This is a genomic window from Phyllobacterium calauticae (assembly GCF_019991125.1).
Classification (GTDB): domain Bacteria; phylum Pseudomonadota; class Alphaproteobacteria; order Rhizobiales; family Rhizobiaceae; genus Phyllobacterium; species Phyllobacterium calauticae.
In genome coordinates this window covers 331,447-446,789 of the sequence record NZ_JAGENB010000001.1, presented here as the reverse complement: position 1 = coordinate 446,789, position 115,343 = coordinate 331,447, and the positions used below count along the sequence as shown (strand labels likewise).

107 protein-coding genes, 1 tRNA gene and 1 riboswitch (2 of these 109 only partly in view) are annotated in these 115,343 nt (G+C 59.6%); of the genes, 69 read left to right on the top strand and 39 right to left on the bottom strand.

What is annotated here, in order from left to right; genetic code table 11:
• On the bottom strand, positions 1-362 hold the start of the coding sequence (locus J1W56_RS02350) for a glycoside hydrolase family 25 protein (RefSeq protein WP_223611559.1). It extends 889 nt beyond the left edge of the window; only the first 362 of its 1,251 coding nucleotides appear in the window; the start codon lies at positions 360-362; its stop codon lies beyond the left edge, outside the window.
• A gap of 281 nt (positions 363-643) precedes the next feature.
• On the opposite strand from J1W56_RS02350, the gene J1W56_RS02345 reads away from it, so the two are divergent.
• Both J1W56_RS02345 and J1W56_RS02340 read left to right on the top strand, forming a co-directional pair.
• Positions 644-2,416 (top strand): acyl-CoA dehydrogenase family protein, encoded by a 1,773-nt coding sequence (locus J1W56_RS02345; RefSeq protein ID WP_223611558.1) that lies wholly within the window; start codon positions 644-646, stop codon positions 2,414-2,416.
• A 9-nt stretch (positions 2,417-2,425) separates the two neighbouring features.
• On the top strand, positions 2,426-3,178 hold the full coding sequence (locus tag J1W56_RS02340; protein WP_223611557.1) for a crotonase/enoyl-CoA hydratase family protein: 753 nt from the start codon (positions 2,426-2,428) through the stop codon (positions 3,176-3,178).
• Positions 3,179-3,184: 6 nt separating this feature from the next.
• Here the strand turns inward: J1W56_RS02340 and pdxH are convergent, their stop codons facing one another.
• The gene (gene pdxH, locus J1W56_RS02335) at positions 3,185-3,805 is read right to left on the bottom strand and encodes a pyridoxamine 5'-phosphate oxidase (RefSeq protein WP_223612381.1); all 621 of its coding nucleotides are present in this window, start codon (positions 3,803-3,805) and stop codon (positions 3,185-3,187) included.
• A 144-nt stretch (positions 3,806-3,949) separates the two neighbouring features.
• Here pdxH and J1W56_RS02330 point away from each other — a divergent pair, with 144 nt between their 5' ends.
• From J1W56_RS02330 to J1W56_RS02315, 4 genes are all read left to right on the top strand, one after another.
• On the top strand, positions 3,950-4,300 hold the full coding sequence (locus J1W56_RS02330; RefSeq protein ID WP_223611556.1) for an RT0821/Lpp0805 family surface protein: 351 nt from the start codon (positions 3,950-3,952) through the stop codon (positions 4,298-4,300).
• A 216-nt stretch (positions 4,301-4,516) separates the two neighbouring features.
• Entirely contained in the window at positions 4,517-5,431 is a 915-nt protein-coding gene (locus J1W56_RS02325; RefSeq protein ID WP_223611555.1) for a DnaJ C-terminal domain-containing protein, read from the top strand.
• Between the two features lie 110 nt (positions 5,432-5,541).
• A complete protein-coding gene (gene fabI / locus J1W56_RS02320; protein WP_091880942.1) occupies positions 5,542-6,360 on the top strand; it encodes an enoyl-ACP reductase FabI in 819 nt (272 codons plus the stop codon).
• A 13-nt stretch (positions 6,361-6,373) separates the two neighbouring features.
• On the top strand, positions 6,374-6,964 hold the full coding sequence (locus J1W56_RS02315; protein WP_223612380.1) for a histidine phosphatase family protein: 591 nt from the start codon (positions 6,374-6,376) through the stop codon (positions 6,962-6,964).
• A gap of 32 nt (positions 6,965-6,996) precedes the next feature.
• Here J1W56_RS02315 and J1W56_RS02310 read toward each other — a convergent pair whose 3' ends face one another.
• Entirely contained in the window at positions 6,997-7,251 is a 255-nt protein-coding gene (locus tag J1W56_RS02310) for a DUF1344 domain-containing protein (protein ID WP_182547647.1), read from the bottom strand.
• Between the two features lie 171 nt (positions 7,252-7,422).
• On the opposite strand from J1W56_RS02310, the gene aroC reads away from it, so the two are divergent.
• Together aroC and ribB are read left to right on the top strand one after the other, a co-directional pair.
• Positions 7,423-8,517: a chorismate synthase gene (gene aroC / locus J1W56_RS02305; RefSeq protein WP_223611554.1), complete on the top strand. Its 1,095-nt coding sequence runs from the start codon at positions 7,423-7,425 to the stop codon at positions 8,515-8,517.
• A gap of 24 nt (positions 8,518-8,541) precedes the next feature.
• Complete coding sequence (gene ribB, locus J1W56_RS02300; RefSeq protein ID WP_130268833.1) at positions 8,542-9,645, top strand: 3,4-dihydroxy-2-butanone-4-phosphate synthase; 1,104 nt, start codon at positions 8,542-8,544, stop codon at positions 9,643-9,645.
• A gap of 82 nt (positions 9,646-9,727) precedes the next feature.
• Here the strand turns inward: ribB and alr are convergent, their stop codons facing one another.
• Together alr and J1W56_RS02290 are read right to left on the bottom strand one after the other, a co-directional pair.
• Positions 9,728-10,792 (bottom strand): alanine racemase, encoded by a 1,065-nt coding sequence (gene alr / locus J1W56_RS02295; RefSeq protein WP_223611553.1) that lies wholly within the window; start codon positions 10,790-10,792, stop codon positions 9,728-9,730.
• A 66-nt stretch (positions 10,793-10,858) separates the two neighbouring features.
• A complete protein-coding gene (locus J1W56_RS02290; RefSeq protein ID WP_223611552.1) occupies positions 10,859-11,791 on the bottom strand; it encodes a LysR family transcriptional regulator in 933 nt (310 codons plus the stop codon).
• 254 nt (positions 11,792-12,045) lie between these two features.
• Between J1W56_RS02290 and J1W56_RS02285 the strand changes: the two genes are divergently transcribed.
• Complete coding sequence (locus J1W56_RS02285) at positions 12,046-12,816, top strand: transporter substrate-binding domain-containing protein (protein ID WP_223611551.1); 771 nt, start codon at positions 12,046-12,048, stop codon at positions 12,814-12,816.
• Complete coding sequence (locus J1W56_RS26125) at positions 12,737-13,117, top strand: helix-turn-helix domain-containing protein (protein ID WP_404927794.1); 381 nt, start codon at positions 12,737-12,739, stop codon at positions 13,115-13,117. Before J1W56_RS02285 ends, J1W56_RS26125 begins: the two co-directional genes overlap by 80 nt.
• A gap of 292 nt (positions 13,118-13,409) precedes the next feature.
• Here the strand turns inward: J1W56_RS26125 and J1W56_RS02275 are convergent, their stop codons facing one another.
• Positions 13,410-13,868, bottom strand: coding sequence for an Lrp/AsnC family transcriptional regulator (locus J1W56_RS02275; RefSeq protein WP_223611549.1), 459 nt, complete (start codon positions 13,866-13,868; stop codon positions 13,410-13,412).
• Between the two features lie 125 nt (positions 13,869-13,993).
• Between J1W56_RS02275 and J1W56_RS02270 the strand changes: the two genes are divergently transcribed.
• Positions 13,994-15,277, top strand: coding sequence for a cystathionine gamma-synthase family protein (locus tag J1W56_RS02270; RefSeq protein ID WP_223611548.1), 1,284 nt, complete (start codon positions 13,994-13,996; stop codon positions 15,275-15,277).
• Here the strand turns inward: J1W56_RS02270 and J1W56_RS02265 are convergent.
• Both J1W56_RS02265 and J1W56_RS02260 read right to left on the bottom strand, forming a co-directional pair.
• Complete coding sequence (locus tag J1W56_RS02265; RefSeq protein WP_223611547.1) at positions 15,252-15,929, bottom strand: hypothetical protein; 678 nt, start codon at positions 15,927-15,929, stop codon at positions 15,252-15,254. The genes J1W56_RS02270 and J1W56_RS02265 overlap by 26 nt on opposite strands.
• Complete coding sequence (locus tag J1W56_RS02260) at positions 15,926-16,876, bottom strand: hypothetical protein (RefSeq protein WP_223611546.1); 951 nt, start codon at positions 16,874-16,876, stop codon at positions 15,926-15,928. The genes J1W56_RS02265 and J1W56_RS02260 overlap by 4 nt, the downstream gene beginning before the upstream one ends.
• A 249-nt stretch (positions 16,877-17,125) precedes the next feature.
• Here J1W56_RS02260 and J1W56_RS02255 point away from each other — a divergent pair, with 249 nt between their 5' ends.
• From J1W56_RS02255 to J1W56_RS02230, 6 genes are all read left to right on the top strand, one after another.
• Positions 17,126-18,052: a histone deacetylase family protein gene (locus tag J1W56_RS02255; protein ID WP_223611545.1), complete on the top strand. Its 927-nt coding sequence runs from the start codon at positions 17,126-17,128 to the stop codon at positions 18,050-18,052.
• Between the two features lie 4 nt (positions 18,053-18,056).
• Positions 18,057-18,311 (top strand): exodeoxyribonuclease VII small subunit, encoded by a 255-nt coding sequence (locus J1W56_RS02250; RefSeq protein ID WP_105736989.1) that lies wholly within the window; start codon positions 18,057-18,059, stop codon positions 18,309-18,311.
• A gap of 65 nt (positions 18,312-18,376) precedes the next feature.
• Positions 18,377-19,300 carry a pirin family protein gene (locus J1W56_RS02245; protein ID WP_223611544.1) on the top strand — a complete coding sequence of 308 codons (924 nt, stop codon included), beginning with the start codon at positions 18,377-18,379 and terminating at the stop codon, positions 19,298-19,300.
• A 102-nt stretch (positions 19,301-19,402) separates the two neighbouring features.
• Positions 19,403-21,322 (top strand): 1-deoxy-D-xylulose-5-phosphate synthase, encoded by a 1,920-nt coding sequence (gene dxs / locus J1W56_RS02240; protein ID WP_223611543.1) that lies wholly within the window; start codon positions 19,403-19,405, stop codon positions 21,320-21,322.
• A 6-nt stretch (positions 21,323-21,328) separates the two neighbouring features.
• Entirely contained in the window at positions 21,329-22,066 is a 738-nt protein-coding gene (locus J1W56_RS02235) for a TlyA family RNA methyltransferase (protein WP_223611542.1), read from the top strand.
• Positions 22,067-22,073: 7 nt separating this feature from the next.
• On the top strand, positions 22,074-23,303 hold the full coding sequence (locus J1W56_RS02230; protein ID WP_223611541.1) for a class I SAM-dependent RNA methyltransferase: 1,230 nt from the start codon (positions 22,074-22,076) through the stop codon (positions 23,301-23,303).
• 16 nt (positions 23,304-23,319) lie between these two features.
• Here J1W56_RS02230 and tldD read toward each other — a convergent pair whose 3' ends face one another.
• Positions 23,320-24,732: a metalloprotease TldD gene (gene tldD / locus J1W56_RS02225; RefSeq protein ID WP_223611540.1), complete on the bottom strand. Its 1,413-nt coding sequence runs from the start codon at positions 24,730-24,732 to the stop codon at positions 23,320-23,322.
• Between the two features lie 80 nt (positions 24,733-24,812).
• A complete protein-coding gene (locus J1W56_RS02220) occupies positions 24,813-25,331 on the bottom strand; it encodes an invasion associated locus B family protein (protein ID WP_223611539.1) in 519 nt (172 codons plus the stop codon).
• Between the two features lie 384 nt (positions 25,332-25,715).
• Between J1W56_RS02220 and coxB the strand changes: the two genes are divergently transcribed.
• From coxB to rnhA, 11 genes are all read left to right on the top strand, one after another.
• On the top strand, positions 25,716-26,561 hold the full coding sequence (gene coxB / locus J1W56_RS02215; RefSeq protein ID WP_223612379.1) for a cytochrome c oxidase subunit II: 846 nt from the start codon (positions 25,716-25,718) through the stop codon (positions 26,559-26,561).
• 39 nt (positions 26,562-26,600) lie between these two features.
• Positions 26,601-28,253: a cytochrome c oxidase subunit I gene (ctaD, locus tag J1W56_RS02210; protein WP_223611538.1), complete on the top strand. Its 1,653-nt coding sequence runs from the start codon at positions 26,601-26,603 to the stop codon at positions 28,251-28,253.
• Positions 28,254-28,330: 77 nt separating this feature from the next.
• Positions 28,331-29,275, top strand: a complete 945-nt coding sequence (gene cyoE / locus J1W56_RS02205) for a heme o synthase (RefSeq protein ID WP_223611537.1) — start codon at positions 28,331-28,333, stop codon at positions 29,273-29,275.
• A 1-nt stretch (position 29,276) separates the two neighbouring features.
• Positions 29,277-29,432, top strand: coding sequence for a hypothetical protein (locus J1W56_RS02200; protein ID WP_165401776.1), 156 nt, complete (start codon positions 29,277-29,279; stop codon positions 29,430-29,432).
• On the top strand, positions 29,432-30,073 hold the full coding sequence (locus tag J1W56_RS02195; RefSeq protein WP_223611536.1) for a cytochrome c oxidase assembly protein: 642 nt from the start codon (positions 29,432-29,434) through the stop codon (positions 30,071-30,073). Before J1W56_RS02200 ends, J1W56_RS02195 begins: the two co-directional genes overlap by 1 nt.
• Positions 30,074-30,131: 58 nt before the next feature.
• Positions 30,132-31,010: a cytochrome c oxidase subunit 3 gene (locus J1W56_RS02190; RefSeq protein ID WP_223611535.1), complete on the top strand. Its 879-nt coding sequence runs from the start codon at positions 30,132-30,134 to the stop codon at positions 31,008-31,010.
• 193 nt (positions 31,011-31,203) lie between these two features.
• Complete coding sequence (locus J1W56_RS02185; protein ID WP_223611534.1) at positions 31,204-31,599, top strand: DUF983 domain-containing protein; 396 nt, start codon at positions 31,204-31,206, stop codon at positions 31,597-31,599.
• A gap of 7 nt (positions 31,600-31,606) precedes the next feature.
• A complete protein-coding gene (locus J1W56_RS02180) occupies positions 31,607-32,374 on the top strand; it encodes an SURF1 family protein (protein WP_223611533.1) in 768 nt (255 codons plus the stop codon).
• A gap of 51 nt (positions 32,375-32,425) precedes the next feature.
• Entirely contained in the window at positions 32,426-33,433 is a 1,008-nt protein-coding gene (ispH, locus tag J1W56_RS02175) for a 4-hydroxy-3-methylbut-2-enyl diphosphate reductase (protein ID WP_223611532.1), read from the top strand.
• 2 nt (positions 33,434-33,435) lie between these two features.
• The gene (locus J1W56_RS02170) at positions 33,436-34,416 is read left to right on the top strand and encodes a homoserine kinase (RefSeq protein ID WP_223611531.1); all 981 of its coding nucleotides are present in this window, start codon (positions 33,436-33,438) and stop codon (positions 34,414-34,416) included.
• The gene (rnhA, locus tag J1W56_RS02165) at positions 34,413-34,856 is read left to right on the top strand and encodes a ribonuclease HI (RefSeq protein ID WP_223611530.1); all 444 of its coding nucleotides are present in this window, start codon (positions 34,413-34,415) and stop codon (positions 34,854-34,856) included. Before J1W56_RS02170 ends, rnhA begins: the two co-directional genes overlap by 4 nt.
• A gap of 55 nt (positions 34,857-34,911) precedes the next feature.
• Here rnhA and J1W56_RS02160 read toward each other — a convergent pair whose 3' ends face one another.
• Positions 34,912-35,397 (bottom strand): peroxiredoxin, encoded by a 486-nt coding sequence (locus J1W56_RS02160; RefSeq protein WP_223611529.1) that lies wholly within the window; start codon positions 35,395-35,397, stop codon positions 34,912-34,914.
• Between the two features lie 76 nt (positions 35,398-35,473).
• Entirely contained in the window at positions 35,474-36,340 is an 867-nt protein-coding gene (locus J1W56_RS02155) for a protein-disulfide reductase DsbD domain-containing protein (RefSeq protein ID WP_223611528.1), read from the bottom strand.
• Between the two features lie 116 nt (positions 36,341-36,456).
• Here J1W56_RS02155 and J1W56_RS02150 point away from each other — a divergent pair, with 116 nt between their 5' ends.
• Complete coding sequence (locus J1W56_RS02150) at positions 36,457-37,059, top strand: YqgE/AlgH family protein (protein WP_223611527.1); 603 nt, start codon at positions 36,457-36,459, stop codon at positions 37,057-37,059.
• Positions 37,060-37,061: 2 nt separating this feature from the next.
• Here the strand turns inward: J1W56_RS02150 and J1W56_RS02145 are convergent, their stop codons facing one another.
• From J1W56_RS02145 to thrC, 4 genes are read right to left on the bottom strand one after another with little or no spacing between them, the layout of a single operon-like run.
• The gene (locus J1W56_RS02145) at positions 37,062-39,941 is read right to left on the bottom strand and encodes an EAL domain-containing protein (RefSeq protein WP_223612378.1); all 2,880 of its coding nucleotides are present in this window, start codon (positions 39,939-39,941) and stop codon (positions 37,062-37,064) included.
• Between the two features lie 35 nt (positions 39,942-39,976).
• A complete protein-coding gene (locus J1W56_RS02140) occupies positions 39,977-40,561 on the bottom strand; it encodes a GNAT family N-acetyltransferase (protein WP_223611526.1) in 585 nt (194 codons plus the stop codon).
• 20 nt (positions 40,562-40,581) lie between these two features.
• Positions 40,582-41,877, bottom strand: coding sequence for a M16 family metallopeptidase (locus J1W56_RS02135; protein WP_223611525.1), 1,296 nt, complete (start codon positions 41,875-41,877; stop codon positions 40,582-40,584).
• 10 nt (positions 41,878-41,887) lie between these two features.
• A complete protein-coding gene (gene thrC / locus J1W56_RS02130; protein WP_223611524.1) occupies positions 41,888-43,285 on the bottom strand; it encodes a threonine synthase in 1,398 nt (465 codons plus the stop codon).
• Between the two features lie 127 nt (positions 43,286-43,412).
• Here thrC and J1W56_RS02125 point away from each other — a divergent pair, with 127 nt between their 5' ends.
• Positions 43,413-44,006 (top strand): hypothetical protein, encoded by a 594-nt coding sequence (locus J1W56_RS02125; protein ID WP_223611523.1) that lies wholly within the window; start codon positions 43,413-43,415, stop codon positions 44,004-44,006.
• Between the two features lie 235 nt (positions 44,007-44,241).
• Here the strand turns inward: J1W56_RS02125 and J1W56_RS02120 are convergent, their stop codons facing one another.
• Entirely contained in the window at positions 44,242-44,928 is a 687-nt protein-coding gene (locus J1W56_RS02120; RefSeq protein ID WP_223611522.1) for an HAD family hydrolase, read from the bottom strand.
• Positions 44,929-45,141: 213 nt separating this feature from the next.
• On the opposite strand from J1W56_RS02120, the gene J1W56_RS02115 reads away from it, so the two are divergent.
• Positions 45,142-46,275 (top strand): site-specific DNA-methyltransferase, encoded by a 1,134-nt coding sequence (locus tag J1W56_RS02115; RefSeq protein ID WP_223611521.1) that lies wholly within the window; start codon positions 45,142-45,144, stop codon positions 46,273-46,275.
• 89 nt (positions 46,276-46,364) lie between these two features.
• Here J1W56_RS02115 and J1W56_RS02110 read toward each other — a convergent pair whose 3' ends face one another.
• Together J1W56_RS02110 and mutY are read right to left on the bottom strand one after the other, a co-directional pair.
• Positions 46,365-46,976: an HAD family hydrolase gene (locus J1W56_RS02110; protein ID WP_223611520.1), complete on the bottom strand. Its 612-nt coding sequence runs from the start codon at positions 46,974-46,976 to the stop codon at positions 46,365-46,367.
• The gene (gene mutY, locus J1W56_RS02105) at positions 46,973-48,052 is read right to left on the bottom strand and encodes an A/G-specific adenine glycosylase (RefSeq protein ID WP_223611519.1); all 1,080 of its coding nucleotides are present in this window, start codon (positions 48,050-48,052) and stop codon (positions 46,973-46,975) included. Before mutY ends, J1W56_RS02110 begins: the two co-directional genes overlap by 4 nt.
• Before the next feature lie 87 nt (positions 48,053-48,139).
• Here mutY and J1W56_RS02100 point away from each other — a divergent pair, with 87 nt between their 5' ends.
• From J1W56_RS02100 to J1W56_RS02070, 7 genes are all read left to right on the top strand, one after another.
• On the top strand, positions 48,140-49,450 hold the full coding sequence (locus J1W56_RS02100; protein WP_223611518.1) for an O-antigen ligase family protein: 1,311 nt from the start codon (positions 48,140-48,142) through the stop codon (positions 49,448-49,450).
• Between the two features lie 36 nt (positions 49,451-49,486).
• Positions 49,487-50,461 carry an SDR family NAD(P)-dependent oxidoreductase gene (locus J1W56_RS02095; protein WP_223611517.1) on the top strand — a complete coding sequence of 325 codons (975 nt, stop codon included), beginning with the start codon at positions 49,487-49,489 and terminating at the stop codon, positions 50,459-50,461.
• Positions 50,462-50,494: 33 nt separating this feature from the next.
• Positions 50,495-50,995, top strand: a complete 501-nt coding sequence (locus J1W56_RS02090; RefSeq protein WP_223611516.1) for a DUF721 domain-containing protein — start codon at positions 50,495-50,497, stop codon at positions 50,993-50,995.
• Between the two features lie 138 nt (positions 50,996-51,133).
• Positions 51,134-51,847 (top strand): DsbA family protein, encoded by a 714-nt coding sequence (locus J1W56_RS02085; RefSeq protein ID WP_223611515.1) that lies wholly within the window; start codon positions 51,134-51,136, stop codon positions 51,845-51,847.
• A 72-nt stretch (positions 51,848-51,919) separates the two neighbouring features.
• A complete protein-coding gene (gene smc, locus J1W56_RS02080) occupies positions 51,920-55,378 on the top strand; it encodes a chromosome segregation protein SMC (RefSeq protein WP_223611514.1) in 3,459 nt (1,152 codons plus the stop codon).
• 174 nt (positions 55,379-55,552) lie between these two features.
• Positions 55,553-58,216, top strand: a complete 2,664-nt coding sequence (gene ppdK, locus J1W56_RS02075; RefSeq protein ID WP_223611513.1) for a pyruvate, phosphate dikinase — start codon at positions 55,553-55,555, stop codon at positions 58,214-58,216.
• Between the two features lie 89 nt (positions 58,217-58,305).
• On the top strand, positions 58,306-59,058 hold the full coding sequence (locus J1W56_RS02070; RefSeq protein WP_404927782.1) for a polysaccharide deacetylase family protein: 753 nt from the start codon (positions 58,306-58,308) through the stop codon (positions 59,056-59,058).
• A 51-nt stretch (positions 59,059-59,109) separates the two neighbouring features.
• Here J1W56_RS02070 and J1W56_RS02065 read toward each other — a convergent pair whose 3' ends face one another.
• Positions 59,110-60,318, bottom strand: a complete 1,209-nt coding sequence (locus J1W56_RS02065) for an MFS transporter (RefSeq protein WP_223611512.1) — start codon at positions 60,316-60,318, stop codon at positions 59,110-59,112.
• Between the two features lie 175 nt (positions 60,319-60,493).
• Here J1W56_RS02065 and J1W56_RS02060 point away from each other — a divergent pair, with 175 nt between their 5' ends.
• The gene (locus tag J1W56_RS02060; RefSeq protein ID WP_223611511.1) at positions 60,494-61,393 is read left to right on the top strand and encodes a LysR family transcriptional regulator; all 900 of its coding nucleotides are present in this window, start codon (positions 60,494-60,496) and stop codon (positions 61,391-61,393) included.
• On the opposite strand, the gene J1W56_RS02055 is transcribed toward J1W56_RS02060, so the two are convergent.
• Positions 61,383-62,489, bottom strand: coding sequence for a calcium:proton antiporter (locus J1W56_RS02055; RefSeq protein WP_374042737.1), 1,107 nt, complete (start codon positions 62,487-62,489; stop codon positions 61,383-61,385). The two genes, J1W56_RS02060 and J1W56_RS02055, sit on opposite strands and share 11 nt — an antisense overlap.
• 261 nt (positions 62,490-62,750) lie before the next feature.
• Here J1W56_RS02055 and gnd point away from each other — a divergent pair, with 261 nt between their 5' ends.
• Together gnd and J1W56_RS02045 are read left to right on the top strand one after the other, a co-directional pair.
• On the top strand, positions 62,751-63,773 hold the full coding sequence (gene gnd, locus J1W56_RS02050) for a phosphogluconate dehydrogenase (NAD(+)-dependent, decarboxylating) (protein ID WP_223611509.1): 1,023 nt from the start codon (positions 62,751-62,753) through the stop codon (positions 63,771-63,773).
• 337 nt (positions 63,774-64,110) lie between these two features.
• Positions 64,111-65,106 (top strand): OmpA family protein, encoded by a 996-nt coding sequence (locus tag J1W56_RS02045; protein ID WP_223611508.1) that lies wholly within the window; start codon positions 64,111-64,113, stop codon positions 65,104-65,106.
• A gap of 71 nt (positions 65,107-65,177) precedes the next feature.
• Here J1W56_RS02045 and J1W56_RS02040 read toward each other — a convergent pair whose 3' ends face one another.
• Together J1W56_RS02040 and J1W56_RS02035 are read right to left on the bottom strand one after the other, a co-directional pair.
• Positions 65,178-65,594: a hypothetical protein gene (locus tag J1W56_RS02040; RefSeq protein ID WP_223611507.1), complete on the bottom strand. Its 417-nt coding sequence runs from the start codon at positions 65,592-65,594 to the stop codon at positions 65,178-65,180.
• 217 nt (positions 65,595-65,811) lie between these two features.
• Entirely contained in the window at positions 65,812-66,903 is a 1,092-nt protein-coding gene (locus J1W56_RS02035) for a citrate synthase/methylcitrate synthase (RefSeq protein WP_223611506.1), read from the bottom strand.
• 87 nt (positions 66,904-66,990) lie between these two features.
• Here J1W56_RS02035 and J1W56_RS02030 point away from each other — a divergent pair, with 87 nt between their 5' ends.
• The 3 genes from J1W56_RS02030 (at position 66,991) to J1W56_RS02020 (ending at position 70,000) form a co-directional block, all read left to right on the top strand.
• Entirely contained in the window at positions 66,991-68,139 is a 1,149-nt protein-coding gene (locus tag J1W56_RS02030) for a citrate synthase (protein ID WP_223611505.1), read from the top strand.
• A 137-nt stretch (positions 68,140-68,276) separates the two neighbouring features.
• Complete coding sequence (locus tag J1W56_RS02025) at positions 68,277-68,687, top strand: YciI family protein (protein WP_223611504.1); 411 nt, start codon at positions 68,277-68,279, stop codon at positions 68,685-68,687.
• A 53-nt stretch (positions 68,688-68,740) separates the two neighbouring features.
• On the top strand, positions 68,741-70,000 hold the full coding sequence (locus tag J1W56_RS02020) for an RNA polymerase sigma factor (RefSeq protein ID WP_223611503.1): 1,260 nt from the start codon (positions 68,741-68,743) through the stop codon (positions 69,998-70,000).
• On the opposite strand, the gene J1W56_RS02015 is transcribed toward J1W56_RS02020, so the two are convergent.
• A complete protein-coding gene (locus J1W56_RS02015; protein ID WP_223611502.1) occupies positions 69,997-70,461 on the bottom strand; it encodes a GNAT family N-acetyltransferase in 465 nt (154 codons plus the stop codon). The two genes, J1W56_RS02020 and J1W56_RS02015, sit on opposite strands and share 4 nt — an antisense overlap.
• Positions 70,462-70,812: 351 nt before the next feature.
• Here J1W56_RS02015 and J1W56_RS02010 point away from each other — a divergent pair, with 351 nt between their 5' ends.
• On the top strand, positions 70,813-71,595 hold the full coding sequence (locus J1W56_RS02010; RefSeq protein WP_223611501.1) for a hypothetical protein: 783 nt from the start codon (positions 70,813-70,815) through the stop codon (positions 71,593-71,595).
• A 47-nt stretch (positions 71,596-71,642) separates the two neighbouring features.
• Complete coding sequence (locus J1W56_RS02005; protein ID WP_223611500.1) at positions 71,643-74,477, top strand: glycosyl hydrolase 2 galactose-binding domain-containing protein; 2,835 nt, start codon at positions 71,643-71,645, stop codon at positions 74,475-74,477.
• Between the two features lie 88 nt (positions 74,478-74,565).
• On the opposite strand, the gene J1W56_RS02000 is transcribed toward J1W56_RS02005, so the two are convergent.
• Positions 74,566-75,960, bottom strand: a complete 1,395-nt coding sequence (locus tag J1W56_RS02000) for an aminotransferase (RefSeq protein ID WP_223611499.1) — start codon at positions 75,958-75,960, stop codon at positions 74,566-74,568.
• Between the two features lie 92 nt (positions 75,961-76,052).
• The gene (locus tag J1W56_RS01995) at positions 76,053-76,394 is read right to left on the bottom strand and encodes a hypothetical protein (protein ID WP_223611498.1); all 342 of its coding nucleotides are present in this window, start codon (positions 76,392-76,394) and stop codon (positions 76,053-76,055) included.
• Positions 76,395-76,697: 303 nt separating this feature from the next.
• Here J1W56_RS01995 and J1W56_RS01990 point away from each other — a divergent pair, with 303 nt between their 5' ends.
• The 3 genes from J1W56_RS01990 (at position 76,698) to J1W56_RS01980 (ending at position 80,370) form a co-directional block, all read left to right on the top strand.
• The gene (locus tag J1W56_RS01990) at positions 76,698-76,964 is read left to right on the top strand and encodes a hypothetical protein (RefSeq protein WP_223611497.1); all 267 of its coding nucleotides are present in this window, start codon (positions 76,698-76,700) and stop codon (positions 76,962-76,964) included.
• A 58-nt stretch (positions 76,965-77,022) separates the two neighbouring features.
• Entirely contained in the window at positions 77,023-79,452 is a 2,430-nt protein-coding gene (locus tag J1W56_RS01985) for an alkaline phosphatase family protein (RefSeq protein WP_223611496.1), read from the top strand.
• Positions 79,453-79,569: 117 nt separating this feature from the next.
• Positions 79,570-80,370, top strand: coding sequence for a DUF1499 domain-containing protein (locus tag J1W56_RS01980; RefSeq protein ID WP_223611495.1), 801 nt, complete (start codon positions 79,570-79,572; stop codon positions 80,368-80,370).
• Here J1W56_RS01980 and J1W56_RS01975 read toward each other — a convergent pair.
• Positions 80,355-81,260: an MBL fold metallo-hydrolase gene (locus J1W56_RS01975; RefSeq protein ID WP_223611494.1), complete on the bottom strand. Its 906-nt coding sequence runs from the start codon at positions 81,258-81,260 to the stop codon at positions 80,355-80,357. The two genes, J1W56_RS01980 and J1W56_RS01975, sit on opposite strands and share 16 nt — an antisense overlap.
• Before the next feature lie 105 nt (positions 81,261-81,365).
• Between J1W56_RS01975 and J1W56_RS01970 the strand changes: the two genes are divergently transcribed.
• From J1W56_RS01970 to uraH, 7 genes are all read left to right on the top strand, one after another.
• Positions 81,366-81,953 (top strand): biotin transporter BioY, encoded by a 588-nt coding sequence (locus J1W56_RS01970; protein WP_308526419.1) that lies wholly within the window; start codon positions 81,366-81,368, stop codon positions 81,951-81,953.
• Between the two features lie 33 nt (positions 81,954-81,986).
• Entirely contained in the window at positions 81,987-82,943 is a 957-nt protein-coding gene (gene puuE / locus J1W56_RS01965) for an allantoinase PuuE (protein ID WP_404927774.1), read from the top strand.
• Positions 82,940-83,440, top strand: a complete 501-nt coding sequence (locus J1W56_RS01960; protein WP_223611493.1) for an ureidoglycolate lyase — start codon at positions 82,940-82,942, stop codon at positions 83,438-83,440. Before puuE ends, J1W56_RS01960 begins: the two co-directional genes overlap by 4 nt.
• 66 nt (positions 83,441-83,506) lie before the next feature.
• Complete coding sequence (xdhA, locus tag J1W56_RS01955) at positions 83,507-84,922, top strand: xanthine dehydrogenase small subunit (protein ID WP_223611492.1); 1,416 nt, start codon at positions 83,507-83,509, stop codon at positions 84,920-84,922.
• Positions 84,919-87,264, top strand: coding sequence for a xanthine dehydrogenase molybdopterin binding subunit (gene xdhB, locus J1W56_RS01950; RefSeq protein ID WP_223611491.1), 2,346 nt, complete (start codon positions 84,919-84,921; stop codon positions 87,262-87,264). The genes xdhA and xdhB overlap by 4 nt, the downstream gene beginning before the upstream one ends.
• Complete coding sequence (uraD, locus tag J1W56_RS01945; protein WP_223611490.1) at positions 87,251-87,754, top strand: 2-oxo-4-hydroxy-4-carboxy-5-ureidoimidazoline decarboxylase; 504 nt, start codon at positions 87,251-87,253, stop codon at positions 87,752-87,754. The genes xdhB and uraD overlap by 14 nt, the downstream gene beginning before the upstream one ends.
• A gap of 10 nt (positions 87,755-87,764) precedes the next feature.
• Complete coding sequence (gene uraH, locus J1W56_RS01940; RefSeq protein WP_223611489.1) at positions 87,765-88,121, top strand: hydroxyisourate hydrolase; 357 nt, start codon at positions 87,765-87,767, stop codon at positions 88,119-88,121.
• 61 nt (positions 88,122-88,182) lie between these two features.
• On the opposite strand, the gene J1W56_RS01935 is transcribed toward uraH, so the two are convergent.
• Complete coding sequence (locus tag J1W56_RS01935) at positions 88,183-89,358, bottom strand: DUF2793 domain-containing protein (RefSeq protein ID WP_223611488.1); 1,176 nt, start codon at positions 89,356-89,358, stop codon at positions 88,183-88,185.
• 253 nt (positions 89,359-89,611) lie between these two features.
• Between J1W56_RS01935 and J1W56_RS01930 the strand changes: the two genes are divergently transcribed.
• Positions 89,612-91,480: a nucleoside-diphosphate sugar epimerase/dehydratase gene (locus J1W56_RS01930; protein ID WP_223611487.1), complete on the top strand. Its 1,869-nt coding sequence runs from the start codon at positions 89,612-89,614 to the stop codon at positions 91,478-91,480.
• Between the two features lie 86 nt (positions 91,481-91,566).
• Positions 91,567-92,490, top strand: a complete 924-nt coding sequence (locus J1W56_RS01925) for a glycosyltransferase (protein ID WP_223611486.1) — start codon at positions 91,567-91,569, stop codon at positions 92,488-92,490.
• Here the strand turns inward: J1W56_RS01925 and J1W56_RS01920 are convergent, their stop codons facing one another.
• Complete coding sequence (locus J1W56_RS01920; protein ID WP_223611485.1) at positions 92,491-93,492, bottom strand: MraY family glycosyltransferase; 1,002 nt, start codon at positions 93,490-93,492, stop codon at positions 92,491-92,493.
• A gap of 176 nt (positions 93,493-93,668) precedes the next feature.
• On the opposite strand from J1W56_RS01920, the gene J1W56_RS01915 reads away from it, so the two are divergent.
• Positions 93,669-93,743 (top strand) — tRNA-Gln (locus J1W56_RS01915).
• Between the two features lie 46 nt (positions 93,744-93,789).
• Here the strand turns inward: J1W56_RS01915 and J1W56_RS01910 are convergent.
• Positions 93,790-94,758 carry an NAD-dependent epimerase/dehydratase family protein gene (locus J1W56_RS01910; RefSeq protein WP_223611484.1) on the bottom strand — a complete coding sequence of 323 codons (969 nt, stop codon included), beginning with the start codon at positions 94,756-94,758 and terminating at the stop codon, positions 93,790-93,792.
• A 427-nt stretch (positions 94,759-95,185) separates the two neighbouring features.
• On the opposite strand from J1W56_RS01910, the gene J1W56_RS01905 reads away from it, so the two are divergent.
• The 6 genes from J1W56_RS01905 (at position 95,186) to J1W56_RS01880 (ending at position 101,279) form a co-directional block, all read left to right on the top strand.
• The gene (locus tag J1W56_RS01905) at positions 95,186-96,229 is read left to right on the top strand and encodes an autoinducer 2 ABC transporter substrate-binding protein (RefSeq protein WP_223611483.1); all 1,044 of its coding nucleotides are present in this window, start codon (positions 95,186-95,188) and stop codon (positions 96,227-96,229) included.
• A gap of 74 nt (positions 96,230-96,303) precedes the next feature.
• On the top strand, positions 96,304-97,803 hold the full coding sequence (locus J1W56_RS01900) for a sugar ABC transporter ATP-binding protein (RefSeq protein WP_223611482.1): 1,500 nt from the start codon (positions 96,304-96,306) through the stop codon (positions 97,801-97,803).
• Positions 97,800-98,777: an ABC transporter permease gene (locus J1W56_RS01895; protein WP_223611481.1), complete on the top strand. Its 978-nt coding sequence runs from the start codon at positions 97,800-97,802 to the stop codon at positions 98,775-98,777. The genes J1W56_RS01900 and J1W56_RS01895 overlap by 4 nt, the downstream gene beginning before the upstream one ends.
• Positions 98,778-98,794: 17 nt before the next feature.
• Entirely contained in the window at positions 98,795-99,790 is a 996-nt protein-coding gene (locus tag J1W56_RS01890; protein ID WP_130268883.1) for an ABC transporter permease, read from the top strand.
• A 72-nt stretch (positions 99,791-99,862) separates the two neighbouring features.
• Positions 99,863-100,792 (top strand): ribokinase, encoded by a 930-nt coding sequence (gene rbsK / locus J1W56_RS01885; RefSeq protein WP_223611480.1) that lies wholly within the window; start codon positions 99,863-99,865, stop codon positions 100,790-100,792.
• 31 nt (positions 100,793-100,823) lie between these two features.
• Complete coding sequence (locus J1W56_RS01880) at positions 100,824-101,279, top strand: RbsD/FucU family protein (protein ID WP_223611479.1); 456 nt, start codon at positions 100,824-100,826, stop codon at positions 101,277-101,279.
• A 177-nt stretch (positions 101,280-101,456) separates the two neighbouring features.
• On the opposite strand, the gene J1W56_RS01875 is transcribed toward J1W56_RS01880, so the two are convergent.
• The 6 genes from J1W56_RS01875 to J1W56_RS01850 form a co-directional block, all read right to left on the bottom strand.
• Positions 101,457-102,440: a LacI family DNA-binding transcriptional regulator gene (locus J1W56_RS01875; protein ID WP_223611478.1), complete on the bottom strand. Its 984-nt coding sequence runs from the start codon at positions 102,438-102,440 to the stop codon at positions 101,457-101,459.
• Between the two features lie 57 nt (positions 102,441-102,497).
• Complete coding sequence (locus J1W56_RS01870) at positions 102,498-103,499, bottom strand: ABC transporter permease (protein WP_105737123.1); 1,002 nt, start codon at positions 103,497-103,499, stop codon at positions 102,498-102,500.
• A complete protein-coding gene (locus J1W56_RS01865; protein WP_223611477.1) occupies positions 103,486-105,045 on the bottom strand; it encodes a sugar ABC transporter ATP-binding protein in 1,560 nt (519 codons plus the stop codon). The genes J1W56_RS01870 and J1W56_RS01865 overlap by 14 nt, the downstream gene beginning before the upstream one ends.
• A gap of 73 nt (positions 105,046-105,118) precedes the next feature.
• On the bottom strand, positions 105,119-106,054 hold the full coding sequence (locus J1W56_RS01860; RefSeq protein ID WP_223611476.1) for a sugar ABC transporter substrate-binding protein: 936 nt from the start codon (positions 106,052-106,054) through the stop codon (positions 105,119-105,121).
• Positions 106,055-106,252: 198 nt separating this feature from the next.
• On the bottom strand, positions 106,253-107,050 hold the full coding sequence (locus J1W56_RS01855) for a capsular polysaccharide synthesis protein (protein ID WP_223611475.1): 798 nt from the start codon (positions 107,048-107,050) through the stop codon (positions 106,253-106,255).
• A 239-nt stretch (positions 107,051-107,289) separates the two neighbouring features.
• Positions 107,290-107,433 (bottom strand): hypothetical protein, encoded by a 144-nt coding sequence (locus J1W56_RS01850; protein ID WP_223611474.1) that lies wholly within the window; start codon positions 107,431-107,433, stop codon positions 107,290-107,292.
• Here J1W56_RS01850 and cysD point away from each other — a divergent pair.
• From cysD to cysQ, 3 genes are read left to right on the top strand one after another with little or no spacing between them, the layout of a single operon-like run.
• Complete coding sequence (gene cysD, locus J1W56_RS01845; RefSeq protein ID WP_223611473.1) at positions 107,432-108,337, top strand: sulfate adenylyltransferase subunit CysD; 906 nt, start codon at positions 107,432-107,434, stop codon at positions 108,335-108,337. The genes J1W56_RS01850 and cysD overlap by 2 nt on opposite strands.
• Positions 108,337-110,274 (top strand): bifunctional sulfate adenylyltransferase/adenylyl-sulfate kinase NodQ, encoded by a 1,938-nt coding sequence (locus tag J1W56_RS01840; RefSeq protein ID WP_223611472.1) that lies wholly within the window; start codon positions 108,337-108,339, stop codon positions 110,272-110,274. Before cysD ends, J1W56_RS01840 begins: the two co-directional genes overlap by 1 nt.
• Before the next feature lie 3 nt (positions 110,275-110,277).
• Positions 110,278-111,090 (top strand): 3'(2'),5'-bisphosphate nucleotidase CysQ, encoded by an 813-nt coding sequence (gene cysQ, locus J1W56_RS01835; RefSeq protein WP_223611471.1) that lies wholly within the window; start codon positions 110,278-110,280, stop codon positions 111,088-111,090.
• Positions 111,091-111,258: 168 nt separating this feature from the next.
• Here cysQ and J1W56_RS01830 read toward each other — a convergent pair whose 3' ends face one another.
• The 3 genes from J1W56_RS01830 to J1W56_RS01820 are packed head-to-tail and all read right to left on the bottom strand — an operon-like array spanning position 111,259 to position 114,032.
• Complete coding sequence (locus J1W56_RS01830) at positions 111,259-112,245, bottom strand: FecCD family ABC transporter permease (protein ID WP_223612376.1); 987 nt, start codon at positions 112,243-112,245, stop codon at positions 111,259-111,261.
• 33 nt (positions 112,246-112,278) lie between these two features.
• Positions 112,279-113,226: an ABC transporter substrate-binding protein gene (locus tag J1W56_RS01825; protein ID WP_223611470.1), complete on the bottom strand. Its 948-nt coding sequence runs from the start codon at positions 113,224-113,226 to the stop codon at positions 112,279-112,281.
• On the bottom strand, positions 113,226-114,032 hold the full coding sequence (locus J1W56_RS01820; protein WP_223611469.1) for an ABC transporter ATP-binding protein: 807 nt from the start codon (positions 114,030-114,032) through the stop codon (positions 113,226-113,228). Before J1W56_RS01820 ends, J1W56_RS01825 begins: the two co-directional genes overlap by 1 nt.
• A 319-nt stretch (positions 114,033-114,351) precedes the next feature.
• Positions 114,352-114,564, bottom strand: a riboswitch (cobalamin riboswitch).
• A gap of 156 nt (positions 114,565-114,720) precedes the next feature.
• Between J1W56_RS01820 and J1W56_RS01815 the strand changes: the two genes are divergently transcribed.
• Positions 114,721-115,343 carry the start of a transglutaminase family protein gene (locus tag J1W56_RS01815; protein ID WP_223611468.1) on the top strand. It continues 2,698 nt past the right edge of the window, so only the first 623 of its 3,321 coding nucleotides appear in the window; it begins with the start codon at positions 114,721-114,723; the stop codon falls past the right edge of the window.

Sequence of the window (115,343 nt, the reverse complement as noted above, 5' to 3'; positions counted from 1 at the left end):
TAGGAGCCCCATTTCAGGCCGAGGGCTTTGGCCAGAACGCGCCGTGTCTGGTAGAGCTCGCGCGACACCGCATAGTTGCGCCAGATGCGGCGGCATATTTCCTGATCCTTCGCATCGGCGATGCGTCCGCAATGATAGGCGGCAGGCAAGCCATCGGATGCCTTGTGAATGAAGGCGGCAATGCGCGGATCCCTGACGATTTCCGGGAGATTGAATGAATTGTGCTCATAGCCGTCGAGAACGATGGCGCGCTGCTGGTTGGACCAGGGGGTCTGGAACTGGGAGTCCGCACGGGAAGGGGCGCTGGACATCAACGCGGTGACAAGGGCAGCAAGGGCGAAAACCTGCGCTCGGAATGTCAAATGCCTGTCCCTTCACACCTCGTGGTCTGCTGCTTCCGATACAAGCGCCCATGATCGCTGGTTCATGGTTAAAATGCCGTAAAGCACAAGGGTTGATCGGCGAGAACGCCTGTCGGAGTCGCGGGATCATGTGTCTGCAGTGCCGAACAGACCGCGCCGCAGAAAGGTCAACGGGCAGGTTTTCTTACGTTTACGTAAAAATCCACTTGCCTTGCCAGGCTGGGGGCGGCAATGTCTATCCGCAACGACGCAGCATCACTGGATGAGGAGACTTGTGATCAATGTACCGGGCGCCCGTCGAGGAAATCGCACACACACTGAAGAAAATTGCCGGTCTGGATGAGGCCATCGCCGCCGGGCGTTTTGCCGACCTCTCCGACGATCTGGTCGATGCCATCCTGGAAGAGGCGGGTAAGTTCGCGTCCACGCGCGTTGCGCCGCTCCTGGAGGTTGGTGACAAGTATGGAACACCGCTGAAAGATGCCGAAGTCACCATGCCGCCCGGCTGGAAAGATGTTTACAGCGACTGGATCGGCGGCGGCTGGAATGCCCTGACCGGCAAGGAAGAGTTCGGCGGACAGGGTCTGCCGATGATGCTCGCGGTGGCGGCGCTGGAAATGTGGAATTCCGGCTCCATGGCTTTCGGCATCGGACCGACATTGACGCTCGGGGCCATCGAGGCGCTTGAAGCGCACGCGACCAATGATCTGAAACATACCTATCTGCCAAAGCTCGTCTCCGGCGAGTGGATGGGAACCATGAACCTCACCGAACCGCAGGCCGGTTCCGACGTGGGAGCATTGCGCTCGCGGGCCGAGCGGGCCGATGACGGCACGTACCGCATTTTCGGTCAGAAGATTTTCATCACCTATGGCGAGCATGACCTTACGGACAATATCATCCATCTGGTTCTGGCGCGCCTGCCCGATGCGCCTGCGGGAACCAAGGGGATATCGCTGTTTCTGGTGCCGAAATTCCTGGTGAATGCCGATGGTTCGCTCGGCGCCCGCAATGATGTGTTCTGCAGCGGCGTCGAGCACAAGATGGGCATTCACGGCTCGCCCACCTGCACGATGATCTATGGCGATGGTTTTGCCAAGGACGCGGAGCCGGGCGCCATCGGCTGGCTTATCGGCGAAGAAAACCGCGGTCTGGCCTGCATGTTCACCATGATGAACAATGCAAGGCTGGCCGTGGGCATCCAGGGGGTTGCGGTGGCGGAGGCCGCTTATCAGAAATCACTTGGCTATGCGCAGGAGCGCCGCCAGATGCGCGCGCCGGGCTGGACCGGCGAAGGCATGAGCCCGATCATCGAGCATCCCGACGTGCAGCGCAATCTCCTGACCATGAAGGGCCTGACCGGCGCGGCCCGCTCCATCGCCTATGCCTGCGCCCACGCGTTGGATATGGCGCGGACCGGCGCGGATGACGACAAAAGGCACTGGGCGGATCGCGCCAACCTGCTGACGCCGGTCGCCAAGGCGTTTTCCACCGATGTGGGTGTGGATGTCGCGTCCATCGGCATCCAGATCCATGGCGGCATGGGCTTCATCGAAGAGACTGGCGCCGCGCAGTTTTTGCGCGATGCCCGCATTGCCCCGATCTATGAGGGAACCAACGGCATTCAGGCCATCGATCTCGTCCAGCGCAAGCTGCCGCTCGATGGCGGCAACCACGTCAAGACCTATATCGCCGAGCTCCGCACGGTGGCCGAAGCCGTTTCGCTGAGCAACAGTGCCGGTTTCGGCAACACGGCGGAGCGCCTGCAGGCCGGTCTTGACGATCTGGAGGCAACGACGCTCTGGCTGCAGCAGACCCTTGCCGGCGGTGACATCAGCAATGCGCTTGCCGGAGCGACGCCCTATCTGCGCCTCTTCGGCCTCGCTGCCGGTGCAACCTATCTCGCCAAGGGTGCGCTGGGTGGCGACAATACCGGCCGGACGGCTCTTGCGCGATTCTTCGCCGAAAATCTTCTCAACGAAACGTCGGCGCTGAAAGATCGCGTCATCAACGGTGCGCCGAGCCTGCTCGGTGCCCGTGCCGCATTGCAATAGGAAAACTTCATGTCAGATCATATCGTCATCGAGCGCCACGGCGCCGTCCAGACCATCCGGATGAACCGCCCGGACAAGAAGAATGCCCTGACACGGGCCATGTATGCGGCCATGACCGCAGCGCTGGTGGAAGGCGATGCGAATCCGGATATCCGCACCCATGTATTCCTGGGGGTGCCGGGCTCCTTCTCCTCCGGCAATGATCTGCAGGATTTCATGGCCTTTGCCACCTCGGGTACGATGGGCACCGAAGTTTTCGACTTCCTGATAGCGCTGGCCAATGGCAGGAAACCGATTGTCGCGGGTGTGGATGGGCTTGCCATCGGCATCGGCTCGACGCTCAATTTCCATTGCGACTTGACCTTTGCCACGCCGCAATCCCTGTTCAAGACGCCTTTCGTCGATCTGGGTCTTGTACCCGAAGCGGGTTCGAGCCTGCTCGGACCTGCCCTGATGGGCCGTCAGCAGGCCTTTGCCTTCCTGGCGATGGGTGCCGGGTTGAACGCGGCCGAAGCGAAGGACGCCGGTCTTGTCTACCGGATCGTCGAGGCGGACCAGTTGGAAAGCACTGTTCTGGCCGTGGCGACGGAAATTGCCGCCAAGCCGCCGGAAGCCATGCAGATCTCGCGCGATCTCCTGCGCATGCCGCGCGCTGAAACGGTCGAGCGCATCAAACTGGAGGCCGGGCATTTTGCGGAACGGCTCCAGTCCGAAGAAGCACGGGGCGCCCTGATGGCCTTCCTGACGCGCAAGAAGGGCTGAAGAGCCCTATGGGTACAAGCGGGTTTTGCCCCAGTCGCCATCCGGCGTCGCGCGGCTGAAAACCACGCGGTCGTGCAGGCGGAAAGGCCGGTCATGCCAGAATTCAATGGATGTCGGGCGAATGCGGAAGCCCGACCAGTGGGCGGGCCGGGGTATCTCGCCGATGGCATAGCGGGCAGTGTATTCCGCGACGGCTTTTTCCAGGGCAAAACGGCTTTCCAGCGGCCGCGATTGCTTGGAAGCCCAGGCGCCGATACGGCTGCCGCGCGGGCGGGTGGCGTAGTAGGCATCGGCTTCCACATCGCTGACAATTTCCACGGGACCGCGCACACGCACTTGACGGCGCAGCGTTTTCCAATGAAAACACATGGCGGCTTTCATTGAGCCCAGTATTTCCTGACCTTTCTGACTTTCAAAATTTGTATAAAAAACAAAGCCTTGCTCGTCAAAACCTTTAAGAAGAACCATGCGGACATCCGGCAGGCCATCACTATCCACCGTTGCAAGAGCAACAGCATTCGGGTCATTCGGCTCGGATTTGGTTGCATCTTTGAGCCATTCGTCGAAGAGCGCGAAGGGTTCGGTTTTTTCTGTGAAGTCACCGGTTGTTAACTTCATTTCACCCATAGTCATAGCTGGTTGACCTTGTTAAAGAGAGATATGCGTTTGGCATTGGCAATACCAGATATCAAGAACCTTGGGGCGAAAATTCCGGTGCGGACTGCGCCGTTTGCCGCTGTTTTTGTGCTCTGTCTTCTCTCCGGCTGTGCCATGAAAAGCTTCAGCGTCGAGAACGCGGTCCCGGACAAGGCGACGGTGACGGGTTCGGTTGCTCCGGCGCCGCAGGTGGACGCCAAGGGTGCCGCCGACCAGTCGACGGTCCGCAATATCGTGTCCGCGCTGAACTTTACCCAATGGGGCAACAAGCCGCTGCCATGGTCCAATCCGGAGACAGGCAGTCAGGGCACGATCACGGCAATCGCCGAGAAAAAGACCGAGACAGGGCTCTGCCGTGAATTCCAGACATCGCGCGAATCTTTTGACGGCGTCATGCTCTACAAGGGTGAGACCTGCATGCAGGACGGCGGACAATGGACGCTGAAATCCTTCGCGCCGATTTGATTCTCTGCAACTGAATGATATTTTCGATGGAACCGGGCAGCGATTGCAGATTTCTTGACAGAAAGTCTGGAATTTCTTCCTATTGATGCGCATATAACGGGCAAATCCCCAACGCACCCCGTTTATGCCAGTGGAACGAATGTGACATTCGCATCCCATTGTACATGACGAGGAATATGCGAATGTCACATTCGTTCCACTAGGAAGGGCACACACATGCGCGATCCTTATACCGTGCTGGGCGTCGCCAAGACGGCGAAGCCTGAAGAAATCAAGTCGGCGTTTCGCAAGCTCGCCAAGAAATATCATCCTGACCAGAACCAGGATGACCCGAAGGCGCAGGCAAATTTCTCCGAGATCAACCAGGCCTATGAGATCATCGGCGACAAGGAACGTCGCGGCCAGTTTGATCGGGGCGAGATCGACGCCGAGGGCAAGCAGCGGGCGCCGCAGGGTTTCGAAGGGTTTTCCGGCGGCGGCGATCCCTTTGCCGGTTTTGGCGGTGCACGCGGTGCGCGGTCCGGCGGATTCGACTACCGCAGCACGGCCGGTTTTGGTGCTGAAGATATTCTAAGCAGCCTCTTCGGCGAGGGCGCCGGCGCTTTCGGCGGCGGACAGCGCCGCGCAGGCCCGCGCAAGGGCACGGACCTCCAGGCCACCATCGACGTGACGCTTGAGCAGGCTGTCGGTGCCGAGAAGGTTGAAGCGGTTTTTCCAAATGGTAAAAGGCTGGCGATCAAGCTGCCTGCGCAGGTTGAAAATGGTCAAACGATTCGCCTGAAGGGTCAGGGCGAGGCCATTCCCGGCGGAACACCCGGCGATGCGCTGGTCACGATACGTTTCAGGCCGCACCCGAAATTCAAGGTGGAAGACCACGACCTGCATCTCGACCTGCCGGTGTCGTTGCGCGATGCGGCACTCGGTTCCCGGCAGGAAGTCGAGACCCTGAATGGCCGTGTGGCGGTGAAAATAGCGCCATGGACCAGTTCTGACCGGGTTTTGCGCCTGAAAGGCAAGGGTTTGCCGAAAAAGCCGGATGGTCACGGCGATCTCTTTGTTCATGTTCGCGTCATGTTGCCCGAGCATGGTGATGCGGCATTGGAAGCATTTCTGCGCGATTCGAGTCTCTGAAAATCAACGGTTCCCGAAAATCCTTGACGAAACTGACACGATGCTTGAAGCCCGGCGCGGGCTGTGCGATACCGCAAATCAATCATATGTCTTTCGTGAAGGGTTGGTAAATGACCGCCAAAACTGGTTTGATGCAAGGTAAACGCGGACTTATTATGGGCGTTGCCAATAATCGGTCGATCGCCTGGGGCATTGCCAAGGCGGCCCATGATGCCGGTGCCGAGCTTGCTTTCACCTATCAGGGTGATGCACTGAAGAAGCGCGTCGAGCCGCTGGCGCAGGAACTCGGGGCTTTTCTCTGCGGCCATTGCGATGTTTCGGATGCCTCGACCATCGATGCGTGCTTTGCCGCTCTGGAAGAGAAGTGGGGCAAGATCGACTTTCTGGTGCATGCCATCGGTTTCTCCGACAAGGACGAACTGACCGGCCGCTATGTCGATACATCAGAAGCGAATTTCACCAAGACCATGCTGATTTCGGTGTTCTCGCTGACGGCCGTTGCCAAGCGTGCGGAAAAGCTGATGACCGATGGCGGCTCGATCCTGACGCTGACCTATTACGGCGCGGAAAAGGTCATGCCGAATTACAACGTCATGGGCGTTGCCAAAGCGGCGCTGGAAGCCAGCGTGAAATATCTGGCTGTGGATCTCGGCCCGGACAATATCCGCGTCAATGCGATCTCTGCCGGTCCGATCAAGACGCTGGCCGCATCGGGCATCGGCGATTTCCGCTACATCCTCAAATGGAACGAATACAACGCCCCGTTGCGCCGTACCGTTACCATCGAGGAAGTCGGCGATGCCGGCCTGTATTTCCTCTCCGACCTGTCCCGTTCGGTCACGGGCGAAATTCACCATGCCGACAGCGGCTATCATGTCGTTGGCATGAAGGCTGTGGACGCGCCGGATATCTCTGTCGTCAAGGACTAGCTCCAAAGTGCATCTGCCGGACTCGATTGTTTATTTCTCGCGTCACGGCGAGACGGACTGGAACGTGTCCGAGCGAATCCAGGGGCAGGAAGACGTCGATATCAATGCGCGCGGCCAGCAGCAGGCCGCACGCAACGGCGATATGCTCAAATCCCTGATCGGGGAGGGCACAGGTTTCGACTTTGTCGCCAGCCCTTTGCGCCGCACGCGCGATACGATGGAGCGCATCAGAACCCGCATGGGGATCGATCCCTGGGCCTACCGCACCGATGCCCGCCTCATGGAGGTGAATTTCGGTGTTTGGCAAGGTTATATGCTGGAAGACATCGAAGCCCGTTCTCCGGACCTTGTGGCCGCACGGGCCCGGGACAAATGGAACTTTGTTCCGCCGGGGCCTACCGCCGAAAGCTACGCCATTCTGGCGATACGGATAGGGAACTGGCTGTCAGAAGTGCGGGAGCCGACCGTATGCGTGACGCATGGCGGCTGCATGCGCACGATTTTCCAGATGGTGGAAGGCCTTGATGGCCATGATGCGGCGAACCTCGCCATCACCCAGGATAAAATTCTGCGCCTTGAGAAGGGCAATCTGACCTGGATGTAACCATCCAGGCCTCAGCTTGTGACGAACAGGTGCTATTGTACCGATTCTTCGATATCGGTGATGAAGCGCTCTTTGTTGACCAGGTCGAACATGATCGTGACCTTCATGCCCTTGTCGATGGCGCTGAAGTCGAATTCGCCCGGCAGCTTGTAGACCTTGCCATCGTCGAGCGTAATGGTCGAATTGTCTTCGTCGATTTTGGTGATGGTGCCCTGCGCATCGTCAGCGAGCGCGCCGACCGGAAGCAGGGAAGCGACGAACATGAAGGTCGCGACGATGAAACGCATTTTGATATCCTCTTTAATCAAAATCTGGTGGCCGATTTGTCCGTCACCTTAAAGCGCGCATTTGTGGCAAAACAATTGCTTTTTTCGTGGTGGACGAAGGAATTTCAGCGGCGGGTTTGACCACAGGCGTAAACGCTCATAAAACCCCCTGACATAACGCCGGGTAATCTCATGTCGCATAATACTTTCGGTCATCTTTTTCGTGTCACCACCTGGGGTGAAAGCCATGGAATCGCGCTTGGTTGCGTGGTCGACGGCTGTCCGCCCGGTATCAGCTTTACCGAAGCCGAGATTCAGGCCTATCTGGACAAACGCAAGCCCGGCCAATCGAAATACACAACCCAGCGGCGCGAGCCGGACCAGGTGAAAGTCCTGTCCGGCTTCATGCTGCAGGATGACGGCGTCACCATGATCTCCACGGGCACGCCGATTTCGATGATGATCGAGAACACGGACCAGCGCTCCAAGGATTATGGCGATATCGCCCGCCAGTATCGTCCCGGCCACGCCGATTACACCTATGACGTCAAATACGGCATCCGCGACTATCGCGGCGGCGGGCGCTCATCGGCGCGGGAAACTGCGGCGCGCGTTGCCGCCGGGGCCATTGCCCGCAAGGTCGTCCCCGGCCTGATCGTGCGCGGTGCGCTGGTGGGCATGGGCATTCACACGATCGACCGTGACCGCTGGGACTGGGACGAGGTGGACAACAACCCGTTCTTCACGCCGGACCCCGGCTCCGTCGACCTCTTCGCCGGCTATCTCGACGGTATCCGCAAGGCGGGTTCCTCCATCGGCGCCGTCGTTGAAATCGTCGCTGAAAATGTGCCGGCCGGGCTCGGTGCGCCCGTCTACGGCAAGCTCGATCAGGATATCGCCAGCTATCTCATGTCCATCAATGCGGTGAAGGGCGTCGAAATCGGCGACGGTTTCGCAGCGGCCACGCTGAGCGGCGAGGAAAACGCCGACCAGATGCGCATGGACAATCACGGCAAGCCGATTTTCCTGTCCAATCATGCCGGTGGCATTCTCGGCGGCATTTCCAGCGGCGCACCCATCGTCGCGCGCTTTGCCGTCAAGCCCACCTCATCCATCCTCACCCCGCGCCAGAGCATCGATGCCGATGGCAGGCAGGTGGATGTAATGACCAAGGGCCGGCACGATCCCTGCGTCGGCATCCGCGCCGTTCCCATCGGCGAAGCGATGGTTGCCTGCGCGATTGCCGATCATTATCTCAGACATCGCGGCCAGACCGGCCGCATCTAAAGCATCTAATCAAGAGGCGCATACATGGCTTACAATCAGAAACGGGTCGTCGATGCGCTGCGTGCGTTCGAACGCGGTGAAATCGTCGTTGTCATGGATGATGACGGGCGCGAGAACGAGGGTGACCTGATCGTCGCGGCGGTGCATTGCACCCCGGAAAAGATGGCGTTCATCGTGCGTCACACCTCCGGCATCGTCTGCACGCCCATGCCGCGCGACCACGCCAAGCGCCTCAATCTGGCGCCCATGGTCGCCGAGAACGACGCGCCGCATTCCACCGCCTTCACGGTGACAGTCGACTACAAGCATGGCACCACCACGGGCATTTCCGCCGATGACCGCACCCTGACCGTGCGCAACCTCGCCAATCCCAATGCCGGCGCTGCCGATTTCGTGCGTCCGGGACACATTTTCCCGCTCATCGCGCGCGAGGGCGGCGTGCTCATGCGCTCCGGCCACACGGAAGCTGCCGTTGACCTGTGCAAGCTCGCCGGCCTGCCTCCGGTCGGCGTCATCTGTGAACTCGTCAACGACGACGGTTCGGTGATGCGCGGCCCGCAGGTTGCAAGTTTTGCCGAAACCCACACGCTGCAGCAGGTGACGGTGGCCGATCTCATCGCCTACCGCCAGCGCAAGGAAACCCTGATCGAGCGCATCGGCGAATATGAGATCGATACCTGCGCCGGACAGGCAAAGGCGATCACCTATGCGCTGCCATGGGAGCCGATGCACCATGCCGCCATTGTTTTCGGCGATATCCGCGACGGCGAAGACGTGCCTGTGCGCCTGCAGCGTGAGGACATTCTCAGCGACGTCTTTGGTGCGCGCAACACGCTCGACAGCATCATGAAGCGCATTGCCGAGGAAAAACGCGGTGTCATCGTCTACCTGCGTGAAGGCTCCGTCGGCGTCGGCCGCGATGACGACCGCAACCGCGCCACGCTGCAGGATCGCGAAGCGCATGCGGAAGCCAAGGTGCGCGAGGAAGAATGGCGCCAGATCGGCCTTGGCGCGCAGATCCTGAAAGATCTCGGCATCACCTCGATCCGTCTCCTGTCATCGCGCGAACGGCACTATGTCGGTCTCGAAGGCTTTGGCATCCAGATCACCCGGACGGATATTATCTGAGCCGTTTCAGCATGAGGCTGCTTGCCGCCCGCCAGGTGGTAAGCAACCTACTTCAATTAGCAGGAACATGCTGTTGCCGCTGTTACATGTAAATCTTCGGAATGTGTTCGCGCATACCGCAATATATTTCTTCCGGATCAACAGACCACTGTTGGGCAAGATCGAATGCTGTGATTGACCGATCTGCCTGATCTCCGAGGAAAACCACTTCATCGCCAATCGAGGCGCTATTTATGTGAGTCAAGTCAATACGAATCTGCTCCAGATGCGCTGGCGCCAGCACCTTGGCAAGTTCGCCGTTGACGATAACAAAAGCATTTTCAGATACACGTTTTGGAAAGCCGTCGCCCCAGCCAAAAGTGACAACCCCAAGTCTTTTGACCGATGGCGGAATGTCGATTGAGCTGGGAAGATCTGGAATGACAGGTTTGATCGTGGTGATGTGTGACTTGATGCCGGTCAATGCGCTCTTGAGCTTCAGCTTTTTGACATTTTCTTGCGAGGTCAAGCCAAAGAGCAACGCGCCAATATCCACCATGTTATAATCGAGTGCCCGATTGGAAATGACGGTTTCAGAACTGGAAGCACATATATAATCTAAATCGGGTAAATTTTGACGGCACGATATAATGGCCTGATCGAATATCCGCTTTTGATCTTCAATGCCTTCGTGGCCAATATCCGTTCTTTCTGACAAATGCGTATAAACGCCAACGAAATCCAACTGATCACAGGCATGCAGTCCATTGTTTAGAAAATCCGCCAGTTCTGCGAGATTAAAGCCGAAGCGCAACAAGCCCACGTCAATCTTGATGAATGCCCGTCGTTTTCGCGTTAGGCGCTGGTTCCATTCTATCGCATCATTGGCCGAGCCAATCGTAATGGTAAGATCAAACTCCTCAACTGAATCAATTTGGTCAGGAAGCGTTCCTCCATACAGCAAAATCGGAGTGTGAACGCCGTTTGAGCGGATGCGCATGGCATCTGCAAGAGCTGCCACCGCAAACCCGTCTGCACCAGCGTCCGCCAGAACGCGCGCCACCTCTTTTGCTCCGCAACCGTAACTATCACGCTTAAGGCAGCAAAAAATATGGGTCTCTGGGGCAAGAAGTGCACGTAAACGCCGGAAGTTATCCCGAATGGCCATAAGACTTATCTCATAGCGGGGTGATGCAACATTATTGTTTTCGTTTGGCATAAGGGGGACGCTGGTTCACTGGTCTGGAATGAACGAGAAATATGACTTCTCTGCTCGAAGGAATTTGGTGAATGTTTTGATCAAGTATTCGCCATTTGGAAGAAACTTTGAGGTCTTACGTTGTGCGAACCATAATTCCGTTCGTGGCTCGGGATTGAGCGGAAGGGAAGGGATGATGTCTCGCAATGCAAAGCTGGCATGAGCGTCAACGATAGCAATCGCGTTATGATGAAGCACCCAGTGAGCGGCGCATAAATCGGCATTTGTGACGAATGTCGGACGGTATTCTATGCCGCAAGATCGAAACCATTGTTCGACAATCTCTAGCGATCCTTCGTCGTCGTCTATTCCAATCAGCGGCGCACTTGTAAAGTCTGCTCCTGTGAGGCATGAATTTCCCGTCTGGTCATGAAAAGTTGGAGAAATAATCGCTCTCAGTGCATATGTTCCGAGGCGCCAGGTATCGAAATTCGGGTCGAGCAATGGCCTTGCTACAATTCCAATGTCGATTTCCCGGCTGCGTAAGCTCTCTGCAATTTGCCGGGCAGAGAAGGCACGAATGACAAGTTGCGGTGATGTGGTTAGCCAGTTTGAACCGATTGCTAAAAAGATATCGCTCAGTGCGGCAGCTACAGACGGCATACACCCGATTTTTAAAACCGTACTGTCAGGCTGACCCAAGCGCTTTGCCTTGCGAGCGATCTGACGGACACCGAGAACCGCGCCGTCAAGTTCTTCCTTGAGTAGTAGTGCTTGATCTGTTGGCACCAGACCAAAGCCGGATCGTGTAAACATGGAGACGCCGAGTTCGGCTTCCAGGTCGCGGATCAGGCCACTCAGCGTAGGCTGGGATACCCCAAGACGTCGTGCTGCAAGACTGATCGATCCGTATTCCAGAACGGCCTGCAGGGCTTCAATTTGGCGAAACGTTATCCGTTCTTTCGGCATCTCGCTCATCCTCAAGCCGTATTGTAAAAACCTATATTGATGCCAGCATATTTATCAATTTATCCCGGTCAATTCTAAGATAGTAACCAGAAATGCGCTTTCAAACAGGCGCATAATTCATAATTTGATATTGGAAAAACCTATGTCGAATTATCAAAGCTGTTGTGGCGACGCGGTCACCGCCCCGTTAATTTCCCCTGATGATTAGGTGCGAGCTTCGAAACTCGATCAAAATAAAGTCAAGGAGGGAAACGATGAACCTGAAGCTAATTGCGATCTCCATCCTATCAGCTTTGGCCTTTACATACGGCGCGAACGCTGGCGATCCAAAGAAAATTCGCATTGGAACGGAGGGTGCTTATCCGCCATTCAATCAAATCAATGCCGACGGCGCCCTTTCAGGGTTTGATATCGAACTTGCCCGCGCGCTTTGCTCCGACATGAAGGTGGAGTGTGAATTTGTAACGCAGGATTGGGACGGAATTATTCCGGGACTTATCACTGGTAAGTTCGATGCCATTGTCGCGTCGATGTCGATCACCGCTGAAAGGGCTCAGAAAGTAGCTTTTACAGATTCATATTACCGAACGCCGAAATACTTCATTGCCGCAAAAGACACTGGCATGACCGATACTTCGGTGACTGGCATGAAAGGTAAAGTTATTGGGGCACAGTCATCGACAGCGGCAGCAAACTATCTTCAAGATCTTTATCGAGAATCCGACGTGCGTCTCTATGAGAAATTGGATGACGCAACTCTCGACCTTCACGCAAGACGCATTGATGCGATTTTGGGTGACGGTATTGTTTTGGCGGAGTGGCTAAAGAAGGCTGGTAAAGAATGCTGTGCAGTGATCGGCGAGCGCGTTGAGAATGTTGAGTATTTTGGTGCGGGTATCGGCATTGCGGTCAGAAAAGATTCAGAGGATCTTCGACAAAAACTGAATGCATCTATCAAGCATATTCGGTCGAATGGTGAGTATGCAAAAATCAATGCACGGTATTTCGGCTTTGACATATTCTAATTGGAGGTATCTCGGCAGATTTAGATATCCCGTTCACCCGGACCAATATTATCCGAGCCGTGACACCGGGCGCCCGGTGTTACCTAACACGCCAACGCTCCCCATACCTCGAACGAATATGTATCAAAATACATGGAAGAAATTGCCGTCAAGCGGCTTCGTGCCTCTTATGGACATCAAGAAGCGATTTGGTCTGGCTGTGAAGGAAAGACGGGGTGCCCTGGGTATCTCGCAGGAAGAACTGGCGATGCGCATTGGCACAGACCAGGCTTATGTCAGCCGCTTGAAGCGGGCCGGATAATGTGTTTCCAAGGCCATCCCGTTTTTGATCTGCCTCCCCACGGACGATGCTGGGGAAGTGGAGCGGACGCGGAATTTAACTTTTGCATCCGGGGTCCGATCTTTGTTTATCATGGGCTGCATTCCCCGTTATGCGTGGTTCGACAAGCTCACCATGAGGGATGTGGTTTAGCTGCAATGCCAATCTGATACGTTGCAGGATGCAGCTTCGGCAATCCTCGCCCTCCCTCATGGTGAGCTTGTCGAACCACGAACCACGCACCAAAAACCAATATGCCTGCGCCGGGAAACCCCTAAACCCGCCGCTCCTTGATCGTGTTCATGACAAAGCTCGTCTCGATGGAGGCGACGCATTTCAGCCGGGCGATCTTCTCCTTGATGAAGCGCTCATATTGTTCCAGCCCGGCACTCATGACTTTCAGCACATAATCGCGCGAGCCGGTGACAAGGTGGCATTCCAGCACCTCGTCCCAGCCGCGGATCGCGTCCTCGAACATGACGATCTCATCCTCATGCTGGCGGCTGAGCCGGATCGTGGCAATGGCGGCCATGGTCCAGCCCTCGATGACAGGGTCGACGAGGGCGGTGTACCCCCGGATGATCCCGGCTTCCTCCATCCGCCGCAGGCGGCGCAGGCAGGGGGAAGGGGACAGTCCGACCCGCTCGGCCAGATCGTTGTTGGTGATCCGCGCATCCGTCTGCAGTTCCCTGAGAATGCGCCGGTCGGTTTCGTCAGCAATTTTCTGTGTCATAATCTCTCATTCATGGCAATTGTTAGCGTCAATCAATGCAATTTGATCGTAAAAAGCAAGGATTGATCCCTGCATTTGATATAATTTGCTTGATAGCACCCCACCCCTCACGCGAGGAGATTCGCATGGCCGCTCCCCATCCGTCCAAAACCCATATCGGCAACCACAAATTGCATCCTGAAACATTGATGCTGAATTATGGCTACGATCCGGAACTGTCGGAAGGCGCTGTCAAGCCGCCGGTGTTCCTGACCTCGACCTTCGTGTTCAAATCCGCCGAGGAAGGCCGCGATTTCTTTGATTTCGTCTCCGGCCGCAAGGAGCCGCCGGCCGGCGTCGGTGCCGGCCTCGTCTATTCGCGTTTCAACCACCCCAACAGCGAAATCGTCGAGGACCGCTTGGCTGTCTATGAGCGCACGGAAAGCTGCGCGTTGTTCTCCTCCGGCATGTCGGCCATTGCGACGACCCTGCTGGCCTTCGTGCGCCCGGGCGATGCGGTGCTGCATTCGCAGCCGCTCTATGGCGGCACGGAAACCCTGCTGGCGAGGACATTCCTCAATATGGGCGTGGCTGCCGTCGGCTTTGCCGATGGCGTCAACGAAGCCTCGGTGCAGGCGGCCGCCGAAGAGGCGATGAGCAAGGGCCGCGTCTCCATCATCCTCATCGAAACCCCCGCCAACCCGACCAACAGCCTGGTCGACGTGGCAATGATCCGCCGCATTGCCGACGCCATCGGCAAAAAGCAGGGGCACACGCCGGTGATCGCCTGCGACAACACGCTGCTCGGACCGGTTTTCCAGCGCCCGATCGAGCACGGTGCTGATATCTCCCTGTATTCGCTGACCAAATATGTCGGCGGTCATTCCGATCTGATCGCCGGTGCGGCACTCGGCTCGAAGGCCGTGATGAAACAGGTCAAGGCGCTGCGCGGTGCCATCGGCACACAGCTCGACCCGCATTCCTGCTGGATGCTCGGCCGCTCGCTGGAAACCCTGAGCATCCGCATGGAAAAGGCCGATAACAATGCGCTCGCCGTCGCGGATTTTCTGCGCGATCATCCGAAAGTGGAAAAAATCCACTATCTGCCCTATCACGACGCGAACTCACCGCTCGGCCGCACCTTTGCCACGCAATGCACCGGTGCCGGTTCCACCTTCTCGTTCGATATTCGCGGTGGCCAGCCCGCAGCCTTCAAGTTCCTGAATGCGCTGCAAATCCTCAAGCTGGCGGTCAGCCTCGGCGGCACCGAATCCCTCGCCAGCCACCCCGCCACCATGACCCATTCCGGCGTGCCCGTGGATGTGCGCCAGCGGATCGGCGTGCTCGATTCGACCATCCGGCTGTCGATCGGCATCGAACACCCCGACGATCTGATCGCCGATCTTACCCAGGCCCTGGCGGCGGCCTGACCGGCGGAGCGTCCTCCAGTTCCAGCGGGAAGGGCGTTGGCTCCCACACCTTCTCTAGCTTGAAGGTCGCAATCATCTGAGCCTCCCATTGATGCATGATTCTAGCAAGTTCGGCGCGGTCTTCTTGGCGTAACGCGGTATAGAACGATGGAGACTTAGCTGCAGTAGCAGGAAAAGTTGCAGGATCATTACACCAGAGATTCCTTGCCTCTTCGAAGTTTCCTTCTGCAACAGCTAGAAGCATGCGCGTAAATACATCTCTTTCAAGGGAGTTTTCCAGCGGTCGCTTTATCGAAGCAAATGCCGCAAAATCATCAAAAGATGTGATCGCCCGCAATTCGGGTAGAACTTCGTGTTCGATCATTTGGGTCATGACGCCGATCGCTTCCGGATTGGCTATGTCCCATGTGCGAAAAGTACTGCTCGTGACCCTGCCGCCCCATCCCAATGTGAACATTCTTCGACTACGGAAGAGAATATCGACGACCTTTGTTGGCACAAATTCGTTCGGTTCCCCGCAGCGATCCACAAAAACGCCTCGCATTATGTGATGGACCGGCTTGATGATAAGAAACCGGCCAACCAGTGCCAGATCGGAATGGCGTGACAAAAGCGGTTTCAATAAGTGCCGAACTTGCGCGACAGTGGTCATTGATCAGGCCTTACTTCAGTGACGATGATTTTGGGGTTGTTTGGGTAATGTCTTGAGACCGATTCACCAATTTCGATCACGCGGGGAAAGCTAAGACCGCTGCGCCCGGTTTTAATATCGTAGACACAAACGACGTTGTCGTGGACTCTTCCCAGAACATCGATTCTGATAGAACCTCTTTTGCTATATGAAGGATCCTGATGATAAATACTTTTATCATCCATGACGTCTTCGTTATATTTTACATAGGATTGCTCGGCGAATAATTGGCCGGCATAATTGTTTTTGACCAACTGATTCAGCTTTGAATGTACTGCTGTGCCCCACAATACCGGTGATGAATAATTGGAGGCTTTACCCGCGGAGTTTTTGGCTAAATTGGTGAGGTTCTGAACAGTGCCGTATTCAGGGCAGTCCTCTTTGACCTGATCCTTCGTAATCAATTTTACCTCCGCAGACGGCCTTGTCGTCGTTCTCTCTCCGGGATTGTCGGGCTTCCAATCTTTCGGTCGAAACAGAAATATCGGTGTCTTTGTCGGATCGGGTTGCTTTAAGAGGCGATTGAACTCGTCTATGCCTTCCTTCAATGGCTTTGAGCCCGGTTCGTCGGGCTTTCGCAGAACATGCTCGACCAGAGCTCTAGTGCCCATCACCGTTGCGGCGGCCAATCCAACAGCGCTTGGCCCAACACTGATCCACTGTCCGCCCTCCGGTACTCCGGCTGGCTCGCGCGGCTGGTCGGGATCGTATTTCTGCAGGAGATCGATTTCCTCCTGCAGCCTGAGTTCGGCCTCCAGCAAGGCGCGCTGATAGTCGAGCTGGCGGTACTGATCGCTGCGCAGGCTGTTGGGCGGTGCGAGTTTCAGCGCCTTGAGCTGGAGCGCGTTGGCGGAAAGATGCCAGCGGAGCCGGAGGTGTCTGGAAGAATGTTCATTCTGCAAAGTCATGAATACTATCCTTTAAAGGGATAATATTCCTACATAGGGCGGGAGGCCGTCAATTAGACATTGGTCGTGGTTTTCGCTGAAATATGCAAAATTTCAGGCGCGGTGGCACCGCTGATCCCGCCCGCAGTTCGGGAAAACCATGCAAGGTCCGCTGCTTTGGCTCTTGTGCGAAGCGCGGTGTCTGTGCACATTCTCCCGGCGCAACCCAAGCCTTGTGCAGATGTCCATTCACAGTTGCAGAAAGCCGATATGGTCACCCGTCTTTATACGCACCCGATCTATCTCGAGCATTTGACGCCCGTCGGCCATCCCGAGCGGCCGGACCGGCTGCGGGCGCTGAACAAGGTGCTGGAGGACAGTGCGTTCGATGCCCTGGACCGGACGCTGGCGCCGCCGGGCGACGCGGCAACCATCCTCTATGCTCATCCGGATCATTATCTCGAGCGGGTCCGTGAGGCCATTCCGGACGCGGGAATCACCCGGGTCGATGCCGATACCTCCGTCAGCCCGAAGAGCTGGGAAGCGGCGCTTGCCGCCATCGGCGCGGCCAATGCGGCGGTCGATGATGTCTTTACCGGCCAGGCGGACAATGTCTTTGTCGCATCGCGCCCGCCGGGCCACCATGCGGAGCGCAACCGGGCCATGGGCTTTTGCCTGTTCAACAATGCCGCCATCGCCGCCCGCCACGCCCAGAAGGCGCATGGGGCTGAGCGGATCGCAATCGTTGACTGGGATGTGCACCACGGCAATGGCACGCAGGACATTTTCTGGGATGATCCGTCCGTGCTGTACTGCTCGACCCATCAGATGCCGCTCTATCCCGGCACCGGCGCCAGGGATGAAACGGGCGCAGGCAATATCGTCAATGCGCCGCTCGCCCCCCAGACCGGGAGCGCGGATTTCCGCGAGGCGTTCAAGACGCGTATCCTGCCGTCGCTCGACAGCTTCCAGCCGGATCTGATCATCATTTCGGCCGGTTTCGATGCGCATCATCGCGATCCCCTGGCCGAGATCAATCTGGACGAGGATGATTTCGACTGGGCCACCGGCGTTTTGCTGGAAAGAGCTGGGAAGTATGCGTCGAACCGGCTTGTCAGCCTGCTGGAAGGCGGCTACGACCTCAAGGGCATGTCGCTGTCTGCCGGCGCACATATCAAACGTTTGATGAAAGGTTGAAACCATGGCCGATGTACAACCCAATGCCGATATCGCCGCCATGAGCTTCGAGCAGGCGCTCGATCAACTGGAAAAGATTGTCGATGATCTCGAGCGCGGCGATGTGCCGCTTGAGCAGTCGATCCGCATCTATGAACGCGGCGAAGCCCTGAAAAAACATTGCGATACGCTGTTGCGCGCCGCGGAGGACAAGGTCGAAAAAATCCGGCTGGGCCGCGACGGCCAGCCCGCCGGCACCGAGCCGCTCGACCCGGAATAGACCGCGGCTGTTCAGCCGGGCTGCGAGACGCTATGATGTGGCTCCGATGAGTTGGAGCAGCGTTGATGAGCTTTTTTCCCGGCAATGATCCGCAACCCGGCGACACCACGGCCGTTGATTCGATTGAAACGCTGATCATCCCGCGCACGAGCGATGTCGGCGGCCTGCAGGTTCGCCGCGCGCTGCCCACCGCCAAGCGGCGGCTTGTCGGCCCGTTCATTTTCTTTGACCGCATGGGACCGGCCATCCTGCGCCCCACCGATGCGCTCGATGTCCGGCCGCACCCGCACATCGGCCTGTCCACGGTAACCTATCTCTTTGACGGCAATATCCGTCATCGCGACAGTCTCGGCACCGAAATGGTCATCCGGCCGGGTGACGTCAATCTGATGACCGCCGGCCGCGGTATTGTCCATTCCGAACGCTCACCGGAAGAGCTGCGCACCCAGCCGCTGCCCATATCGGGCCTGCAGACATGGCTGGCACTGCCCGATCATCTCGAGGAAATCGACCCCACCTTTGCCAATACGGCGGCGGGCGAACTGCCGGTGCTGCGCGAGGCCGGCATGGAAGCCCGCGTTGTCATGGGAACATTCCATGGCGCGGGATCGCGGGTAAAGCAGCATGCCGAGACACTCTATGTCGATATCCGCCTGCAACCGGGCGGGCATATCCAGATACCGGCAGATGCGGCGGAAGAGCGGGCAATCTATACGCTGGATGGGTCGGTGGACATTTCCGGGGAGAGTTTTCCTGCCGATCGCCTGCTGGCCTTCCGCGCCGGAGACGAAATTGTCGTATCGGCACCGCAAGGCGCGCATTTCATGCTGTTCGGCGGCGCGACCATGCCATCCAAGCGCTATGTCTGGTGGAATTTTGTCTCGTCATCGAAAGAGCGGATCGAACAGGCGAAAGAGGAATGGCGCTCGGGCCGTTTCGATATCGTGCCGGGCGACGAGGAAGAATTCATCCCTCTGCCTGAAAATTGACATGCGCAGCGGGAAGGCTGGCCTTCTTGCTGCTTCGGCGGAATTCATCTAGGAAGCGCCAGCCTTCTGGCAAGAATTTACCTTGGAACTGGAATCTGTGCTTTGGCGAAAAAACTGGAAACACCGCTGCTCGACCGCGTCACAATCCCCGCGGATTTGCGCGCCTTGCCGGAGACCGACCTGCCGCAACTGGCACAGGAGCTGCGGGCGGAACTGGTGGATGCCGTTTCGACCACCGGCGGTCATCTCGGTGCCGGTCTTGGCGTTGTCGAGCTGACGGTTGCGCTGCATCACGTTTTCGATACGCCGCATGACCGGATCATCTGGGATGTCGGCCATCAGGCCTATCCGCACAAGATACTGACCGGCCGCCGCGACCGTATCCGCACGCTGCGGCAGGAGGGCGGGCTTTCCGGCTTCACCAAGCGCAGCGAGAGCCAATACGACCCTTTTGGCGCCGCCCATTCTTCGACGTCCATTTCCGCTGGCCTCGGCATGGCGGTTGCCAGCGATCTCTCCGGCATCAAACGCAATGTGATCTCGGTCATCGGCGATGGCGCCATGTCGGCGGGCATGGCCTATGAGGCGATGAACAATGCCGGTGCGCTCGATGCGCGGCTGATCGTGATCCTCAACGACAATGATATGTCGATTGCGCCGCCCACGGGAGCCATGAGTGCCTATCTCGCGCGGCTGGTGTCTGGCCGGACCTACCGCTCGATTCGCGAGACCGCCAAGCAGCTGGCGAAGAAACTGCCGAAATTCCTGCAGGAAAAAGCCCGGCTCTCGGAAGAATATGTGCGCGGTTTCTGGACCGGCGGCACGATGTTCGAGGAGCTCGGCTTCTACTATGTCGGCCCGATTGACGGGCACAATCTCGATCACCTCCTGCCGGTTCTGAAAAATGTCCGCGATACGATGGATGGCCCCGTGCTGGTTCATGTGGTCACCCAGAAGGGCAAGGGCTATGCCCCGGCGGAAGCCGCCGCCGACAAGTATCATGGCGTCAACAAATTCGATGTCATCACCGGCGCGCAGGCAAAACCGCCGGCAAACGCGCCGAGCTACACCAAGATTTTTGCCACGAGCCTGATCGAGGAAGCCCGCCACGACGACAAGATCGTCGCCGTCACCGCCGCCATGCCGGGTGGCACCGGGCTCGATCTCTTCGGCGAAGTCTTTCCGGACCGGGTGTTCGACGTCGGCATTGCCGAGCAGCACGCCGTCACCTTTGCCGCGGGCCTCGCGACGGAAGGTTTCAAGCCGTTTGCCGCGATCTATTCCACCTTCCTGCAGCGCGGCTACGACCAGGTCGTGCACGACGTTTCCCTGCAGAATCTCCCCGTGCGTTTCCCGATTGATCGCGCTGGGCTGGTCGGCGCCGACGGCGCGACCCATGCGGGCTCGTTCGATACGGGCTTTCTCGCAGCCCTGCCGGGTTTCGTGGTGATGGCGGCCTCCGACGAGGCCGAGCTGCGCCACATGGTGCGCACAGCGGCGGAATATGACGAGGGCCCGATTTCGTTCCGCTATCCGCGCGGCGACGGCATCGGCATCGATCTGCCCGAGCGCGGACAGATCCTGCAGATCGGCAGGGGGCGCATCATCCGCGAAGGCAGCAAGGTCGCATTGCTCTCCTTCGGCACGCGCCTGCAGGAATGCCTGGCGGCTGCCGATGAGCTGGATGCCGCAGGGCTTTCCACCACTGTCGCGGATGCCCGTTTTGCCAAGCCGCTGGATGAAGACATGATCCGCCGTCTGGCGCGCGAACATCAGGTGCTTGTGACGGTGGAAGAGGGGGCAATCGGCGGCTTTGCTTCGCATGTCCTGCATTTCCTCAGCCGCGATGGCCTGCTTGACCATGGCTTGCGGGTCCGCACTCTGACCTTGCCTGACCTCTATCTCGATCACGCCAAGCCGGAAGCCATGTATGCGCGTTCGGGGCTCGACCGGGCTGGCATCGTCCAGACTGTCTTCGGGGCGTTCGGCCGCGACTATCTGGCAGCACCGGCCAGGGCATAGGCGGCAATGCGGCTGGATCAACTGCTTGTCGAAAAGGGCCTGTTTGCCAGCCGTTCGCGGGCAAGAGACGCGATTGTGCGTGGCACGGTCACCGTCGACAATTCGGTGGTCACCAAGCCCGGAGCAACGTTTTCCGGCGCGGCCGTCATCGGTGTCGACGACCCGGCAAGTGGTTACGTCTCGCGCGCCGCATTGAAACTGATCGCCGGTCTTGACCGGTTTTCCATCGATGCGCATGGCCTCAGTGCGCTGGATATCGGCGCATCCACCGGCGGTTTCACCCAGGTGCTGCTGGAGCGCGGCGCAACGCACGTCATTGCTGTCGACGTCGGCCACGACCAGCTGCATGACCGTCTGCGCACCGATCCGCGCGTCACCAATCTCGAAGGCCTGAATGCACGGGTGCTGTCCCGCGATTATCTGGGCGGGCAAAGCATCGGGCTGGTGGTGTCGGATGTCAGCTTCATCTCGCTGAAACTTGCTTTGCCGCCGGCGCTGGATCTGGCCGAACCCGGCAGTCACTGCGTCCTCCTGGTCAAGCCGCAGTTCGAGGCCGGCCGCGAGGCGATCGGCAAGGGCGGCATTTTGCGCGATCCAATGGATGGCGAACGCGTTGCAAATGCTCTAAGGAACTGGCTGGATGGATTGCCGGGCTGGAAAGCCCTGGGGCTGTGCCCTTCGCCCATAGAGGGCGGCGATGGCAATCGCGAATATCTTCTGGCCGGTTTGAAGAGAAAAGATTGAAGAGCTGATGAGCACGCGCGTAACAATTGAGCGGATGGGCGCCGGTGGCGATGGCATTGCCGCAACGACGGCAGGGAGTGTCTATGTGCCGTTCTCGCTGCCCGGCGAGGTCGCCAATGTCGCGCTGGAAAACGGCCGTGCGACGATGATGGCCCTGCTCGAGGCATCGGCGGAGCGGATCGATCCCGCCTGCCGCCATTTTGAGGAGTGCGGTGGTTGCGCGCTCCAGCATTGGCAGGACAGCGCCTATCAGGACTGGAAGCGTTCGCTGGTGCAGGACGCGCTCGGCGGGCGCGGACTGCAGTTCAAGCTTGATCCGCTCGTGCCATGTGCACCGCAGACCCGCCGCAGGGCAGTCTTTGCCGTCCGCACCAGCGACCATGGCGCCGTGCTCGGGTTCAACAGACACCAGAGCCACGAACTCATCGATATCACCGAATGCGCGGTCACGGTTCCGGAAATCGTTTCACGGCTGGATGACCTGCGCGAAGTGGTTGCGGTGCTGGGTGGCGGCATGAAGCCGTTCAAGCTGACTGTCACCGCCACTGCCTCCGGGCTCGACATCACCGCATCGGGATGCGGCGCGCCTGATGCTGCCAAGCGGCATGCCCTGACGAACCTCGTTCTGAAAAAGGGTTTTGCCCGGTTGAGCTTCGAGGGTGAAATCATCGTCGAGCCGAAAAAGCCACTGGTGCATTTCGGCAAGGTTCCGGTCTATCTGCCGCCGGGCGGATTTCTGCAGGCGACGGTCGACGCGGAGGAGACCATGGCTGCGCTGGTGGCTGCGCATCTCGCCAAGGCAAAGAAATCCCTCGATCTGTTCTGCGGTTCCGGCACATTCGCGTTCAGAATTGCCGAAAAATCCTCCGTTCACGCGGTGGAAAGCGATCAGATGGCGATTGATGCGCTGGATCGTGGCGCGCGTCATGTTCAGGGCTTGAAGCCGGTCAGCGTCGAGCGCCGCGATCTGTTCCGCCGGCCGTTTCTGGCACGCGAGCTTGCGCCCTATACCGGACTGGTCTTCGATCCGCCGCGCGCCGGTGCGGAAGCCCAGGCCATCGAGATTGCAAAATCGAATGTGCCGAAAGTGGCTGCGGTGTCCTGCAATCCGGTGACGCTCGGACGCGACCTGAGCATCCTCGTCAAAGGCGGCTACAAGATCGACCGCGTCGTGCCGATCGACCAGTTTCTCTGGTCGTCGCATGTCGAAGCCGTGGCGCTGCTCTCGAAGAAATAGACAGGAGAACGGCGGTTCAGACCGCCGTTCCACCCACGGTCATCTGGTCCATGCGCAGGTGTGGCTGGCCGACGCCGACCGGCACCCACTGGCCGCCCTTGCCGCAATTGCCCATGCCCGTGTCGAGCTGCAGATCGTTGCCGATCATGGAAATGCGCTGCATGGCATCGGGGCCATTGCCGATGAGCATTGCGCCCTTGACCGGCGCGCCGATCCTGCCGTTCTCGATCATGTAGGCCTCAGTGCAGCCGAACACGAACTTGCCGGAGGTGATATCCACCTGGCCGCCGCCGAACGAAACCGCATAAATGCCGTTCTTGACCGAGGCGATGATTTCTTCCGGCGTCTTGTCGCCGTCGAGCATGTAGGTGTTGGTCATGCGCGGCATCGGCGCGTGCGCATAGGATTCGCGGCGTCCGTTCCCGGTGGGCTGCATGCCCATCAGGCGCGCGTTCTGCCGGTCCTGCATATAGCCGACGAGAATGCCGTCGTCGATGAGAACGGTCTTGTTGGTCGGCATGCCTTCGTCGTCGACGGTCAGCGAGCCGCGACGCTCGGAAATCGTCCCGTCATCGACGACGGTAACGCCCTTCGATGCCACTTTCTGACCGAGCAGGCCGGCAAAGGCCGATGTCTTCTTGCGGTTGAAGTCGCCCTCGAGCCCGTGGCCGACCGCCTCGTGCAGCATCACGCCGGGCCAGCCGTTCGACAGGACAATATCGAATGTTCCTGCCGGGGCAGGAATGGCCTCGAGATTGACCAGAGCCTGGCGCAGCGCTTCATCCGCCGCATGCTGCCATTTTTCGGCAGTGATGAACTCGCCAAAACCCTTGCGCCCGCCCGCTCCATAGGAACCGCTTTCCTGGCGGTCGCCATCGCCGACGACAACGGACACGTTGAGCCGGACCATGGGGCGGATGTCGCGGACGAAATGCCCGTCGGCACGCAGGATTTCGACCTGCTGCCACGATCCTGCCAGCGAAACGCTGACCTGCCGGACCTTCGGGTCCTTGGCGCGCAGATAGGCGTCGATTTCCTGCAGCAGTTTGACTTTGGCTTCGAAGCTGGGCGAGCCAATCGGGTTCTCATCGCTGTAAAGACTGCGGTTGGTTCCGGGAGGGGCAGCGGCGTAAGCGCCGGCGTAGCCGGTGCGCACGGCCGAGGCCGCATCGGCGGCACGCTTGAGCGCGCCCAGCGAAAGCTCGCCCGCATGCGCATAGCCGACAGCTTCACCGGCAACAGCGCGCAGGCCAAATCCCTGATCCTGATTGAAGGTCCCGTTCTTCAGACGGCCATTGTCGAAGGCAAGACCTTCCGATTCCCGGTATTCGATGAAAAGCTCGCCGTCATCGGCACCCTCAAGGCTTTGCTTGACGGTTTCGAGGATTTTTTCGCGTGGTGCGTCAAAACTGTCGATGAGGCTTTTCATGATCATTCATCCGTTCAGGTGATTATGAAGCGGATGTAGGGCCTCGCCCGGCCCGCTACAACAGAAAACTTATGGAGCGATCAGGGGAGGGCGTCGAAACCTTCGCCAAATCCATTGAGTTCGACGGGAATACCGATGCCTTCTTCCGGCGTCTGGAAGACGATGAAGGTTGCGGCCTTGCCAGTCTTGAAAGTCTGGACCAACTGATCTTCCAGAATGACTTCCGCATAGCAGCCGTCTTCGAAGCAGCGGACGAAATAGGCGCGGCCGATATCCTTGCCATCCACGTTCAGGCCGAGCCCATTGGGCAGGAGCACGCCGAGCGGTGCAAGCACGCGCAGGATCTTGGCCTTGTTGTCGGCGGTTTTGAGAACCACGACCGAAAGACCCATTTCCGGGCGATCCGCTGCGACGACATTCTGAATCAGGGCGCATTGCTCCGATTTCGCGCCTGCCGGCGTGTCGCACAGGATCGACCATGCGCCGTGAGTGGATTTGACCGTGCCGCTCTGCTGCGCTGCCATGGCACCGCCGGAAAAACCGGCAATGGACAGGGAAAGCAGACCGAGGGCGATGCTACGTAGCGCGAAAGAGGACATGTAGGCTCCAAAACGAATCATCCAGACGTTAAACCGCCACGGCCCGGATGAAAAGAATACCGCTCAAACACTCCCCAGCATACAGCGGCTCTGTCATCTCTGGTGTAATGCAAAAATGGCCGGATTGTGAGCCCTACACGTGTCGCTGGTCAAAATCGTCCGGAAAGTGAAAAAAGATACGTCTTTACAAGATGCTGTCATCCACAGGCAGCGCGCTGCGCGCAAAAATGCCGCACGGCATCACGTTCGCCTTCCTTGCGATGTAGGCTAATGTGTGATTTGAACGCGGCATATCGCCGGGCCACTTTTGAAGCCCGGTCTTAACGTATGGAATTGAAGCTTCATTCGGGAGATTTCTAGGTGAAGAAGAACATTGTCACGCTGATGGGTGTCCTGGGGGGCCTGTTAAGTGCCGGTACTGCATATGCTGCACAGCCTGAGCCTTGGCAGATGACGTTCCAGCCGGCAGGGTCTGCCATTATGGAGCAGATCATCTGGTTCGAGCACTATACATTGTGGTTCATCGTCCCGATTACACTGTTCGTGATGGTCCTTCTGGGCTGGGTCATGATTCGCTACCGCGCCAGTGCCAATCCGGTTCCGTCCAAGACGAGCCACAACACGGCGGTGGAAGTGGTCTGGACCGTTGGTCCGGTTGTTATTCTTCTGTTCCTGGCAATTCCTTCCTTCCAGCTTCTGACCGCGCAGTATTCGCCCGAAGAAGCCAAGATGACGATCAAGGCGACGGGTTACCAGTGGTATTGGGGATATGAATACCAGGTGGGTGATGCACCGGTCTCCTTCGACTCCGTCATGCTCAAAGATGCCGATCGCGCTGCCGCAGGCAAGGAAGACCGCAAGGCCTATCCCCGTCTGCTTGCCGTAGACAATGAAATGGTTGTTCCTGTGAACACAACCGTTCGTCTTCTGGTGACGGGTGCCGACGTGATCCACTCCTTCTCGATGCCGGCCTTCGGCGTCAAGATGGATGCCGTCACCGGCCGCAGCAATGAAACATGGTTCAAGGCAGACAAGGAAGGCATGTATTATGGTCAGTGCTCGCAGATTTGCGGCAAGGATCATGCGTTCATGCCGATTGCGATCCATGTGGTTTCGCAAAGCCAGTATGATGCGTGGTTTGCTGCTGCCGGGAAGAATCTTCCAGGCGCATACAAGACACTCACCGCTAAAATCGACGCAGACAAGAACATAAACGTAGCCGGCAACTGAGCTGGTTGACGCGAATTATTGAGGAACGGGAGCACTTTGATGGCAGGTTCTGCAGCTCACGAGGACCATGGCGCCCATAAGCCGACAGGCTGGACGCGCTGGGTTTATTCGACCAACCACAAGGATATCGGCACGCTCTATCTGATCTTCGCGATCGTTGCCGGCATCATTGGCGGTTGTCTTTCGATCGCCATGCGTGCCGAGCTTCAGCAGCCCGGCATCCAGATTTTCAGCGGTCTTGCATCGATGGTCTACGGCTTCCAGGGTGATGCTGCCATCGATGGTGGCAAGCAGATGTACAATGTGTTCTCGACGGCACATGGTCTGGTCATGATCTTCTTCATGGTCATGCCTGCGCTGATCGGCGGTTTCGCCAACTGGATGGTTCCGATCATGATCGGTGCGCCTGACATGGCCTTCCCGCGCATGAACAACATCTCGTTCTGGCTGCTTCCGCCCGCGCTGCTTCTGCTCCTCCTGTCCATGTTCGTTCCGGGTCCTGCCGGCGGCTACGGCACGGGTGGCGGCTGGACCATCTATCCGCCGTATTCGACAACCGGCCAGCCCGGCCCGGCGATGGATTTTGCCATCCTGTCGCTGCACATTGCCGGTGCATCGTCGATCCTGGGTGCGATCAACTTCATCACCACGATCTTCAACATGCGTGCCCCGGGCATGACGCTGCACAAGATGCCGCTGTTTGCCTGGTCCGTGCTGATCACCGCATTCCTGCTGCTGCTGGCTCTGCCGGTTCTGGCAGGCGGCATCACCATGCTTTTGACCGACCGCAACTTCGGCACGACGTTCTTCTCGCCGGAAGGTGGCGGTGATCCGCTGCTGTTCCAGCATCTCTTCTGGTTCTTCGGTCATCCCGAAGTGTACATCATGATCCTGCCGGCCTTCGGCATCGTCAGCCACATCGTCTCGACCTTCTCGCGCAAGCCGATCTTCGGTTATCTCGGCATGGCCTATGCCATGGTTGCCATCGGTGTTGTCGGCTTCATCGTCTGGGCGCACCATATGTACACCGTCGGTCTGTCGCTCGACACGCAGCGTTACTTCGTCTTCGCGACGATGGTCATCGCCGTGCCGACGGGCGTGAAGATCTTCTCGTGGATCGCGACCATGTGGGGCGGTTCCATCGAGTTCAAGCCGCCGATGGTCTGGGCAATCGGCTTCATCTTCCTGTTCACCGTTGGTGGTGTGACGGGCGTGCAGCTGGCCAATGCCGGTCTCGATCGTGCGATGCATGACACCTACTACGTGATCGCGCACTTCCATTACGTGCTGTCGCTGGGTGCTGTATTCGGAATTTTCGCGGGCTGGTACTACTGGTTCCCGAAGATGACCGGCTACATGTACAACCACACCATTGCGCACACGCACTTCTGGGTGATGTTTGTCGGTGTTAACCTGGTGTTCTTCCCGCAGCATTTCCTCGGACTTGCCGGCATGCCGCGCCGCTACATCGACTATCCCGATGCATTCGCCGGCTGGAATGAAGTATCGTCCATCGGTTCCTATATCTCCGGTGTTGCCGTGCTGATCTTCCTCTTCGGTGTCTTCGAGGCTTTTGCCAAGAAGCGTGAAGCCGGCGCCAACCCTTGGGGTCCGGGTGCGACCACACTGGAATGGCAGCTGTCTTCGCCGCCCCCGTTCCATCAGTGGGAACAGCTTCCACGTATCAAGTAACAATACAACCGGGCCGCTGAACCCCAGCGGCCCGGGTATCTTCAAGTTGAAACGACTGAAACAACAAGACTGATCGAATGGCCCTGATTGAGAAAAACGCAACCGTAGATACCGCGATTGGCCTGTCTGAAGCCAATGCGTCGGACTATATTGCCTTGCTCAAGCCGCGCGTGATGTCACTGGTTGTCTTCACCGCCATTGTCGGCATGATGGCCGCGCCCGGTCATATCAATCCCATTCTCGGTGTTATCGCCATTCTCTGCATCGCCGTTGGTGCCGGAGCCTCCGGCGCGCTGAACATGTGGTACGATTCCGATATCGATGCCGTGATGAAGCGCACCGCCAACCGGCCCATTCCGGCCGGCCGGATCACGCGCGAAGAGGTGCTGACCTTCGGTCTGCTGCTGTCCGCGTTCTCGGTGGTCACGCTCGGCCTTTTCGTCAATCTTCTCTCGGCGTTCCTGCTGGCCTTCACCATCTTCTTCTATGCGGTGGTTTATACGATGTGGCTGAAGCGCTCGACGCCGCAGAACATCGTCATCGGCGGGGCTGCGGGTGCATTTCCGCCGATGATCGGCTGGGCTGCCGTGACCAATTCGGTCGGCATCGAAAGCATCGTGCTTTTCCTCATCATCTTCCTGTGGACGCCGCCGCATTTCTGGGCGCTGTCGCTGTTCATGTCGGATGATTACGAGAAAGCCAAAATCCCGATGATGCCCAATGTCATGGGCGAAGCGTCGACGAAGTTCCAGATTTTTCTCTATACGCTGCTGGTGGCGCCGGTTGCCGTGCTGCCATGGGTCATGGGCTTTGCCGGCATTGTCTATGGCGTGTTTTCCATCGGCGCCGGAGCAATGTTCCTTTTCTACGCCTGGACCGTCTGGCGTGCGCCGGTTGGCGCGCCGATGATCAAGCCGGCGAAGAAGATGTTCGCTTTCTCGATCTTCTATCTTTTCAGTCTCTATGCCGTACTTCTCGGCGAAATCCTTGTGCGCAAAGCACTTTTCCTGGCAGGTGCATGACATGAGTGATGATCGCGTTACACTGACACCCAAACAGAAAAGGGCGCAGCGCAGCCGCTCCATCGCGCTTGCCCTGGCCTTGGCCGCGTTTGTGATCCTCGTTTATGTCGGCACATGGGCCAAGCTCGGTGCCAGGATTCTCGAACGGCAGATGTGATGAGCGCTCCTGTGGAAGATAACCAGATACCAGCGGCGGATAGCACGCCTGCGCCAAAGCGCCGGGTTTCCGACCGGACAATCGCGATTTCCTGCCTTGCCTTCTTCTTCGGCATGGTTGGCATGGCTTTTGCGGCCGTGCCGCTCTACGCCATGTTCTGTCAGGTCACCGGTTATGGCGGCACGACCCAGCGGGTCGAGCAGATGTCCGACACGATCCTCGACAAGAAGATCACCGTTCGCTTCGACGCCAATACCTCCGACGGGTTGGCGTGGCAGTTCAAGCCGGTGCAGCGCGAAGTGACGATGAACATTGGCGAGACCAAGCTCATTCACTATGAAGCGATCAACAAGCTGGACAAGCCGTCTGCCGGTCGTGCAGCCTTCAATGTCACGCCGCAGGCCGCCGGTGCCTACTTCAACAAGGTCGAGTGCTTCTGCTTCACCGACACCGTCCTGAAGCCGGGCGAAGACATGCAGATGCCCGTCGTTTTCTTCGTCGATCCGGATATCGTCAATTCGGAAGAACTGAAGGGCGTCAACACGATTACCCTGTCCTACACATTCTTTCCGATCGCGATGCCGGCACCGGTTGCCGCCAGTGCGGACGTGAAGAAAGACAAGCCGTCGGGACAGCTTTGAACTTGCGCTGACATTTTGTCAGTGGCTAAACAGATGAATAGAACTTGCGGGGGTTAAAATGGCCGAAGCGCACACAAAGAACCACGACTACCACATTATCGACCCAAGCCCATGGCCGTTCCTAGGCTCTGTCGGTGCTTTTGTCATGGCTATCGGCGGCATCGCTTACATGCGCTACCACAGCGGCGGGGAATTGCCGCTCTTTGGGCATAACCTGGCACAGCCATGGTTGTTCTTCATCGGCCTGGCCATCGTTCTCTACACCATGTTCGGCTGGTGGTCGGATACCATCCGGGAGAGCAAGGAAGGGCACCACACCCGCGTCGTTTCCCTGCACCTGCGCTATGGCATGATCATGTTCATCGCGTCGGAAGTGATGTTCTTCGTTGCCTGGTTCTGGGCCTTCTTCGATGCCAGCCTGTTCCCGGGCGAAGCTGAGCAGGTTGCCCGTGCGGCATTCACCGGCGGTCACTGGCCTCCCAAGGGAATCGAAGTTCTCGATCCGCTGCACCTGCCGCTGTACAACACCATCATCCTGCTGCTGTCCGGTACGACGGTCACCTGGGCGCACCATGCGCTGATCCACAAGGACCGCAAGGGCCTGATCACCGGCCTGACGCTGACTGTCCTGCTCGGCATGCTCTTCTCGTTCGTGCAGGGCTACGAGTACATGCACGCTCCGTTCGCGTTCAAGGATTCGATCTACGGCGCGACCTTCTTCATGGCCACGGGTTTCCATGGCTTCCACGTGATCATCGGAACGATCTTCCTGCTGGTCTGCCTGCTGCGCGCCATGCGCGGCGATTTCACCCCGCAGAAGCATTTCGGCTTCGAGGCTGCTGCCTGGTACTGGCACTTCGTCGACGTGGTCTGGCTGTTCCTGTTCTTCTCGATCTACGTCTGGGCCTCATGGGGCGCGACGCTGGCCGTCGAATAAGCAAGTCGCTGCAAACAGAAATAAAGAGGGCGGTCATGGAAACATGGCCGCCCTTATTGTTTGGGCACAATCTCGATGAGGGGCGGGTGCTTCAACTTATCGACTGGACAGAGGGGTGCAATGGCGTCACTAATCGCCCAATGGATGAAATCTGGGCGCTGGTCCAGGATGGAACACCGATCGAGACCAACCCATGAGTGAAGACAGAGCCCTTTATCCGCCAGTTGACCCGTTCACTGCGGGCGTCAAGGCACGTTGCCCCCGCTGCGGGCAGGGCAAGCTGTTCGATGGTTTTCTGACACCGGCCCGGCAATGCTCCAGCTGCGGGCTCGATTATTCCTTTATCGATTCGGGCGATGGTCCGGCCGTGCTGGTGATGCTGCTGATCGGGTTCATCGTCGTCGGACTGGCGCTGTGGATGGAAGTCACGCTCGATCCGCCGCTTTGGGTGCATTTCATCCTGTGGATTCCGCTGGCGCTTGTGCTCTGCCTGACGGCTCTGCGCTGGATGAAAGGTGTCCTGATTGCCCTTCAATACAAACACAAGGCTGCGGAAGGGCGCCTTGATATTCCCGCTGCCCATGAGTGATGTTGCAATGCCAGCAAGGCCTGCCCGGTTTCCATGGATCACGCTGAGCCTCAGCGCTATTCTCTTTGTCATTCTGATCGGGCTCGGTACCTGGCAGGTGGAACGCCTGCAATGGAAGGAAGCGCTGCTGGCAACCATCGCCGCGCGCACCCATTCCGCACCGCAGCCGCTGGCGGAGATCGAAAAGATCTGGGCGCAGGACCATGATGTCGAATACCGTCCCGTGACAGTCACCGGGCGTCTGCTCAATGACCGCGAGCGGCATTTCTTCGCCACCTATGAGGGTTATTCCGGTTACTTCATCTATACCCCGCTGCAACTCGACGATGGCCGGGCGGTTTTCGTCAACCGCGGCTTCGTGCCCTACGACCAGAAGAATGCGTCGACACGCCAACAGGGCGAAGTGGCGGGACCGGTGACCGTCACCGGGCTTGCGCGCAATCCGTTGGCTGGAAAACCGTCCTCCATTCTTCCTGATAATGATCTCGTCAAGAACATCTATTTCTGGAAAGACCTGCCTGTTATGGCGGCGCAGTCCAGCATCAATCCCGAACAACTGGTGCCGTTCTTCATCGATGCTGATAAAACGCCCAATCCCGGCGGCTTTCCCATCGGCGGTGTCACCATCATCGATCTTCCCAACAGCCATCTGCAATATGCGGTCACGTGGTATGGTCTGGCGGCGACACTGCTGACCATCGTGATCATCTCCATGGTGCGGCGCAGGCAGGGCGACAAAGCAGAAACTCAACCTTCGGACTTGACTTCCCGTTGATTGCCGCCCAATTCCATGGGCACATCCAACGCTTCGACTTCCGCGAGACCTATGACCATGGCTGACAAGAAACCACTGACAATCCGCCTGTGCGGACCGCGCGGATTTTGCGCCGGGGTGGATCGCGCCATCCAGATCGTCGTCCTGGCGCTGAAGAAATATGGCGCACCGGTCTATGTCCGGCATGAGATCGTGCACAATCGCTATGTGGTGCAGGGCCTGCAGGCCCGCGGTGCCGTTTTCGTCGAAGAACTCGACGAAATCCCGGCAGAACATCGCAGCCAGCCCGTGGTTTTCTCTGCGCATGGCGTGCCGAAGTCGGTGCCGGAAGACGCGGAACACAAGAACCTGTTTTATCTCGATGCCACCTGTCCGCTTGTCTCCAAGGTGCACAAGCAGGCCATGCGCCATCAGCGGCTTGGGCGCCACGTCATTCTGGTCGGCCATTCCGGTCATCCTGAAGTCATCGGAACGATGGGGCAATTGCCGGAGGGCGCGGTAACATTGATCGAAACCATCGAAGACGCTGAGAAGTACCAGCCGGCGGACCCGAAGAACCTCGGTTTCGTCACGCAGACGACGCTGTCGGTCGATGACACCGCGGGGATCATCGCCGCCTTGCAGAGCCGCTTTCCGGATTTGACCGCGCCGGCGGCCGAATCCATCTGCTATGCCACGACAAACCGTCAGGACGCTGTGAAGGCGGCAGCGCCAGGCTGCGATCTGTTCCTCGTCGTCGGTGCGCCGAATTCGTCCAATTCGAAGCGGCTGGTCGAGGTTGCAGAGCGCTCCGGTGCTTCGCAATCGCTGCTGGTGCAGCGGGCCGCGGATATCGACTGGGACCTGATCGGCGATATTGCGACCGTCGGCCTCTCCGCCGGTGCGTCCGCACCTGAAATCATTGTCGATGAAATCATCCAGTCCTTTTCGGAGCGCTATTCCGTGTCGATTGAACTTGCCGAGACGACCATCGAAACCGAGAATTTCCATGTCATGCGCGATCTGCGCGATGTGGAACTGACCAGCGGCGACATGGCATTCGTCAACGGAAGTCACTGATTATGGCTGTCTATACCGATATCAACGAAATCGATCTTGCGCACTTCCTTCGGGATTATGACATCGGCGAACTCCTGTCCTACAAGGGCATCGCCGAAGGCGTCGAGAATTCCAACTATCTGCTGCATACGAGCAAGGGCTCCTACATCCTGACGCTCTATGAAAAGCGGGTGAACAGCAATGATCTGCCGTTCTTTCTGGGGCTGATGCAGCACCTTGCGGGGAAGGGGATCAGTTGTCCCTTGCCCGTCGGGCAGAAGAACGGTTCCAGCATCGGCGAACTCGCGGGCCGCCCGGCCGCCATCGTGACCTTCCTTGAAGGCATGTGGATGCGCAGGCCCACGGTGCAGCACTGCCACGCGCTGGGAGAGGCGCTGGCGCGCATGCACGTGGCGGGGGCGGATTTCCCCATGCGCCGCAAGAACGCGCTCTCGGTCGCCGGCTGGCGGCCATTGTGGAACAATTCAAAGGCCAATGCCGACCGGGTCGAGCCGGGCCTTGCCAGCGAGACCGAAGCCGATCTGGCTTTCTTCGAAGCCCATTGGCCGCAACACCTGCCGGCCGGTGTCATCCATGCCGATCTTTTCCCGGACAATGTGTTCTTTCTCGGCGACAAGCTTTCCGGCCTGATCGATTTCTATTTCGCCTGCACGGATCTGCTCGCCTATGATGTTGCGGTCTGCCTGAATGCCTGGTGCTTTGAAAAGGATCATTCCTTCAATCTGACCAAGGGCACGGCACTGCTGCGCGGCTACAATTCCGTGCGTCCCCTGTCGGCGGAGGAGGCGGAGAGCCTGCCCATCCTCGCGCGCGGCTCGGCGCTGCGTTTCATGCTCACCCGGCTCTATGACTGGCTGACCGTTCCCGAGGGCAGTTTCGTCGTCAAGAAGGACCCGATGGAATATGTCCGCCGCATGCGCTTCCATCGCCAGATCAAATCCGCCGAAGAATATGGCCTTCTGCCAGCGGGTGCCGCCTCGTGAAGTCGATACAGGTTTTTACCGATGGCGCCTGTTCCGGCAATCCCGGCCCTGGCGGCTGGGGCGCGGTCCTGCGCTGGAACGGCAATGAGAAAGAGCTTTTCGGCGGTGAAGCGGATACCACGAACAACCGCATGGAATTGATGGCTGCCATTGCCGCGCTCAATGCGCTGAAGGAGCCTTGTTCGGTCGATCTCTATACGGATTCGGTCTATGTCCGTGATGGCATTTCCGGCTGGATCGAAGGCTGGAAGCGCAACGGCTGGAAAACCGCCGCCAAGAAGCCCGTGAAGAATGCCGAGCTTTGGCAGGCGCTGGATGAGGCACGCAAGCGCCACAAGGTTGTCTGGCACTGGGTCAAGGGCCACGCGGGACATCCGGAGAACGAGCGTGCCGACGAGCTTGCCCGAACCGGCATGGCGCCGTTCAAAAACAAATCCTGAGCAAACAAAAGGGCCGGTCAGACCGGCCCCTTGCATAGGTTGGCTCTGTCGCTGTTTACAGCTGGCCGAGCAGGGTCGCTGCGCTTGAGGTCACAGCCTGACCGGGCGAGTCCTCGATGTTGAGTTCCTTGACCACGCCATCCTCAACCAGCATGGAATAGCGCTTGGAGCGCACGCCCATCGTGCCGGCTGCAAGGTCGATATCCAGGCCGACAGCCTTGGTGAAGGTCGCATTGCCATCGGACAGGTACTGGATCTTGCCTTCGCCATTGGTGGCCTTGGCCCACGCGCCCATCACATGCGGATCGTTGACGGCGACAACGGCGATGGTGTCGACACCCTTCGCCAGAATGGCATCGCGGTTTTCAAGATAGCCCGGCAGATGGTTCATGCTGCAGGTCGGGGTGAAGGCACCCGGTACAGCGAAAAGCACCACCTTCTTGCCCTTGAACAGGGTGTCCGAGCTGACTTCGCTGACACCGTCATCGGATTTTGTCTTGAACGTGGCGTCCGGCAAACGCTCGCCTACCTTGATTGTCATGAATTGGCTCCATATGAACAAAATTAGCCCTATGCAGATAGGGCGTGCATGACCAAAAGTCGAGGGTAGACCGGTGCTATTCCTGTGCCTCAAGCTTGCCTGAAACCGCCTTCTCGCCCTGGACCAGGGTGTAGTTCAGCATCACGGCCTTCTTGTCCTTGCCGGTGAGAACCGGCACCGAGAACACGGCGGTTGTCGCCTCGCGGCTTTTCAGTTTCGCCATGCCGAACGTCACGCCGCCCTCGCCGGCAACGAAGAGGTCGGTTTGCGGCTGATCCGTCGGCAGCTGAACGGTAACCTTTACATGATCATCCCGGCGCACGGCACTTTTCACGCCGAACGAAGCCGATGCCTTGTCGGGCAGGGCGGCAAATGCATCGCTGACAAGCGTTTTCGTCAGCGCATCCGACGGGCTGTTGTCGATGGAAATATCGAATTCCGCGGTGACGGGAATGCAGATCGCCTCGCAGATGCCGAGAAACGCATGGCCCTTGAACTGGGCTGGTTTGGAGGGGTCGGCGAGTGTCAGGATAACCGGCAGTGCCACGGATTTCTTGTATCCTGACCACTTCGAAGTGCCGTCCTCAAACCGGTGTGGCGCAGGGAACCCGAGCGAATAGCTTTTGATGTTGCCCTCCTGGGAGAGCGCGAGTTCCGGCGGCACACCGGCATCGCCGGGCTCGCGCCAATAGGTTTTCCAGCCCGGATCGAGATTGATCTGTACCGCGCCGTGTACTTCGCTCGCGCCCTTCTGGGGATTGTCGACAATCAGCCGGACGCTGCCGCCGGGTGTCTTTGTCCACTCGGAGGTTCCAGCCTGTGACGGCGAGGCAAAAGCCGCAACAGTCAACGCTGCAGCGAGAAAAATGGGCGTGTTCGTGTTCATGCGCGGACCATTGCAGGCCTTTTCGGCCTTATCAAGGATGTCACGGAATTTGCTCATCATTTCTATGTGAGGCGCGCGTTATATCCTGCGCGAACGCGCCCGGATTGCGGCTCTTTTTACAATTCCTCGTTCAAAACCGTTGTCATTTGCGCAATCCTTGATACCTTTATTCGATGGATATTTTCAGAACGGCGAACAAAGAGACCGGATTTCTGAATGGTCAATTCCTTCTGGCGATGCCGGGAATGGACGACAGCCGCTTCGCGCGTTCGGTTATCTACGTCTGTGCGCACTCGGAAAAGGGTGCCATGGGGCTGATCATCAATCGCCCCCAGGAGATGGAATTCTCCGACATTCTCGTGCAGCTCGGCGTTCTCGATGAACATCAGGCCATCATGCTGCCTGACTGCACCCGCGATTTCATCGTGCGCAATGGCGGACCGGTGGAGATGCGCCGGGGCTTTGTCCTGCATTCCGACGATTATCTGACGGATTCCACCATGCCGGTTTCGGAAGAGATTTGCCTGACAGGCACGGTGGATATTCTGCGCGCCATATCCGGCGGCCGCGGCCCGCGCTGCGCGCTGATGACCCTGGGTTATTCCGGCTGGGCGGCGGGGCAGCTTGAAAACGAGATCGCCAACAATGGCTGGCTTACCTGCCGCGCGCCGCAGGAACTGCTCTTCGACACCGACCTCGAAAGCAAATATGATCGGCTGCTGGCGCATATGGGCGTTGACCCGTCACGCCTCGCCACCGTCGCCGGGCACGCTTGACCCTACGATGCCTTTGACTGCTGGAACTGCTCGCGCAGCAGCTTTGTCGCGACATCGAGCGTCAGCGGTGGGCTGAACATGAAGCTCTGGGCGTATTCGCAGCCCATCTGGCGCAACTGCAGCGCGTCGCTCTCATTCTCGATGCCTTCCGTCACAACCGACAGTCCGAGGTCATGCGCCATGCTGATCATCGAGCGCAGCAGCGTGACTTTCTGCGGCTGCTCGGCCTTGAGGAATGACCGGTCGATCTTGATCATGTCGAAGGGGAACGAGGTGAGGTACGAAAGGGACGAATAGCCCGTTCCGAAATCATCCAGCGATACACCGACGCCCATGGCCTTGATGCTGGAGAGAACGTGCGCGGACCGCTCGGGATTCTCCATCATCAGGGATTCCGTCAGTTCCAGTTTCAGGCTGGCCGGATCGATCTGTGTCTGGGTCAGCACCGAGCGCACATCGTCGATGAGATCCTGACGGATCAGCTGGCTGCTCGATATGTTCACCGAGACAAACAGCGGCGTGGCGCCGATGGTGCGCTGCCAATTGACGAGGTCTTCCGCCGCATGCTGCATGACGAACAGGCCAAGCTGCACGATGAGTCCCGAGCTTTCGGCAATCGGGATGAATTCGGATGGCGGTATCGAGCCGCGACGCGGGTGATCCCAGCGCATCAGGGCTTCAAAACCGGCAATGGTGTTGTCCTCCAGCCGCACGATCGGCTGATAGGCAATGTGGATTTCGTGGCGCTCGAGCGCGCGGCGCAGGTCGGATTCGAGCTGCAGCTTGTCGCTGCCCACCGCACGGAACGCCGGTCGGAAGGGTTCGATCCGGTCGCCGCCAAAGCGTTTCGCCTGGAACATGGCAAGCTCGGCGTCCTTCACGAGGTCTTCCGGAGAGGCCGTGCTGCCGCTGGTCCAGGTGATCAGGCCAAGTGATGCGGTCAGGACGATTTCGCGCTTGGCGAAGGCAATGGGCGCGCGGATGGCCTGTTTGACGGCTTCGGCAAAGGCGGCGATGCGCGCCGGCTCGACTTCCGATACCAGGATAAGGCCGAACTGATCGGCGGAGAGACGGCTCAGCGTGTCCTGCGGCCGCAAAAGGCGATGCAGGCGCCGCGAGACGGTCAGAAGGAACGTATCGCCTGCCGACATGCCGAGCCCGTCATTGACCTGCTTGAAGCGGTCGATGTCGATGATGAACACGGTCGGGCGGATCTTGCTTTCAGTCTGCGCCATGGTGATGACGGAGCCGAGGCGGTCGAGGAACAGTTCACGGTTGGGCAGGCCGGTCAGATTGTCATGGACCGCGTCGTGCAGCAGGCGCTCTTCGGCCTTTTTCTGCTCCGTCACATCGATGAGGGTGCCGACGCAGCGGACAATCTCACCGTCGGAGCCGATCACCGGGCGGGCTTTCAGCGTGTACCAGTAGTAGTGGCCGTCATTGGCGCGCAGGCGAAAGGTCTGCGAGATGCGGCCGCGTCGGTTTTCCAGAATGACGTCGAGCGTGGTGCGGAAACGGTCGCGGTCATCGGCATGCAGCGTTGGCAGCCAGTTGCGCACGGCGCCATGCAGCGAACTCGCCGAAGCGCCGAGGAAATTGGTAAGGTCCGGCGTCGTGACGACGCGGTCGCGCGGCACGTCCCAGTCCCAGACGATGTCGCCGGAACCAATGATGGCCAGTGCCTGCCGTTCCACGTCGGAAAACAGCCCCTGCTGCAGGGCGCCGCCGGAAAAGGCGTGCTGCATCACGGTGAACCCGATGAGCAGGACGATCAGCACGAGGCCGCCGCCGAGCGCCGGCTGGACGATGTCATTGGCAAGGATGCCGGAGACGGTCAGCCAGCTTCCCAGCAGCCAGACAAGCAGGAGCAGCCAGGTCGGTATGAGCATGATCGCCCGGTCGTAACTTCGGAATGAAAAGAAGCCGATGAGGACGATGCCGGCGATGACCGTCAGGGCAAAGGAAAAGCGCGCAATGCCGGACGCGATGGGCGGATCAAAGATGGCCACGCCGGAGAGAATGCCGAGACCCAGAATCCAGGTCAGCGCACCGTAGCTGAAATTGTCGTGCCATCGGTTGAGATTGAGGTAGGTGAAGAGAAAGATCACCAGTGTCGCCGCAAGCGCCACTTCTGTGCCCGCCCGCCAGACCTGTTCATTGCCGGGCGTGATCTCGATCAGCTTGTTCCAGAAGCCGAAATCCACGCAGATATAGGCAAGAACCGCCCAGGCCATGGCTGCTGTTGCCGGAAAGAGCGATGTTCCCTTGACGACAAAAAGAATGGTCAGGAACAGCGCGAGAAGACCGGCAATACCGAGCAGGATGCCGCGATAAAGCGTGTAGGAATTGACCGTGTCCTTGTAGGCATTCGGCTCCCACACATAGACCTGCGGCAGGTTGGGCGAGGCGAGTTCAGCGACGAAGGTGATGACCGAACCCGGATTGAGGGTGACCAGGAAAATATCGGCGTCTTCGCTGGCCTGCCTGTCGAGCGCAAAGCCCTCGCTGGGGGTGATGGAGGTGATGCGCGTCGAGCCGAGATCCGGCCAGATGAAACCCGATCCGACCAGGCGGAAATGCGGAGCGACGATCAGGCGGTCGATCTGTTCATCGGTGGGATTGGCCAGCGAGAAGGCGGCCCAGTCGCCTGTCGAACGGCTGTCATTGGCCTGCACCTCGATGCGGCGGACAATGCCGTCGGTGCCGGGCGCCGTGGAAATCTGGAAGGTCTCGCCCTGGTTCCGGTAAATCTCCACGGCCTTGGACAGATCGAGTGCGGTGCTTTCCTTGGTGATCTTGATGGTTTCAAAGGCGCTGGCAGCCGACAGCATGGACATCATCAAAAAGAGGAGGACAAAAATCCTCGATAGGCCTTTCAGCATGTGTCCGGTCAATGATGCCACGAATTCAACCTTTGTTATTTGGCGCGCACATCGTCTTCTATGAGCGAGAAGAGCAGATGGTCTTGCCACGTACCATTTATTTTCAGGTAGGAGCGTAGCAGTCCTTCCCTTTGAAATCCGGCTTTTTCGAGAAGGCGGATCGATCTTTCATTGCTTGGAATACAGGCGGCTTCCAGCCGGTGCAACCGGACTTTGGTAAAAGCATGGGATATCAGCAGGCGCAGTGCTTCGCTCATATAGCCCTGACCGGCATAGGGCGCACCCATCCAGTAACCAATCATGCCGTTTTGGCCGACACCCCGCCGGATGTTGCCAAGCGTGATGCCGCCGAGAAGGCGGGAATCTGAATTGTGGAAAAGAAAGAAGGGATGCGCCGTTCCCGCCGCGGCCTCGTCATCATAGTGCCGAATCCGGTGGCGGAATGCGCTGCGTTCCAGATCGTCATCGGCCCACAGCGGTTCCCATGGCGCAAGGAAATCCCGGCTCAGTGCGCGCAAATTTGCCCAGGCCCGATAATCGGAAACCTGTGGGGGGCGCAGATAAAGCCGTTCGCCCTGCAGCAAGGGCGAAGCGCTTTTCAGGAAGGGCAGGGCGATCATGGCGTTTTGCCGTTGACGCTCTAGACCGCTATTTTTCGTGGGCTCGGCGTTGCCGTTGCCAGCCCATGTCGAATATCAGGGAACTTCATCAAGGGGGCGATTGGACCAACGGCAGCCAAAGTCGGCGATGCGTCGATGAACAGCCGCCCGGCAAGATCGGTCAGGCGTTCCGTGGTGATCTTGGACAGACGCTCCACCAGTTCCTCGGTGGAAACCGCATGGCCGTAGAGCAGCATCTGGCGGGCAATCTGTCCGGCCCGGCTTGCCGCGCTCTCATGCGACATCAGCAGGCTGGCACGGTACTGCGCCCGCGCGCGGTTCAATTCGTCCTGCCCGATGTTGCGGGCCGCTTCGTGCAGTTCGTTGATGATGACGGGGACGAGCTTCTTCAGGTGACTGCGTCCGGTCGCGGCATGGATGCCGAAAACGCCGGTGTCGGAGAAACCCCAATGGAAGGCATAGACCGAATAGCACAGCCCGCGCTTTTCCCGCACTTCCTGAAACAGCCGCGAGGACATGCCGCCGCCAAGAATCATGGCAAGGAGCTGCGAGGCATAGAAATCGCGCACGTGATAGGCGCGGCCCTCGAAGCCGAGAACGACCTGCGCATCCATCAGGTCGCGCTGCTCGCGGAAGTCTCCGCCGACATAATGGGCGACATCGGGTTGCGGCGCCGTCGTCTTTGCCCGGAAAGAGCCAAGGCGGCTTTCCACTTCCCGGACGAAGTCGTCGTGCTTGACACCGCCGGCAGCGACAACAACCATGCGCTCGGCGCTGTACTGGTCATCCATATAGCGGCGCAGATCCGCCGATGAAAAGGACTGGACGGTCTCCGGCGTGCCGAGAATGGTGCGCCCGATCGTCTGATTGCGGAAGGCGGTTTCGGTGAAGCGGTCGAAGACCACATCGTCGGGCGTGTCGTGCGCCGCGCCGATCTCCTGCATGATCACGTTTTTCTCGCGTTCCAGCTCTTCCGCATCAAATTTGGAGCTGTTGAGAATGTCGGCGAGAATATCGATAGCCAGCGGCATGTCATCGCGCAGGACGCGGGCATAGAAGGATGTTGTTTCAACACTGGTGGCGGCGTTGATCTCGCCGCCCACATCCTCGATATCGGCGGCTATTTTCCAGGCGGAGCGATTTTCCGTTCCCTTGAAGGCCATATGTTCCAGAAGATGGGCAATACCGTGCTGATTGCTCGCCTCGTTACGTGATCCTGCCTTGACCCAGATGCCAAGGGCTACACTCTCCACATGCGGCATTGTCTCTGTCGCAATCGTCAGACCGTTGGAGAGGCGACTGATTTCAACGCCCATTCAATGCTCCTTACCTTGCCGCTCTTGAACGTCGGCTGACATACTCTTCCACATTTCTAAGGTCATTGGGAAGTACCGTATACTGTTCTTTTCGCTGCATGAGGTCGCCGAGCCAGAGCGGAAGCGCCGGATGAACGCCGCTTGCGGCTTCCACCGCATCAGGAAATTTGGCCGGATGCGCCGTCGCGAGAACAATGCTGGGTACGCCGGCGCCGACTTTTTCGCGTGCGACCTTCAGGCCGATGGCCGAATGCGGATCGAGCAGGTAGCCCGATTGTGCCAGAACATCCTTGATCACAAGGGCGGTATCCGCCGTGTTTGAGCGTCCCGCATCGAATTCGCTGCGGATTTTCGCAAGCGGCGCGTCGGCAATGGTAAAGCTGCCGGACTGCTTCAGCCCGTCCATCAGGCGGCGAACAGCTGCGGCATCGCGGCCATGCGCCTCGAACAGCAGGCGTTCGAAATTCGACGAAACCTGAATGTCCATGGACGGCGAGGTGGTGTGGAAGACGCCGCGTGTTTCATATTTTCCCGTCTCGATTGTCCGGGTCAAAATATCGTTATCGTTGGTTGCGATGACCAGCCGGTCGATGGGAAGCCCCATGCGCTTGGCGACATAGCCGGCAAAAATATCGCCGAAATTGCCGGTCGGGACCGTAAAGGAAACCGGCCGGTCCGGACTGCCGAGGGCAACCGCCGCGGTGAAGTAATAAACGATCTGCGGCATGATGCGCGCCCAGTTGATCGAGTTGACGCCCGACAACGAAAGGGAGTCACGGAAGTTCAGGTCGTTGAACATGCCTTTGACCAGCGACTGGCAGTCATCGAAATTGCCCTCGATGGCCAGAGCATGCACGTTGGACGCTGCCGATGTCGTCATCTGCCGCTGCTGCACCGGCGAGACGCGGTTGTGCGGGAACAGGATGAAGATATCCGTGCGGTCACGGTTGGCGAAGGCTTCGATGGCCGCGCCGCCTGTATCGCCTGATGTGGCGCCGACAATGGTCGCGCGCTGGTTGCGTTTGGCAAGGATATAGTCCATCAGCCGGGCGAGCAACTGCATGGCGACATCCTTGAATGCAAGGGTGGGGCCATGGAAAAGCTCAAGGACGAATTCATTGTGCCCGGTCTGGATCAGCGGGCAGACCGCCTTGTGGCGGAAGGTTGCATAGGCTTCGTGCACCATGCGCTCGAAATCCGCCTGATCGATATCGCCGGCGATGAACGGGGTGAGGACGCGGATTGCCACCTCTTCGTAGCTTTTGCCGCGCAAGGCGCGAATCTCTTCAGGGGAAAACTGTGGAAACTCCTGAGGCAGATAAAGGCCGCCATCGCGCGCCAGACCAGCCAGAAGGGCATCGGAAAAGCCCAAAACCGGCGCTTCTCCGCGAGTGCTTGCATATTTCATATCATTCGCCTTTTGTACCGCGCTTGCGAGCCAGCCAACTCCTGTGGCAGAAAGCTGGAAAGCACCGTCGCATTCTTACCTCACCGTTGGTATAGAACAGGTCCGTTCGTCAAGGAAAGTTCAGTTCATGAAGTCAGAAACACATAAATCTCTGCCCTTCTATCAACTTTGCGGCATGATTTTCGCTGTGGGTCTTGCGGGATGCTCCACCAGCGGTGCCAAGGATGCATCGAAGGATCCGGCCGTACAGGAAGCGCAGGCGCGTATCACCGCAACGGAACTGACCGCCTATTGCCCGCCGGTGACGATCCGTGAGGGAACAGCCATCTTCAACAATTACGGCAAGGCGCCCAAGGCACCGGAAAACCTGATCTATCAGGCATCGATCGCCGACGAGACGCGCTCCTGCCAGCGCAACGGCGGTGCGCTCGGGATGAATGTCGCCATTTCCGGCAAGGTCGTTCCCGGCCCGAAATTCAGCCCCGGCACGCTGACCATGCCGATCCGCGTTGCTGTCATGCAGGGATCGAATGTGCTGTATTCCAAGCTCTACCGGCAGCCGATTTCGGCGACCGATACCTCGGCCGCATCGCAGTTCATTTTCAACGATCCCAATGTCAGCTTCCCGACGCCGACGGCGAAGGACATTCAGGTCTTCATCGGATTTGACGAAGGCCCGGATGATTCCCAGGCAAAGACCAAGACGAAAAAGAAGAAGTAAAAACAAGGCTGGCGCAGCCGGCTTTATGAAAAAGGCACCGCTTTGGCGGTGCCTTTTGTTTTGTTTGAATGGCAGAAATGTGTGGTGCGTGGTTCGACAAGCTCACCATGAGGGAGAGTGAGGATTGCAGGGAGTTATATTCTGCAACCTTTGCGATTGGCATTGCAGCCAAACCACTTCCCTCATGGTGAGCTTGTCGAACCACGCACCTCAGTTTTTGCCGGATCAGCTGATCCTAGACGGCTTCGGACCAGACGGCCATGGCCTCGATAACGGCGGGGAGGTCGCGGTGGCGGCTGATGACGGTTTCAGCGCCAGCATCGGTCAGCTTGTCCGCGTGGCCCGGATAGGTGTGGGCGCCGCCGGTAAAGCCGATAACCCGCATGCCGGCGGTCACTGCCGCATGCACGCCGTGAGCGGAGTCTTCGATCACGATGCAGCGGGCAGGATCGACGTTGAAATGCTTGGCGGCGTAGATGTAGACATCCGGCGCCGGCTTTGATTTCCGGGTTCCCACTTCGCGCGCCGAGAAAATGTTGGGAGCGAAGAGCTCGTAGAGCGAGCTTTGCTCCAGCATCATCTTCAGCGAAGCGCTGGTCGAGTTCGAGGCAATGCATTTGGGGTATTTGAGCGCGGCGACGACCGGTTCGATACCCTCGATGACATTCAGTTCATGGCGCAGCTTGTGGTCCATCTGACGGGCGGATTCCTCGATCAGCGACGCGGAAATCGGGACACCCGATTCTTTCTCCACCTGAATGAGGATGTCGGTCCAGGTCAGTCCGGCAAAGCGCTCGGCAATGGCCTCGGCCTCAATCGGATAGCCCGACTCCGTCAACAGTTTCGATTCGACTTCGGCGGCCAATATCTCTGAATCGACGAGCACGCCATCGCAGTCGAAAATAATCAGCTGGGGTTCCATTACGTCATACCTGTTCGTGAAAAATGGCTGCATCGTGCAGCTTTGGGTCAAGTCTGGGGGATTACCGGCATCGACTACACTCTTATTGGCGATGCGTCAAAGAAAAGCGCATTGTTTTCATTCACGGATATCTGTCGGCTTTAACGCGATGTTTACCCTGCTCGGTAACCATAAGGTCAGTTCAGTAACGCGTCTCCAGTAATCGAGTATCCCATGTCCGTTGTTCGTCTCGTCAATGACCTGCCCCAGGCTGCGCCGCAATCCTCCTGGCTCGACACGATCCTCAAAGGCGACTGTGTTGCCGCCCTCAATCGTCTTCCCGATCATTCGATCGATGTCATCTTTGCCGATCCGCCCTACAATCTGCAGCTTGACGGCGATCTGCATCGCCCGGACCAGTCAAAGGTCGATGCGGTTGATGATCATTGGGATCAGTTCGACAGTTTCCAGGCCTATGATGCCTTCACCCGCGCCTGGCTGCTTGCCTGCCGCCGCGTCCTGAAGCCGAACGGCACCATTTGGGTCATCGGCTCCTATCACAATATCTTCCGCGTTGGCGCCACCATGCAGGATCTCGGATTCTGGATGCTCAACGACATCATCTGGCGCAAGAACAACCCCATGCCGAATTTCCGTGGTCGCCGCTTCCAGAACGCGCATGAAACCATGATCTGGGCGTCGCGCGACCAGAAGGGCAAGGGCTACACCTTCAACTATGAAGCGATGAAGGCTGCCAATGACGATTTGCAGATGCGGTCCGACTGGCTGTTTCCCATTTGCACCGGTGCGGAGCGTCTGAAAGATGAGAATGGCGACAAGATCCACCCGACACAGAAGCCGGAAGCCCTCCTGGCCCGTATTCTCATGGCTTCGTCCAAACCCGGCGACATCATTCTCGATCCATTCTTCGGGTCGGGAACAACAGGCGCGGTCGCCAAACGTCTGGGCCGCCATTTTGTCGGCGTTGAACGGGAACAGAAATACATCGACGCGGCGATGAGCCGGATTGCCTCGGTCGAGGAACTGGGCGGCGCCGAACTCAAGGTGATGACCGGCAAGCGGGCCGAGCCGCGTGTTGCCTTCGGCAGCATCGTCGAAGCAGGGCTCTTGAAGCCCGGCGTCGTCTTGAGCGATGTTCGCCAGCGGCATGCGGCCATCGTGCGCGCCGACGGAACCGTTGCCAGCAATGGCGACGCGGGTTCGATCCACCGTATGGGCGCCAAGGTGCAGGGTTTTGATGCCTGCAACGGCTGGACGTTCTGGCACTATGAGGAAGACGGCAAGCTCAAGCCGATCGATGATTTGCGCAAGCAGGTCCGCGACGGAATGGTTTCCGCCGGCGTTTAAATCCCAATCCGATCGGACGAGACCTCCAGTACCGCTCTGATCCCGGAACGCCCAAGGTACACCTTGGGCGTTTCGTTGTGTGCAGCGGTTCAGACGCGGATGCCGAGGCGGTTGAGGTCAGCGCGCAGCGTTTGCGGATCGATGAACTGCACCGACTGCCATCCGGCGGCCTGCGCCCCGGCGACATTCTTGGCGCTGTCATCGATGAAAAGCGTGGCGGCGGGTTCCACGCCGAATGTTGCGACGTGATGGTCATAGATCGCCTTGTCAGGCTTGATCAGGCCGATATCGCCGGAGATGGTCACGCCGCGGCTTTCCGTCAGGAAGGGGAAACGTTGCCAGGCTTCGCGCAGCGTATCGGAGGCGAAATTCGTCAGCATCGTCACATCGTGCCCGTCGGCGATCAGCTGGCGCATGATGATGACGCTGTCATCGATGCTATGGGTGATCATCTGGTGCCAGTTCTGCCGGAAGGCGCGGATCTGGTGTTCGCGGTCTGGAAAATCGGCGATCAGCAGCGCTTCGGCATCGGCCCATTTGCGGCCGCGGTCCTGTTCGATGTTCCAGGCGTGGGTGCAGACATTGTCGAAGAACCATTTGCGCTCGGCGGCATCCGGGATGACACTGCGGAAAGCAACATCGGGATCATAGTGAATAAGAACCTGGCCGATGTCGAAAACGATGTGTTTGACGGGTGTCATGCCTCTTTCCTTCTTTTCTCGAAAGCATCCGGTATTGCGGCAGCAATGGCTTTTTTCATCACCGTCGGCAATGCCTCATTGTCCAGATTCTCCACGCTGATCCACCAGCCATCCGTACCGGCCGGCTTGCGCACGTTCCGGGCCGCGTAGATCGTCAGGCGCAGCTCAAAATGCGTGAAAATATGGGTTATTGTGCCGCTGGGCACCCATTCGGCACCAAAGGGAGCCGCATCGATACCCGTTTCACCGTCGATTCGGGAGGTCCACTCCGTCGTCGGCACCTCGGTCATGCCGCCAAGCAATCCCGTTTGAGCCCGCCCGCGCAGATAGACTTCACCATTGGTGGAAACGGCGATGAACGCCGCGCCAACGCGAACGGGCTTGTCCTTTTTGGGTGCCTTCACCGGGAAAAACTCCGGGTCCGTGGTTTTCAGTGCCTCGCAATTGTCGTTGAGGGGGCAGATCACGCAGGCCGGCCGCTTGGGCGTGCAGATGGTTGCGCCGAGGTCCATCATTGCCTGCGCAAAGTCGCCCGGCCGTTTGTCGGGGGTCAGCAACTGCATCAGCCGCCGGATTTCGGGCTTGGCCGCGGGCAGGGGCGTCGACAGGGCATAGAGGCGCGTGATGACACGCTCGACATTGCCGTCGACAACGGCAATCGGCATGCCGAAGGCAATGGATGCGATGGCCGCTGCCGTATAATCGCCGATTCCCGGCAATGATTTGAGCGCGGCAAGATCGGCGGGAAAATGCCCGCCGAAGTCCGATGCCACGATATCGGCGCACTTTTTCAGGTTGCGCGCGCGGGAATAATAGCCGAGCCCGGCCCAGGCGCGCATCACGTCATCCTGGCTGGCGGCAGCCAGGTCCATGACCGTTGGCCACTTGCGTATGAAGGTCAGGAAATAGGGTTTTACCGCCTCGACCGTCGTCTGCTGAAGCATGATTTCCGACAGCCAGATGCGGTAGGGATTAGCTACAATTCCGGACTTGTGATCCCCCGGCGTTATGCGCCAGGGTAAAATGCGATGATGGCTATCATACCAGGCGAGCAGTTCATTCGTTATTGGTTGCATCAATTCAAAACTGCTTTACAGGGAAGTGAAGTGACATTTCTCATGAAACGGTTGCGAAAGTAAATTCAAGAACATTCGGATTCATAAATGTTCCCAGCTCAGTTGACCAACGCCCTGCTGCTGCCCACAAAAGGGCGTCTCGTCGGTATTGATCGCAACAATCGCATCTTCACTTTCCTGTTTGCACTTTTCCCCGGCTTGCTGGTCAGCGGAACCTCGGTAACGCTGGTCTGCGCCTTCCTCTGGGCGATAATTTCCCTGGTCCTGCGGCGCTTTCCCTGGCAGATGACGCGCCAGGACCGCATCATCGCCCGGATTTTTACCGCCTATGTCCTGGTGACGGTTCTCGTCGTGCTTCTCAGCCCGAATCTGGCGAAGGGTGCTGAATATCTCTTGAAGATGATCCCGTTCCTGGCGGTCTGGGCCATTATCCCCAGGCTAAGGGTAAGTCTCGACGGGCGTATCGGTCCATTCTTCGTGACCGGCGCGGGCATCGGAATGATCGGCGCCCTGATTTACAGCGTGGTCCAGATGCTCCTGCATGAGAGCCGTGCCACCGGCGGTGCGGGCAATGCTGCGGTTTTCGGGCTTTTCGCCGTGCTGTTTGGTAGCATCGCCCTGCTCAATGTCCACTCGCAAAGCAAAACTGAACGGCTGATTGCGGTTGCAGGCTTCACCTGCGGGCTGGTCTGCGTATTCCTTTCCGGCACCCGGTCGGCCTGGCTGGTCATCCCGTTTCACTGCGCCATCCTGTTCTGGTACCTGCGCGGCCAGACGCTGCCGTCGATCAATCGAACCGTTAAATTATTGATGGCGCTCCTGCTCGTGGTCGTGGCTGTTGCGGCAGTCCCGAAGATCATGGACCGCTACAGCGCATTGCAGACGGATATCGTGCAACTGGACGAAGATCCCAACAATATCAGCTCGCTGAGTGCCCGGCTCCTGTTGTGGAGCGGCGCGGAAAAGGCATTTCTCGCGTCACCGCTTATCGGACAAGGCCCGCAAAACCGCATGCAGTCGGTCAACAGGGCTTTGGATCTGCCTCCCGAGAAATACATGCTGTTCACGCATGTCCATAACGGCTTTTTGAATGCGGCAGTCGATGGCGGGGTGCTGGGGGTTCTGGCGCTGCTTCTGCTGCTGTCGGCACCCATTGTCGCCGCGCGCCTGAAGGAACCCGGACCCGGGCGGGATTTGACGACGGCGCTTTCCTTGCTGCTCGTGACGGCTTATGTGATCACGGGAATGTTTGGCATCATGTTCGGGCACGACGCGACCGATGCGGTCTTCATCTACGTGACGCTGCTCATTTGCACGATTTCCGGTCCGACACCCTATCTGTCGGTGCGGGAGATCGCGGACCGCGCCGAACAAGACAAAGCCGCACTAGCGGCATGATGCGGCATGATAATGGGTTGGGGATAAAGTTCTGACATGAAAGCGATTGTTACCGGAGCGGCAGGCTTTATCGGCTTTCACGTGGCAAGGCGGCTCGCCAGGGAAGGCTTTGAGGTCATCGCCATCGACAACCTCAATGACTACTATCAGGTGGCCCTCAAGGAAACACGCCTGTCGGCGCTCGATGGCCAGTCCAACATCCGTTTTGCCCGCGCCAATATTGCAAGGCCAGAGGAATTGCGTGCCGCGATTGCCGGCGACATGGACGCCGATGTCATCGTGCACCTGGCGGCTCAGGCGGGTGTGCGCTACTCCGTGGAAAATCCGGCAGCCTATGTCGATGCCAATGTTCAGGGACAGGTGACTGTGTTTGAACAGGCCCGCGTGATGCCGAAGCAGCCGCCGGTCGTCTATGCAAGCTCGTCATCGGTTTATGGCGCCAACACCAAGGTGCCGTTTTCCGAGAGCGATCCGGTCAACAATCCGGTTTCCGTCTATGCGGCGACGAAACGCTCCGCTGAACTGCTGGCCTACTCCTATTCGCACGTCCACAAGATCGCTTCGACGGGCCTGCGGTTCTTCACGGTTTATGGCCCCTATGGCCGTCCTGACATGGCGCCATGGCTGTTCACGGACGCCATTTCAAAGGGCGAGCCGATCAAAGTGTACAATCACGGCAAGATGGCGCGCGATTTCACCTTTATCGACGATATTGTCAGCGGTGTCCTCGGCGCGGTGAACCGCATCCTGTCCAATCCGGCGGAAACTGCACCGGTCTACAATCTCGGCAACAACAATCCGGTGGCCTTGCTGCGCTTTATCGAAATCATCGAGCAGGCTGTGGGACGCGAAGCCGTCAAAAAGTTCGAGCCAATGCCGCCGGCGGATGTCGAGCGCACCTATGCCGATATCGGCCTTGCCACGCGCGATCTCGGCTTCTGCCCGAAGACGACGCTGGAGGAGGGTATTCCCCTGTTTGTCGAATGGTTTCGCGGCTATAATGGCCGCTGACGCTTCCATTCCACACACGGGGCAACCGATACAATGAGCGATGACCGCAAGCAAAGGGGATTCCGGCCATTGGCCGATCCCGCATCGGGCGTGCTCGATCCTGTCCTGCGCAAGCGCGCCGGGATCACGATAGAGCTTGTTCAGGCTTGGGAAGAGGTTGTTGGCCCCGCTCTTGGTGACCAGTCCCGCCCGTTGAAGCTCCTGTGGCCACGCCGTGCGCATGAGGATGATCCGTTCCAGCCGGCGACACTGGTGATTGCCTGCCAGGGGTTTACCGCCATGCGCATCCAGCACGAGACCGGTGAAATCATCAGCCGGGTCAATGCCTTTCTCGGATTTGCCGCGGTCGGCCGCATCAAGATCGAGCAGAAGGCCATCACGCTGCCCGCGCCGAAGCGGCGTGCATTGCCGCCGGTCGATGCGGCAACCAGGGGAAAGATCAGTCGCGTCGTCGAAGCCATCGAGGACGATAGCCTGCGCGAGGCGCTGGAACGGCTCGGGCAAAGCATCCACGCGGAAAAGATCAAGCGCTGAAACACGTTCTGCCTGATTTTATCCCGTTCAGATCACGAAAAATTCAAAGACAGATGGCAAGCTCTGCCTTAAAGAGACTGCCTTAGGGCTCTACGGAGTCAAACAACGCATAATCAACACCGGAGACAGGTGATCCTTATGACTGACATGCTGACACGCCGAAACATTCTGACCCTCGCGGCCGTATCGACGGCGGCGCTCGCTGTGACAGCGGGCAACCCGGCATGGTCAGAAGATGCGGCCAAGCCCGCCGCGACACCGGTGCCCGGTACGCCCGCCGACGTCAAGATCCCGGAATCCGCCGGGAAGGTCGATCAGGCCAAGCTGATGGAGCAGGGTCCTCTCAAGGATATCGTGCTGGGCAAGGCCGACGCCCCGGTCACCATCGTCGAATACGCGTCGATGACCTGCCCGCATTGCGCGCACTTCACCGTTGCCACGCTGCCGACGATCAAGGAAAAGTACATCGACACGGGCAAGGCCAAGCTCATCCTGCGCGAATTCCCGTTCGATCCGCGCGCTGCCGCTGCCTTCATGCTCGCCCGCTGCGCCCCGGAAGACCGCTACTATCCGCTTGTCGATGTGCTGTTCAAACAGCAGGAACAGTGGGCCGCATCGGCAAATGCAGTAGAACCTTTGATGCAAATCTCCAAATTGGCCGGTTTTACACAGGAGTCGTTCAACGCTTGCTTGACGAACCAAAAACTTCTGGATGATGTGAATGCATCGCGTGACCGCGGAGCCAAGGATTTCGGAGTGAATGCCACGCCGACCTTCTTCATCAACGGCACGAAATATGCAGGAGCCCTATCGGTTGACGAAATGTCAGCGATTATCGACGGTCTACTCTGATAGCTGCCTGTTGAATTCAGGCGGACGCCTTGCCGCGTCCGCCCTTGCGGTTTTGTGCGGGAAGGGCCTCTGATGCGCTTCACGAAACTCCGCCTCCTCGGTTTCAAATCCTTCGTCGAACCCGCCGAATTCGTCATTGAAAGCGGATTGACCGGCGTTGTCGGCCCCAATGGCTGCGGCAAATCCAATCTCGTGGAAGCCCTGCGCTGGGTCATGGGCGAAAGCTCATACAAGAACATGCGCGCATCCGGCATGGATGACGTCATTTTCTCCGGCTCCGGCACGCGCCCGTCGCGCAACACAGCCGAAGTCACCCTGTTTCTCGACAATCATGATCGCAGTGCCCCGGCAAGCTTCAACGATGCCGATGAGTTGCAGGTGTCGCGCCGCATCGAGCGCGAGGCAGGTTCGGTCTACCGCATCAACGGCAAGGATGCCCGCGCCAAGGACGTGCAGCTGCTGTTTGCGGACCAGTCGACCGGTGCCCGGTCGCCATCCATGGTCGGTCAGGGTCGCATTGGCGAGCTCATTCAGGCCAAGCCGCAGGCCCGCCGGGCACTTCTCGAAGAAGCCGCTGGTATATCCGGCCTGCACACCCGCCGCCACGAGGCGGAACTGCGCCTGCGGGCAGCGGAACAAAATCTGGAGCGGCTGGAAGACGTCGTCGGCGAGCTGGAAACCCAGATCGAGAGCCTGAAACGGCAATCGCGTCAGGCCAATCGCTTCAAGAGCCTGTCGGCGGATATCCGCCGTTCCGAAGCGATCCTCCTGCATCTGAAGTGGGCCGTCGCCAAAAATCAGGAGGCCGAGGCGCAATCGGCTTTGTCTGCCGCGACATCAGGCGTCGGGGATTTCGCTCAGGTCCAGATGAACGCGGCGAAGGAACAGGCAATCGGCGCGCACAAGCTGCCGGATCTGCGTGAGGCGGAAGCCAAGGCTGCCGCGGCCCTGCAGCGCCTGACCATCGCCCGTTCGCAGATCGAGGAAGAGGCCCAGCGTATCCGTGCCCGCCAGTCGGAGCTGGAAAAGCGTCTGGCCCAGCTCACCGCCGATATTGCCCGCGAAGAGCAGATGGTGCGCGACAATGCCGATATTCTGGCGCGTCTCGATGCGGAAGAGCGTTCGCTCAATCAGGACAACGCCAATGCGGGCGAACATGAACTGGCAACCCGCGCCGATTTTGAACGCGCGGATGCCAAGCTCCGGGAAAGCGAAGCGGCCCTTGCCAAGGTAACCGCTGAACGCGCCGAAGCCACCGCCGAACGGGCGCAGATCGAGCGCAATTTGCGCGAAAGCACCGAGCGTCGTGACCGCCTTGCCCGCCAGATGGGCGATGTGGAACGCGATCTCTCTGCCATAACAGCGCAGATCGCCGCGCTTGCCGACCCCATCGAGAAGCAGGCGCTGGTTGAAGCAGCCGAGGCAACGCTCGAGCAGGCCGAGGAAGCCGCCCTGGCGGCGGAAGCGGCCGTCGAGACGGCGCGCCGCACGGAAGCGCAGTTGCGCCAACCGGTGCAGGACGCCCGCAGCAATCTCAACCGGATCGAGACTGAAGCCCGCACCTTGGCCAAGATGATCAATGTCGGCGGGTCGGACCTGTTTCCCGCCGTTGTCGAAGCGGTAAAGGTAGAAAAGGGATTTGAGGTCGCGCTTGGCGCGGCGCTCGGTGAAGATCTCGATGCGCCGCTGGATCGCAGCGCTCCGGTTTTCTGGGGTGATGTTGACGGTGCCGGTGATGATCCCGCACTGCCGTCCGGGCTGAAAACCCTTGCCAGTGTGGTCAAGGCGCCGCGCCAGCTGGCCCGCCGTCTTGCCCAGATCGGCATTGTCGACGAGGCGGATGGCGCGCGCATACAGGCATCGTTGAAGTCGGGTCAGCGGCTGGTCAGCCGTTCCGGTGCGCTGTGGCGCTGGGATGGCTATACGGCAAGCGCCGATGCACCGACACCGGCGGCACAGCGTCTGGCCCAGAAAAACCGCCTCGCCGAGCTGGATATCGAGGTTGTCGAAGCGACGAAGCGCCTGCGCGAGGCTGAGGCCGCGATTGCAGGAGCAGAAGCTGCCGTGCGCCGGTCGGTCGAGAACGAGCGTATGGCCCGTGATCACTGGCGGGCCATGCAGCGCGCCGTCAGCGATGCGCGCGAGGCGCTTGCATCAGCCGAGCGGGCGGCCGGGCAGCTTTCCAGCCGCCGCGCGGCCTTGGACGAGGGCAAGGCCCGCCTCGCCGAAACGCTTGAAGAAACACAGGAACAGTTCCTTGAGGCAGAAGACCGGCTGGCCCGCGCGCCGGATCTGGAAGAAGTCAATATCCGCCTCACCCAACTGACCACCGAAGTCATGACCGACCGGGCGGCGCTCGCCGAGGCACGCGCCGTGCACGAGGGCTTGCGCCGCGAGGCCGAGAACCGCATGCGGCGCCTGGAGTCCATCGGTTTTGAACGCAGGAGCTGGAACGACCGCGCGCTGAATGCCGACCGCCAGATCGAATCCCTGACCGAACGGCGACAGGAAGCGGAAGAAGAATTTGCCGATCTGGTCGATGCGCCCGATGAAATTGCCGAGCGCAACCGGGCGCTGCTGTCGCAGCTCTCGCAAGCGGAAGCGTTGCGCAAGGAGGCCGGTGATCGTCTGGCCGTGGCCGAAGCGCGTCAGCAGGAATTGGACCGCGCTGCCACCGATGCGATTCAGGCACTGGCGACGGCGCGTGAAGGCCGGGCACGGTCGGAAGAGCGCCTAGCCGCGGCACAGGAACGCCGCCATGACGCCGAAACACGCATTGCCGAAGCCCTCAATTGCGCGCCGCATGAAGCAATGAAGCTGACAGGCCTTGGCCCCAACGATCCCTTGCCGGATGTCGATGCGACGGACCGCAATCTGGAACGGCTCAAGATCGAGCGCGAGCGCCTCGGTGCCGTCAACCTGCGGGCCGAGGAAGAGCAGGAAGAATTGTCGGCGCGGCTCGAGGCGATTGTCAGCGAGCGCGAAGACATCATCGAGGCGGTCAAGAAGCTGCGCCAGGCGATCCAGAGCCTCAATCGCGAGGGGCGCGAACGGCTGCTGGCCGCGTTCGAGGTGGTGAATGCCCAGTTCCAGCGCCTGTTCACGCACCTGTTCGGCGGCGGTACAGCTGAATTGCAATTGATTGAATCGGAAGATCCGCTGGAAGCCGGTCTGGAAATTCTTGCCCGCCCGCCCGGCAAGAAACCGCAGACCATGACATTGCTGTCCGGCGGCGAGCAGGCCCTGACCGCAATGGCGCTGATCTTTGCGGTGTTCCTGACCAACCCGGCGCCGATCTGCGTGCTGGACGAGGTGGACGCGCCGCTCGATGACCACAATGTCGAGCGCTTCTGCAACCTGATGGACGAAATGGCTGCATCAACGGAAACGCGTTTTGTCGTCATTACCCACAATCCGATCACCATGGCGCGCATGAACCGCCTCTTTGGCGTCACCATGGCCGAACAGGGCGTCAGCCAGCTGGTGTCGGTCGATCTCCAGACCGCCGAGCAACTGCGCGAGGCGAGCTGATACCAGACTACTTCAAGCTTGAAATGACGAAGGATTTCAAAGATTAACGCGGATTTACTCTGCTAATCGATTTGAATGGTGCAATGCAGCATTTTTTGGTGGTGCTTCACGAACCTATCGAATAGACCTTCTTCAGCGCTTTGCGGCGCACGGACGGCGGCATGGGAGGCTGCAATGGTGAAGTGGGTTTACACATTCGGTGACGGCAAGGCGGAAGGCTCAGCCGGCGATCGCAACCTTCTGGGCGGCAAGGGGGCCAATCTGGCCGAGATGTGCGCGCTCGGGCTGCCGGTCCCTCCCGGATTTACCATCACGTCCGAGGTCTGCAGCTGGTTCTATGAGAATGGCCATCGTTATCCCGATGCGCTCGAAGCTGACGTCAAGAAGGCGCTTGGCCATATCGCTGCGGTGACGGGCCGCGATTTCGGCGACCCATCCAAGCCGCTGCTGGTGTCCGTGCGTTCCGGCTCCCGCGCTTCCATGCCGGGCATGATGGACACCGTGCTCAATCTCGGCCTCAATGATCAGACCGTGGAAGCCATCGCCCGCGAATCCGGCGATCCGCGCTTTGCCTATGACAGCTACCGCCGTTTCATCCAGATGTATTCCGACGTGGTCATGGGGCTCGACCATTCGGTCTTCGAGGAAATCCTTGAGGATACCAAGGCCAATCTCGGTGTCGAGATCGATACGGCGCTCTCGGCCGACGACTGGAAGGGCATCATCGACCTTTACAAGGCCAAGATCGAGGAAGAGCTGGAAGAGCCATTCCCGCAGGACCCGGAAAAGCAGCTTTGGGGTGCGATCGGCGCTGTTTTCTCCAGCTGGATGAACACGCGCGCCATCACCTATCGCCGCCTGCACAACATTCCGGAAAGCTGGGGCACGGCTGTCAATATCCAGGCCATGGTGTTCGGCAATATGGGCGAGCGTTCGGCAACGGGCGTTGCCTTCACGCGCAATCCGTCGACCGGTGAAAAGAAGCTCTATGGCGAGTTTCTCGTCAATGCCCAGGGCGAAGACGTGGTTGCGGGCATCAGGACGCCGCAGAACATCACGGAAGACGCGCGCATTGCCGCAGGTTCCGACAAGCCGTCGCTGGAAAAGCTGATGCCTGCCGCCTTTGCCGAATTCTGCGCCGTGTCAGACCGACTGGAAAAGCACTACACCGACATGCAGGATCTCGAATTCACCATCGAGGACGGCAAGCTGTGGATGCTGCAGACGCGGTCCGGCAAACGCACCGCCAAGGCTGCCCTGAAAATCGCCGTCGAAATGGCGAATGAGGGGCTGATCACACGGGAAGAAGCGGTTCTGCGCATTGATCCGGCTTCGCTCGATCAACTGCTGCATCCCACGATCGATCCTTCGGCCAAGCGCAATGTCATCGGCAGCGGGCTTCCGGCATCGCCGGGCGCGGCAACGGGCGAGATCGTGTTCTCGTCGGAAGATGCCGAACAGCTGAAGTCGGAAGGCCGCAAGGCCATCCTCGTGCGCATCGAAACCAGCCCGGAAGACATTCACGGCATGCATGCCGCTGAGGCCATCCTGACCACCCGCGGCGGCATGACCAGCCACGCTGCCGTTGTGGCGCGCGGCATGGGCAAGCCCTGCGTCTCCGGTGCGGGTTCCCTGCGCGTCGATTACCGCAATGAAACCCTGCTGGCCGCCGGGGTGCTTTTGAAGAAGGGCGACATCATCACCATTGATGGCGGTATCGGCCAGGTGCTCAAGGGCGCCGTTCCCATGCTGCAGCCGGAATTCTCCGGCGATTTCGCCAAGATCATGGAATGGGCCGACACGACGCGCCGCATGAAGGTGCGCGCCAATGCCGAAACGCCGAATGATGCACGCATGGCGCGCTCGTTCGGGGCCGAGGGCATCGGTCTTTGCCGCACCGAGCATATGTTCTTTGACGGTGAGCGCATCATCGCCATGCGCGAAATGATCCTGGCTGACAGCGAGAAGGGCCGCCGCGCCGCGCTGGACAAGCTGTTGCCGATGCAGCGCGCCGATTTCAAGGAGCTGTTCGAAATCATGAACGGCCTTCCCGTGACGATCCGGTTGCTTGACCCGCCGCTGCACGAATTCCTGCCGAAGACGGAAGAGGAAATCGCGGAAGTTGCTGCTGTCATGAATGTCAGCCCGGAGAAGCTGCGCGAGCGCACCGACAGCCTGCATGAATTCAACCCGATGCTCGGCCATCGCGGCTGCCGCCTCGCCATTTCCTATCCGGAAATTGCCGAAATGCAGGTGCGGGCGATTTTCGAAGCCGCCGTGCAGGCGGCGGAAGTCACCGGAGCTCCGGTCGAGCCGGAAATCATGGTGCCGCTGGTTGGCCTGCGTGCCGAACTTGATTTCGTCAAGGCCCGCATCGATGCGGTCGCCGCCGACGTGATGAAGGAAGCGGATATCAGGATCAACTACCTCGTCGGCACGATGATCGAACTGCCGCGCGCTGCGGTACGCGCGCATTCGATTGCCGAGGTGGCGGAATTCTTCTCCTTCGGCACCAACGATCTGACCCAGACAACCTTCGGTATTTCGCGCGACGATGCGTCCGCCTTCCTGATGACCTATCAGATGAAGGGTATCATCCAGCAGGACCCGTTCGTCTCCATCGATGTGGACGGCGTCGGTGAACTGGTGCGCATTGCCGTGGAAAAGGGCAAGGCAACCCGCCCGGACATCAAGCTTGGCATCTGCGGTGAACATGGTGGCGATCCGGCTTCCATTCACTTCTGCGAAGAAACCGGCCTTGACTATGTCTCCTGCTCGCCGTTCCGCGTACCGATCGCGCGCCTGGCGGCGGCACAGGCCTCGGCCAAGCAAAAATAGCGCCTTGGCCCTGTTGGCAGGGCCGGTGCCGCATTTTGGACGTGATCTGCGCGTGTATCTGCGGGCAATTCTCAAGATTGGTAAACACCGTGCGCTCAGCTTCCGCCATCATCGCTGCTCTTCTTCTCCTCACGCCTGCGGGGATCGCAACCGCCGGGGATCATCCGGCGCCATTCGTCGAGCCGAAGCTTTATATTGCCAAGGGCGGCGCCGCGGCGCCGCAGGTGGCGCTGACGCTGGATGCCTGTTCGGGGCAGACGGACCTGCGCATTCTCAACACGCTGGTGGAAAACCGCATCCCGGCAACGATCTTCGTCACCGCCCGCTGGATGCGACACAACGCCGAGGCGCTTGCGGTCATGAAGGCGCATCCCGACCTGTTTGAGCTGGAAAATCACGGTTTCAACCACATCCCGGCCATCGACAACCAGCCCACCATGTTCGGGTTGAAGACCGCAGGCTCGGAAGCGGCCATCCGCGGTGAAATCCAGGGCGGTGTCGATGCCATGCTGAAGGCCTCCGTCGCCAAGCCGGTCTGGTACCGCGATGCGACCGCCCGCTACAGCGAAAACGGTATCCGCATCATCCATGAGATGGGCTACCGGGTGGCCGGTTATTCGCTCAATGCCGATATGGGTGCTTCGCTGATGGCCGGGCTGGTGGAAAAGCGCATTGCCGCTGCCAAGGATGGCGATGTCATCATTGCCCATATCAACCAGCCTGGCCGGGTGGCCGGTGCCGGTGTTGCCAAAGGTGTTTTGGCCCTGCAGCAAAAGGGTTTTCGCTTCGTGCGCCTGCAGGACGTGACGGTTTCCGCCCAGCCGGTGCGCTCCGGGGTCTGATCAAACCGGCAGCGAAATACCGCCGCCGGTTTTGATTTCTCACAATCGCATTTATGTCGCTGTTACTGCAGCCGGAAAGCCGTGGCTTCGTGCCCGGACGGCGGCGATGAAGGCCAGGGCGAGCAGTACCAGAAGCACCCATGAGAACGAGGTGACGCCGGTTGTTTCCAGGAGGAAGCCGCCGATGATGCCGCCGCCGGCAATGCCGATGTTCCAGACGGTAACGATCATCGATTGCGCGACATCCGCCGCATCGCCCGCCGTTTTGGCCGATGCGGTCTGGAACAGGGTCGGCACGCCGCCATAGGTCACACCCCAGATGGCGAAGCTGAGATAGACCATCGTGCTGTTGGCGGACCAGATGGCAAGGAGCACGGCCGCCACGGCAAAGGCCGCGATGCAGATCAGCGTCAGTTCGCGCAGCCAGCGGTCGATCATCAGGCCGATCATCCAGGTGCCGAGAATGGCGGACAGGCCAAAGACGAACAGCACCTTGTCGATGCTTCCGGCGAGCCCGGCGGGAACCAGAAACGGCGCGATGTAGGTATAGAGCACGTTATGGGCCACCACATAGGTCAGCGTGACAAACAGCACCGCCTTGACGCCCGGAATGGCGAAGACACCGGAGATCGGCAATTGCCTGCCCGCTTCCTGGCCGGGAAAATCCGGCAATTTCCAGATGGTCCAGCCGACCAGCAGCACCGTCAGCCCGCTCATGATGCCGAATGTGTACTGCCAGCCGACAAACGCGCCCAGAAATGTCCCGGCTGGCACGCCGAGGGACAGCGCGACGGGCGCGCCAAGCATGGCGACGGCCATGGCCTTGCCTTTCATGTGGTCGGGCACCATGCGCCCGGCATAACCGGCAACCAGCGCCCAGAGCAATCCGGCGAAAACACCGGCAAAGAACCGGGCGCCGAGCGTGAGCGTGTAGCTGGTGGAAACCGCCGTGATCGTGTTGACGATGGCAAATCCGCCGATGGCGCTGAGCAGCAGTGGCTTGCGCCGCCATCCGCGTGTGGCTGCGGTCAGCGGGATAGCGGCGATGAGGGAGCCGAGAGCGTAGATGGTGACGAGCTGGCCCACCAGCGATTCGGGCACCGCCAGACTGGCGCCCATCTGGGGCAGCAGGCCCGCCGGCAGCGCTTCGGTGAGGACTGTGATGAAACCGGCTGCTGCAAGGGCAAGCAGGCCGCTGAGCGGCAGCCGGAAGGAGGAGGCGGGAGGAGCCTCGTCCAGCGATGTTGTGATCGATGTCATGTCTTTGCCTGGTCAATAAGTAAGGGGTTGGGCAGGCGGAGAGGCGATGCCTTTACAGGGCAAAGCTTCACACCTGCGATGGGAAACCGAACCTAGTCATCTTCGCAAAACGGAAAAACAGGCTATAGTTCCTTTCACAAGCGACATTTTTGTCGGCAATGAAGAGGTGGTGTCGATGGATAATCTGGGCTCGTGGAATGCCTTCGTGCAGGCCGCCGAATACCGCAGTTTCGTTGCCGCTGGCCGCCACCTCGGCGTTTCCCCCTCTGCCATCGGCAAATCCATTGCGCGGCTGGAGGAGCGGCTTGGTGCCCGGCTTTTTCACCGCAGCACCCGCAGCATCACGCTGACGCCCGAAGGCTCGCTGTTTCTGGAGCGGTGCCGCCGCATTTTCTGCGAGATCGAGGCGGCCGAACTGGAATTGTCGCAGGCCAATGAGGCGCCGCGCGGCAGGTTGCGTGTCAGTATGCCGATTGCGGACCGGTTGATGATGCCGGTGCTTTCCGCCTTCATGCGCGCCTATCCCGACATCGAACTGGATATCGATTGCTCCGACCGGCTGGTCGATGTGATCGAGGACGGTTTCGACGCGGTCCTGCGCACCGGCGAGCCGAATGATTCGCGGCTGATGACCCGGGTGCTCGGCTCGTTCCGCAAGCGCCTTGTCGGATCACCGGACTATTTCGCGCGTATGGGAACACCGGAAGTGCCGGAGGACCTGACGCGGCATCATTGCCTGTTTTATCGCTATCCGACCACCGGGAAGCTGCAGCCGTGGCCACTGTCCCGCAATGGCAGGGATGTGGAACTCGACCTGCCCGCGACCCTCATCTGCAACACGTCGGCGCCACAGATCCACATGGCACAGGAGGGGCTTGGCATCGCCTGCCTGCCGGATTTCACCATCATGGACGAGCTGCGGGCTGGAACGCTGGTCAGCGTTCTCGATGATTTCATCCCGTTTTCCGGCACGTTCCGCGTGCTCTGGCCGTCGAGCCGCTATCTCTCGCCCAAGCTGCGGGTGTTCGTCGATTTCGTCGCCGAACACCTCGATCTTGCGCCGGTCAGGGGCTGAAGATCAGCACGAGATAGACGAAGAAGATCATCAGATGCACCGCGCCTTCGAGCACCGTCGTGCGCAGGCCGGAAAAGGTCAGGGTGCTGAGGATCAGCGTCACCGCCAGCAGGGTCATTTCGGTGGATGACAGGCCGAGAATGGCGGTCTGTCCGGTGAACAGGCTGATGGCAAGCACGGCCGGCACGGTCAGGCCGACGGTCGAGGTTGCCGCACCCAGGCACAGGTTGACCGCGCGCTGCAGTTCATTGCCGGAAACGGCGCGAAGCGCGGTGATGGCTTCCGGCGTGAAGACGATGGCGGCGATGAGCAAACCGCCGAGTGCGGTGGGCGCGCCGAAGCTGGCAATGCCATGGTCGAGCAGCGAGGCCAGGCTCTTTGACAGCAACACGATCGGCAGAATGTTCAGGATCAGCAGCAGCGTGTGGCCGCCAATGGACCCGGCAGGCTTCGCTTTGGGCGCTTCAGCTTCTGGCGTCACCTTCAGCGGCACTTCATCTCCCTTGGGATAGACGAAGAAGTCGCGGTGTCGTCCCGTCTGCAGCACGAGGAAAATCACATAGAGGGCAATAGTGAAAATCGAGAAGAACACCGATTGAACCACGGTGAGCGAGCCGTTGCTGGTGGAAACCGTGAAGTTCGGCAGGATCAGCGGGATGACCGTCAGCGGAATGATGACGATGAGATAGGATGCCGCGCCCTGCAGATTGTAGCCCTGCTGGCCGTAACGCAGCCCGCCGATGAGCAGGCCAAGGCCGACCACGCCGTTCAAAACGATCATCAGCACCGCGAACATCGTGTCGCGGCCGAGTGTCGGTGCATCCGAACTCAGCATCACGGCGCTGATCAGCACCACTTCGATGATGACGATGGAGAGGGTGAGAATGAGTGTTCCGAGCGGTTCGCCCAGCAGTTCCGCCAGTTCCTCCGCCTCATGCACGACGCCGAAGGCCGACCAGATGATGACGCCGAACAGCCAGACAAACAGAAACGAAGCTTTCATCACCGAACTCAGATCGGCCATCCAGCCATATCCGAAAACAAGAAAGGCACCCACAGTTGCCCAAGCTACAATCAGTCTGATCCATCCGGATATCATCGGCCCTCCTTCATCGGGTTGAGGTATCATTTCGTCTTGCAGAACCTATACAGGAAATTATCGGCGATTTTACCGTTTTCTGATGCTTTATCAAAGATTTCGCTCTGCCAACCGATACTCGCCCATGCCCTGGCCGCTGCTATCACGCGCTTATGACGCAACGCTTGCTTGTGTCCGTGGTCCTGTCTGCCTAACTTGCTCCCGATGAGGAGCCCGCGGGCTCCCCCGACGGATTGCAAACACTCCAAGGAGAATGAAATGCAGCTTGGCATGATTGGGTTAGGGCGCATGGGCGCCAACATGGCGCAGCGCCTCATGAAGCGTGGTCACGCCCTCGTGGTTCACGACACCCGTGCCGAAAGCATGGCGGACCTGCAAAAACAGGGTGCGACCGGAACGGTCGTGCTGGAGGAGTTCGTCTCGCTTCTGGCCAAGCCGCGCGCCATCTGGCTGATGCTGCCCGCCGCCGTTGTCGACAGCGTTCTCGCCAAGCTCGTGCCGCTGCTCGAGGCGGGCGATATCCTCATCGATGGCGGCAATTCCTATTATCACGACGATATCCGCCGCGGCGGCGAGCTGAAGACAAAAGGCCTGCACTATGTCGATGTCGGCACCAGCGGCGGCGTCTTCGGACTGGAGCGCGGCTATTGCCTGATGATCGGTGGCGAAAAGGACGTGGTGGAGCATCTCTCGCCCGTATTCGCCTCGCTGGCGCCGGGAGGCAACGATCCCGCCGCGCCAGCCGTGGCTGCGCCGGGCAAGAGCACGGCGCCGCTCGGTTATCTGCATTGCGGTGCCAATGGTGCGGGCCACTTCGTCAAGATGGTCCATAACGGCATCGAATATGGTTTGATGGCGGCTTATGCGGAAGGCTTGAACATCCTGCGCAATGCGGATATCGGCCTGCGCTCGCATGAGGTGGACGCGGAAACCACGCCACTCCTGCATCCTGAGCATTATCAATACAGTTTCGACCTGCCGCAGATCGCCGAGGTGTGGCGCCGCGGCAGCGTGATCAGCTCCTGGCTGCTGGATTTGACCGCCGACGCCCTGAACGACGATCCGACCCTGTCGAATTTCCAGGGGCGTGTTTCGGATTCGGGCGAGGGGCGTTGGACGGCCATCGCCGCCATTGACGAGGCCGTACCCACGCCGGTTCTCAGCGCGGCGCTGCAGGAGCGTTTCAGCTCGCGCGGCAATGCCGACTTCGCCAACAAGGTGCTGTCGGCCATGCGCAGCGAGTTTGGCGGCCATGTGGAAAAACCCGCTTCCAAAGCCTGAGGCCCCTTGCGCAACTCTGGTCCGGCCCCACAGCGGGGCCGGAGCGGAGCTGTCTGTACATTGCGCTAGAACCTCGAACTATTGTTTTTGTATTTTGCTATTTGTTTAGACATTTTTCCTGGTGGAAGACGAGCATCCCGCATGTATTAAAACTGTGACACAACGTCTGTAGAATCGGCAAATTTGGTTTGGCGATTGATCATTCAATGGTGAAAACGGGATATGTTTTGTGTATTGCAAAATGATTTTTGTATTATTATAAAGCAATCCCGTAGCACGGCTGGTCCAAGGTTTCAGGCCGGCAGTGCAACAGCGTCACATCATTTTGGAGATACTCATGACATCGAAACTCTGCAGTGGAGTCTTCGCGGCACTTGTGTTCATGGCCGTTTTCATCGCATCGTCGGCCCATGCGGCAGACAAGCCGGGCTGCAAGGATTTCCCAGGTATCAAGCGCTTTGAAGGGTCATCGATCATGTTGTGCGATGCGCGCAACTTCGCGGAATATACCCTGCCGACCGGAAAGTGGGTCAAGAACGAGGATGACTCCGCCAAGTCGGATTTTGCCAGCAAGGAAGCACTGGAAGGCCGCCTGACGCAGAATGTCTATTCGGTTCCTGCCGGACCTTCCTCGGCCGAAGTGTTCCGCAACTACCTGAACGATCTGCAATCGGCGGGCTACAAGGTCCTGTTCCAGGCCAAGCAGGCCGACACCTATCAACTGGAGAACGTCTTGGGCGAAAAGGGCCCCGGCGGCCAGCTTTTCGGCTACAGCCCGGACGAGGCGCGTTATGTGGCGGCCGTCAAGGAAGAGGGCGGCGTCAAAACCTACATCGCGCTCTATGTCATCGAATTCGAGGACGGCTATGTGCCGGAATTCGATGCGGTCAAGGGCCAGGTCTATGTCCGCCTCGACTCGCTTCAGGTCGGCAACCTGACCGACCAGATGGTCGTGGTTTCCGCCTCGCAGATCAGCAAGAGCCTCGATACGGCGGGCAAGGTTCTGCTCTACGGTATTCATTTCGACTTCAACAAGGCGTCAATCAAGCCGGAGTCGCGCCCGAGCCTTGATGAAATCGCCAAGTTCCTGAAGGATCAGCCGAACGAGAAACTCGATGTGGTTGGCCATACCGACAATATTGGCGGTGCTGACTTCAACATGCAGTTGTCGAAGGCGCGGGCCGATGCGGTTGTCGCCGATCTGGTCAGTACCTACAGTGTTTCGGCGAACCGTCTCAAGGCGAAGGGAGAGGGCTTGCAGTCGCCTGTCGCATCGAATGACGACGAAGCCGGACGGGCCAAGAACCGCCGGGTGGAGCTTCATCGCCAGTAGCACCGGCGCACGCTTTGCCAGAACAGGAAAGGCGGCTCGCGGAGCCGCCTTTTGCTGTCCATGGCTGCCGGTCAGTTTGGCCGCACGCTGGCTTGCCGGTTGCAATCACCGCCGCAGGCGTCAGGCGAAACAAACTGCATGGTGAAAACCTGGCCGCCAATGCCCTGGGCAAGTTCCGGTGACAATGTCAGCGGCGTGCAATCCTTGACGGCGGAAATGGCCGCATCGATGAATGATTTGCGCGCCTCCGCGTCATTGCCGGGAAAATCGATGGCAGCCGTTCGCGGCGGGCCGATCAGCGAGCCGTCGCGCTTGAAGCTGAAACGGAGTGTCACGGTGGATTTTTGTGAACCCTCCGGCGCAGTCCAGCAGGCATGAAGCGCTTTGCCGACATCATCCATGGTGGTCAGCGGGCCGGCCATCACGGAGGGAGTGGTGGAGAGCGTCATGGCGAGTGCCAGAGACAGGCGATTGAGAAGCTGTGTCATGATCCCAGTTGCTCCTTTTGAATGTCCAAAGACGGTGCACTTGAGTCCATCGATAGAATACCACCAAAAGCCCGTTTTAGTGAGTAAAAATACTATCTAAGGTTGAACATTACTGGGGTAATTGCAGTATTGTCTGGGATATCCGGTTTTAAACACACACATGTGATGGTGGATGGCCCTTTCGGGCCGTTTCCACCATCCCATTACTGTGAAAAACCTATGCGGCCTTGATCGGGCGCGGTCCGATATACCGCGATTGCGGGCGAATCAGCCGGCCATGTTGGGTCTGCTCTCTTGCATGGGCGATCCAGCCGCCGACCCGTCCCATGGCGAAGACGCTGGTAAAGCTGTCCCTCGGAAAACCAAGCGTTTCCAGCAGCAGTGCCGTATAGAATTCCACATTGGTCTTGAGCGGGCGGTCGGGTTTGCGGCGGGCGAGGATGCGCAGGGCCGCCGCTTCGACGCTCTCCGCCAGCTTGAAGCGGCCCGCACCGTGATTGCCCGTTCCAGCCAGCCGCCGCAGCGCCTGCATCAGTGCATCGGCGCGTGGGTCGCGCACCCGGTAGATGCGATGGCCGAAACCCATCAGCCGCTCGCCGTCGTCCAGTGCCTTTTCCAGCCAGGTTTCGGCGTTGTCGGGTGTGCCGATGGCGTCGAGCATGTCGAGAACCGGCCCCGGTGCACCGCCATGCAGCGGCCCCTTGAGCGCGCCGAATGCAGCCAGAACGGAGGACACCAGTCCCGCATGGGTGGATGCCACCACCCGAGCCGCGAATGTCGAGGCGTTCATGCCGTGGTCACTGACCGTCACGAGATAGGTATCGAGTGCGGCGGCTTCCTGCGGTGTGACGGTTCGGCCGTGCAGCATGTGCAATATATCCGCGGCGTGGCTGAGCGCGGTGTCGGGCGCGACAGGTGTCTGGCCGTTCTTCAGCCGGATGACCGCCGGGGTGAACACGGCGGGAGCCGCGATCAGGCGCAGGGCGGTGGCAAGGTCATCGCCATCAGTAAATTGGGCGGTCAGTGCGCGCACCGCATCGGTGACCGGCAGTGCGAGCAAGGGCGCGGCAGCATCGGGTATCGTGCGGAAAACCTCCTGACGGGCCAGGCCGATGCGCGTGCGCAGTCCGTCCGTGTCGAGCTTTTCGTCAAAGGCATCCGACAGCAGCAGCGTCAGCAGTTCCTCATAGGGGACAACGCCGGCCAATTCATCCAGCGACCGGCCGCGAATGATCAATATGCCCCCAAGCCCGTCAACATCCGACAGCGTGGTTTCCGTGGCGACAACATCATCAAGACCGTTTTTCATGGCAAACTCCAGTTTTCGTTTCCGCCACAGGATGAGGTGCGCTATGATTGACGTCAATCTTGACGTAAATGATCAATGTGAGGTTCCATGGCGTGGTTGACGGCATCGCAGGCTCTGGCGGCCCTTGGCGTCCAGCCGCAGACCCTTTACGCCAATGTCAGCCGGGGGCGGATTCAGGCCAAGCCCGATCCGCAGGACCCGCGCCGCAGCCTTTACAAGAGCGAGGATGTGAAACGCCTCGCCGGACGCAAGGCCGGGCGGCGCACGGTGGCCAATGTCGCCGCCGAGGCGATCGGTTGGGGCGATCCGGTCCTGCCGTCGAGCATCTCGACCATTGCCGACGGGCGCTTGTGGTATCGCGGCAGGGATGCGTCCGCATTGGCCGCCACGTCGACACTCGAGCAGGTTGCAGCGCTGTTGTGGGAAGCGGGGGAAATCACCGCATCGCCTTCCGCCCATGATATGCCCAGGCCCGACCGCCCGCTGGAGGCAGCCATGATTGTCCTTGCCCGGCGTGCCGCAACGGACCTGCCGGCCCATGGCCGCTCGCGTGCGGTGCTGGTTGCCGAGGCATCCGGTGTCTTTGCGGACGTCGTTGCGGCGATGCTTGGCACCGGCAGCGCCGCCAATCACGCCGTTCACATCCGACTGGCCCAAGCCTGGAATGCGCCGGAGGCGGAAGACTGCATCCGCCGGGCGCTGGTTCTGCTGGCCGATCATGAGCTCAATGCCTCGACCTTTGCGGCCCGCGTCGCCGCCTCGACCGGAGCGCCGCTGTCGGCAGGCATGCTCGCCGGTCTTGCCGCGTTGACCGGGCCGCTGCATGGCGAGGCCTATCTCAGCGTGCAGGCGCTGGTCCGGACCGCACAGGCCACCGGCGCAGGCTTTGCGATACGCGAACTGCTGGCCCAGGGCAGGGCCATCCCGGCCTTCGGGCACCCGCTTTATCCCCATGGTGACCGGCGCGCCGCGGCGCTGCTGGCACAGTTCGAACCGGGCGCCATCTATCGGCAGATTCGCGAAACGGCAGAGATGCTGACCGGCGAGCAGCCCAATATTGATTTTGCGCTCGCCGCCATGACCGATGGCTTTGCTTTGCCTCCGGCGGCACCCGTCATTCTCTTCGCCATTGCCCGCTCCGTCGGCTGGATTGCGCATATTCTGGAACAACAGTCGATGAACCAGCTGATCCGCCCGCGCGCCCGTTACACCGGCCCACCCCTGTCCCTGTCCTGAATCCGGCAATCGCCCATGAAAAAATTCAGGCGATATGTCGATAGCGGTAAATCCCGCGCGTCGTGTCATCGGAGCGAGGGTTTACCAACGGCCGGACTATCCGGCCGCCCGGCATCCGAACCGAAGGAGAAACGACAATGCGATTCATGATTCTGGTGAAGGCAACGAAAGATTCGGAAGCCGGCGTCATGCCGCCGGAGGAACTCTTCAGCGCCATGGCCGATTATCACGAGCAACTGGCGAAGGCCGGGGCGCTGCTGGACGCCAATGGCCTTCAACCGACCGCAAAGGGCTGGAAAATCCGGTATTCCGGCGGCAAGCGGACCGTGATCGACGGGCCGTTCGCCGAAGCCAAGGAACTGGTGGCAGGCTATACCATCATTCAGGTGAAGACGCGCGAGGAGGCGATTGAATGGGCCAACCGGTTTCCCAACCCGCATCCGGACGGCGGCGAGATCGAAATCCGGCAGATGTTCGAACTCGAAGATTTCGGCGAATTTGAAGCCATCGACCGCTTTCGCGACATGGGCGCCGGCCAGAACAAGTAAGCCGCGCGTCGCGATCTTGCGCGACGGCCTCGAAGGTGATGTGATCGGCCCTTATGACGACCGCCGCCGAAACCCATCGTGCCATCGAAACCGTGTGGAAAATCGAGCAGGCCCGGATTATTGCCGGGCTTGCGCGCATTGTCAGGGATGTCGGGCTTGCCGAAGAACTGGCGCAGGAGGCGCTGATCGCCGCACTGCGCCACTGGCCGTCGGAGGGCATCCCGCGCAATCCCGCCGCATGGCTGATGGTCACCGGCAAACGCCGGGCCATCGATCATTTCCGCCGCACCAAGATGCTGAAGCGCAAGCACGGGCAGTTGGGCTATGACGCGGAAATCGAACAGGCCGCCATGCCGGATTTCGATACGGCGCTGGACGACGATATCGGCGACGACATGCTCAGCCTCATCTTCACCGCCTGCCACCCCGTGCTATCGGCCGAGGCGCGCACGGCGCTGACGCTGCGCATGATCGGCGGGCTGACGACGGAGGAGATCGCCCGCGCCTTCCTGACACCTGAAGCCACCGTTGCCCAGCGCATCGTCCGGGCCAAGCGCACGCTGTCGGAGGCGAATATTCCCTTCGAGGTGCCGCGCGGCAAGGACCGCACGGAGCGTCTCGCCTCGGTGCTTGCCGTGCTCTATCTGATTTTCAACGAGGGCTATTCGGCCACCACGGGAGATGACTGGATCAGGCCGCAACTGGCACAGGAAGCCATGCGGCTCGGGCGTATCCTTGCTGATCTGATGCCGGATGAACCGGAGGTGCATGGGTTGATCGCCCTGATGGAAATTCAGGCCTCGCGCTTTGCCGCGCGGGTCGGGCCGTCGGGCGAACCGGTCCTGCTGTTCGACCAGAACCGCGCGCACTGGGACCATCTGCTGATCCGGCGCGGGTTGGCGGCGCTGGAGCGGGCCGAAAGGCTGGGCACCGTCTACGGCCCCTATGGCCTGCAGGCGGCCATCGCCGCCTGCCATGCACGGGCGCGAACCGCCGAGGAAACCGACTGGGGCCGGATCGCCGTGCTCTATGAGCGGCTGGCAAAGCTCATGCCATCGCCTGTCGTCGAGCTCAATCGGGCGGTAGCGCTCTCCATGGCTTTCGGTCCGCAAGCCGGGCTCGACCTCATTGACCTGCTGACGGGCGAGCCGTCCCTGCAGGCTTATCATCTCCTGCCAAGCATTCGCGGCGACCTCCTGCTGAAACTCAATCGGCCGGATGAAGCGCGGGCTGAGTTCGAGCGGGCCGCAAATCTCACGCGCAATGCCCGCGAGCGCACAATCCTCTTGGAGCGCGCGGCTTCCTGTGCCTAGCAGTGTAGTGAGAGCTTCATGCCCTCATGGCTGGCGACAAATCCCAGCGCTTCGTAGAAACGCGCCGCGTCGGGCCGCGTCTTGTCGGTGGTAAGCTGCACCAGCCCGCACCGGCGTTCGCGGCAGGCGTCGATGGCCCATTCAAACATGCGGCGGCCAAGCCCGCCGCGCCGGTGCGCTTCGGCAATCCGCACGCTTTCGATCTGCCCGCGCCACATGCCGGTGCGTGATAATCCGGGGATGAAGGTGATCTGGGCACAGCCGACAACCAGTCCTCCGTCTGCCGCCACGACCAGAAGCTGGTTCGGGTCGCTGTCGATGGCGGCAAAGGCCGAGCGATAACGCGGATCGACCGGATCGGAGATCACCTCGCGCTGGCTGCCGAGCGGATCATCGGCCAGAAGCGCGACAATGGCGGGGAGATCAGCGCTTGTGGCCTTGCGGATGAGGGGTTCGGTCAACACTGGTCTCCAACCTGAAAACGACTGCACGAACCACGCACCACGTATTGGCAATCAGCTTTAATACATCTCACTTCACAGTATCAAACCCGATTCCCGTCAAATGTTCCAACACCTCCCACAAGTCGTGGAGGCCAAAGCCATCCTAACGTCTTTGACTAAAAGCGAATTGACACCCATTGGCTTAAGGAAATAATCCGGCTCCGTATTCAATCGTTTCAAATCGCTTTGGGAGGAGCACGGTTTGAAAGCGCGGTTGTTGCAATCGCGCGCGCCTCAGACGCGACATCTATTTTTCAACTCTTAATTTCAAGCACAAATTTAAAAGCAAAATTCATTTGGGAGGAACCAATGATTTTCAGACGCGTCCTCATCGCCGGACTTGTCGGCAGCGCTATGCTGGCGGGTTGCAATAATGCGGATGACAAGGCTCCGGCAACGCCTGATGCGCAAGGCACCTTTGCGGAAGACATCAGCCCGCTGAACGGCGGCGTGGACCAGGCAACGATCAAGGGCCTTAAAGACGCTTTGGACACCCTGCAGGCGAACACCGTCATTCTGCAAGGGGAAGCAGTGACCTCGAAAGAGACACTGGCTGCACTCAAGTCCACCATCGAACTTTTGCAAAGCCGGGTCGGCCAGACAGAAATCTCTGTTGCCGCGTTGACGGAGCTCGGGCCCCGCATCGACAAGCTGGATGCCGGCCTCAAGTCGCTGACGGACAATTTCAAAACTCTGGATGGGCGAACGGCGGGCATACAGGCTGACATGGACAGGCTTAAACCATTGCGGGAACAGTTTACGGCACTGAAAGACGACTACGGCAATGCGATCAAGCTGAAGCTGGAAGCGGCGGCTCTCGCCCCGCTGCTTGCCGACATCGATCTGCTGAAGACCGGCAAGGCTGATGCAGGGAAGCTTGCGGATTTGCAAGTAAAGCTCGACGGCTTGAAGGATGCGGTCGACAAAGCAAAGCTCGGAGCATCTTCAGCCGAAGACTTCAGCAAACGCATCGCCGTGCTGGAAGAGGCAATCAGGAAACTGAAGGGCCAGAACAATGCCGGGCTGATTTGTGTCAGCAGCGTTACGCCCAATGGCGGGATGCCACCGAGTGCCCTCATTACCTTCGATTAATTGCTTGATTTTTAAATTCTCAAAATAACTTAAAGGGGAGGCTTCTCATGAGTTTTGCAAGCCGCAGATCATTTCTATTACAAAGTGCTGCAATTATTGGAACCGGACTATTTCACAGCACCGAAAAGCACTTGAATTTTATTGGTTCGGCGTCTGCTGTCGGACCTACAACGTCTTTGACCGATCTCGAGGCGCTTCCGTATTGCGCCAGTGGAACCATCCGCGAGATCGCAGGCGGCTGGACTTTTACCAGTGTTAAGGAAGCTCCTCAGTTTACCGGCGAAGTCCTGTCCTCAGCCGGTGCATTTAAAATGGATAAGGCCACTGTTCCGGGCACTGTTTTGACCAGCATGATCAATAATGGTGTTTATCCAGACCCGCTCTATCGTCAGATCGTCACCAAACTGATCCCGGATGATCTGCATAACACGGACTATTGGTACCGTACAGAAATCGACGTACCGGCTTTGCAGGATGGACAGCGGTTCTGGCTGCGCTTCAGCGGCATAAACTATCTGGCAACCATATGGTTGAATGGCCAGGAGGTCGGCCGCATTGAAGGTGCCTTCAAGCGTGGAAACTTCGATGTCACGGACATTGTCAAGAATGTACAGGGGCAGAAAACATTTCTGGCTGTGAGAATTCATCAGCTCGACTATGTGGAACGTCCGCTGCTACCCAGTTATTCCAGCGGTCGCACGCGTGGAGGAACCAATGGCGGTCCGTCCGGCCAAACGCTGAACAATGGGCCGACATTTTTTTGCACAGCCGGATGGGACTGGTTACCCACCATACCCGACCGGTGCCTGGGGATCTGGCAACCGGTCTACAGCTTCGTTACCGACACGACCAGAATTGTGAATACCCAGGTCAATGCAACCCTCGCGGATGATCTCGCCAGCGCCAGCCTGGAAATCAATATCACCTTGAGCAATAAATCGGGGGTAGCGCAAAACGGTGTTCTCACAGGTACAATATCGGGCATCGCGTTCAGCCATGCGGTTTCACTGCCCGCCGGGAGCGAGCCCAAGACTTTTAAACTAACCAAAAACAACGTGCCGGAACTTGCGTTAAGCAATCCCAAACTGTGGTGGCCGAACGGCTATGGCGACCCTTACCTTTATGAACTATCCCTTACGCTTCATATTGGCGAGATTATATCCGACCGGCGCAGTTTGAAGTTTGGCGTGCGCAAAATCACCTATTCGCGCAAGCGAGGCTCCGGTACTGATCTGGGGATCGCCATCAACAATGTGCCCATTTTGATCATGGGTGGCAATTGGGGATTGGACGAAGCGTTGAAGCGCATCCCCCGCGAGCGGCTTTTCAATCAGGTCAGATTGCATAAGGAGGCCAACCTCAACCTGATCAGAAACTGGAACGGGCAAAGTACCAGCAAGGATTTTTATGATGCCTGCGATGAATATGGTATTCTCGTCTGGCAGGATTTCTTCTTCTCAGGGGAAGGAGGCACTCCGAAAAATACCGACAGATATCTCGACAATGTTCGCGATGTCATCACCAATTTCCGCAACCATCCTTCGATTCTGCTTTGGTGCGGCGGCAATGAAAAAAAGCCGTCACCTCAAACAATCGTCGATGGTTTGGACAAGTTGGTCACCGAGCTCGATCCTCAACGCGAATGCCTGACAAGTTCCAAAGAAGACACGAGCGAACCTTATGCAAAGCCTCCATTGGGTGGATATGCGTCTGGCGGGCCTTACCATTGGGTGGCGCCTGGAACCCACTTCAACAAAGTCAGCTCCCTCCCATTCCACAATGAAATTGGTTCTCATTCGATTCCCACGCTGGAATTTGTTCAGTCGATGCTGCCGGAAGCGTCCTGGGAATGCCCTGATGACTATTGGGCGGACAGAGATTCCAATGGGAACGGTGGTGGTGGACCGATTACTGACGCCACTGCAAATCGCTATGGCAAGATCAGCAATCTTGCCGATTTTGTCCGCAAATCCCAGTTGATGAATTATGAATGCATCAAGGCGATTTACGAGTCCCACGCCGGCAATTTTGGCCCGATAACAGCAACAGCACCTGCGACATCAACGGGCGTCATCATGTGGATGACCAACCCGGCGCAACCAAGTTTTGTCTGGCAGATGTATAGCCATGATCTTGAACAGCACTCATCCTTCTTTGCGGTTCAACACGGGTGCAGGCGTGTTCATGTCTTGATGAATGCAAACACTCGAAAAATCTTTGTTGTCAATCATACGGCAAATCCGCTGCGCGGAAGCGTTGAGATCGCCATCCACAATCTCGATGGTACACAAGTCAGCCGGACTGTCGAGAATGTCCCTGAGATCAAACCGGCATCTTCAGCCAGTATTGTCGATATCAGCTCGAAGATTTCGGCCTCCACATCCGACATTTGCTTTATTTCGCTTCGGCTTATCGTAAATGGAAACTTCCAGTCCGAGAATTTCTATTGGTGCAAGAAAAGCGGAGACGATGATGACTACAAGGTGCTGGACACAATGAAGTCCGCATCGCTCGGTATTTCGGCGAAAGTTGTGGAGACGGGGAAGACGGCAACAAAACTCAATGTGAAGGTAGAAAATATCAGCGATGCAATTGCCTTGATGGTTCACCTGCAGATATTTGACAAAGGCACCGGAGCGCGAATATTGCCGGCATTTTATAGTGATAATTACCTTAATATATTGCCGAATAAGTCAACGGAAATTACTGTTGAAGTCCCTCATAAGGACGGCAAAGCTGTAGAAAATCTCGCGATCAGGATGGACGGCTGGAAAATCGACAGGGCGGGCTCAAAGCTGAGCACTGTGGATGTGCCCATCAGCTTCAATGAAAACGCCTTGAATCTGCAACCGAAAGGCGCAGCCTTTGCGTCTTGCAAGTAGAGAAGGGACCAACGCAGACCGCAGCAGACGTAACTTGTCAGACGCGGGTGAGGGTGCAATCATAGGGCTGCACCCTCTTATCGTTATCCTAAGCCGCGCGCAGGCCACCGGTCGAAACATGCGCCTCCGTATCGGCCAATGCCAGCTCGAAGCGGTTGAAGAGCTCGTTCAGCTCGGCTTCCGTGATGATCATCGGCGGGCAGAAGGCGATGGAATCGCCGATGGCCCGCAGCACCGCGCCGTGGCCTTCGAGGAAGCGGGCGAGCTGTGCACCGACGCCGTGCGCCGGATCGAAAGAGCGCTTGGTTGCCTTGTCGGCCACCAGTTCCACCGCGCCCATCAGGCCGGAATTACGCACTTCGCCGACCAGCGGATGATCGATGACCTTCTTCAGGCGTGCTTCGAAGGTCGGCGTCAGGCCGCGCACATAGTCGACGATGTTGCGGCGCTGATAGATCTCGATGGCCTTGACCCCGAGCGCGCAGCCCAAGGGATGGCCGCCATAGGTGAAGCCGTGGCCGAACGTGCCGATCTGGGCGCTGTGATCCACATAGGCCTGGTAGATGTCTTCGGGAACCAGCACGGCGCCCAGCGGTGCATAGGCCGATGTCAGCTGCTTGGCCGCCGAGATGGTGGTCGGCGTCATGCCGACGGCCTGGCTGCCCCACCAGTGGCCGGTGCGGCCAAAACCGTTGATGACCTCGTCGGCAATGATCAGGATGTCGTGCTCGCGCAGGATCGGCTCGATGGCGGCGAAATAGCCCGATGGCGGCACCAGCACGCCGCCTGCACCCATCACCGGCTCGGCGATGAAGGCGGCGATGGTGTCGGGGCCTTCGCGTTCAATCATGTCGCGCAGCGAATCGGCAAGACGCGCCACGAATTCCGCCTCGCTCTCGCCCGCCTGGCCGAAACGGTAGTAATGCGGGCAGTCGGTGTGCAGGATGCCTTCCACCGGCAGATCCCAGCCCTTGTGGTTATAGGGCAGGCCGGTCAGCGACGCGGCCATGATGGTCACGCCGTGATAGGCCTTGACGCGCGAGATGATCTTTTTCTTCTTCGGGCGGCCCAGCGCGTTGTTGTAATACCAGGCGAGCTTGACCTGCGTGTCATTGGCTTCGGAACCCGACGAGGTATAGAAAACCTTGGAGATCGGAACGGGCGCGATTTCCTTGAGCTTTTCGGCAAGCTCGATCGCCGGTTCCATGCCCTTGCCGCCGAAGAGGTGGTAATAGGGCAGGGTGCGCAGCTGCTCGGTCGCAGCATCGATCATTTCCTCGTCGCCGAAGCCGAGACCGGCGCACCACAGGCCCGCCATGCCCTCGATATACTCCTTGCCCTGCGTGTCATAGATATAGACCCCCTTGGCATGGCCCATCACCAGCGGTCCTTGATCCTGCAATTTATGGAGGGGGGTATAGGGATGCAGGATCGAATCGATATCGCGCTGCTGGACATTTGTAAGGGGGCGGCTGCTCGCCATTTCATGACTCCATTTTGATGGGATGGGGCGAGCTTAGCCAGACTTGCCGGAAAGAGCAAAGCGGCTTCCAAAAGAAAACGTCGCCTGCGTCGTTATTCCGGGCGAAGGCCCTTCATCACGGCCGCATAATCCTTGCCGAGCCGGGTGAGCAGCGTGGTTTCATCATCTTCGGCCGAAACGGTAAGGCTGGTGCCGTCATTGCCGAGCATGACGAAAACGAGCTGGTCGACGGCACCGTCCGACAAGGAAATGGCCGCGATGCGCTGCTGGTCCCCGTCTTCCGGCGCACGAATGTTGAAAACAACCTCCCCGCCGACCAGGGTTGCAGCCTTCTGCAAAACGCCTTCGAAACCGTCGGCAACAATATCCTGTGCGCCAAGCGCCAGTTCGATCTCGACAACTTCAAGCGAAACCGCTTTGCCAGTTTCAGGCATTCTATCCGGCCTCGTCATTTTGCGTTGTAAAAGCGGCTTGCTTGCCCGCCTTCTATCCTGCCCTGAATCACCGGGGCGATGATGTCAGCTATGTGACAGCCGATCTACTCATAAAGTGTAAACGGTTGAGATGGTTCGGTGGCTGGGCAGATGCCGCCCGGCGCCGGGTTGTGGGCGATTGTGTCATCAGAACTTCATACACTGCGGGCATTCATATGCCGTTGCCCATATTCAAACTCAAAAACCGATTTCATTTTTTAGACACTGCATTTTCAGTCACGCATTCATTAACCGGAGGGTATCTTGAAACCTCGATTTTTTCCATTGCTCCCATTGCTTTTCCTCACCGCGTGTTCCGACACTGAACAACCCGACCCAAGTGTCGTCTCAGCATCGACATTTGACGCGGCACAGTTTGACGAATTGAAGAGCCAGATTGCTGCGCTTGCCAACCAGAACGCCGGTTTTGCCGCGGATGCAGCCGAAATGAGGCGGCTTCAGGATGAGGTCAACCATCTGAAAGCCGCCGAATCTGCTCGCTTGCAGCCTGCTGCCGAGGTTTGTCAGTAAGGCGTTCGATCCAAAAAAAGATAGTTATTTCAATATTTTATTTTTTCAGGAAGCTACTATGGACAGACGCGATTTTATCAAGATGCTCGGTATCGCCGGCGTCAATACCGCCGCCTATGCCGCGTGTTCGGCCTATATGCAGGAGGCTTTAGCCAGTTCGACTGTTGTAGAAGATATGCTGAGCGCTTCGGCGCACTGCCGGAAAGGCTCGCTGGCGGATATCGAGCATGTGGTCATTCTGATGCAGGAGAACAGGTCCTTCGACCACTACTTCGGTACGCTGCGTGGTGTGAGGGGCTTCGGCGATCCGCGGCCGCTGAAATTGAAAAATGGGGAACCGGTCTGGCACCAGGCGCAGTCGGACAGTTCGGCGCAAATGGTAAAGCCGTATCAACTGCCGCAAGGTGATACGCCGGACGAGGAGGGTGGCGCGGGCGGTGTCTTCCTGCAAGACCCGGCCCATGATTACAAAAGCGGTCTTGCCGCGTGGAACGGCGGCTTCATGGACAAATGGATTCCGCAAAAGGGCATCGTCTCGATGGCCCATTATAGCGAACGGGATATTCCGCTGTATTTCAAGCTGGCCAAAGCCTTCACCATTTGCGACGCCTATTTCTGTTCGCACAATGGCGCGACGGATACCAATCGCGTCTACTTCTGGACCGGGACCAGCAATGGCCGCTACGACAACAGCCATTTTCCCTTCGGTACGCCGCACAAAGTGCTAGGACGACCCGATTGGAAGTCCTATCCCGAAGTATTGGAAGGCGCGCTCAAAAACCTTGAATCGCGCGCACCGAAGGTAAGGCAGGAACTGGAAAAATGCCTCAGCTGGAAGTTTTATCAGGATGGTTTGGGCAGCGATGTATTCACGGGAAACTACGACAACAATACCCTGGAAGCCTTTGCAAATTTTCGCATTAAAAACACATCGCTTCATGAGAAAGACCAAAGTGTAAACTCCGTCTTGCGGACAGATGCCAACAAACCGTCGCAGTTCGAGCAGGATATTGCTTCGGGCAATTTACCCGCTGTTTCATGGATCATCGCGCCGGAAGCGTTTTCCGAGCACCCCAAATACCCCCCGCATTTCGGCGAGTATTATGTAAACGAGATACTGCGCGCGTTCGCTGCCAACAAGGACGTCTGGAAAAAGACAGCGTTCTTCATAACCTATGACGAGAATGGCGGCTTTTTCGATCATGTGCCGCCACCCGTGCCGCCTTTAAGTTATCCCGAAGCCGCTGCGTTGTACGGCATGCCCCCAAATGCTTTGTCGGAGGGCATAGAGATCACGTCAACACGATTGAACAACGAAACAGGAAAAGAAGAAGGGCGCGATTTCAATTCGGAAAATGCATTCAAGGAAAAGCTCGTCGATAAAGAAACCAACGATGAAAAGCAGGAACGTGAAACTGCACGGCCGTTGGGGATGGGCATGCGTGTCCCGACGCTGGTCATTTCTCCATGGAGCGCCGGCGGGCGTGTTTGTTCCGAAGTATTCGATCACACCTCGTTCATTTCATTCCTCGACACGTGGATTGAAAAACGATTTGCGGCAAAGGGAGAATATTTCAGAGGGCCTAGTCTTCCGAACGTCTCTTCATGGCGAAGGGCAATCGCGGGTGATCTGACAAGTGCATTCGAATTTAGCCGTGAGGAAGGCGGAGCAATCGACACACTGATCGATAAGGCGCTGCCGGTGAAAATTTTTACCAGCAGTGAAAAAACCACCGCCAAGAAAAATGCCGATAATCCACTCAAACCCAAAATCGAGCATGTCAATGCCGATCCCAATGCAGAAAAACCGGTTACAGTGAAGCAGGATCGGACACAGTGCGATTTGTTGCCGCTTGGTTACGATTTTCAGGTCAATTTTAAGTTTCCCCTTATGCCTTCCTACCCAGAGTGTGTTTTTACAAACTCGGGCAAGCTGGGTGCGTCGTTTATGCTTTACGACTATGAGGCGCAAACATTGCCGCAACCCCAATCCATAAGTGTGGAAGGAATACCGCCCGGCGATCCGGAGTTCACCCTTTCTTACCCGCTGCTTTCTCTGGTTACTAACCCGAACTATCACTTTGCCGTGCACGGGCCCAACGGCTATCTGGCTGAAGCTCGCGGAATGGCGATTGATCCCACAGAAGCGGCCTTTTATTTCAACTGCCAGGTCGTTCCCGATAAAGAGGGCAAGATACTCAGTTTTCACTTTCGAAATTGGCCTACTGCCAACGGAGAACTGAAACTTATCAACGCCTACGATTTCAAAGAAGCACCCAAGCGCATTTTCAGTGGCACCAAGCGTGTTGACGTCGCCACAAAGGACGGCTGGTACGATGTTTCCTTCATCGATGCGGTGAACACGGACAGCAAGTATCTGCGCCGCTATGCCGGCCACATTGAAACCGGCAAAATGAGCCGGACCGATCCGGCCATCGGGATGATCTACGACGAGGTGCGGCGGGTCTATATCCCGGCAGTGGTCTAGCGGGCAGGAGCCTTGGCAACGGCAGGCGCCACGAGGCCTGCCGTTCCAATGCTTGTCTCACCGGGGAAATACGGTTAGCTGTTCGTGTCAGTCACAGTGCAGCCATATCGGGATTCCATGCGACACCACATCCGACGCCGCCAATCGATTTCCGCCAAATGGTCGGTGCGGATCGCGTTCCTGTCGGCCGTCCTGTTTGTCCTGTCTGGCCTCGGGCACCGCTTCGAGCGGATCGAAACTCCCGAGTTTCTCTGGCTGTTCGCCATCGTGGCGGGCCTCGCGGTGCTGGCGCTGCTGCTCGGCATCAAGGGATTCACCAGCCTGTGGCGCCGCGGCGACCGCGGCGGCCCATCCGCCTTCTGGGGCGCGGTGATCGCGCTGGTGGTCCTCGGTCCCTTTGTCGTGACGGTCTACCAGGCGATGACCCTGCCGGCGATCTATGACGTGTCGACCGATGTCACCGAGCCTCCGGCGCTGTTTGCCTTGGCCGGTCAACGGACGGACCGCATGAACCCGCTGGTCAACGATCCGCACAGCCGCGCCCTGCAGGCCAAGGCCTATCCCGAAGTGACGGGCCGGCGCTACGAAGGCTCGCCGGACCGCATTCTCGATGCCGCCGTGACGGTGATCACCAACAATGGCTGGACCATCATCGATCAGAAGGGCGTGCCCGGCGACGACGAGGAAATACTGATGGAAGTCGTGGCGCGGACCTGGCTGCTGGGCTTCACCAGCGACGTCGTCATCCGCCTGAGCGACGAGGGCGAGACCACTTATGTCGATATGCGGTCGGTCTCGCGCTACGGCATTCACGATCTCGGCGAAAATGCCGGCCGCATCGCCCAGTTCATGACTGACCTCGATGCGCAGGTGCAGAATGCGCAGCCGGAGGAAGATACCACTCAGCCGGCCCAGTAGGTGCCGTCGATGGAGGGGTTGCCTTCCGTATGCACCTTGCCGCGGGCAACGAGATCTTCCAGATGGGCAAGCACCGACAGCCCTGCCGCGCCGTGCAGGCGCGGGTCGGTTTCCCGGTAGATGACCTTGACCATGGCGGCGATGGTGCGGTCGCCCAGCTTGACCCGTTCGAACACCGCACGCTCGCGCATCTTGCGGTGGGCTTTCAGGCCGCGCACGAAGGTTTTCGGCTTGGTCACCGCACCGCCATGGCCGGGAAGATAGACCCGGTCATGCCGCTCAAGGAGCCGGTCGAGCGAAGCCATGTAGTCCGACATCGAGCCGTCGGGCGGCGCCACGATGGATGTGGCCCAGGCCATCACATGGTCGGCGGAAAACAGGATGTCCGTTCCCTCAAGCCCGAACACCACATGGTTGGCCGTGTGGCCGGGCGTATGAATGGTGCGCAGGGCCCAGCCATCGCCTGCAATGACCGAATTGTCGGCAGCGGCGATATCGGGCACGAAATCATAGTCGCCGCTGGCATCGAGCAGGTTGACCTCGCCGATATGCAGCGGCCGGGCCGGACGGTGCGGGCCTTCCGCCACCAGCGTCGCGCCAAGCTCGGCTTTCAGAACCGTGGCGAGCGGCGAATGGTCCCGGTGCGTATGGCTGACAAAGATATGGCTGACCGGTCGCCCGGCGATGGCGCGCCGCAATGCCGCGTGGTGGGCATCGTCAACCGGACCCGGATCGATCAGCGCCAGCGTATCGCGGCCGATCAGATAACTGTTGGTGCCGAAAAAGGTGAAGGGGCTGGGATTGTTGACCGTGATGCGCTTGATATCAGGCGCAATCTCGACGGCTTCGCCATAATGCGGCGCAAAAGAACTGTCGAAAACGAGGGACATGGGGGTGTGCGGACCTTGTGTATGGCCTTGCGCATATTGCGCTGCGGCGTCATCCCCAATATACCCTTTTCAACGCATGGCGAAAGCCGATCCGGAGGATAGAACATGATTGCTGCCCAGACCCGTTCCCTTGCTGAAACCTTCCAGCCGGAAGGCCAGCTTGCCAAAGCCGTATGGTTTGTCTCGCTTGCCCTTGTCGGCACGGCGCTGATGACCCTTGCGGCGAAGACCAAGATCGACATGGTTTTCGTCAATGTCACCATGCAGACCTTCGCCGTTTTCGCCATTGCCGCCGCCTATGGCTCGCGCCTGGCCGTTGCCACCATGGCGCTTTACCTGCTCGAAGGTGCGCTCGGCATGCCTGTTTTCACCGGAACGCCGGAAAAGGGCATCGGCCTTGCCTATATGGTCGGCACCACCGGCGGCTACCTCGTCGCCTATCTCGCCGCAGCCTGGGTTGTCGGTCTTGCCGCTGACAAGGGCTTTGCCCGTAACCCCGTTGTCATGGGCGTTGCCATGCTCGCCGGTGAGGCGATCATCCTCAGCCTCGGCTTCCTCTGGATGGCTTACCTGCTCGGCTTCGAGAAGGCTTTTGCCTTCGGCGTCGGCCCGTTCATCGTTGCCGATATCCTGAAGCTGGCGCTGGCAGCCGCTATTGTCCCGGCCGTCGGCTCGCTGCTCAAGCGCCGCTGATTCCTGCTCTTTGCACCCCCTCTGTCCTGCCGGATGGAGGGGGTGCCGCATTGTCTGTTGGAGAGGCACTCCGTGTCCGATTACCCCCGCGATCTCATCGGCTTCGGCCGCAATACCCCAGACCCGAAATGGCCGGGCCATGCCCGCATCGCCGTGCAGTTCGTGATCAATTACGAGGAGGGTGGCGAAAGCTGCATTCTCGACAACGATCCGGCGTCGGAAAACCTGCTCTCGGAAATCGTCGGTGCGGCGGCGTGGCCGGGACAGCGCAATCTCAACATGGAATCCATCTACGAATACGGCTCCCGTGCCGGCTTCTGGCGGCTGTGGCGCATCTTTACCCGCCGCAACCTGCCGGTCACGGTCTATGGCGTGACGCTGGCCATGGCCCGCAACCCGGAAGCGGTGGCCGCCATGCAGGAAGCCGATTGGGAAATCGCCAGCCACGGCCTGCGCTGGCTGGAGTACAAGGATTTTCCGGAAGACATCGAGCGCCAGCACATCCTTGAAGCCGTGCAGCTGCACACCGAAATCACCGGCGCGCGCCCGCTTGGCATCTATCAGGGCAAGCCCTCGGACAACACGCTGAAGATCGTCATGGAAGAGGGCGGTTTCGTCTATTCGGCCGACAGCTATGCCGATGAACTGCCCTATTGGGTGAAAGGGCCGAAGGGTCCGCATCTGATTGTTCCCTATACGCTCGATGCCAACGACATGCGGTTTGCCACGCCGCAGGGTTTCAATACCGGCGACCAGTTTTTCACCTATCTCAAGGACACGTTCGACGTGCTCTACCGGGAAGGGCAGGAAGGCGCGGCCAAGATGATGTCCGTCGGCCTGCATTGCCGTCTTGTCGGACGCCCCGGACGGGCGGCGGCGCTGGAGCGGTTCCTGGATTATGTGCAGGGGCACGAGGCTGCCTGGGTGACGCGCCGCATCGATATCGCGCGCCACTGGCATGAGCATCATCGCCCGGACAGTGCCGTATGACCATCCCTCTGCTTGCCGTCCAGCCGCTGACCCGCGCGGCGTTCGAACCCTTTGGCGATGTGATCGAAACCGAGGGTGCCGACGTACGCCTGATCAACAATGGCACCACGCAGCGTTTTCACGATCTGGCCCATGTCGATGTGACCGGGGCAGAGGCGCGGGTTCTGATCAATATTTTTCGCGGACAGGCTTTCGCCCCGCCCATCGACATCGCGATGCTCGAGCGCCATCCCCTCGGCAGCCAGGCATTCTATCCGCTGCAGGACCGGCCGTTTCTTGTCGTCGTGGCCGAAGACGATGCGGGCCGTCCGGGTCAGCCGAGGGCGTTCCTGGCACAGGGCAATCAGGGCGTCAATTACGGCCGCAATGTCTGGCATCACCCGCTGATTTCGCTGGAAGCGGCGTCGGATTTTCTCGTGGTCGATCGCGGCGGTGCAGGGGACAATCTTGAAGAGTTTTTCTTCGGGGATGTGGTTTATCGGATCGAAACGGTCTGAACCACGACACCACGAACTTCCCTCTGCCCCTTGACGCTTCATCGCTGCCGGATGAAGCTGTGCACCATGTCACAAACGATTAAATTTTTTCTCAATGGTCAAAAACAGCTGGCGTCGGTCCGGCCGGATATGACGGTGCTCGACTGGCTGCGCAGCGCGCCACGCCTGACGGGAACCAAGGAAGGTTGCGCCGAGGGCGACTGCGGCGCCTGCTCGGTGCTGATCGGCGATCCCGCTGGTGATTCGGTGCGCTATCACGCTGCCAACAGCTGCATTCTCGCCATGGGTCAGCTCGATGGGCGGGCGATAGTCACCGTCGAAGGCCTGAAAACTGAAATCCTGCATCCCGTACAGGCGGCAATGGCGGAAAACGGCTCGTCGCAGTGCGGCTTCTGCACGCCGGGCATCGTCATTTCGCTGGCCGGCCTTGCCGCCAGCACGGCACATCCCGGTGACCACGAAATCCACGATGCGCTGGCGGGCAATCTCTGCCGTTGCACCGGCTACCGCCCCATCGTTGAAGCCGCCCGCAAGGTGGCAGGCGCTGGCGGCGCCCCGATACCGAGCCTTGAGGTGACGGCATTCGCCGAGATGGAGCCGCAAAAGGCGGTATCGGCCGATGGTTCGACCTTCCACCAGCCGCAAACGCTGGCGGACCTTTTGCAACTGCGCAAGGACAGACCGGATGCCCTGCTGCTCGGCGGCGGCACCGATCTCGGCGTGGCGCTGGCCGATTATCATACGGATTGGGACGAGGTCATTTCGCTGGCGCATGTGCGGGAAATGCGGGCCATCGGCGAGACGGACAATTACCTGAGTTTCGGCGCTGCCGTAACCTGGGAGGAGGTGCTTGCGCGCGTTGCCGGTTCCTATCCGTCCTTTGCCACGCTTATTCGCCGTTTCGGCTCGACCCAGATCCGCTCCATGGGAACCATAGGCGGCAATATCGGCACCGCAAGTCCCATCGGCGACGGCCCGCCTGCCTTGATCGCGCTGGGCGCCGACGTGGAATTGGCCTCGCTCAACGGCCGCCGGTTCATGGCGCTGGAGGATTTCTTCCTCGACTATCGCAAGACGGAGCTGCGGGCCGACGAGGTGATCGCATCGGTCTCCATTCCCAAGCCGAAGCCGGGGCAGGATTTTCGCGTCTACAAGATTTCCAAACGCTACGATCAGGATATCTCGACGGTCTGCGCCGCCTTTTCCGTCACCCGCGAGGATGGTCAGGTCCGCAGCGCGCGCATTGCCTTCGGCGGCATGGCAGCAACACCGCGCCGGGCGGTGGCAGCAGAGCAGGCGCTGGTCGGCACGCAGTTCGATGCGAAAGCGGTCGAAGCCTGCGCGGCGGCGATCACCGCTACGTTCAAGCCGCTCGACGACTGGCGCGGCAGCGCGGATTACCGGCTGCAGGTGGCAGCCAATCTGGTTGAACGGTTCTGGCGGGATGTCTCCGGCGAGACCGTGGAAGTGATGGCGCTATGACCGACAACACGCCCCATACCGTCCAGCGCAGCATCGTTGGCAAGGGCATTGCCCATGATTCCGCCGCACGCCATGTGGCGGGCGAGGCGAACTACATTGACGACATGCCAGAGCTGCCGGGCACGCTGCATGCGGCCTTTGTCCTTTCGCCGGTCGCCCACGGGCGGCTGAAATCCATCGATCCGGCGCAGGCGCTGGCGATGGAGGGCGTGGCCGGTGTCTGGTGGGCCAGGGACGTGCCCGGCCACAACGAGGTCGGCCCGATCCTCCATGGCGAAACGCTGTTCGCCGAGGATATCGTCGATCATGAAGGGCGGGTCATCGCCGTCGTTGCCGCCCGCGATTTCGAAACGGCCTATCGCGCCGCGAAGAAGGTCAAGGTCGACATCGAACCGCTGGAGCCGGTGCTGGATATCGAGGAGGCCCACCGGCGCAGGAGCTATGTCCTGCCGCCGCAGGAAGTCATCGACGGCGATGCCGCGACGGCGATTGCCGGTGCACCGCATGTTTTTTCCGGCACGCTGCACATGGGCGGGCAGGATCACTTTTATCTGGAAACCCAGATTGCCTATGCCATTCCCGGTGAAAATGGCGAGATGCTGGTGCACTCCTCGACGCAGCATCCGACTGAGGTGCAGCACCATGTGGCGCTGATCCTCGGCCTGCATGCCAATGCGGTGGAATGCCAGGTGCGGCGCATGGGCGGCGGTTTCGGCGGCAAGGAAAGCCAGGCGACGATCATCGCCGGGGCGGCGGCACTGGTGGCTGCCAAGACGGGAAAGCCGTGCAAGCTGCGGCTGAAACGCCGCGACGACATGGCGGGAACCGGCAAGCGGCACGATTATGTGGCCAACTGGAAAGTCGGTGTCGATTCACGCGGCCGCATTCGCGGGCTGGATGTGGAATATCTCGCCCGCGCCGGAAACCTGCCTGACCTCACCGGCCCTGTCATCACCCGCACGCTGACGCATACGGACAATGCCTATCATATTCCCCATGCCCGCTTTATCGGCCATGCCTGCAAGACCAATACGGTTTCCAACACCGCCTTCCGGGGATTCGGCGGGCCGCAGGGCATCCTGACCATCGAGAACATCATCGATACCATCGCGCGGGAACTGCAGCTCGATCCCAACAACGTCCGCGCCATCAACTATTACGGCGATGAAACCGGCGCGGTGACGCCCTATGGCCAGCCGGTGGAAGACAACCGGCTGATTGAAGTGACCGAAGCGGTGCTGGCCTCGGCCGACTGGCGCCAGCGGCGCGCCGAGATCGATGCGCATAACGCTGTCAATCCGGTCATCCGCCGGGGGCTGGCGATGATGCCGGTCAAGTTCGGTATTTCCTTCAACCTGACCTCGCTCAATCAGGCCGGTGCGCTGGTGCACGTCTATCTCGACGGTTCGATTTTCCTCAACCACGGCGGCACGGAAATGGGGCAGGGCCTGTTCGTCAAGGTGGCGCAGGTCGTGGCGGAAGTCTTCCAGGTCGAGCTCGACATGGTGCGCATCTCCTCCACCGCGACGGGCAAGGTGCCTAACACCAGCGCCACGGCCGCATCGACCGGCTCCGATCTTAACGGCATGGCGGCCTTCAAGGCGGCCACGGCGATCAAGGCGCGCATGACCGCCGTTGCCGCCGAACATTTCGGCGTGCAGGAAGGGACGATCGTCTACCGCGAAGGCCGTGTTCACGCCGACAACGAATCCATATCCTTCGGCGAGCTGGCCAAGATGGCTTGGCTCAAGCGGGTGCAGCTGTCGGAGGCCGGACATTATGCGACGCCGAAAATCCATTGGGACGGCAAGGCGATGAAGGGCCGGCCCTTCTTCTACTTCACCTATGGCGCGGCGGTGACGGAAGTGGCCGTGGATACGCTGACCGGCGAGACGCGCTGCCTGCGCGCCGATATCCTGCAGGATGTCGGCTCGCCGCTGAACCCGGCGATTGATCTCGGCCAGATCGAGGGCGCCTTTGTCCAGGGCATGGGGTGGCTGACCTGCGAGGAACTCTGGTGGGACAAGACGGGCAGGCTGCGCACCGTCGGGCCGTCCACCTACAAGATTCCCGGATCGCGCGATGTCCCGCCGGAATTCAATGTGCGCATTCTCGACAACGCGCCCAACCGTGAGGAAACGGTGTTCCGTTCCAAGGCCATCGGCGAGCCGCCGCTGATGCTCGGTGTCTCCGTCTGGCTCGCTATCCGTGATGCCATTGCCTCGCTGGCGCAGGGTGCCGTCGCTCCCCGGCTCGATGCGCCGGCGACGCCCGAAAACGTGCTGCGTGCGGTGAACGCACTGAAACAACGCATGAAGAAAGATGCCGATGACTCTCGATGAACTGAACGATGCCGCGCCTGAAACCTTCGTCAAGGCGCTGGGCGGTATTTTCGAGCATTCGCCGTGGGTTGCGGAAGCCGTGGTGCCGCTGCGGCCCTTCGCCAGTGTGGAACTCCTGCACGCGGCCATGGCCGGTGCCGTCGACAAGGCCGGGCAGGTGGCGCAGCTTGGCCTCATCCGTGCCCACCCGGACCTCGCAGGCAAGGCCGCCCGCCAGGGCAGCCTGACGGTGCACTCGACCAGCGAACAGAAGGGCGCCGGGCTTGACCGGCTGACGGATGGCGAATTCGACGAATTCCACCGGTTGAATGACGGCTATCAGCGGCGGTTCGGCTTTCCGTTCATTCTCGCCGTGCGCGGTCATGACAAGCATTCCATCCTGGCCGCATTCAGGACGCGGTTGCAGAACAATGCCGGCGAAGAGGTGGCCGAAGCCTTGCGCCAGATTGCCCTGATCGCCCGGTTCCGGCTCGACGATCTGCTAGCCTGAGAGGTCATCCATGGGAAAACTGTCCACACATGTGCTGGATACGGCGGCCGGGTGCCCTGCCGCAGGCATGACGTTGAAACTGCATCGGATCGATGCGGATGAGATCAGGCATCTGCTCAAAACAACAGTCACCAATGCCGATGGCCGTACCGATGCGCTGCTGTTGCCGCCCGGCGAAATGGCGGTCGGGCGCTACGAACTCAGCTTCTTTGTCGAGGCATATTTTCGGGCAAAGGGCGCTGCTTTGGCGGAACCCGCCTTTCTCGACGTGGTGCCCATCCGTTTTGCCATCGCGGATGTGGGGGCGAATTACCACGTGCCGCTCTTGGTGACGCCATGGTCCTATTCAACCTATCGCGGCAGCTGAGGAAAGTTTTGCAGTGCAGTGGTGAGCTTGTCGAACCACGCACGATAAAAACCAGCGCCGCTCATCCGTAAATCCCGATCACATTGAATCGCCTGCGCTCGTCAGCTTTGAAGATGAGCAGATTGCCGGATGATACCGGTGAAGCGATGGGGCATGGGATTGTCACATCCCCGCCCGCACCGTTGCCCAGCAACACCCCATCCTGCGGAAAGGCCCCGCCGAGCTGCTTTTGCATGAGCGGCGAGATATCGAGAGCGATGGTCTGATTGGCCGGATCGGCCGTCTGGATCGCATCGCCCGCGACCCATGGCCGGATATGGGCGGGATCGCTGACCTGCAGCTGATCGGCAGCGGTATCCCATTTCGCCCAGGCCGACTGGGCCGGCGATTTGCTGGTGTTCCAGATGCGGACCATCGCCACGCCGCGCATGCCCGTGGCAAAGATGCCCGCCGCCGCCTTGCCTTTGAGGGAAAGCAGGTCGGCGGAGACGGACGCACAGACAGCGCTGCCGGCGGCGGGTTCGAGAACGGCGGGACCGCCGCCATCGGGCAGGAAAATCAGCCCGGACAGTTTCTTGCCCGTCCTTGGCTGGACGATGCCACCGGGAAACTGCACGGCCCCGGTTCTGCCGTCGGCAAGCAGGATATCCCGCCAGTCCTTGCCGTCGATGCTGGCCTTGATGGAAAAATCCCGGTTCCAGATCGTGCCGATCTCGACGCGGCCCTGATAGGCCGACTGAAAAAGAATCGATGCGAGCTGCTGGTCGCCTGCCTTGTTGATTTTCAGCTGATGCCCGCTGCCCGCATGGTCGAACAGCGAGGCGGGGCTCTTCACGCTCAGGCGGTTCGTGTCATCCGCCTGCGCTTGGATGCCGACGCGGTCGACGGGATTTGTTGCCGGACGGAAATCGGTCCACTGTCCCTGATTGAAAATTGCGAGGCAGTTCTCGGCAGCAATCCATGCGCGCCATCCGTCCTGCGGCTGGAGAAATGCCCACGCGCCATCCTGCCACGCCGCGATCTGCCCGTCCTTGCCGCCCCACGCACCGGACGCGCCGGATGCGATGCAATACCGGTTGCCTTCCCGCGGCTCGGCCGGCGGCTCCTTGAGTGTTCTGCTGACCACGCAAAGCTGCACGAGGGCATCCAGTGCCCGGATGGCCTCATTATGGGTGACATGCTTCTGGGCTTGCGATGGTGCGATGTAGGGGAGCTGAAGGTTCGGTGTCTGGTCCATGGGGCGTTGTTCCATCGTTGGAAAAAAGCCAAGGATAAACGCTGCCAGTCTGTGTTGGATAAAGTGGCTGAAAGGACAACCGCCAATTGACCGCCAGACGATGATTGCATTTATGTAACCCTATGTTACTGGTCTTGAAACTATTGGGGAATCTAAGGATGAGCATCTCCATCTCACAAATGCCTCAAATTGGACTTTAAGGAAAATTGCAGTTTCTCATGTCACCCAGGCATTCCGTAAGCACCGAGGATCAATGAAATTGGAAAATTTTCGGCAACGCATCGCCATGATGCCGCGTCGTTACAAGCAGGTGCTCCTTGTCAGCTTCGACATGGTGGTGCTGACATTTGCGGCCTGGTTCAGCTACGTGCTGCGGTTCAACACCCTGTTTATGCCCAATACCGAGCAGGCGATGCTGATGATCGCTGCCCCTCTGATCGCATCGCCGGTGTTTATCCGGTTTGGCCTTTACCGGGCGGTTATTCGCTATCTGCCCGACAAAGCCATCTGGACGATGATGCAGGCGGTGACCTTTTCGGTGATCATCTGGGTGGTTGTCGCGTTTCTGACCCAGATGACCGGTGCCGAAGGCGTGCCGCGCGCCGTCCCCTTTTTGTATTGGGTCCTCGCCGTTGTCCTGATCTGCGGCAGCCGCTTTGCGGCCAAATGGCTGCTGTGGAGCCCGATTCGCGAAAAACTCCTGGCCCGGCAGTGCCTGATATTCGGCGCCGGCGATGCGGGGCGGCAGCTGGCCAATGCGCTGCGCAGCCAGAACGAGGTTTTCGTCGCCGGTTTCATCGATGACGATGCCACGCTGCATGGCATGGACATCCTCGGCATCCGCGTCTACCCGACCGCGCAGATCGAAGATCTCATCGATAATTTCGGCATCAACGAAATGATCGTGACCACCTCGTCCCTGAGCGGCAATCAGCGCCGTTTGCTGATGGGCAAGCTCAAGTCGCTCAATGTCAAGGTGCGCATCCTGCCGGCGATTTCCGACCTGACGGCCGGAAAATACATCGTCAGCCATCTGCGCGATATCGATATCGATGATCTCCTGGGGCGTTCGCCGGTGCCGGCCCACCCCGACCTTCTCGACAAGACGGTGGAAAACCGTGTCATCCTGGTGACCGGTGCCGGCGGATCCATCGGCTCGGAACTCTGCCGGACGATCGTCAAGCTGGCCCCGGCCAAACTCGTGCTGTTCGATGTGAACGAGCACAGCATCTATCAGCTTCACCGCGAACTCGCCGGTATCAGTGATTGCGTTCTGGTGCCTGTCCTTGGCTCGATCAGCGATGGCCCGCTGCTCAAGGTGGTGCTCGATCAGCACAAGGTGGAGAACGTCTACCATTGCGCCGCCTACAAGCATGTGCCGCTGGTCGAGGAAAACGTCGTCGAAGGCGCGCGCAACAATGTCATCGGCACCGATGTTCTGGCGGCCGTGGCCCGCGAGGCGGGTGTCCGCAATTTCGTCCTCATCTCGTCGGATAAGGCAGTGCGCCCATCCAATGTCATGGGTGCAACCAAGCGTTGGGCCGAGCTAATCGTGCGCTACCATGGCGACGTGGCGAAGATGCGCGGCACCGGCCAGATATTCACCTGCGTCCGCTTCGGCAATGTCATCGGTTCCAGTGGTTCTGTCGTTCCGCTGTTCCGCGAGCAGATCGCCCATGGCGGTCCGCTGACGGTGACCCATGACGAGATGACCCGCTATTTCATGTCCGTCCGCGAGGCGGCGGAACTGATCATTCAGGCCGGCGCATTGTCGGAGGGCGGCGACATCCTGCTTCTGGAAATGGGAGACGCCGTGCGTATCCGTGACCTCGCTGAAAACATGATTCTCCTGGCGGGGCTGTCGGTGAAGGATGCGAAAAACCCCCACGGCGACATTGAGGTCGTCACGATCGGTATCCGCGACGGCGAAAAGCTGCATGAGGAACTCTTCTACGATCCGACGGGTGTTTCGGCGACGAGCCATTCCAAGATTCTGCGCGCCAAACGGCGGGTGGCGCCGGTCGATCATCTGCCTGCAGCGGTCGACGAGCTGCGCGGGCTGATCGCGCAACAAAACCCGGATGCCGTGCGGGCCCTGCTTTTCGAGAACGCCGTCAGTTAACACGGGACCTCAATCTCGGCCAGATTCCCGTGCAGAAACAGCTGCACTGGTTTCACCGAAACAGACACGAAGCGGGATAGCGGTTGTTGAAAAGGGCTCCATCATCAGGAACGGTTGCCGTCCTCCTGGAAACCTTCAATGGTGCCGCATGTCTCGACGCGCAATTGGCCTCCATCGCCGCGCAAACCTATCCCGATATCGATCTGTGGGTCTCGGACGATGGATCGACGGATGGCAGCCGGGCGATCCTGCAGCAATGGGCACGGCGCTGGACCAAGGGCCGGGTGACCCTGCTGCACGGCGCCGGTGAAGGGCGAAGCGAAAACTTCCGGTCGCTGATCACCAATCCGGCCATCGAGGCGGAATATTATGCCTTTGCCGATCAGGCCGATATCTGGGAGCCGGAAAAGCTTGCCGCCTCCATCCGCTGGATCGAGCACAATGCTTTTGCCGTGCCATCCCTCTTCTGTTCGCGGACGCTTACCATCGCTGAAAATGGCGCCATCGTCGGTTCGTCGCCGCTTTATGCGCGCCCGGCGGAATTCCGCAATGCACTGGTCCAGAACATCGCCGCGGGCAGCACGATGCTTTTCAACCGCAAGGCGCATGATCTTCTCGCGGCGTCGTGCCGGACGACACAATTTTCCAGCCATGACTGGTGGTTGTATCTGATTGTATCCGGCGCCGGTGGCGTGGTGCATTTTGACCCGCAGCCGCTGGTGCGGCACCGCCAGCCCAGCCGTGGCGAGGGCTGGCAGGGGCGCCTGGCTGCCTTGCGCGCCCGCTTCGCCGTCCGGTTTGCCGATCGGGCCGATCTCAACATTCAGGGGCTGGTGCGCAACCGGGATCTGCTGACGGCCGAAGCACAGGCGACCTGCGATCTCTACTGGAAGGTGCGATCCGACAACGTCATCCGGCGCATTCTCGCCCTGCATCAGTCGGGCGTTTACCGGCAGACCCTCCCGGGCCAGATCGGGCTTTATCTCGCCGCCATCTTCCGCAGGCTCTGATCAGGCCACTGTCCGTCTGCGAAAGCGCAGCAGCACGGCGCAAACGCATACAACCGCCACCACAATACCGGTCAGGCGGACCGGAATGCTGGTGGAACTCGCGGCAAATGCGCAGATGCCCAGAACGACATTCAGTGCAGCCACGGTCAGCACCACCTGCCACACGCTCCATCCCGCGCGTTTGGCAACCTGATAGGCATGTTTGGAATGGGCGGCGAAAATATTGTCGCCCTCGAGCAGGCGCTTGATCAGCGTCGTCGTGGCATCGGCAATGAAAAACAGCGGCAGGATCAGTCCGGTGGCAATGCGCATGTCGTGGGCGACCATGAAAAAGGCGAGGCCGCACAGCAGCCCCAGCGGCAGGCTGCCGGAATCGCCGAGAAAAACCGTCGCCTTGGGGCGATTGAACAGGGCAAAGCCGCAGAGCCCCCCGGCTATGGCCGCTGCGATGCTGCCGCTGGCCATGCCCGCCAGGCCGAAGGCCGCGAACCCCGCGAGAAAGGCAAGCGGAATGCCCATTCCGGACACGACCATCAGGTCGAGGCCGTCCATGAAATTGGTCAGGTTGATGAAATAGACCAGCGCCAGAACAAGCAGGCCCCGCTCAAGCAGGACCGGGAAAAAATCCGGCAGCAGGCGGAAATCCGGCCCGAGGCCGTAAACGCAAAGGCAGGCGGCGATCAACTGCGCGACGATCCGGATGCTTTCCGGCAGGTGATGCCGGTCGTCGAGCATCCCCGCGATCCAGAGGATCAGCGCACCGATGGACGCGGTGACGAGAAAGCGCTGGTCGAGACCCATCCGCGCGCCGAACAGCCAGAGGAGCGCCACGACCACCGGCACGATGGCAAGGCCGCCAAGCTGGCGTGCAGGCTGGGTGTGGTTTGAGCGTTCATTGATTCCCGCGGCCAGGAAATGGCTGGGCAGCAACCGGATGAGAACGGCAAGAAGCACGGCGCTGGCAATGGCGGCAAAGACAAAGACGGTGAGGATCGGCGACAAGGCAGCGGCACCCTTAATCTGGAGCTTGGCGGATTGTTCACACCCTTGTCATGAAAATAATGCCGAAACAATTGTGAAAGAGCGACAAACTGGGCAATCATTCACGTTGCGCAAGCTGGAACCAGAGGTTATAAGGCCGCGCTGTCCTGCGGTGCAATGCACCCGCATCGGCATTTTGGGGCGTAGCCAAGTGGTAAGGCAGCGGTTTTTGGTACCGCCATTCCCTGGTTCGAATCCAGGCGCCCCAGCCATGTCACAGCAATATCCAAGTCATTGAATATATTCATATAACCGGAATCAATCGCGTGCGGCTGCACGGCTCGCAGGCAAAACCGACTGCGCGATCCGCAAGCCGGAATCAACAGTCGGTTCCCAGCCGGTTGATTCCAGCAGGGCGGCGCTTGCCACGAGATTGCCGTTGAGTGTTTGCCAGCGCTGCTGCTGGCCGGTCACGGCAGCGGCGAGATGCAGGAGTCCGGCGGGAATGCCGACCAGTCCGGCATCCCGGCCCAGGCCATGCCGGATCGCCGTGACGATTGCCGCTGCTGTCATGGGCCTCTTGTCCGCGACGATATAGATGCCCCCGTCCGTGTTCGTGCTGCACAGGCTGTGCAGGATGGCGCGGCACAGCGCCGAGCGGTCAAGCACCGAGCGTTGTCCCGTCAGTGACTGCAGCGGCAGGGGTATCTTGCGGGCCGCGAGCCTGATCAGCGCCGCCATGTTGCCCTTCACGCCGGGCCCGTAGACAAGGACGGGACGCAGGATGGTAAAGTTGCGCCTCGGCATGGCCGCGGCGATTTCCGCCTCGGCGGCAAGTTTTGCCCGGCCGTAATCATCGCTTGGCCGGGGCGGCGACAACTCGGTGACGAGACCCTCCTGCGTGGCCCCCGATTGCGCCCGGATTGACGAAAGGAACACCAGTTTGCCGCTGATCGCCTGATCCGCAGCCCTGGCGAGTTTGGCGGCGAGGACACAGTTCACATCGTGGTAGAGCTGTGCCGCCTCCGGCAGCCGCGTGTGGGCGATGGCGGCCAGATGCACCACATGATCGAACCCGGCGAGCAGCCGCGCGAAATCTTCGTCTGGGGCAGCGGGCGAGGGCAGAGGAATCGTTTCAATCGGGAGGGTCGCCGGGCTCGTCGATGAGCGCGAAGCGCCGGTCACCTGATAACCGGCGGCCATGAGGTGCGGCACAAGCTCCTGTCCGATGAAGCCGGAAGCGCCCGTGACGAGGACCTTGCCCTTGACCATTGTGTGAAACCCCATTCCTAAACCTCACTCATATCAAGAGGTGTCGCTGCCAATCAATGCGCCAATCCATATTCAATGCGGGGAAAGCGGATTTCCTGCTGCGGTCGCGCAAAAATTCGTGACAATTCAATATCCCGATAAACATTTGTTCAATCTCGGCCGAGTCGTATTGACAAGTCCCGCATGATCCGAAATGTTGAATGAAACGTTTCATGAAGGCATGAATCGCAGGGAGAGGCACATTTGCGCCGGTTTGGGAGAATCTCGGGCGCAAATTGATCTGACAGTTTTTGGCATCGTACCGCGGCACCCATCGAGGGCGGACCGGTTTTGATGTGCATCGTCAGGCCAAGGCATTTTCCGCGACATGAGAAGGATTTCAGGGTGGGCGCTTCGCGCACAGCCGGGAAAATACAAGACAAAACCAAGGGAGGATAAACCTGTGAAGAAACTGCTCGCATCACTCGCCATCGTTGCGGCACTGGCCGCACCGGCCATGGCCGACAGCGCCGTCGATACATCCAAGGTGAAGAAGGAATACGTCACCTCCGCCAGCGGCAAGACCTATTCGATTGCCACGGTCGTCAAGGTCGACGGCATCGCCTGGTTCGACCGCATGCGCACCGGCGTTGCACAGTTCAAGGCGGAAACCGGCGCAGACGCGTGGATGGTCGGCCCGAGCCAGGCCGATGCCGCCGCGCAGGTGCAGATCGTTGAAAATCTGATCGCGCAGGGCGTCGATGCCATCTGCATCGTGCCGTTCTCGGTGGAAGCGGTCGAGCCGGTTCTGAAGAAGGCGCGCGATCGCGGTATCGTCGTCATCGCGCACGAAGCCTCCAACATCGTCAATGTCGATTATGAGCTCGAAGCCTTCGACAACAAGGCCTACGGCGCGAAGCTGATGGAAGTTCTGGCCAAGGATATGGGCGGCAAGGGCAAGTATCTCGCCACCGTCGGCAGCCTGACCTCGAAGTCGCAGATGGACTGGATCGATGGTGCCATCGAATACCAGAAGAAGAATTTCCCGGACATGTCCCTGGCAACGGAGCGTCTGGAAACCTATGACGATGCCAACCAGGATTATACCAAGCTGAAGGAAGCCATGACCACCTATCCGGATGTCAAGGGCATCCTGGGTGCGCCGATGCCGACCTCCGCCGGCGCTGGCCGTCTGATCGCCGAAGGCGGTCTGAAGGGCAAGGTCTTCTTTGCCGGTACCGGTCTGGTTTCCGTTGCGGGCCAATACCTCAAGAATGGCGACATCCAGTACATCCAGTTCTGGGATCCGGCCGTTGCCGGTTACGCCATGAACGAACTGGCCGTCATGGCGCTGGAAAAGAAGAACGGCGAGATCAAGGCCGGTCTTGATCTGGGCCTGCCCGGCTACAACAGCCTGCTCGTTCCCGATGCATCCAAGCCAAACCTGCTCTATGGTGCAGGCTGGGTTGGCGTAACCTCGGCCAATATGGGCGATTACAACTTCTGATCGCTATTGTTTGATGGCGGCGGGCGTCCCTATGGACTCCGCCGCCTCAACACTGTGTCGGCACCGGAGAAAGCATGAGCGAACACCTTCTGGAACTGAAAAATATCGGCAAGCGCTTTGGCGGCCTTGTGGCGCTGGATGCTGTCTCGCTCTCGATCAAGCCGGGTGAAATCCACTGTCTCGCCGGAGAGAACGGTTCCGGCAAATCGACGATCATCAAGATCATGGCCGGTGTTTACCAGCCGACCGATGGTGAAATCCTGATCGATGGCAAGCCGGTCTCCGGCATGACGCCTGCCCAGTCGGTGCAGCATGGCATTCAGGTCATCTATCAGGATTTTTCCCTGTTCGGAAATCTGACCGTCGCAGAAAATCTGGCGCTGAACACGCTGCTTCTCGAAGGCAAGCGCACCGTCAACTGGCGCCGTGTGCGCGAACTCGCCGAAAAGGCGCTTGCCCGGCTCGGCGTGACGATGGACCTCGACGCCGATGTCGAGACGCTGCCGACATCCGGCAAGCAGATCGTGGCGATCGCCCGTGCGGTCATGGCCGATGCGCGTCTGATCATCATGGATGAGCCGACGACGGCGCTGACCCGGCATGAGGTCGATGCGCTGTTCCGCATTGTGCGCGATATCCAGGCGCAGGGTATCGCCGTGCTGTTCGTCAGTCACAAGATGCGCGAAATGCTGGAGATCAGCGAACGGCTGACGGTCCTGCGCAACGGCAAGAAGGCCGCCGAAGGCCCGATCAGCGATTTCGATGAGCCTGCGATCACCCGCGCCATGACCGGTCATGACCTGACCGATCAGGTCTATCGCTGGCAGCCGACAAAGGGCGATACGCTGCCGCGTCTCGACGTGCGCAATCTCAGCATTGCCGGCAGCCTCGATGACATCAACCTGACATTGCATGCGGGCGAGATTGTCGGCCTGTCCGGCCTCATCGGCTCCGGCCGCACGGAGCTGGCCCTGGCGCTGTTCGGCATGCATCCCAAATTCACCGGAACCGTCAAGATCGACGGCACCAGCGTGCATCCGAAGACCGTGCAGGAAGCCATTGCCAGCGGCCTGGCCTATGTGCCGGAAGACCGGCTGACGGAAGGCCTGTTCCTGACCCAGTCGATCGAGCGCAACATGCTGGCGACATCGCTCGACAATTTCGTCCGGGGCCTGTTCATCGACCGCAAGAAGACGGCGAAGGCCACCACCGCGATGTTCGGTGCCATGCAGATTGCCGCGCCCGGACCCTATACGCCCGTCAACCATCTCTCCGGCGGCAATCAGCAGCGCGTCGTTCTGGCGCGCTGGCTGTTGACCGGGGCGCGGGTGCTCATCCTCAACGGCCCGACCGTTGGCGTCGATGTCGGTTCCAAGGCGCAGATCCATCGCAAGATCCGCGATCTCGCCACCCAGGATGGCCTTGCCGTTTTGATGATATCCGACGATGTGCCCGAGCTTGTGCAGAACTGCAACCGCGTCATCATCATGCACCGCGGCCGTTTCGTCGATGAAGTCGGACCTGATGCTTTGGATGAAGACACTCTAAACGACCGCCTGAAGGCCTTGAAATGACTCTGTTTCGCCGATCGGAATTCATCATCGCGTGCATCCTCTTTGCCGCCATGATCATCATTGGACTGATCAACCCGGCCTTCTGGTCGCTGGACAACCTGTTCGGGCTTCTGCGCAGCAATGTCATCATCGGCATCATGGCGCTCGGCGTTCTCGTGGTGATGATCTCGGGCGGCATCGACGTGTCGTTCACCGCCTTTGCCGCCGCGGCCATGTACCTGACCATCAAGCTGATGATCTATATGGGCTATGAGGGCGTGTTTCTGCCCTTCGTCGCGGCAACGCTGATCGGCCTGTTTCTCGGCGCGTTCAATGCGTTTTTCATCCACACGTTCCGGATGATCCCGCTGATCGTCACGCTGGGCACCGGCAGCGTGGTGCGCGGATTGCTGCTTGGCCTTGTCGGCACCAGCGTCATCAACATCGACAAGATGCCCCAGCAGCTGATCGCGTTCGCCAAGACCGATCTGGTCAGCCTGACCTCGGCCACCGGCACCAATTTCGGCCTGACGGCGATGATCCTGATCTATCTCGGCCTTGCCCTCGTCACCCACCTTTTCCTGCGCTACACCATGGCGGGGCGCAGCATTTTTGCGTTGGGCGGCGCGCCGGAAGCGGCGAGCCGTGTCGGCTTCAACACCCGCCGCACGCTGTTCTTCGTCTATTGCTTTGCCGGGGCGCTGGCCGGTTTTGCCGGTCTCCTGCACGGCTCGATGATCTGGCTCGCCAATCCGCGTGACTTTGCCGGGCTCGAACTCGATGTCATCGCCGCCGTCGTGCTCGGCGGCGCCTCGATCTTCGGCGGACGCGGCAGCGTCACGGGCACGCTGCTCGGGGTGTTCATGCTTGTCATGGTCAAGAACAGCCTGATCATCATGAAGGTCGACACCACGTGGCAGCGTGTCGTCGTCGGCCTGATCATTATCGTTGCGACAGCGCTGACCGCCTGGCGCGACCGCAAGAAACTGGTGTGAGAGCAGGGAACGTCATCATGCAAAACAGCTCATTCGCCAAGCGCATTTTCGGACAGGATCGCAACATCCTGCAACTGCTCGTCATCACCGTGCTCGTCTTCGCGCTGATGTCCTATCTCAACCCGGACAAGTTCCTGCGCTACTACAACTTTGAATCCATCACCTACATCATGCCGGAACTGGGCATCCTCGCCATTGCCATGATGATCGCCATGCTGACCGGCGGCATCGACCTCTCCGTGGTGGGCATTGCCAATCTCGCCGGCATCCTCGCTGGTGTGTTCTTCCATTCGGTGATTGTCGGAACCAGCCAGTCCACCGGCATGGTGCTGCTGTACACCGGCATCGGCGTCCTGATGGCGCTCGCCATCGGCCTTCTCGCCGGGGTGCTCAACGGCTTCCTCATCTCCAAATTGCGCATCACGCCGATCCTGGCGACGCTGGGTACCGGACAGATCTTTACCGGTCTTGCCGTGGTCCTCACCGGCGGCCCGGCGATTGTCGGCTTCCCGGATGCCTGGAACTTTATCGGCAATGGCAAGATTCTGGGCATTGCCACGCCGTTCATCCTATTCGTCATCGTTGCGGGTGCCGTCGCTGTCCTGCTGACGCGCACCACGCTCGGCGTCAACCTGATGCTGATCGGCACCAATCCGCGCGCCGCCATCTTTGCCGGTCTGCGCAAGGACCGGATGATTTTCTACTCCTACATGATGACGGGGCTGCTCGCGGCCATTGCCGGGATCATCCTGTCGGGCCGGACCAATGCGGCCAAGTCGGATTACGGCGCATCCTATCTCCTGCAGGCCATCCTGATTGCCGTGCTCGGCGGTACCAATCCGGCGGGCGGCAAGGGCAGGGTGCTCGGGGTTTCGATTGCCCTGATCGCGCTGATGCTGCTGTCCTCCGGCTTCCAGATCCTGCGTTTTTCCAACCACCTGATCGACTTCATCTGGGGTGGTTTCCTGCTGCTGGTCATCGCGCTCAACGCTTTCAGGAACAGCGACAGGTAGGGGCATGTTTCTTTCGTGAAGTCATTGATATAGAGCAATTTCAAACACTACGGATAAGGCAAGGAACATAATATGGCTCGTCGCATTGCAGTCGTTGGCAGCAACATGACCGATCTCGTCACGTCGATCATCCGCATGCCGGCGCCCGGCGAAACCCTGGAAGCACCGGCATTCGCCATGGGGTTCGGCGGCAAGGGTGCCAATCAGGCCGTGGCCGCCGCCCGGCTTGATGCCGACGTGATGATGGTCACCAAGGTGGGCGATGACGTGTTCGGCCAGAGCACCATCGACAATCTGCGGAACAACGGCATCGATATCAGCCATGTCGGCATGGTGGCCGGGCAGTCGAGCGGCGTCGCACCGATTTTCGTCGACGAAACAGGCGAGAATTCGATCCTGATCATCAAGGGCGCGAACAATGATCTCAAGCCCGCCGATATCGACGCGGCCGCCGAAGATCTGAAGCAATGCGACCTGATCCTGATGCAGCTGGAAGTGCCGCTGGAGACGGTCTACTACACCGCTGCCTTCGCCGAGAAACACGGTATCGAGACCATCCTCAATCCCGCCCCCGCTGCGCCCGATCTGGATGCCGCGAAGGTTGCCAAAGTCACCTTCGTGGTGCCGAACGAGAGCGAGCTGGCGCTTTTGACCGGCATGCCCACCGACACCGACGAACAGATCGAACAGGCGGCCCATGCGCTGATCACCCGGGGTATCCGCACTGTCATCGTCACGCTCGGCTCGCGCGGCGCGCGGCTGATCACCGCCGACAAGTCGACCATGATCGAACCGGTCAAGGTCAAGCCGAAGGACACGACCGGTGCCGGCGATGCTTTCATCGGCAGCTTTGCCCGCTTCTACGTCGAGACCAAGGAGCTGGAAGCCTCGCTGAAGAAGGCGGCGCTCTATGCGGCGGATTCCATCACGCGTCCGGGCACGCAGAAATCCTATGCGACGACGGCGGAGTTCGAGGCCTTCGTCGCTGCCAACAAGGCTTAAGGCCAATACCCGCTAGAATGAGGAAACAACCGTGCTGAAAAATCTCGATCCGCTGCTGAATGCCGATGTCCTCTATGCGCTGAAGTCCATGGGGCACGGCGATCGCCTGGTCATTTGCGATACGAATTTCCCCGGCGATTCCATCGCCCGGCAGACCCGTCTCGGCCGGTTGCTGCGGATCGATAATGTGAGCGCGCCGCGCGCCGCCAGGGCCATTCTTTCGGTCATGCCGCTCGATACCTTCATCGACGACGCCGCCGCGCGCATGGAAATCGTCGGCAGCCCCGATGAGATTCCGGACGTGCAGAAGGAACTGCAGGCGGAAATCGATGCCGCCGAGGGCAAGCACTGGCCGATGGTCTCGATCGACCGCATGGCCTTCTACGAGCACGCCAAGAATGCCTATTGCGTCATCGCCACCGGCGAGCGGCGTTTTTACGGCTGCTTCATCCTGACCAAGGGCGTGATTGCGCCGGACGCCGCCTGAAATCTTTTGTTGCCGTTGCCGTTGCCGTTGCACTAAGCGTGATGCGTGGTTCGACAAGCTCACCATGAGGGATGGAACGAGCTGCAGGAAACTATGTTCTGCAGCGTTTGTGATTAACCTTGTACCAGACCACTTCCCTCATGGTGAGCTTGTCGAACCACGCACCACCCAACGCCTTCAGACGTCCCGGCGCGGTGCAGCCGTCGAACCCCGCACCACCAGCGTTGCCTCGAGATAGTCATCCTGCAGAGGCACATTGTCGGCACCCGTGATGGCGGCAAACGCCCGCGCGGCGATCTGCTCGACGGGCTGGCTGATGGTGGTCAGGCGCGGCGTCACCAGATTGGCCAGCGGAATATCGTCGAACCCGATGATCGACACGTCGTCCGGCACCTTGAGGTCGAGATCGCTGGCGGCGCGCAGAAGGCCGATGGCCTGCTGGTCGCTGGCCGTGGCAATGGCGGTCGGGCGCTCATGCGGCGGACGGTCGAGCAGGAAGCGCCCGAGCGTTTCGCCCGACGCATAGTCGAAATGGCCCTCGACCGCCTCGCAGCGCACGCCTGCCGTGCCAAGCATGTTGAGGAAACCGGCGCGCCGTTCGCGCGAAACCGGCGCATCGGCGGAACCGGCGATATAGGCAATACGCTCATGGCCGAGCGCCACGAGATGCGCAGCGGCAAGCGCTGCTCCCCGGTAGTGATTGACGGAAATGAGCGGCAATCCGGTAAAGCGCCGGTCGACGGCAACCGTCGCCACGTCGCTGCTCCAGCCCTTTGAGGCACCGAACTGCGTCGGCACGACGATGAGGCCGGTGGGATAGCTTTTGAGCAGGCTGTCGATCTGCGCCAGTTCGATCTTCGGATCGTCATTGGTGATCGACAGCAGCACCGAGAAACCGGCCTGCGAGGCAATCGCCTCCACATGTTTTGCCAGTTCGGCAAAGAACGGGTTGGTGATATCGGGAATGACGAGGCCGATCATGTCCGTGCGGCTGCGGCGCAGACCGCGCGCGACGCCGTTCGGCCGGAAATTCAGTTCGCGAATGGTGGCTTCCACCAGTTCGCGCAGTTCCTTGCCGACGGTCTCGTTCTTCGCCAGAACGCGTGAAACAGTGCCGACGGAAACATTGGCCCGTGCTGCTACATCCTTGATGTTGACCATCTTCCCATGCCTGACCTGTTGCGGGTGCCGACCAATGCGGACAACTCTGTTTTCCCCTTATGCTTTCGTCAATCTTTCACGATATTTGTCAAGGATTACTGCAAGGATAATCACAAATCCGGTGATCATCTGGCGCATGAAATCGCTGAGACCGAGCAGGATGAGGCCGTTGGCGAGCACGCCGATGATGCAGGCGCCGAGCAGGGTGCCGACAATGCTGCCGCGTCCGCCGCTCAGGCTGGTGCCGCCGATGATGACAGCGGCAATGGCATTGAGCTCGAAGCCGATGCCGATGATCGGGCTGGCGATGTTCAGGCGGGCCATGTAGATGATGGCGCCGATGCCGACGAGAACGCCGCAGATGGTGAATGCAGCCACCTTGTAGAAGAACACGTTGTGGCCGGCGAGACGGGCCGCTTCCTCATTGTTGCCGATGCCGTAGAGCACGCGGCCGAACACGGTCTTGGTCAGCACGAACCAGCCGATTGCCACCAGCACCAGTGCGATCAGGAACAGCAGCGGAATGCCGTAGAACGTCTGCGAGCCGAAGGCGTTGAAGGCGGCTGGGAAGGAATAGATGGTCGATGCATTGGTCACCTGCAGTGCCGCGCCGCGGGCAATGTTGAGCGTGCCCAGCGTGACGATGAAGGAGGGGATTGCCCACCAGGCGCTGATCAGGCCGTTGAGGAGGCCGAACCCGATCCCGGCCACGATGGCGCTGATGGTGGCGAGGAACACGGCCACGGCGGGATCGAGCCCCGGCAGCGTCATCACCGTACCAGCCACGACGGCGCAGAAGGACAGGACGGAGCCCACCGAAAGATCGATGCCGCCGATGAGGATGACGAAGGTCATGCCGATGGAAAGCACCAGATTGATCGTCACCTGCGTCAGGATATTGGTGACATTGCTGGAGGACAGGAAGTGCGGCGTGAAGGAAAACACGATGATCAGCGCGATGAGCGCGATGCCGATGCCCGCTTCGCGCAGCACGGTCTTGGTCGTGGTGGCGATGGTTTTACTGCCCGCCTGTGCCGTGGTCAAATCAGTGGTGTCCATGGTTGCGTTCGTCCTTGTAGGCAAAGTTCAAAATGCGCTCTTCGGAAAAGTCCGCGCGTACCACTTCACCGGCAATCCGGTGTTTCGACATGACGAGGATGCGGTCGCTGAGGGTGATGAGCTCGGGCAGTTCCGACGAGACGATGAGCAGCGCCAGCCCCTTTTCCGAAAGGCCGCGCAGCAGCGCATAGATTTCGGCCTTGGCGCCCACATCGACGCCGCGGGTCGGCTCGTCGAGCAGCAGGATTTTCGGGTTGTTCGCCAGCCATTTGGCCAGGACGACCTTTTGCTGGTTCCCGCCCGACAGCGTGGAGACCGCATCGGCAGTGTCACCGTATTTCAGCTTGATCTCGCCGCCGAGCGCGCGCGTCAGCCGGGTTTCCTCGCGTTTGTCGAGAAGGCCGAGCCGCGAAACCTTGCGCAGGCTCGCCAGCGTGACATTGGCCGCAATTGCCATGCCGAGGATCAGGCCTTCCTCCTTGCGATCTTCCGTGACGAAGCCGATGCCGTCACGAATGGCCTGCTTGGGATTGCGGTAGTGGCGCGGCTGGCCGTCGCGTTCAATCGTGCCGGACAGCGGCAGGTCGGCGGCGAAAATCGAGCGCAGCAGTTCGGTGCGGCCGGAGCCGACCAGTCCGGCGATGCCGAGGATTTCACCGTAATGCAGATCGAACGAAACGCCTTCCGCGTGCGGGGAGGCGGGATGGCGCAGGTTGCGCAGGGAAAGTGCGGTGCGGCCGCTCGTGTCGAGATCGCGCGCGGCGGCCATGGCTGCGGCAAGCTGGCGCCCGACCATGTTGGTAACCAACTGATCGGTCGTCGTTGCCGCAATATCCGCCGTCATGACGGATTCGCCGTTGCGCAGGACCGTGACCCGATCACAGATGGAGAAAACCTCGTTGAGGTGGTGTGAGACAAACACGACAGCGACACCCTTGGCCTTCAGGGCGGCGATGATCTGGAACAGCCGTTCGGTCTCACGCGCGGTCAGGGTTGCGGTCGGCTCGTCGAGAATGAGAATGCGGCTTTCGCCCATCAGCGCGCGGGCGATTTCCACCAGCTGGCGGTGCGCCACGCCGAGGGATTCCACAGGGCGGCGCACATCGACATCCCCCAGCCCGATGGCATCGAGCGCCTTGCGGGCTTTTGCATAGAGCGTGGGATAATCAACCATGCCGAACGCCTTGCGCGGCATGTCTTCAAAGCAGATGTTTTCGGCAACGGAGAGGTAGGGCAGCAGGTTGAATTCCTGGTGGACCACCTGAATGCCGGCCTTCTTCGCATCGCCCGGCGTGTGCGGATCATAGGTCCCGCCGTCGAGTGTGATTTCCCCGGCATCCCGCTGGATGATCCCGCACAGGATCTTGATCAGCGTCGACTTGCCCGCGCCATTTTCACCGACCAGCGCATGCACCTCGCTGGGGCGCAGCGAAAAGCTGACGCCGTTGAGGGCGACAACGCCGCCGAAGCGCTTCTTGACGCCGGAGAGTTCGAGCACCGGCTCGGCACCAGCACCGGCCGGTGCCGGAGCGGCTGCGCCTGCCATGTCAGTGTTTTCCATGATCATCGACCCGGTTGGCGGCTGTGCCGAACCAGACACAGCCGCGGTTTACCCCGTGTTACTTCACGTCGTCCGATGTCACGAGCTTGATGTCGGTCTTGACCCAGCCTTCAAGCGGCTTGCCGCCGGCCACGACACCAAGCGCCTTGTCGATGGCGTTGGCGGCCATCTGCTGGCCGAACTGGTCGACCGTGGCAAGCAGCTTCTTTTCCTTCAGCAGCGGCTGGACAGCCGGGATGTTGTCAAAGCCGACGACTTCGATCTTGCCTGTTTTGCCCGCCGCCTCGATGGCCTTGACGACGCCGAGGACCATGGAGTCATTGGCCGCCATCACGCCCTGGATATCCGGATGGGCGGTCAGCATGTTGGAGAATACGGTGTTGGCTTCTTCGGTTTCCCAGTGGGCGGTGCGCGAGTCGAGCAGGTCGAGCTTGCCCGCCGTGACGGAGTCCATGAAGCCGAGCTTGCGCTGGGCCGCATTGTCGGCGCCCGGATTGCCTTCGATGATGACGACCTTGGCGCCTGCACCGAGCTTCTTGGCCAGCGCATCGCCGGCCAACTTGGCGCCTTCGCGGTTATCAGGGCCGACAAAGGCGAGTTTCAGGCCTGCCTCCTGCTTAGCCTTGTCATCGAGCGCCACGTCGAAATTGACGACAGTGATACCGGCATCCACGGCTCGCTTGATCGGCGGAACGAGCGCGCGGGAATCGGACGGCGCAACAACGATGGCATCGACCTTTTGGGTGATGAAGCTCTCGATGGCATTGATCTGCGTCTCGACATCGGTCTCGGACTGCATGCCGACGGCTTTCAGCGTGTAGTCGCCGCGCTTGGCCTCGTGGGCCTTTGCGCCCTCGAGCATGTTCTTGAAGAATTCGTTGGCAAGGGATTTCATCACAAGCCCGACGACGGGCTTGTCGGCGGCATAGCTGGCTGCAGGCATGGCGAGCGTGCCGGCCAGAAGGCTGGCGGCAATAAAACGTGCGAATTTCATTGTATTCCTCCCAGAATGACAAAAGACGTTCAGCGGTTTGCCACGTCCTCCAACATGGCGATGAAACGTTTCATTGCGCGGGCGCAATAACGGCGTCTCAGCTCAATAGGAGCCCGAAGATCACGGATTTGTCAACATGAAACGTTTCATTCAAGAGATGGGCGGGCTGCGTGCGAACGGAACGCTGCCTAAGGACGCCTACAGATAATCCGCGACGCGGTTGGCAGCCCAGTGGTAAAAACTGCCGGGAACGAGGGGCTGGTTGGTCGGGTCTTTCTTGTGAACGTGGAACCCGATGAAATCCGGATGGTCGAGCGGTTCCAGTCCAAAGGCCGGGTCAAAGATGCGCAAGGCATCGCGCGCCGTCCAGTAGTAGAAATTTTCCTTCGGCGCGGCATCCTTGAAGAAACCGTAACGCTTGGCCATGCGTGAAATGCCGTCATTGGCGAAGGCGGTGATGCCGATGGTGGCCGGGGTTACCTTCTGTCCGGTCATGCGGAACCATGCCGGGCGCATGACGCGGCGGCGAAATCCCAGCCATGGCGGAACGACGACCGTTCCTTCCATATAGGCGTCGAACTCACCGATGACAGGATTGTCCGGCGGCAGGTACATCGCCGATACGCCGAGGCGGAAGTGGTTTTCCCGGGCGAGGTAAGGCTTGTCGGTCGCCGGATGAAACTGCTTCATCAGATAGATGTCGGTATCAAGCCAAAGGCCCTGCTGTTTCTTCATCAACGTGACGCGAAACAGGTCGCTGAACTGGGATACGACGTGGCCGGGGTTCTCGATATCGGGAAAATCCGGGTCGATGCGCCGAAGATATTTTTTGTCCAGTATCGGCGCCGCATCGCAAATCTCGATGCCCTTGGGAAGGTTTGCGATCTCGTCGAACGCGTATAGTTTCACCCGCTGTCCGGTCATCACCATCGATGCCAGACAGACCCGGTCCACCTCCCGAAGGCGCGGGCCATACCAGAAGGTGCAAATATCCATGAACTATTCCAGCGGAAAAAAATTGTTAAATTGCCAGTCCATCTATGAGAGTTGCTGATCCTGGTCAATCGCATTGTTAGACTAATATCATAGACGTTTGGCCGCATTTCAACGACGCAAAACGTGAGGGAAGGCACGGCCGGGCAGCGGAAATCAGGGTGGATCAATTTTCCACGGATCCGCATTTTTAAAAAAGCCGGACTCCCGTATTCCGCTTCGCTGGAATGAAGTTCTTTCATTCATTGTGCCGGCAGCAATAAATTGGCGCGAATTTGCCCCGGGTTGTGAAACCATCCTTTTCTTCCGGCGATGCGTTCCACTATGGTTGCCGCACGTATCGGCACATCGTAAGACGCCGAAAAACAGTGGACAGTGATTTTCATGACCAAGAGCCTGACGCACCTTCAGCGTCTTGAAGCCGAAGCGATCCATATTTTCCGCGAGGTTGCCGCAACATTCACCAAGCCGGTGATGCTGTATTCGATCGGCAAGGATTCCTCCGTGATGCTGCATCTGGCGATGAAGGCCTTTTATCCGGCCAAACCGCCGTTTCCGTTCCTGCATGTGGATACCACGTGGAAATTCAAGGAGATGATCGCGTTTCGTGATTCAGAAGCGAAACGTCTCGGCTTCGACCTGCTGCTGCACAGCAACCAGGACGGCATCGACCAGGGCATCAGCCCCTTCGTGCATGGATCGAACACCCATACTCATATCATGAAGACCGTCGCCCTGCGGCAGGCGCTCGACAAATACGGCTTCGATGCAGCCTTCGGCGGCGCGCGGCGCGACGAGGAGAAGTCGCGGGCCAAGGAGCGCATTTTCTCCTTCCGCAACGCGCAGCATTCCTGGGACCCGAAGAACCAGCGCCCGGAAATGTGGAAGATCTACAACACGCGGGTCGCCAAGGGCGAATCCATCCGCGTTTTCCCGATCTCCAACTGGACCGAGCTCGATGTCTGGCAGTACATCCTGCAGGAGAACATCCCGATCGTCCCGCTCTATTACGCCGCCAAGCGGCCGGTGGTGGAGCGCGACGGCATGCTGATCATGCGCGATGACGAGCGCATGCAGCTGCTGCCCGGCGAAAAGCTGCAGGAGAAGCTTGTTCGCTTTCGCACGCTCGGATGCTATCCCTTGACCGGTGCGATTGAATCCGATGCGGTGACCTTGCCGGAAATCGTCAGCGAAATGCTGATTGCCCGCACCTCCGAACGGCAGGGCCGCATGATCGACAAGGATGAAGCCGGTTCGATGGAGAAGAAGAAGCGCGAGGGCTATTTCTGATGAACACCGTTGCCCCCATCGAGGCTTCCGCCGCCGAGGAAATCCGCGCCTACATGGCCGAACAGGAAAAGAAATCGCTGCTGCGCTTTCTCACCTGCGGTTCGGTCGATGACGGCAAGTCGACGCTGATCGGCCGTCTGCTCTACGACACCAAGCTGATCTTCGAGGACCAGCTGGCCGCCCTGCAGAATGACAGCCGCAAACATGGCACCAATGGCGAGGACATCGATTTCGCGCTGCTGGTCGATGGTCTGGAAGCCGAGCGCGAGCAGGGCATCACCATCGATGTCGCCTATCGCTTCTTCTCGACGCCCAAGCGCAAGTTCATCGTCGCCGACACGCCCGGCCACGAGCAATATACCCGCAACATGGCGACCGGCGCTTCCACCGCCGATCTTGCCATCGTGCTTGTCGACGCGCGGCAGGGCATCCTGCGGCAGACACGCCGCCACAGTTTCATCGCCTCGCTGCTCGGCATCCGCAACATCGTCCTGGCCATCAACAAGATCGATCTCGTCGATTACTCCCAGGCGATTTTTGACAGGATCGTTGCCGACTACCAGGACTTTGCCAGCAAGCTTGGTTTCCAGTCGATCCAGCCCATTCCGCTTTCGGCGCGCTTTGGCGACAATGTGATTTCCGCCTCCGCCAACATGCCCTGGTACAAGGGCCCGGCGCTGCTCGAACATCTCGAAGACGTGCCGCTTGCCGATGCGGATGAGGAGCGCCCGTTCCGGTTCCCGGTGCAATATGTCAACCGGCCCAATCTCGACTTCCGCGGCTTCTCCGGCACCATCGCGTCCGGTGTCGTCGCGCCGGGAGACGAGGTGGTGGTTGCCAAGTCCGGCAAGTCCTCGCGCGTCAAGCGTGTGGTGACTTTGGACGGCGACCTTGACCGGGCTGTCGAAGGGCAGGCGGTGACGCTGGTGCTGGAGGACGAGGTCGAGGTGTCGCGCGGCAACATGCTGGTGGCACCCAGCGCCCGCCCCGAGGTGGCGGACCAGTTTGCCGCGCATCTCGTCTGGTTTGCCGAACATGCGCTGATCCCCGGCCGTTCCTATATCCTGCGGACCGAGACCGATCAGGCGACAGCCACGGTGACCGATCTCAAATACCGAATCGATATCAACAGCTTCGCGCAGGAAGCGGCCAAATCGCTTGACCTGAATGAAGTCGGCGTTGTCAATATTTCAACGCAGGAGCCGATTGCCTTCGACCCCTACAAGTCGAACCGCTCGACCGGGTCGTTCATCCTGATCGACCGCCTGACCAATGCGACGGTCGGCGCCGGCATGATCGACTTCGGCCTGCGCCGCGCATCGAACGTGCATTGGCAGGCGCTGGATGTCAGCAAGGCATCGCGCGCCGACCAGAAGAACCAGAAGCCGGCGGTGATATGGTTCACCGGCCTGTCCGGTTCGGGCAAGTCGACGGTCGCCAATCTCGTTGAAAAACGCCTGTCGTCGCTCGGCAAGCACACCTATATTCTCGATGGCGACAATGTGCGCCACGGGCTCAACCGCGACCTCGGCTTCACCGAAGAGGACCGGGTGGAAAACATCCGCCGCGTCGGCGAAGTCGCCAAGTTGATGGTGGATGCGGGGCTGATCGTGCTGGTCTCGTTCATTTCGCCGTTCCGTTCGGAGCGCCGCATGGTGCGCGAGCTTCTGGCCGATGGCGAATTCCTCGAAATCTTCGTCGATACGCCGTTCGAGGAATGCGCGCGGCGTGACCCGAAGGGGCTTTACGCGAAGGCACTGCGCGGCGAGATCAAGAATTTCACCGGCGTCGACTCGCCCTATGAAGCGCCGGAGAATCCGGAACTGCATCTGCACACGGTCGGCCGCACGACGGAGGCACTTGCCTCGGAGGTGGAGAAGCTGCTGGTCGAGCACGGCATCATCTTCAACTATGATCAAAGCTCGTGGTCGATTTAGGCGATGACACTAACCCTTACAACCCTCGACCATTCGAGCCTTCTTGCCGTCCTGGAAACAGCGGCCATTGCCGCCGGGCAGGAAATCCTGCGCATTTACGCCGAGGGCTGTGATTTCGCGCTGAAGGATGACCAGTCGCCGGTCACGGAAGCCGATCATGCCGCCGAAGCCATCATCCTGGCGGCTCTGCGCAGGGCGACGCCTGACATACCCGTCGTGGCGGAGGAGGAAATCTCCGGCGGCCACGTGCCCGGCGATCTCGGTGCGCGCTTCTATCTGGTCGATCCGCTCGACGGAACGCGGGAATTTGTCAGCCGCAACGGTGATTTCACCGTCAACATTGCGCTGATCGAAAACGCGGCGCCCGTTCTCGGTGTTGTCTATGCCCCCGTCCGCGGTGTGCTGTTCACGGGCGGCACTGCCGGCGCGCAGGAAGTTACTGTCGGCGAGGGCGGTGCGGTCACCGCACGCAAAGCCATAGGCTGCCGCACCAGTCCGGACGATCTCATTGCCGTTGCCAGCCGCTCGCACCGCACGCCGGAAACCGATGCCTATCTGGAAAAATTCCGTATTGCCGACTGTGTGTCCGTCGGGTCGTCACTGAAATTCGGCCTTCTGGCGCGCGGTGAGGCCGATATTTACCCGCGTTTCGGCCGGACCATGGAATGGGATACGGCGGCGGGCGATGCGGTCCTGCGCGCTGCCGGAGGCATAACCCTGACGCTGGATGGCAATCCGCTGACCTATGGCCGCCGCAATCAGGCCGACGATGCCGATTTCGCCAATCCGGATTTCGTGGCCTGGGGCAGGTTATAGTTTGATTGCATTGCCGTTGAGCGTGGTTCGACAAGCTCACCATGAGGGAGATTGTAGCTGCAAAACTAGTCACCCCTATTGCGAGAATATAACTCGCTGCAACCCTCACTCTCCCTCATGGTGAGCTTGTCGAACCACGCACGATGCTCCCTGCAATCCGACAACCAGTTACCCCGGCCGCTTCCTCAACAGGATCGTCACCACAAAAAACGCGCCGATTGAACTGGTAACGATACCGATGGGCAATTCCTGCGGCGCCAGCAGCAGACGGGCCGCGAGGTCGCTGAGCAGGATCAGCAGGGCACCGAGCACGGCGCAGGTGACGATCAATCCCGCATGCAGCTGCCCGGAAAAACGCCGGGCAATGTGCGGAATCATCAGGCCGACAAAGCCGATGACGCCCGCCACCGAGACAAAGATCGCGGTGGAGAAGGCGCAGACGATGAACACCGTGTTGCGAAGGCGCGTCACCCTTATGCCAAGGCTTTCCGCCGTGTTTTCGCCCGCCAGCAGGGCATCGAGATTGCGGTGGTTGTACAATGCGTAGACCAGGATGGCGGCAAGCCCGGTGAGAGCGAGCGGCAGGTTCTCCCAGCGGGCAAGACCGAGGCCGCCGAGCGTCCAGAACATCACCGAATGCGCGGCGCGCTGGTCGCCGGCAAACACCATGTAATTGGTCAGCGCAGCAAACAGGAACGAGACGGCAAGGCCCGCCAGGATCAGCCGTTCCGGCCCCTGTCCCTGCACGCGCCGCACCAGCATCAGCACGACGATGGCCGCCAGCATGCCGCCGCTGAAGGCGGCAATCGGCAGCGTCCAGATGCCGAAGCGGTCGCCGATGACGGTAATCACCGAGACTGCTCCCGCCGCCGCACCATTGGAAAGGCCGAACAGGAACGGATCGGCGAGATCGTTGCGGGTGACGGTCTGCAGCAGTGCGCCGATGATGCCAAGCCCCGCGCCCACGCAGATGGCAAGGATGACCCTCGGCAGGCGCAGGTCGACGATGATCTTGCCGACAGGGCCGCCAACGGCCATATCGGAGAGGCCGGTGGCATGGGCGAGGGCGCGCAGGACATCGCCGAGCGGAATGACCGTTGCCCCATAGGCAATCGACACGAGGGCGAGGGCCAGAATGGCCATCACCCCCGTCATGAGTGTCAGATGCTGACGGAAAGGCAGATGCACTCAGAATGCTTCCGGATGCATGGCCTTGGCCATCTTGGCGATGGCCTCGATATTGGCCGGTCCGGGCGTCAGTTCCGCATAGCGCAGGGCGACGAAGCGGTTGTTCTTGACGGCGTCGGTTTCCTTCATTGCCGGATGCGATTTGAGGAAGTCGAGCAGCTTCTGGTAACCCGCATCATCCTGATAATCGAGGAGAACGAGGAATTCCGGATTGCGCGTCGCCACGGTTTCCCACGAGGTGGTGCCCCAGCTGGTGTCGAGATCGGCCATGATATTGGTGCCGCCAGCTTCGCTGATCATCGCCGTGGGAATGGCGAACTTGCCCGCTGTGAACGGCTTGTCCTCGCCGGAATCGTAGAGGAAGACGCGGGTGCCGCTCTTGTCGCCGATCTTTGTCTTGATCGCCGCAAGTTCTGTCTTCCAGCCGCTGACGAGTTTATTTGCCTCGTCTTCCCTATCGAAAATCTTGCCGAGCTTTTCCATGTCGCCATAGAGCAGGTCCATGGTGGCGGCGGGCCGGGACTTGTCGAGATGGATGCAGCTTTCGGTCAGTTCAAGCGTCTTGATGCCGTGCGGCGCCAGCGTGTCGGGGGTGACCTCACCGCCCGGCTTCATGCCGTAATTCCAGCCAGCGAAGAAGAAATCCGGTTCCGCAGCAATGAGATTTTCAAGGGTCGGATATTTTGGCGCAAGCTCGGGAATGGCGCCCAGCTGCTTCTTGAACGCGTCGTCCAGCTTGTACCAGCCGGTAATGCCCGAAACCCCGACCATCGAGGATTGCAGGTGCAGGGCGAAGGCCATTTCGCTCATGTTGATGTCCTGGATGACCGCACGCTTGGGCGCGGCCTCGAAGGTGACGGGCTTGCCGCAACTGTCGACCGTCACGGGAAACGCCCATGCGGGGGCGGACAGCGCCGACAAGGCGAGGGCGAGCAGCATTCTTTTCATCAAATTCTCCGTAGCTGAGCAGTTTGTTTTGTGGTTGGTCCGGGTGCTTCGAACACCATGAGATCGCGATCCTGCGAGGGATGACGCAGGCGCAGGACATCGAGATCGAAGACATCGCTGACGATGCGCGGCGTCAGCGTTTCGTCGGGTGTGCCGGCGGCGACGAGCTGGGCGGCATGCATGACGGCGACGTGGGTGGCAAACGGCGCCACCAGCGGCAGGTCGTGCAGCACCGCGATGGTCGTCACGTCGAGACCGGCGACGAGCGCCAGCAATTCGCTGCGCGCCTTCGGGTCGAGGTGATTGGTGGGTTCGTCGAGAAACAGGATGTCAGGCTGCTGGGCGATGGCGCGCGCCAGCTGCACGCGCTGCCTTTCGCCGCCGGAGAGCGAGCCGATGGGACGGCGCGAAAACGCGGCGATGCCGGCGCGGAGCAGGGCTTCCGTCACGATATCCCGGTCTTTCGCCTTGGTCAGGGTGCCGGTGTGCGGAATGCGGCCAAGGGATACATAATCGTCAACCAGCAATTGCGGGTCCGGCATGTCGGTCTGGCCGACAAAGGCAAATCTCCTGGCCCGTTCCTTCGGCGGCAGCCGGTCTATTGCCGTACCGTCGAGATGGATGCTGCCGGAGGAGGGGCGCAACAGCCCGGCCAGCATGCGCAAAAGTGTGGATTTCCCGGCGCCATTCGGCCCGATAATGGCAAGACGCGCGCCGCGCACGATGTCGAGCGATACCTCATCCACCAGCGTCTGGCCGGCTGTGCGGAACGTCACCTCGTCGGCACGCAGGGCGACATGGCTCATGGGCGGATATCCGTGACTGCAGGCAAGGCACATGGTGTCAAATCCCAACCGGTAAACGTCGTCGCGTCATCGCGGACGCTTCGCTGTCGTATAGTAACGTTATAACATTGGTCAATACCCGATATGTCATGGCTGCTCCGGCCGCGGCAGGCCGCCGGCGGTCTTGCACGGGGTGCAGACGATAATCTGGTGGTCGGGTATTGGCGTGGTCATGCCGGTGCCTTGCCTTGTGGACAAAGGTTAGGGGAACGCGGCCAATGCACCATCGCGACAATGCGGGAGAGGACATCGCATCGCTCCCGGCACACCCCGTCCGGTTCGAATTGTAGATGAGATGGCAGGTCTCCTGGCTCGCGGGTCTCAGCTTCGCCTTGCCTTCCCGACCTTCCGGTCAGTGGCATGTCAGGCATCGCTCACCGCTTACAGTTGCGGGGGCAGCCACGGTCTCGGTCCCTTTTGGGTACGCCTCACCGTGTTCCCTTTTCATCTCCCGCGTTGTCGTGCGGAAGAAACCATCGGCGCGGATGCTATGCGGCCAGCCGCGCAGTTGCAAGCACGTTTATGCGGCAATTTTTGCTGCTGCCAAAATTTTTGGCAAATGAAAGATTTCAATTGGCCGGTAACTCGTTAGAGTGCGGGGAGCATTTGTGGAACCGCGGTTTTTTTTGAATCAGACTTTTGAGGCGATATGGCAATTCACGCAGCAGTCTATCATCTGACGCATTACCGGTATGACCGGCCCATCATGCTCGGGCCGCAGATCATCCGGCTCCAGCCGGCACCCCATTCCCGGACAAAAGTTCTCAGCCATTCCCTGAAAGTCAGTCCGGCCAATCATTTCGTCAACCTGCAGCAGGATCCCTACGGTAATTTCCTCGCCCGCTTCGTCTTTCCCGAACCGGTGACGGAGCTGAAGATCGAGGTCGATCTCGTCGCTGATATGACCGTCTATAATCCATTCGATTTCTTCGTCGAACCGGTCGCCGAAACATGGCCGTTCAGCTATCCCGAAGAGATCAGCGACGACCTGTCGATCTATATGAAACCGGAACCGGCCGGACCGCTGGTTTCGGCTTTCCTTGCAACCATCGATCGCAGCCCGACGAACACGGTGAATTTCGTCGTCGATCTCAACGCACGTATCCAGCGCGAGATCGGCTATGTCATCCGCATGGAAACCGGGGTTCAGGAGCCGGACGCCACCTTGAACCTGCGCTCGGGATCGTGCCGGGATTCAAGCTGGCTGCTAGTGCAGGTGTTGCGTAATCTCGGTTTTGCCGCACGGTTCGTCTCCGGCTATCTCATCCAGCT

Coding starts and splice junctions, on each gene's coding strand:
- J1W56_RS02345 (WP_223611558.1), top strand. CDS start 644: ATGTACCGGGCGCCCGTCGAGGAAATCGCACACACACTGAAGAAAATT.
- J1W56_RS02340 (WP_223611557.1), top strand. CDS start 2,426: ATGTCAGATCATATCGTCATCGAGCGCCACGGCGCCGTCCAGACCATC.
- pdxH (WP_223612381.1), bottom strand. CDS start 3,805: ATGGGTGAAATGAAGTTAACAACCGGTGACTTCACAGAAAAAACCGAA.
- J1W56_RS02330 (WP_223611556.1), top strand. CDS start 3,950: ATGAAAAGCTTCAGCGTCGAGAACGCGGTCCCGGACAAGGCGACGGTG.
- J1W56_RS02325 (WP_223611555.1), top strand. CDS start 4,517: ATGCGCGATCCTTATACCGTGCTGGGCGTCGCCAAGACGGCGAAGCCT.
- fabI (WP_091880942.1), top strand. CDS start 5,542: ATGACCGCCAAAACTGGTTTGATGCAAGGTAAACGCGGACTTATTATG.
- J1W56_RS02310 (WP_182547647.1), bottom strand. CDS start 7,251: ATGCGTTTCATCGTCGCGACCTTCATGTTCGTCGCTTCCCTGCTTCCG.
- aroC (WP_223611554.1), top strand. CDS start 7,423: ATGTCGCATAATACTTTCGGTCATCTTTTTCGTGTCACCACCTGGGGT.
- ribB (WP_130268833.1), top strand. CDS start 8,542: ATGGCTTACAATCAGAAACGGGTCGTCGATGCGCTGCGTGCGTTCGAA.
- alr (WP_223611553.1), bottom strand. CDS start 10,792: ATGGCCATTCGGGATAACTTCCGGCGTTTACGTGCACTTCTTGCCCCA.
- J1W56_RS02290 (WP_223611552.1), bottom strand. CDS start 11,791: ATGCCGAAAGAACGGATAACGTTTCGCCAAATTGAAGCCCTGCAGGCC.
- J1W56_RS02285 (WP_223611551.1), top strand. CDS start 12,046: ATGAACCTGAAGCTAATTGCGATCTCCATCCTATCAGCTTTGGCCTTT.
- J1W56_RS26125 (WP_404927794.1), top strand. CDS start 12,737: ATGCATCTATCAAGCATATTCGGTCGAATGGTGAGTATGCAAAAATCA.
- J1W56_RS02275 (WP_223611549.1), bottom strand. CDS start 13,868: ATGACACAGAAAATTGCTGACGAAACCGACCGGCGCATTCTCAGGGAA.
- J1W56_RS02270 (WP_223611548.1), top strand. CDS start 13,994: ATGGCCGCTCCCCATCCGTCCAAAACCCATATCGGCAACCACAAATTG.
- J1W56_RS02265 (WP_223611547.1), bottom strand. CDS start 15,929: ATGACCACTGTCGCGCAAGTTCGGCACTTATTGAAACCGCTTTTGTCA.
- J1W56_RS02260 (WP_223611546.1), bottom strand. CDS start 16,876: ATGACTTTGCAGAATGAACATTCTTCCAGACACCTCCGGCTCCGCTGG.
- J1W56_RS02255 (WP_223611545.1), top strand. CDS start 17,126: ATGGTCACCCGTCTTTATACGCACCCGATCTATCTCGAGCATTTGACG.
- J1W56_RS02250 (WP_105736989.1), top strand. CDS start 18,057: ATGGCCGATGTACAACCCAATGCCGATATCGCCGCCATGAGCTTCGAG.
- J1W56_RS02245 (WP_223611544.1), top strand. CDS start 18,377: ATGAGCTTTTTTCCCGGCAATGATCCGCAACCCGGCGACACCACGGCC.
- J1W56_RS02235 (WP_223611542.1), top strand. CDS start 21,329: ATGCGGCTGGATCAACTGCTTGTCGAAAAGGGCCTGTTTGCCAGCCGT.
- J1W56_RS02230 (WP_223611541.1), top strand. CDS start 22,074: ATGAGCACGCGCGTAACAATTGAGCGGATGGGCGCCGGTGGCGATGGC.
- tldD (WP_223611540.1), bottom strand. CDS start 24,732: ATGAAAAGCCTCATCGACAGTTTTGACGCACCACGCGAAAAAATCCTC.
- J1W56_RS02220 (WP_223611539.1), bottom strand. CDS start 25,331: ATGTCCTCTTTCGCGCTACGTAGCATCGCCCTCGGTCTGCTTTCCCTG.
- coxB (WP_223612379.1), top strand. CDS start 25,716: ATGGGTGTCCTGGGGGGCCTGTTAAGTGCCGGTACTGCATATGCTGCA.
- ctaD (WP_223611538.1), top strand. CDS start 26,601: ATGGCAGGTTCTGCAGCTCACGAGGACCATGGCGCCCATAAGCCGACA.
- cyoE (WP_223611537.1), top strand. CDS start 28,331: ATGGCCCTGATTGAGAAAAACGCAACCGTAGATACCGCGATTGGCCTG.
- J1W56_RS02200 (WP_165401776.1), top strand. CDS start 29,277: ATGAGTGATGATCGCGTTACACTGACACCCAAACAGAAAAGGGCGCAG.
- J1W56_RS02195 (WP_223611536.1), top strand. CDS start 29,432: ATGAGCGCTCCTGTGGAAGATAACCAGATACCAGCGGCGGATAGCACG.
- J1W56_RS02190 (WP_223611535.1), top strand. CDS start 30,132: ATGGCCGAAGCGCACACAAAGAACCACGACTACCACATTATCGACCCA.
- J1W56_RS02185 (WP_223611534.1), top strand. CDS start 31,204: ATGAGTGAAGACAGAGCCCTTTATCCGCCAGTTGACCCGTTCACTGCG.
- J1W56_RS02180 (WP_223611533.1), top strand. CDS start 31,607: ATGCCAGCAAGGCCTGCCCGGTTTCCATGGATCACGCTGAGCCTCAGC.
- ispH (WP_223611532.1), top strand. CDS start 32,426: ATGACCATGGCTGACAAGAAACCACTGACAATCCGCCTGTGCGGACCG.
- J1W56_RS02170 (WP_223611531.1), top strand. CDS start 33,436: ATGGCTGTCTATACCGATATCAACGAAATCGATCTTGCGCACTTCCTT.
- J1W56_RS02160 (WP_223611529.1), bottom strand. CDS start 35,397: ATGACAATCAAGGTAGGCGAGCGTTTGCCGGACGCCACGTTCAAGACA.
- J1W56_RS02155 (WP_223611528.1), bottom strand. CDS start 36,340: ATGAGCAAATTCCGTGACATCCTTGATAAGGCCGAAAAGGCCTGCAAT.
- J1W56_RS02150 (WP_223611527.1), top strand. CDS start 36,457: ATGGATATTTTCAGAACGGCGAACAAAGAGACCGGATTTCTGAATGGT.
- J1W56_RS02145 (WP_223612378.1), bottom strand. CDS start 39,941: ATGCTGAAAGGCCTATCGAGGATTTTTGTCCTCCTCTTTTTGATGATG.
- J1W56_RS02140 (WP_223611526.1), bottom strand. CDS start 40,561: ATGATCGCCCTGCCCTTCCTGAAAAGCGCTTCGCCCTTGCTGCAGGGC.
- J1W56_RS02135 (WP_223611525.1), bottom strand. CDS start 41,877: ATGGGCGTTGAAATCAGTCGCCTCTCCAACGGTCTGACGATTGCGACA.
- thrC (WP_223611524.1), bottom strand. CDS start 43,285: ATGAAATATGCAAGCACTCGCGGAGAAGCGCCGGTTTTGGGCTTTTCC.
- J1W56_RS02125 (WP_223611523.1), top strand. CDS start 43,413: ATGAAGTCAGAAACACATAAATCTCTGCCCTTCTATCAACTTTGCGGC.
- J1W56_RS02120 (WP_223611522.1), bottom strand. CDS start 44,928: ATGGAACCCCAGCTGATTATTTTCGACTGCGATGGCGTGCTCGTCGAT.
- J1W56_RS02115 (WP_223611521.1), top strand. CDS start 45,142: ATGTCCGTTGTTCGTCTCGTCAATGACCTGCCCCAGGCTGCGCCGCAA.
- J1W56_RS02110 (WP_223611520.1), bottom strand. CDS start 46,976: ATGACACCCGTCAAACACATCGTTTTCGACATCGGCCAGGTTCTTATT.
- mutY (WP_223611519.1), bottom strand. CDS start 48,052: ATGCAACCAATAACGAATGAACTGCTCGCCTGGTATGATAGCCATCAT.
- J1W56_RS02100 (WP_223611518.1), top strand. CDS start 48,140: ATGTTCCCAGCTCAGTTGACCAACGCCCTGCTGCTGCCCACAAAAGGG.
- J1W56_RS02095 (WP_223611517.1), top strand. CDS start 49,487: ATGAAAGCGATTGTTACCGGAGCGGCAGGCTTTATCGGCTTTCACGTG.
- J1W56_RS02090 (WP_223611516.1), top strand. CDS start 50,495: ATGAGCGATGACCGCAAGCAAAGGGGATTCCGGCCATTGGCCGATCCC.
- J1W56_RS02085 (WP_223611515.1), top strand. CDS start 51,134: ATGACTGACATGCTGACACGCCGAAACATTCTGACCCTCGCGGCCGTA.
- smc (WP_223611514.1), top strand. CDS start 51,920: ATGCGCTTCACGAAACTCCGCCTCCTCGGTTTCAAATCCTTCGTCGAA.
- ppdK (WP_223611513.1), top strand. CDS start 55,553: ATGGTGAAGTGGGTTTACACATTCGGTGACGGCAAGGCGGAAGGCTCA.
- J1W56_RS02065 (WP_223611512.1), bottom strand. CDS start 60,318: ATGACATCGATCACAACATCGCTGGACGAGGCTCCTCCCGCCTCCTCC.
- J1W56_RS02060 (WP_223611511.1), top strand. CDS start 60,494: ATGGATAATCTGGGCTCGTGGAATGCCTTCGTGCAGGCCGCCGAATAC.
- gnd (WP_223611509.1), top strand. CDS start 62,751: ATGCAGCTTGGCATGATTGGGTTAGGGCGCATGGGCGCCAACATGGCG.
- J1W56_RS02045 (WP_223611508.1), top strand. CDS start 64,111: ATGACATCGAAACTCTGCAGTGGAGTCTTCGCGGCACTTGTGTTCATG.
- J1W56_RS02040 (WP_223611507.1), bottom strand. CDS start 65,594: ATGACACAGCTTCTCAATCGCCTGTCTCTGGCACTCGCCATGACGCTC.
- J1W56_RS02035 (WP_223611506.1), bottom strand. CDS start 66,903: ATGAAAAACGGTCTTGATGATGTTGTCGCCACGGAAACCACGCTGTCG.
- J1W56_RS02030 (WP_223611505.1), top strand. CDS start 66,991: ATGGCGTGGTTGACGGCATCGCAGGCTCTGGCGGCCCTTGGCGTCCAG.
- J1W56_RS02025 (WP_223611504.1), top strand. CDS start 68,277: ATGCGATTCATGATTCTGGTGAAGGCAACGAAAGATTCGGAAGCCGGC.
- J1W56_RS02020 (WP_223611503.1), top strand. CDS start 68,741: ATGACGACCGCCGCCGAAACCCATCGTGCCATCGAAACCGTGTGGAAA.
- J1W56_RS02010 (WP_223611501.1), top strand. CDS start 70,813: ATGATTTTCAGACGCGTCCTCATCGCCGGACTTGTCGGCAGCGCTATG.
- J1W56_RS02005 (WP_223611500.1), top strand. CDS start 71,643: ATGAGTTTTGCAAGCCGCAGATCATTTCTATTACAAAGTGCTGCAATT.
- J1W56_RS02000 (WP_223611499.1), bottom strand. CDS start 75,960: ATGGCGAGCAGCCGCCCCCTTACAAATGTCCAGCAGCGCGATATCGAT.
- J1W56_RS01995 (WP_223611498.1), bottom strand. CDS start 76,394: ATGCCTGAAACTGGCAAAGCGGTTTCGCTTGAAGTTGTCGAGATCGAA.
- J1W56_RS01985 (WP_223611496.1), top strand. CDS start 77,023: ATGGACAGACGCGATTTTATCAAGATGCTCGGTATCGCCGGCGTCAAT.
- J1W56_RS01980 (WP_223611495.1), top strand. CDS start 79,570: ATGCGACACCACATCCGACGCCGCCAATCGATTTCCGCCAAATGGTCG.
- J1W56_RS01975 (WP_223611494.1), bottom strand. CDS start 81,260: ATGTCCCTCGTTTTCGACAGTTCTTTTGCGCCGCATTATGGCGAAGCC.
- J1W56_RS01970 (WP_308526419.1), top strand. CDS start 81,366: ATGATTGCTGCCCAGACCCGTTCCCTTGCTGAAACCTTCCAGCCGGAA.
- puuE (WP_404927774.1), top strand. CDS start 81,987: ATGGAGGGGGTGCCGCATTGTCTGTTGGAGAGGCACTCCGTGTCCGAT.
- J1W56_RS01960 (WP_223611493.1), top strand. CDS start 82,940: ATGACCATCCCTCTGCTTGCCGTCCAGCCGCTGACCCGCGCGGCGTTC.
- xdhA (WP_223611492.1), top strand. CDS start 83,507: ATGTCACAAACGATTAAATTTTTTCTCAATGGTCAAAAACAGCTGGCG.
- xdhB (WP_223611491.1), top strand. CDS start 84,919: ATGACCGACAACACGCCCCATACCGTCCAGCGCAGCATCGTTGGCAAG.
- uraD (WP_223611490.1), top strand. CDS start 87,251: ATGACTCTCGATGAACTGAACGATGCCGCGCCTGAAACCTTCGTCAAG.
- uraH (WP_223611489.1), top strand. CDS start 87,765: ATGGGAAAACTGTCCACACATGTGCTGGATACGGCGGCCGGGTGCCCT.
- J1W56_RS01935 (WP_223611488.1), bottom strand. CDS start 89,358: ATGGACCAGACACCGAACCTTCAGCTCCCCTACATCGCACCATCGCAA.
- J1W56_RS01930 (WP_223611487.1), top strand. CDS start 89,612: ATGAAATTGGAAAATTTTCGGCAACGCATCGCCATGATGCCGCGTCGT.
- J1W56_RS01910 (WP_223611484.1), bottom strand. CDS start 94,758: ATGGGGTTTCACACAATGGTCAAGGGCAAGGTCCTCGTCACGGGCGCT.
- J1W56_RS01900 (WP_223611482.1), top strand. CDS start 96,304: ATGAGCGAACACCTTCTGGAACTGAAAAATATCGGCAAGCGCTTTGGC.
- J1W56_RS01895 (WP_223611481.1), top strand. CDS start 97,800: ATGACTCTGTTTCGCCGATCGGAATTCATCATCGCGTGCATCCTCTTT.
- J1W56_RS01890 (WP_130268883.1), top strand. CDS start 98,795: ATGCAAAACAGCTCATTCGCCAAGCGCATTTTCGGACAGGATCGCAAC.
- rbsK (WP_223611480.1), top strand. CDS start 99,863: ATGGCTCGTCGCATTGCAGTCGTTGGCAGCAACATGACCGATCTCGTC.
- J1W56_RS01875 (WP_223611478.1), bottom strand. CDS start 102,440: ATGGTCAACATCAAGGATGTAGCAGCACGGGCCAATGTTTCCGTCGGC.
- J1W56_RS01870 (WP_105737123.1), bottom strand. CDS start 103,499: ATGGACACCACTGATTTGACCACGGCACAGGCGGGCAGTAAAACCATC.
- J1W56_RS01865 (WP_223611477.1), bottom strand. CDS start 105,045: ATGGCAGGCGCAGCCGCTCCGGCACCGGCCGGTGCTGGTGCCGAGCCG.
- J1W56_RS01860 (WP_223611476.1), bottom strand. CDS start 106,054: ATGAAATTCGCACGTTTTATTGCCGCCAGCCTTCTGGCCGGCACGCTC.
- J1W56_RS01855 (WP_223611475.1), bottom strand. CDS start 107,050: ATGGATATTTGCACCTTCTGGTATGGCCCGCGCCTTCGGGAGGTGGAC.
- cysD (WP_223611473.1), top strand. CDS start 107,432: ATGACCAAGAGCCTGACGCACCTTCAGCGTCTTGAAGCCGAAGCGATC.
- J1W56_RS01850 (WP_223611474.1), bottom strand. CDS start 107,433: ATGAAAATCACTGTCCACTGTTTTTCGGCGTCTTACGATGTGCCGATA.
- J1W56_RS01840 (WP_223611472.1), top strand. CDS start 108,337: ATGAACACCGTTGCCCCCATCGAGGCTTCCGCCGCCGAGGAAATCCGC.
- cysQ (WP_223611471.1), top strand. CDS start 110,278: ATGACACTAACCCTTACAACCCTCGACCATTCGAGCCTTCTTGCCGTC.
- J1W56_RS01830 (WP_223612376.1), bottom strand. CDS start 112,245: ATGACGGGGGTGATGGCCATTCTGGCCCTCGCCCTCGTGTCGATTGCC.
- J1W56_RS01825 (WP_223611470.1), bottom strand. CDS start 113,226: ATGAAAAGAATGCTGCTCGCCCTCGCCTTGTCGGCGCTGTCCGCCCCC.
- J1W56_RS01820 (WP_223611469.1), bottom strand. CDS start 114,032: ATGAGCCATGTCGCCCTGCGTGCCGACGAGGTGACGTTCCGCACAGCC.